The organism is Fontibacter flavus (genome assembly GCF_042432905.1).
Classification (GTDB): Bacteria; Bacteroidota; Bacteroidia; order Cytophagales; family Cyclobacteriaceae; genus Fontibacter; species Fontibacter flavus.
In genome coordinates this window covers 1-115,343 of sequence record NZ_JBHLWI010000036.1, presented here as the reverse complement: position 1 = coordinate 115,343, position 115,343 = coordinate 1, and the positions used below count along the sequence as shown (strand labels likewise).

105 protein-coding genes (1 of these 105 running past the window's edge) are annotated in these 115,343 nt (G+C 40.0%); 51 read left to right on the top strand and 54 right to left on the bottom strand.

Features of this window, described 5'->3' with window-relative positions; genetic code table 11:
* The 5 genes from ACFFIP_RS13085 to ACFFIP_RS13065 all read left to right on the top strand — a co-directional run.
* On the top strand, positions 1–480 hold the 3' portion of the coding sequence (locus ACFFIP_RS13085) for a sodium:solute symporter family protein (RefSeq protein ID WP_382388106.1). Its footprint begins 981 nt before the window's first position; the window shows 480 of its 1,461 coding nt (coding positions 982–1,461); the start codon falls outside the window, past its left edge; it ends in the stop codon at positions 478–480.
* A 6-nt stretch (positions 481–486) separates the two neighbouring features.
* The gene (locus ACFFIP_RS13080) at positions 487–2,346 is read left to right on the top strand and encodes a 6-phosphogluconolactonase (protein WP_382388105.1); all 1,860 of its coding nucleotides are present in this window, start codon (positions 487–489) and stop codon (positions 2,344–2,346) included.
* Between the two features lie 141 nt (positions 2,347–2,487).
* Positions 2,488–3,885: a Fic family protein gene (locus tag ACFFIP_RS13075; RefSeq protein ID WP_382388104.1), complete on the top strand. Its 1,398-nt coding sequence runs from the start codon at positions 2,488–2,490 to the stop codon at positions 3,883–3,885.
* A gap of 104 nt (positions 3,886–3,989) precedes the next feature.
* Positions 3,990–4,370, top strand: a complete 381-nt coding sequence (locus ACFFIP_RS13070; protein ID WP_382388103.1) for a VOC family protein — start codon at positions 3,990–3,992, stop codon at positions 4,368–4,370.
* A gap of 471 nt (positions 4,371–4,841) precedes the next feature.
* Positions 4,842–6,629: a patatin-like phospholipase family protein gene (locus ACFFIP_RS13065; RefSeq protein WP_382388102.1), complete on the top strand. Its 1,788-nt coding sequence runs from the start codon at positions 4,842–4,844 to the stop codon at positions 6,627–6,629.
* A gap of 86 nt (positions 6,630–6,715) precedes the next feature.
* Here ACFFIP_RS13065 and ACFFIP_RS13060 read toward each other — a convergent pair whose 3' ends face one another.
* Positions 6,716–7,096, bottom strand: a complete 381-nt coding sequence (locus ACFFIP_RS13060) for a hypothetical protein (RefSeq protein ID WP_382388101.1) — start codon at positions 7,094–7,096, stop codon at positions 6,716–6,718.
* 1 nt (position 7,097) lies between these two features.
* A complete protein-coding gene (locus ACFFIP_RS13055; RefSeq protein ID WP_382388100.1) occupies positions 7,098–7,712 on the bottom strand; it encodes a DUF4230 domain-containing protein in 615 nt (204 codons plus the stop codon).
* 235 nt (positions 7,713–7,947) lie between these two features.
* Between ACFFIP_RS13055 and ACFFIP_RS13050 the strand changes: the two genes are divergently transcribed.
* The gene (locus ACFFIP_RS13050; protein WP_382388099.1) at positions 7,948–9,393 is read left to right on the top strand and encodes a M48 family metalloprotease; all 1,446 of its coding nucleotides are present in this window, start codon (positions 7,948–7,950) and stop codon (positions 9,391–9,393) included.
* A gap of 87 nt (positions 9,394–9,480) precedes the next feature.
* On the opposite strand, the gene ACFFIP_RS13045 is transcribed toward ACFFIP_RS13050, so the two are convergent.
* From ACFFIP_RS13045 to ACFFIP_RS13035, 3 genes are read right to left on the bottom strand one after another with little or no spacing between them, the layout of a single operon-like run.
* Complete coding sequence (locus ACFFIP_RS13045; protein ID WP_382388098.1) at positions 9,481–10,587, bottom strand: acyltransferase family protein; 1,107 nt, start codon at positions 10,585–10,587, stop codon at positions 9,481–9,483.
* Positions 10,588–10,602: 15 nt separating this feature from the next.
* Positions 10,603–12,018, bottom strand: coding sequence for a DUF1593 domain-containing protein (locus ACFFIP_RS13040; RefSeq protein ID WP_382388097.1), 1,416 nt, complete (start codon positions 12,016–12,018; stop codon positions 10,603–10,605).
* 51 nt (positions 12,019–12,069) lie between these two features.
* Positions 12,070–13,395, bottom strand: coding sequence for a Zn-dependent hydrolase (locus ACFFIP_RS13035; protein WP_382388096.1), 1,326 nt, complete (start codon positions 13,393–13,395; stop codon positions 12,070–12,072).
* Between the two features lie 199 nt (positions 13,396–13,594).
* Between ACFFIP_RS13035 and ACFFIP_RS13030 the strand changes: the two genes are divergently transcribed.
* Together ACFFIP_RS13030 and ftsH are read left to right on the top strand one after the other, a co-directional pair.
* The gene (locus ACFFIP_RS13030; RefSeq protein ID WP_382388112.1) at positions 13,595–14,608 is read left to right on the top strand and encodes a proline iminopeptidase-family hydrolase; all 1,014 of its coding nucleotides are present in this window, start codon (positions 13,595–13,597) and stop codon (positions 14,606–14,608) included.
* Positions 14,609–14,704: 96 nt separating this feature from the next.
* A complete protein-coding gene (gene ftsH, locus ACFFIP_RS13025; protein ID WP_382388095.1) occupies positions 14,705–16,669 on the top strand; it encodes an ATP-dependent zinc metalloprotease FtsH in 1,965 nt (654 codons plus the stop codon).
* Positions 16,670–16,723: 54 nt separating this feature from the next.
* Here ftsH and ACFFIP_RS13020 read toward each other — a convergent pair whose 3' ends face one another.
* The 6 genes from ACFFIP_RS13020 to ACFFIP_RS12995 all read right to left on the bottom strand — a co-directional run bounded on the left by ACFFIP_RS13020 (position 16,724) and on the right by ACFFIP_RS12995 (position 22,412).
* Positions 16,724–17,860 (bottom strand): DUF4934 domain-containing protein, encoded by a 1,137-nt coding sequence (locus ACFFIP_RS13020; RefSeq protein WP_382388094.1) that lies wholly within the window; start codon positions 17,858–17,860, stop codon positions 16,724–16,726.
* A gap of 69 nt (positions 17,861–17,929) precedes the next feature.
* The gene (locus tag ACFFIP_RS13015) at positions 17,930–18,154 is read right to left on the bottom strand and encodes a hypothetical protein (RefSeq protein ID WP_382388093.1); all 225 of its coding nucleotides are present in this window, start codon (positions 18,152–18,154) and stop codon (positions 17,930–17,932) included.
* Positions 18,155–18,688: 534 nt separating this feature from the next.
* Positions 18,689–20,053 (bottom strand): PKD-like domain-containing protein, encoded by a 1,365-nt coding sequence (locus ACFFIP_RS13010; protein ID WP_382388092.1) that lies wholly within the window; start codon positions 20,051–20,053, stop codon positions 18,689–18,691.
* Between the two features lie 371 nt (positions 20,054–20,424).
* Positions 20,425–21,150, bottom strand: a complete 726-nt coding sequence (locus tag ACFFIP_RS13005; protein ID WP_382388091.1) for a hypothetical protein — start codon at positions 21,148–21,150, stop codon at positions 20,425–20,427.
* A gap of 726 nt (positions 21,151–21,876) precedes the next feature.
* Positions 21,877–22,014 carry a hypothetical protein gene (locus tag ACFFIP_RS13000; protein WP_382388090.1) on the bottom strand — a complete coding sequence of 46 codons (138 nt, stop codon included), beginning with the start codon at positions 22,012–22,014 and terminating at the stop codon, positions 21,877–21,879.
* Between the two features lie 89 nt (positions 22,015–22,103).
* Complete coding sequence (locus ACFFIP_RS12995) at positions 22,104–22,412, bottom strand: DUF3784 domain-containing protein (RefSeq protein ID WP_382388089.1); 309 nt, start codon at positions 22,410–22,412, stop codon at positions 22,104–22,106.
* Positions 22,413–22,781: 369 nt separating this feature from the next.
* On the opposite strand from ACFFIP_RS12995, the gene ACFFIP_RS12990 reads away from it, so the two are divergent.
* From ACFFIP_RS12990 to ACFFIP_RS12975, 4 genes are all read left to right on the top strand, one after another.
* Positions 22,782–23,018 carry a hypothetical protein gene (locus tag ACFFIP_RS12990; protein ID WP_382388088.1) on the top strand — a complete coding sequence of 79 codons (237 nt, stop codon included), beginning with the start codon at positions 22,782–22,784 and terminating at the stop codon, positions 23,016–23,018.
* Positions 23,019–23,392: 374 nt separating this feature from the next.
* The gene (locus ACFFIP_RS12985; protein ID WP_382388087.1) at positions 23,393–24,148 is read left to right on the top strand and encodes a (Fe-S)-binding protein; all 756 of its coding nucleotides are present in this window, start codon (positions 23,393–23,395) and stop codon (positions 24,146–24,148) included.
* Positions 24,145–25,503 carry a lactate utilization protein B gene (locus ACFFIP_RS12980; RefSeq protein ID WP_382388086.1) on the top strand — a complete coding sequence of 453 codons (1,359 nt, stop codon included), beginning with the start codon at positions 24,145–24,147 and terminating at the stop codon, positions 25,501–25,503. The genes ACFFIP_RS12985 and ACFFIP_RS12980 overlap by 4 nt, the downstream gene beginning before the upstream one ends.
* Positions 25,500–26,060, top strand: a complete 561-nt coding sequence (locus tag ACFFIP_RS12975) for a LutC/YkgG family protein (RefSeq protein WP_382388085.1) — start codon at positions 25,500–25,502, stop codon at positions 26,058–26,060. The genes ACFFIP_RS12980 and ACFFIP_RS12975 overlap by 4 nt, the downstream gene beginning before the upstream one ends.
* A 181-nt stretch (positions 26,061–26,241) precedes the next feature.
* On the opposite strand, the gene ACFFIP_RS12970 is transcribed toward ACFFIP_RS12975, so the two are convergent.
* On the bottom strand, positions 26,242–26,646 hold the full coding sequence (locus ACFFIP_RS12970) for a hypothetical protein (RefSeq protein WP_382388084.1): 405 nt from the start codon (positions 26,644–26,646) through the stop codon (positions 26,242–26,244).
* A gap of 153 nt (positions 26,647–26,799) precedes the next feature.
* Between ACFFIP_RS12970 and ACFFIP_RS12965 the strand changes: the two genes are divergently transcribed.
* Both ACFFIP_RS12965 and ACFFIP_RS12960 read left to right on the top strand, forming a co-directional pair.
* A complete protein-coding gene (locus ACFFIP_RS12965; RefSeq protein WP_382388083.1) occupies positions 26,800–27,186 on the top strand; it encodes a transmembrane 220 family protein in 387 nt (128 codons plus the stop codon).
* Positions 27,187–27,191: 5 nt separating this feature from the next.
* Positions 27,192–27,938 (top strand): NIPSNAP family protein, encoded by a 747-nt coding sequence (locus tag ACFFIP_RS12960; RefSeq protein WP_382388082.1) that lies wholly within the window; start codon positions 27,192–27,194, stop codon positions 27,936–27,938.
* Between the two features lie 159 nt (positions 27,939–28,097).
* Here ACFFIP_RS12960 and hslU read toward each other — a convergent pair whose 3' ends face one another.
* The 6 genes from hslU to ACFFIP_RS12930 form a co-directional block, all read right to left on the bottom strand.
* Positions 28,098–29,501 (bottom strand): ATP-dependent protease ATPase subunit HslU, encoded by a 1,404-nt coding sequence (gene hslU, locus ACFFIP_RS12955; RefSeq protein ID WP_382388081.1) that lies wholly within the window; start codon positions 29,499–29,501, stop codon positions 28,098–28,100.
* Positions 29,502–29,623: 122 nt separating this feature from the next.
* Entirely contained in the window at positions 29,624–32,110 is a 2,487-nt protein-coding gene (gene lon, locus ACFFIP_RS12950; protein WP_382388080.1) for an endopeptidase La, read from the bottom strand.
* A gap of 210 nt (positions 32,111–32,320) precedes the next feature.
* Positions 32,321–34,390, bottom strand: a complete 2,070-nt coding sequence (locus ACFFIP_RS12945; protein ID WP_382388079.1) for a Kelch repeat-containing protein — start codon at positions 34,388–34,390, stop codon at positions 32,321–32,323.
* Positions 34,391–34,403: 13 nt separating this feature from the next.
* Positions 34,404–35,630 carry a hypothetical protein gene (locus ACFFIP_RS12940; protein WP_382388078.1) on the bottom strand — a complete coding sequence of 409 codons (1,227 nt, stop codon included), beginning with the start codon at positions 35,628–35,630 and terminating at the stop codon, positions 34,404–34,406.
* A 279-nt stretch (positions 35,631–35,909) separates the two neighbouring features.
* A complete protein-coding gene (gene rseP, locus ACFFIP_RS12935) occupies positions 35,910–37,226 on the bottom strand; it encodes an RIP metalloprotease RseP (RefSeq protein ID WP_382388077.1) in 1,317 nt (438 codons plus the stop codon).
* Entirely contained in the window at positions 37,226–38,392 is a 1,167-nt protein-coding gene (locus ACFFIP_RS12930; protein WP_382388076.1) for a 1-deoxy-D-xylulose-5-phosphate reductoisomerase, read from the bottom strand. Before ACFFIP_RS12930 ends, rseP begins: the two co-directional genes overlap by 1 nt.
* 190 nt (positions 38,393–38,582) lie before the next feature.
* Between ACFFIP_RS12930 and ACFFIP_RS12925 the strand changes: the two genes are divergently transcribed.
* The 7 genes from ACFFIP_RS12925 to hemN all read left to right on the top strand — a co-directional run bounded on the left by ACFFIP_RS12925 (position 38,583) and on the right by hemN (position 46,588).
* A complete protein-coding gene (locus ACFFIP_RS12925) occupies positions 38,583–40,034 on the top strand; it encodes a S1C family serine protease (RefSeq protein ID WP_382388075.1) in 1,452 nt (483 codons plus the stop codon).
* A 36-nt stretch (positions 40,035–40,070) separates the two neighbouring features.
* Positions 40,071–40,484, top strand: coding sequence for a nucleotidyltransferase substrate binding protein (locus ACFFIP_RS12920; RefSeq protein WP_382388074.1), 414 nt, complete (start codon positions 40,071–40,073; stop codon positions 40,482–40,484).
* A gap of 102 nt (positions 40,485–40,586) precedes the next feature.
* A complete protein-coding gene (locus ACFFIP_RS12915; protein ID WP_382388073.1) occupies positions 40,587–41,858 on the top strand; it encodes an LVIVD repeat-containing protein in 1,272 nt (423 codons plus the stop codon).
* A 52-nt stretch (positions 41,859–41,910) separates the two neighbouring features.
* The gene (locus tag ACFFIP_RS12910) at positions 41,911–42,531 is read left to right on the top strand and encodes a hypothetical protein (RefSeq protein WP_382388072.1); all 621 of its coding nucleotides are present in this window, start codon (positions 41,911–41,913) and stop codon (positions 42,529–42,531) included.
* A 127-nt stretch (positions 42,532–42,658) separates the two neighbouring features.
* Positions 42,659–43,375 (top strand): ABC transporter ATP-binding protein, encoded by a 717-nt coding sequence (locus ACFFIP_RS12905; RefSeq protein WP_382388071.1) that lies wholly within the window; start codon positions 42,659–42,661, stop codon positions 43,373–43,375.
* On the top strand, positions 43,368–45,011 hold the full coding sequence (locus ACFFIP_RS12900) for a putative ABC exporter domain-containing protein (RefSeq protein ID WP_382388070.1): 1,644 nt from the start codon (positions 43,368–43,370) through the stop codon (positions 45,009–45,011). Before ACFFIP_RS12905 ends, ACFFIP_RS12900 begins: the two co-directional genes overlap by 8 nt.
* Before the next feature lie 215 nt (positions 45,012–45,226).
* Positions 45,227–46,588, top strand: a complete 1,362-nt coding sequence (gene hemN, locus ACFFIP_RS12895; protein ID WP_382388069.1) for an oxygen-independent coproporphyrinogen III oxidase — start codon at positions 45,227–45,229, stop codon at positions 46,586–46,588.
* A gap of 118 nt (positions 46,589–46,706) precedes the next feature.
* On the opposite strand, the gene ACFFIP_RS12890 is transcribed toward hemN, so the two are convergent.
* The 17 genes from ACFFIP_RS12890 to rpsT all read right to left on the bottom strand — a co-directional run bounded on the left by ACFFIP_RS12890 (position 46,707) and on the right by rpsT (position 63,466).
* Positions 46,707–47,411, bottom strand: a complete 705-nt coding sequence (locus ACFFIP_RS12890; protein ID WP_382388068.1) for a sulfite exporter TauE/SafE family protein — start codon at positions 47,409–47,411, stop codon at positions 46,707–46,709.
* The gene (locus ACFFIP_RS12885; RefSeq protein WP_382388067.1) at positions 47,412–47,837 is read right to left on the bottom strand and encodes a FixH family protein; all 426 of its coding nucleotides are present in this window, start codon (positions 47,835–47,837) and stop codon (positions 47,412–47,414) included.
* A gap of 71 nt (positions 47,838–47,908) precedes the next feature.
* Positions 47,909–49,327 carry a cytochrome c oxidase accessory protein CcoG gene (gene ccoG / locus ACFFIP_RS12880; protein ID WP_382388066.1) on the bottom strand — a complete coding sequence of 473 codons (1,419 nt, stop codon included), beginning with the start codon at positions 49,325–49,327 and terminating at the stop codon, positions 47,909–47,911.
* A gap of 76 nt (positions 49,328–49,403) precedes the next feature.
* Entirely contained in the window at positions 49,404–50,339 is a 936-nt protein-coding gene (locus tag ACFFIP_RS12875; RefSeq protein ID WP_382388065.1) for a cbb3-type cytochrome c oxidase N-terminal domain-containing protein, read from the bottom strand.
* Entirely contained in the window at positions 50,326–50,517 is a 192-nt protein-coding gene (locus ACFFIP_RS12870; RefSeq protein WP_382388064.1) for a cbb3-type cytochrome c oxidase subunit 3, read from the bottom strand. The genes ACFFIP_RS12875 and ACFFIP_RS12870 overlap by 14 nt, the downstream gene beginning before the upstream one ends.
* 12 nt (positions 50,518–50,529) lie before the next feature.
* Complete coding sequence (ccoN, locus tag ACFFIP_RS12865; RefSeq protein WP_382388063.1) at positions 50,530–52,662, bottom strand: cytochrome-c oxidase, cbb3-type subunit I; 2,133 nt, start codon at positions 52,660–52,662, stop codon at positions 50,530–50,532.
* A gap of 2 nt (positions 52,663–52,664) precedes the next feature.
* The gene (gene ccoS, locus ACFFIP_RS12860; protein ID WP_382388062.1) at positions 52,665–52,847 is read right to left on the bottom strand and encodes a cbb3-type cytochrome oxidase assembly protein CcoS; all 183 of its coding nucleotides are present in this window, start codon (positions 52,845–52,847) and stop codon (positions 52,665–52,667) included.
* Positions 52,848–52,849: 2 nt separating this feature from the next.
* The gene (locus ACFFIP_RS12855) at positions 52,850–55,291 is read right to left on the bottom strand and encodes a heavy metal translocating P-type ATPase (protein ID WP_382388061.1); all 2,442 of its coding nucleotides are present in this window, start codon (positions 55,289–55,291) and stop codon (positions 52,850–52,852) included.
* Between the two features lie 62 nt (positions 55,292–55,353).
* A complete protein-coding gene (locus ACFFIP_RS12850) occupies positions 55,354–55,989 on the bottom strand; it encodes a hypothetical protein (RefSeq protein WP_382388060.1) in 636 nt (211 codons plus the stop codon).
* A 104-nt stretch (positions 55,990–56,093) separates the two neighbouring features.
* Positions 56,094–56,864, bottom strand: coding sequence for a zinc-dependent peptidase (locus ACFFIP_RS12845; protein ID WP_382388059.1), 771 nt, complete (start codon positions 56,862–56,864; stop codon positions 56,094–56,096).
* Between the two features lie 65 nt (positions 56,865–56,929).
* Positions 56,930–58,495: a ribonuclease Y gene (rny, locus tag ACFFIP_RS12840; RefSeq protein ID WP_382388058.1), complete on the bottom strand. Its 1,566-nt coding sequence runs from the start codon at positions 58,493–58,495 to the stop codon at positions 56,930–56,932.
* Positions 58,496–58,560: 65 nt separating this feature from the next.
* The gene (locus ACFFIP_RS12835; protein ID WP_382388057.1) at positions 58,561–58,845 is read right to left on the bottom strand and encodes a cell division protein ZapA; all 285 of its coding nucleotides are present in this window, start codon (positions 58,843–58,845) and stop codon (positions 58,561–58,563) included.
* Between the two features lies 1 nt (position 58,846).
* Positions 58,847–59,131 carry a hypothetical protein gene (locus ACFFIP_RS12830; RefSeq protein ID WP_382388056.1) on the bottom strand — a complete coding sequence of 95 codons (285 nt, stop codon included), beginning with the start codon at positions 59,129–59,131 and terminating at the stop codon, positions 58,847–58,849.
* A 3-nt stretch (positions 59,132–59,134) separates the two neighbouring features.
* Positions 59,135–61,546, bottom strand: a complete 2,412-nt coding sequence (gene pheT / locus ACFFIP_RS12825; protein WP_382388055.1) for a phenylalanine--tRNA ligase subunit beta — start codon at positions 61,544–61,546, stop codon at positions 59,135–59,137.
* Positions 61,547–61,746: 200 nt separating this feature from the next.
* The gene (locus tag ACFFIP_RS12820; RefSeq protein WP_382388054.1) at positions 61,747–62,367 is read right to left on the bottom strand and encodes a DUF1684 domain-containing protein; all 621 of its coding nucleotides are present in this window, start codon (positions 62,365–62,367) and stop codon (positions 61,747–61,749) included.
* A 3-nt stretch (positions 62,368–62,370) separates the two neighbouring features.
* Positions 62,371–63,069 carry a RadC family protein gene (radC, locus tag ACFFIP_RS12815; protein ID WP_382388111.1) on the bottom strand — a complete coding sequence of 233 codons (699 nt, stop codon included), beginning with the start codon at positions 63,067–63,069 and terminating at the stop codon, positions 62,371–62,373.
* Positions 63,070–63,211: 142 nt separating this feature from the next.
* Positions 63,212–63,466, bottom strand: coding sequence for a 30S ribosomal protein S20 (rpsT, locus tag ACFFIP_RS12810; protein ID WP_382388053.1), 255 nt, complete (start codon positions 63,464–63,466; stop codon positions 63,212–63,214).
* A gap of 207 nt (positions 63,467–63,673) precedes the next feature.
* On the opposite strand from rpsT, the gene ACFFIP_RS12805 reads away from it, so the two are divergent.
* A complete protein-coding gene (locus ACFFIP_RS12805) occupies positions 63,674–64,693 on the top strand; it encodes a zinc dependent phospholipase C family protein (protein ID WP_382388052.1) in 1,020 nt (339 codons plus the stop codon).
* On the opposite strand, the gene ACFFIP_RS12800 is transcribed toward ACFFIP_RS12805, so the two are convergent.
* Positions 64,690–66,027 carry a pyridoxal phosphate-dependent aminotransferase gene (locus ACFFIP_RS12800; RefSeq protein ID WP_382388051.1) on the bottom strand — a complete coding sequence of 446 codons (1,338 nt, stop codon included), beginning with the start codon at positions 66,025–66,027 and terminating at the stop codon, positions 64,690–64,692. The genes ACFFIP_RS12805 and ACFFIP_RS12800 overlap by 4 nt on opposite strands.
* 322 nt (positions 66,028–66,349) lie before the next feature.
* Here ACFFIP_RS12800 and ACFFIP_RS12795 point away from each other — a divergent pair, with 322 nt between their 5' ends.
* The 6 genes from ACFFIP_RS12795 to ACFFIP_RS12770 all read left to right on the top strand — a co-directional run bounded on the left by ACFFIP_RS12795 (position 66,350) and on the right by ACFFIP_RS12770 (position 72,907).
* Entirely contained in the window at positions 66,350–67,255 is a 906-nt protein-coding gene (locus ACFFIP_RS12795) for an EboA domain-containing protein (protein WP_382388050.1), read from the top strand.
* 62 nt (positions 67,256–67,317) lie between these two features.
* Complete coding sequence (locus tag ACFFIP_RS12790; RefSeq protein ID WP_382388049.1) at positions 67,318–68,229, top strand: TatD family hydrolase; 912 nt, start codon at positions 67,318–67,320, stop codon at positions 68,227–68,229.
* 3 nt (positions 68,230–68,232) lie between these two features.
* Entirely contained in the window at positions 68,233–69,147 is a 915-nt protein-coding gene (gene eboC / locus ACFFIP_RS12785; protein WP_382388048.1) for a UbiA-like protein EboC, read from the top strand.
* Positions 69,148–69,168: 21 nt separating this feature from the next.
* Entirely contained in the window at positions 69,169–70,320 is a 1,152-nt protein-coding gene (locus ACFFIP_RS12780) for a 3-dehydroquinate synthase (RefSeq protein WP_382388047.1), read from the top strand.
* Positions 70,321–70,325: 5 nt separating this feature from the next.
* Positions 70,326–71,537 (top strand): metabolite traffic protein EboE, encoded by a 1,212-nt coding sequence (gene eboE / locus ACFFIP_RS12775; protein WP_382388046.1) that lies wholly within the window; start codon positions 70,326–70,328, stop codon positions 71,535–71,537.
* Entirely contained in the window at positions 71,534–72,907 is a 1,374-nt protein-coding gene (locus ACFFIP_RS12770; RefSeq protein WP_382388045.1) for an alkaline phosphatase family protein, read from the top strand. The genes eboE and ACFFIP_RS12770 overlap by 4 nt, the downstream gene beginning before the upstream one ends.
* Positions 72,908–73,122: 215 nt before the next feature.
* Here the strand turns inward: ACFFIP_RS12770 and ACFFIP_RS12765 are convergent, their stop codons facing one another.
* A complete protein-coding gene (locus ACFFIP_RS12765) occupies positions 73,123–73,305 on the bottom strand; it encodes a hypothetical protein (protein WP_382388044.1) in 183 nt (60 codons plus the stop codon).
* A gap of 187 nt (positions 73,306–73,492) precedes the next feature.
* Positions 73,493–75,172, bottom strand: a complete 1,680-nt coding sequence (ettA, locus tag ACFFIP_RS12760; protein ID WP_382388043.1) for an energy-dependent translational throttle protein EttA — start codon at positions 75,170–75,172, stop codon at positions 73,493–73,495.
* Positions 75,173–75,305: 133 nt separating this feature from the next.
* Between ettA and ACFFIP_RS12755 the strand changes: the two genes are divergently transcribed.
* Together ACFFIP_RS12755 and ACFFIP_RS12750 are read left to right on the top strand one after the other, a co-directional pair.
* Complete coding sequence (locus tag ACFFIP_RS12755) at positions 75,306–76,553, top strand: DUF349 domain-containing protein (RefSeq protein ID WP_382388042.1); 1,248 nt, start codon at positions 75,306–75,308, stop codon at positions 76,551–76,553.
* Positions 76,554–76,630: 77 nt separating this feature from the next.
* On the top strand, positions 76,631–76,852 hold the full coding sequence (locus tag ACFFIP_RS12750; RefSeq protein WP_008625540.1) for a DUF2795 domain-containing protein: 222 nt from the start codon (positions 76,631–76,633) through the stop codon (positions 76,850–76,852).
* Between the two features lie 28 nt (positions 76,853–76,880).
* Here the strand turns inward: ACFFIP_RS12750 and ACFFIP_RS12745 are convergent, their stop codons facing one another.
* The 5 genes from ACFFIP_RS12745 to queA all read right to left on the bottom strand — a co-directional run bounded on the left by ACFFIP_RS12745 (position 76,881) and on the right by queA (position 81,401).
* Positions 76,881–77,615, bottom strand: coding sequence for a LytR/AlgR family response regulator transcription factor (locus ACFFIP_RS12745; protein ID WP_382388041.1), 735 nt, complete (start codon positions 77,613–77,615; stop codon positions 76,881–76,883).
* Entirely contained in the window at positions 77,608–78,651 is a 1,044-nt protein-coding gene (locus ACFFIP_RS12740) for a sensor histidine kinase (protein WP_382388040.1), read from the bottom strand. The genes ACFFIP_RS12745 and ACFFIP_RS12740 overlap by 8 nt, the downstream gene beginning before the upstream one ends.
* A 12-nt stretch (positions 78,652–78,663) precedes the next feature.
* A complete protein-coding gene (locus ACFFIP_RS12735; RefSeq protein ID WP_382388039.1) occupies positions 78,664–79,446 on the bottom strand; it encodes a LiaF transmembrane domain-containing protein in 783 nt (260 codons plus the stop codon).
* Positions 79,447–79,575: 129 nt separating this feature from the next.
* Positions 79,576–80,256: a 2-C-methyl-D-erythritol 4-phosphate cytidylyltransferase gene (locus tag ACFFIP_RS12730; RefSeq protein ID WP_382388038.1), complete on the bottom strand. Its 681-nt coding sequence runs from the start codon at positions 80,254–80,256 to the stop codon at positions 79,576–79,578.
* A 95-nt stretch (positions 80,257–80,351) separates the two neighbouring features.
* A complete protein-coding gene (gene queA / locus ACFFIP_RS12725) occupies positions 80,352–81,401 on the bottom strand; it encodes a tRNA preQ1(34) S-adenosylmethionine ribosyltransferase-isomerase QueA (RefSeq protein WP_382388037.1) in 1,050 nt (349 codons plus the stop codon).
* A 126-nt stretch (positions 81,402–81,527) separates the two neighbouring features.
* Between queA and ACFFIP_RS12720 the strand changes: the two genes are divergently transcribed.
* Positions 81,528–82,772: an ABC transporter permease gene (locus tag ACFFIP_RS12720; protein WP_382388036.1), complete on the top strand. Its 1,245-nt coding sequence runs from the start codon at positions 81,528–81,530 to the stop codon at positions 82,770–82,772.
* A 57-nt stretch (positions 82,773–82,829) separates the two neighbouring features.
* On the opposite strand, the gene recA is transcribed toward ACFFIP_RS12720, so the two are convergent.
* Positions 82,830–83,861, bottom strand: a complete 1,032-nt coding sequence (gene recA, locus ACFFIP_RS12715) for a recombinase RecA (RefSeq protein ID WP_382388035.1) — start codon at positions 83,859–83,861, stop codon at positions 82,830–82,832.
* Positions 83,862–84,038: 177 nt separating this feature from the next.
* Between recA and ACFFIP_RS12710 the strand changes: the two genes are divergently transcribed.
* From ACFFIP_RS12710 to ACFFIP_RS12700, 3 genes are all read left to right on the top strand, one after another.
* On the top strand, positions 84,039–84,827 hold the full coding sequence (locus ACFFIP_RS12710) for a DUF3108 domain-containing protein (RefSeq protein WP_382388034.1): 789 nt from the start codon (positions 84,039–84,041) through the stop codon (positions 84,825–84,827).
* Between the two features lie 151 nt (positions 84,828–84,978).
* Positions 84,979–85,668 (top strand): response regulator transcription factor, encoded by a 690-nt coding sequence (locus ACFFIP_RS12705; RefSeq protein ID WP_382388033.1) that lies wholly within the window; start codon positions 84,979–84,981, stop codon positions 85,666–85,668.
* 3 nt (positions 85,669–85,671) lie between these two features.
* Positions 85,672–86,727 carry a sensor histidine kinase gene (locus ACFFIP_RS12700; RefSeq protein WP_382388032.1) on the top strand — a complete coding sequence of 352 codons (1,056 nt, stop codon included), beginning with the start codon at positions 85,672–85,674 and terminating at the stop codon, positions 86,725–86,727.
* A 77-nt stretch (positions 86,728–86,804) separates the two neighbouring features.
* On the opposite strand, the gene ACFFIP_RS12695 is transcribed toward ACFFIP_RS12700, so the two are convergent.
* Together ACFFIP_RS12695 and ACFFIP_RS12690 are read right to left on the bottom strand one after the other, a co-directional pair.
* Positions 86,805–87,188: a DUF3037 domain-containing protein gene (locus tag ACFFIP_RS12695; protein WP_382388031.1), complete on the bottom strand. Its 384-nt coding sequence runs from the start codon at positions 87,186–87,188 to the stop codon at positions 86,805–86,807.
* A complete protein-coding gene (locus ACFFIP_RS12690) occupies positions 87,166–87,978 on the bottom strand; it encodes a HipA family kinase (RefSeq protein WP_382388030.1) in 813 nt (270 codons plus the stop codon). Before ACFFIP_RS12690 ends, ACFFIP_RS12695 begins: the two co-directional genes overlap by 23 nt.
* Positions 87,979–88,190: 212 nt before the next feature.
* Between ACFFIP_RS12690 and ACFFIP_RS12685 the strand changes: the two genes are divergently transcribed.
* The 5 genes from ACFFIP_RS12685 (at position 88,191) to tsf (ending at position 91,730) form a co-directional block, all read left to right on the top strand.
* Positions 88,191–88,901: an RluA family pseudouridine synthase gene (locus ACFFIP_RS12685; protein WP_382388029.1), complete on the top strand. Its 711-nt coding sequence runs from the start codon at positions 88,191–88,193 to the stop codon at positions 88,899–88,901.
* 121 nt (positions 88,902–89,022) lie between these two features.
* A complete protein-coding gene (gene rplM / locus ACFFIP_RS12680; RefSeq protein WP_382388028.1) occupies positions 89,023–89,466 on the top strand; it encodes a 50S ribosomal protein L13 in 444 nt (147 codons plus the stop codon).
* Positions 89,467–89,478: 12 nt separating this feature from the next.
* A complete protein-coding gene (gene rpsI, locus ACFFIP_RS12675; RefSeq protein WP_382388027.1) occupies positions 89,479–89,865 on the top strand; it encodes a 30S ribosomal protein S9 in 387 nt (128 codons plus the stop codon).
* Positions 89,866–89,910: 45 nt separating this feature from the next.
* Positions 89,911–90,672, top strand: a complete 762-nt coding sequence (gene rpsB, locus ACFFIP_RS12670; protein WP_382388026.1) for a 30S ribosomal protein S2 — start codon at positions 89,911–89,913, stop codon at positions 90,670–90,672.
* Between the two features lie 227 nt (positions 90,673–90,899).
* A complete protein-coding gene (tsf, locus tag ACFFIP_RS12665; protein ID WP_382388025.1) occupies positions 90,900–91,730 on the top strand; it encodes a translation elongation factor Ts in 831 nt (276 codons plus the stop codon).
* Between the two features lie 238 nt (positions 91,731–91,968).
* Here tsf and ACFFIP_RS12660 read toward each other — a convergent pair whose 3' ends face one another.
* The 3 genes from ACFFIP_RS12660 to ACFFIP_RS12650 all read right to left on the bottom strand — a co-directional run bounded on the left by ACFFIP_RS12660 (position 91,969) and on the right by ACFFIP_RS12650 (position 95,204).
* Positions 91,969–92,580, bottom strand: coding sequence for a hypothetical protein (locus ACFFIP_RS12660; RefSeq protein WP_382388024.1), 612 nt, complete (start codon positions 92,578–92,580; stop codon positions 91,969–91,971).
* A gap of 626 nt (positions 92,581–93,206) precedes the next feature.
* Positions 93,207–94,526, bottom strand: a complete 1,320-nt coding sequence (locus tag ACFFIP_RS12655; RefSeq protein WP_382388023.1) for an ABC1 kinase family protein — start codon at positions 94,524–94,526, stop codon at positions 93,207–93,209.
* Positions 94,527–94,538: 12 nt separating this feature from the next.
* Positions 94,539–95,204, bottom strand: coding sequence for a TetR/AcrR family transcriptional regulator (locus ACFFIP_RS12650; protein WP_382388022.1), 666 nt, complete (start codon positions 95,202–95,204; stop codon positions 94,539–94,541).
* Between the two features lie 437 nt (positions 95,205–95,641).
* Here ACFFIP_RS12650 and ACFFIP_RS12645 point away from each other — a divergent pair, with 437 nt between their 5' ends.
* Both ACFFIP_RS12645 and ACFFIP_RS12640 read left to right on the top strand, forming a co-directional pair.
* The gene (locus tag ACFFIP_RS12645) at positions 95,642–95,860 is read left to right on the top strand and encodes a hypothetical protein (protein WP_382388021.1); all 219 of its coding nucleotides are present in this window, start codon (positions 95,642–95,644) and stop codon (positions 95,858–95,860) included.
* Positions 95,861–96,287: 427 nt separating this feature from the next.
* Positions 96,288–97,136: a DUF4349 domain-containing protein gene (locus ACFFIP_RS12640; RefSeq protein WP_382388020.1), complete on the top strand. Its 849-nt coding sequence runs from the start codon at positions 96,288–96,290 to the stop codon at positions 97,134–97,136.
* Positions 97,137–97,313: 177 nt separating this feature from the next.
* Here the strand turns inward: ACFFIP_RS12640 and hslV are convergent, their stop codons facing one another.
* Positions 97,314–97,856: an ATP-dependent protease subunit HslV gene (gene hslV / locus ACFFIP_RS12635; RefSeq protein WP_382388019.1), complete on the bottom strand. Its 543-nt coding sequence runs from the start codon at positions 97,854–97,856 to the stop codon at positions 97,314–97,316.
* A gap of 268 nt (positions 97,857–98,124) precedes the next feature.
* On the bottom strand, positions 98,125–99,786 hold the full coding sequence (locus ACFFIP_RS12630; protein ID WP_382388018.1) for a pyruvate dehydrogenase complex dihydrolipoamide acetyltransferase: 1,662 nt from the start codon (positions 99,784–99,786) through the stop codon (positions 98,125–98,127).
* 123 nt (positions 99,787–99,909) lie between these two features.
* Between ACFFIP_RS12630 and ACFFIP_RS12625 the strand changes: the two genes are divergently transcribed.
* The 9 genes from ACFFIP_RS12625 (at position 99,910) to ACFFIP_RS12585 (ending at position 109,312) form a co-directional block, all read left to right on the top strand.
* Entirely contained in the window at positions 99,910–100,869 is a 960-nt protein-coding gene (locus tag ACFFIP_RS12625; protein ID WP_382388017.1) for a YheT family hydrolase, read from the top strand.
* Positions 100,870–100,889: 20 nt separating this feature from the next.
* Positions 100,890–101,588, top strand: a complete 699-nt coding sequence (locus ACFFIP_RS12620; RefSeq protein WP_382388016.1) for an SOS response-associated peptidase — start codon at positions 100,890–100,892, stop codon at positions 101,586–101,588.
* Positions 101,588–102,487, top strand: a complete 900-nt coding sequence (locus ACFFIP_RS12615) for an MBL fold metallo-hydrolase (protein WP_382388015.1) — start codon at positions 101,588–101,590, stop codon at positions 102,485–102,487. The genes ACFFIP_RS12620 and ACFFIP_RS12615 overlap by 1 nt, the downstream gene beginning before the upstream one ends.
* A 135-nt stretch (positions 102,488–102,622) precedes the next feature.
* Positions 102,623–103,621, top strand: coding sequence for a 3-oxoacyl-ACP synthase III family protein (locus ACFFIP_RS12610; protein ID WP_382388014.1), 999 nt, complete (start codon positions 102,623–102,625; stop codon positions 103,619–103,621).
* An 8-nt stretch (positions 103,622–103,629) separates the two neighbouring features.
* Positions 103,630–104,217, top strand: coding sequence for a hypothetical protein (locus tag ACFFIP_RS12605; protein ID WP_382388013.1), 588 nt, complete (start codon positions 103,630–103,632; stop codon positions 104,215–104,217).
* A 61-nt stretch (positions 104,218–104,278) separates the two neighbouring features.
* The gene (locus ACFFIP_RS12600; RefSeq protein WP_382388012.1) at positions 104,279–105,871 is read left to right on the top strand and encodes a toxin-antitoxin system YwqK family antitoxin; all 1,593 of its coding nucleotides are present in this window, start codon (positions 104,279–104,281) and stop codon (positions 105,869–105,871) included.
* 45 nt (positions 105,872–105,916) lie between these two features.
* Positions 105,917–106,087, top strand: coding sequence for a Lacal_2735 family protein (locus tag ACFFIP_RS12595; protein WP_382388011.1), 171 nt, complete (start codon positions 105,917–105,919; stop codon positions 106,085–106,087).
* Between the two features lie 294 nt (positions 106,088–106,381).
* Positions 106,382–107,872: a DUF6600 domain-containing protein gene (locus tag ACFFIP_RS12590; protein WP_382388010.1), complete on the top strand. Its 1,491-nt coding sequence runs from the start codon at positions 106,382–106,384 to the stop codon at positions 107,870–107,872.
* Positions 107,873–108,073: 201 nt separating this feature from the next.
* On the top strand, positions 108,074–109,312 hold the full coding sequence (locus ACFFIP_RS12585) for an ROK family protein (protein ID WP_382388009.1): 1,239 nt from the start codon (positions 108,074–108,076) through the stop codon (positions 109,310–109,312).
* A gap of 9 nt (positions 109,313–109,321) precedes the next feature.
* Here ACFFIP_RS12585 and ACFFIP_RS12580 read toward each other — a convergent pair whose 3' ends face one another.
* The 3 genes from ACFFIP_RS12580 to ACFFIP_RS12570 all read right to left on the bottom strand — a co-directional run bounded on the left by ACFFIP_RS12580 (position 109,322) and on the right by ACFFIP_RS12570 (position 113,656).
* Positions 109,322–110,203, bottom strand: coding sequence for an ROK family protein (locus ACFFIP_RS12580; RefSeq protein WP_382388008.1), 882 nt, complete (start codon positions 110,201–110,203; stop codon positions 109,322–109,324).
* A 148-nt stretch (positions 110,204–110,351) separates the two neighbouring features.
* Entirely contained in the window at positions 110,352–111,374 is a 1,023-nt protein-coding gene (locus tag ACFFIP_RS12575; RefSeq protein ID WP_382388007.1) for a LacI family DNA-binding transcriptional regulator, read from the bottom strand.
* A gap of 119 nt (positions 111,375–111,493) precedes the next feature.
* A complete protein-coding gene (locus ACFFIP_RS12570) occupies positions 111,494–113,656 on the bottom strand; it encodes a glutamine synthetase III family protein (RefSeq protein ID WP_382388006.1) in 2,163 nt (720 codons plus the stop codon).
* Between the two features lie 233 nt (positions 113,657–113,889).
* Between ACFFIP_RS12570 and mtaB the strand changes: the two genes are divergently transcribed.
* Positions 113,890–115,209, top strand: a complete 1,320-nt coding sequence (mtaB, locus tag ACFFIP_RS12565; protein WP_382388005.1) for a tRNA (N(6)-L-threonylcarbamoyladenosine(37)-C(2))-methylthiotransferase MtaB — start codon at positions 113,890–113,892, stop codon at positions 115,207–115,209.
* The last annotated feature ends 134 nt before the right edge of the window (positions 115,210–115,343 follow it).

The window sequence follows — 115,343 nt, the reverse complement described above, 5'->3', positions numbered from 1 at the left end:
GCCAATACCATGTCCATGACTTCTTCCGATATCAATACCATTGCAGCGGTAATCAGCAGGGATATACTTCCTACTATTTCAGCGAAAATACATTCAAACTCCTTGAAAATAGCCAGAACTGTCACCTTTGTGTTCACTTCTATGACTATTTTGGTGGCATTGCAATACGAATATTTTGGAGGGGTGTTAGGCTTGATCATTTCCTGGTTCGGTGCTTTGGTTGGCCCAATCGCGGTACCATTACTTTTGGGACTGGTCCCCGCCTTTCGGACATGTGGCCCTGGTGCAGCCATCTCTTCTGTTCTCGCCGGACTGATGGCATTTATATTGACAAAAAATGTGGAAATTTGTAGCCTTGCCATTCAGGTCAGCCTGCCTTTGATGATTTCCTTTATCACTTTTGTAACAATAGGTCTTCTTTCCAAGAGAAAAATTCCTGAAAAAGTAAGCAACATGTTTTCACAATTGTATCAAAATTAATAATCCATGCAGGTCCAAGTTTATCAAAGCCGAGGAGAAATGGGTGAGGCTGCCGGAAACTGGGTTGAGAATAAAATCCTTGAACTCACTAGGCAAAAAGATGAAATCAGGATAGTATTTGCCGCGGCCCCCTCCCAAAATGAGTTTTTGAACTATCTCAGAAACTCTTCCAAAATTCCTTGGGAAAAAGTAGTGGCATTTCATATGGATGAATACCTGCGGCTTGATCCTTCCCATCCTGCTTTGTTCTCGAATTTTTTGAAAGCTGCATTGTTTGACCATGTTCCTTTGAAGCAGGTCCATCTGATTGATGGAAATAATTCTATTGAAAAAGAATGTGAAAGGTATGCCACACTTTTGAATGAAAAAGGGATAGATATTGTATGCATGGGAATAGGTGAAAACGGACATATTGCCTTCAATGATCCTCCTGTGGCCGATTTCAATGATATCCAATCCGTCAAGGTGGTGGAGCTAGATAAGGTTTGCAGACAGCAACAGGTAAATGATGGCTGTTTTGAGAATTTGGCTACTGTACCTGCTCATGCCATAACTTTGACCGTTCCTGCATTATTAAATGCGGACTGCATCTGTTGTGTGGTCCCAGGCCCCAAGAAAAAAGAGGCCGTACATCAAACCCTTTACGGCCCAGTAGATGAAACTTGTCCGGCCTCTATTCTGAGAGGACATTGGAATTGCCAGTTGTTTACCGATAAGGATGCTCTTCCCTTTATTCAACCATGGGCATCGCAGGAAGACATTTTTGCCAAAGATGTCCTCACTGGAAAACTTTGCATTTTGGACGATCGGCTGGGTATCCGACCCACTACCATTAAAATTCCAAAAAATCAAAAAATGCAAATCCCCTATTGCGGACCAGGACTGATAGATCTACAGGTCAATGGGGCAGCAGGGGTAGATTTCAATGAAAGCGGGCTTACTTTGGAAGCTATCCGAAAAGCAGTCAAAGTCTTATTGGAAAAAGGAGTGACTGGCTTTTTCCCAACTTTGATTACAAACAACCCTCAGCTCATAACAGAAAACCTGAACATCATAAATAAGGCATGCCAAAATGATGCGTTGATCAATTCCTGTATTCTGGGTATTCATTTAGAAGGACCGTTTATCTCTTCTCTTGAGGGTGCTAAAGGTGCCCATCCTGAAAAGCACATACAAAAAATCTCTTGGGAATTGGTGAAACAATTCCAAAATGCCAGTGGCGGTCGCATCAAACTCATCACCTTGGCTCCAGAACTGGAAGGGGCTCAGGAATTGATCCAAAGATGCGTCAAAGAAAATATTCTTGTTGCCATCGGGCATTCAAATGCCTCTTCCAAAGATTTAGCGCATGCAACCAAGGCTGGGGCCACTCTCTCCACCCATTTGGGAAATGCTGTGCCACTCATGCTTCCCCGACATCCCAATATTCTTTGGGATCAATTGGCCAATGATGGCTTATATGCCAGTCTGATTGCCGATGGTTTTCATTTGGATCCATCCTTTTTGAAAGTTGTCCTAAAAGTCAAAGGAAGAAAAGCATTTTTGATCAGTGACAGCACCAAATTCTGTGGCATGGAACCTGGGGAATACCAGAGCCCTATTGGAGAAGAAATTATTTTGGGAGAAAACGGCCGTCTAGCTATGAAATATGGAAAAGGACTTTTGGCCGGCGCCGCCAGGAGCTTAATTGAAGGAGTGGAATATTTGGTAAAGGAAGAACTTCTTGAACTCCCAGATGCTTGGAAAATGGCATCTGATACCCCTATGTCTTTTGCGGGGTTAAAGTCAAAAAATGATTATCTCATGTTCAAATTGGAAAATGGAACATCCCTCAAGATTATCAAAGTCTTCAAAAAGGAAGAATAAATTTTAATAAACAGAAAAGCATTCCACTTTGAATTTAAGAAGTTTTATTTTTTTGTCGCAAAACTGAAAAAAATGTCGTTAAAACTTTTTTTGAAATTAAATAATGGCGTAAATTTGTCGTGAATAAGATGATTTACGACAATGACCAATCCCACCACAAAACATGAACTTTTTACTATCAAAAATGTGATAGCCAAAAACACATACGGTGCCTCCATTGAGGACATCATGAGTGGAAGCGGGCTTAACCTGGAATTGAGGACCCTTCAGCGTAGGCTTAAAAAACTCAAAGAGGAAGGCATTATTTACACAACCGGAGGCTCAAAATCCACCAGATACCATTTATATTATTCAGATCATCTGGTCAGAGAAAGTGAACAAGAAAAATTGATTCGGCCCAAAAGAGAAGGTTTTCCTGTTTCCAAAGAAGGTGAAAAAATCATTTCTTACCTTTCAAATCCCCTATCGGACAGGAAAAAAGTTGGCTACAATATGGAGTTTTTGGACTCCTACAGACCCAATATCGATGCTTATCTTCCAGATGAAGACATCCATAAGCTAACTTTACTGGGATATACCAATAGTCAGCATCAGCCTGCAGGTACGCATGCCAGAGAAATTCTTAACCGACTGTTGATTGATCTTTCTTGGAACTCCAGCAGGTTGGAAGGTAACACATATTCATTGCTCGACACTCAAAGACTCCTTGAATTGGGTGAATCTGCTGAGGGAAAGTCCTTAGAAGAGGCGCAAATGATTATCAACCATAAGGATGCCATCGAGTTTTTGGTGGATTTGGGAGAAGAGTTGGACTTTAAACCTTACATCTTATTGAACCTTCATGCTCTACTTGCGGAAAACCTCATGAAGGAGCAGGCATCATTGGGTAGGTTAAGATCAATGCCGGTAGGGATTTATAAATCTGCTTACACGCCTCTATCCGTACCTCAATTGATCGCCGCACAATTTGAGCTGATCCTTAAAAAAGCTGTGGAAATCAGCAATCCTTTTGAACAGGCATTCTTTATGATGGTGCATTTACCCTACTTACAGCCATTTGATGATGTCAATAAGAGAACATCCAGGTTGGCAGCCAATATTCCATTGTTCAAAAACAACCTTTCTCCGGTTTCCTTTGTGGAAGTTCCCAATACATTTTACACTCAAGGGATTCTCGGGGTATATGAATTGAATCAAATTGATTTGTTGAAGGATGTATTTATGTGGGCTTACGAAAAATCAGCTTTACGCTATGCGGCCATAAGACAGACAATCAGTGAACCTGACCCCTTTCGAACTAAGTACCGGGATGATATCAAAAAACTGATCATGAAGATCGTTTCTGAAAATTTGAACCCAAAGGAAGGTGCTCAACTGATTCAAGCTATTGCCAAAAACTTTCCAGAAGAAGACAGCGATAGATTCAGGGAAATGGTTGAAGGTGACCTGCTTGTACTCAATGAGGGCAATTTCGCCCGGTTTAGGGTTTCTCTGTCCGAGTTCAAGGTATGGAAAGAAAATTGGTCAAGGAAGGCTTAATTCCTTGACCTCTTTTTCTGGCCGATAAAACCTTCTTTTTCCTTCAAAATGTAAGGTGAAATCCCATTTATCTACTTATTTTTATTATCTAAACCCACTTTACTATGAATAATCATGTAACCGTAAGCTGGTTTGAAATACCGGTCAACGATATGGAAAGTGCCATAGCTTTCTATGAAAAAGTTTTTGATTGCAAATTGGAAAGACACCAGTTGGGTCCAATTGATATGGCTTGGTTTCCCTGGAATCACGAAATGGGTGGCGCAGGAGGGAGTTTGGTAAAATCGGAAGGAAATTATCAGACCAGTGAGAACGGTGTCTTGGTGTATTTTTCTTCAGAAGATGTCAATCAGGAATTGGAGCGCATCCCTAAAGCAGGTGGACAAGTGCTTCAAGGTAAAACTTTGATCACAATAGAAATCGGCTACATGGCTTTATTTATAGATTCTGAAGGAAATAGAATTGCTCTTCATTCTTTAAAATAAAAAAAGAAAAAAGAATTGCCAGGTTTTCTAATACTGACAAGTCTGAATTTAATTTTCCAAATCACAATGACCGCAACTTTTATCACTATCAGAATCGAGAGAAAAAGGGAAAAAATCAAAATGGTGGTTAATAGGCTTTTAAAGTTTAAGGCATTTTAAGCTCTTCAACAAGACAATGCTTCATGAAGCTCAACTTAAGTAATTATTAAAATGCTTTCGACAAACCTCATCAAATCAACACAAAAGCTTAAAATAGGTAAATTCTATAAAATCATTTCAACCATTTCTTTTAGTTATCAATATTTTATCTTATTATTCAATTGATTTGACTAATCCATTAAAGAAGGTGACATTGTATCATGGTGGTTTTGGCATCATCAATCTCCTTTTGGCAATCAAATTCCAACACTTTGAATTTTTAGCGTTAATTTAAATTTTACAGCTGATCAAGAAAAAAATAAACCCAAAATAATGATTGAATACAATTTGCATTTTCATCGCTTATTAAAAAAACTTTTTGCAGAGATGTCTGAACCGGATATCCGAATGATTTTTGACTCAGGAAAGAAAAAACAACTTAAAACAGGTGATTATTTAATCCATCAGGGAGATAAGGAAAATTTACTATACATAGTCCTTACAGGAAGATTGAGAGCCATTGCTGAAAAAGGTAAAGAAACTCAAATTCTTGGCGATATCGGTGAAGGAGATCCAGTGGGAGAGTTTGCTCTTTTCACTAATGAGCCTAGAATGGCTTCTGTGATAGCGATAAGAGAATCCTTTGTTCTGGAATTTAACCAGCAGGATTATACTCAGCTGGTATCTAAAAATCCTCTTTTCGCAAATATTCTGACAAAATTTATCATCAATAGATTGAGGAGGAATATTTTCCAACAGAACAAAACTTCTGCCCCAAAAAATATTGCCATCATCAATCTTCAACCAGAAAATGACCTCAGCCCTTGGACAGATGAAATGGAATCATTCTTCACTGAACAAAGGATTCCCATACAGATTTTTGATTACGAATCACAATCAAAAACATCTTATGAAAAAGTTTTCGGTTCACTTGAGCAGCACGATGGACTGAACATCATGGTTTGCGACCATGAGCATCCTGAATGGTCTCATCAATGTCTTGTTTATTCGGATTTGGTGGTCGTTGCAACTGACTTTTATGCCAATCCCAACTTATATAAGATTGAAAGAGAACTGGATTTATATGCTAAGAGTATTTTAAATAAAAGGATTTTCCTTCTCCTCTTGCATCCGGAAAATGCTCCAATGCCTAAAAACACCCAAAATTGGTTGGAGAACCGAAATGTAGATTTGCACATCCACATCAGACAACATCATGATAAAGATATCAGACGCTTCTGTAGAATTATTTCCAACCAATCTGTAGGATTGGTCTTAAGTGGCGGAGGTGCAAAAGGAAATGCCCATCTAGGAGCTGTAAAGGCTTTGTTGGAAGAAGGAATTGAAATCGACTTTTTAGGTGGCACCAGTGCCGGTGCAATTTATGGCATCACCATGAGCTATTCGGACTTTGATTTTGAGAAAATAGATCAAATAGCAGGAATGGGGGCAAACAGAAGGTTAACAGCAGGGGATTTCACTTTACCCATCTTATCTCTGAAAAAAGGTAGTAAAGTCAAAAAGTTTTTACTCGATGTGTTCAAAGATATCTATTTGGAAGATTTATGGGTAAATTCTTATTGTGTATCGACAAATTATTCCAATGCCAAAGCAAGAATTCATAAACATGGTATTCTTTGGAAACAAATTCAGGCAAGTATTGCCATTCCAGGGGTTTTTCCTCCTGTAGTCATCGATCAACAGCTCCATGTAGATGGCGGGGTGGTCGACAACCTGCCAATTGAGCCTATGTACCAGTTCCCCGTTGGAAAGATTATCGCCATTTCCCTGACCACCCTAACATCCCACAAGGTCAATTACCAAGAATCACCAAGTGCATGGCAACTATTCTGGAGTAAATTTTCCGGTAAAAAGAAATTCAAAATCCCTGGCCTATCCTCTATCATTATCAATTCTCTGATGCTCAATAGCCGGCAAAAACAGGAAGTGACCAAATCCAAGGTATCTTTGTATTTTGAACTCAATTTAAAAGGTGTGGGATTTATGGATGACCGCAAATGGAAAGGAATCAGGGAAATGGGCTATCAACAAACCCAGGCCTACCTTCATCAATTGGATGAAAAAGATAAATTCTGGCTCAACAAACTTTCGGACCAATAATGGAGGATTTTTTGTGGTCAAATATAGACATAAGTTAAGTAGTGTGTCACCATAAGGCAATATCAACTCTAGACCGAGTCTTGTTTTCAGGATTTAGGCAAGCCTTTTAAATATTTGAAGACCCAACCCACAATGAATGCCGGTAAAAAAGTCAAGACAAAAGCCAAAAGGATTTCAAAGGGCCATAAATTATGGGTAGATGAATCTCTGAACAGATCATAAATTATCCTCAGAAAAACGGCAGCTATAAATCCTATTGCAGTCCAAAATGCCACCCTGCCACTCAGGACCTGATATCTTAAATGGGCAATAAGGCTAATTACCCCACTGTAAGCTATCCACCTGTAAGCCACCCCATTTCCCATTAAATCCAGTTCTTCATAAGGCAAATTCCAATGGGTCAATGCTGCCACAAAGAATCCTAGAGCAAAAACAAACCAAAATTTTGAATCAATAGTTAATTTCATTTTATCTCTTTAGATTCTTCAATTGATCCTCACTATCAATCACCACTTCATTGTATTGCAAAGTCCAACCAAGGGACTTGGTCAAAACAAAAAGGTTGGCAAGTTCAGCCAACAATCTCTCCCTGCTATTATCCATTAAACTGGATTGATTGACTTTTTCCCTAATACGTGCATTTACAGTATTTTTGATTTTATTGTAATCCGCAGCTCCAAATTTGTTGAAATAATCCTGTGTCACATCATAATACTCAATATCCGGATAAATATTAACCACTGGTTCCGGGATCCTCGTCAGCACCACTGTTTTATTCTCCACATCAAGTTCCGTCTGCAATTGCCGGAGGTCATATTCCACCGTGACTTTGGCATTGGCCACTACCAAGGCCTTTTTGTCTGAAGTAAACAGGCTAAGAAAAAGGTTTTGGGAATTTTTAAACGTGAAGACTTGGGAAAAGTACCCTTCAGTGACAATGAGTTTACCCACCTGCTCGATCTGCTGCTGAATAAGTGCTGTACTTTCATTTATCTTATCTTTGGACTCTTTTTTATCTAACACTAGCCATACACCTATAAAAACAAGCGCCGCTACAAAGAAACCAGCTATAAATCTATACATATCAAATTTTCTTGCTAAAGGATAAAGTTTTGGATAGTTTCATTGTTAAATATAGGATTTCTGTCCAACATAACCCATTCAGACCAAAATACAGACACTTTATTCCGAAACACCAAGATGTATGGTCTGCTTTCCATAAATAATCCCGAAAATCATAAAAAGACAAGGTAATTTTTCTTAAATTATAAGTGATCAATTGTGAATGTTTATTTTCCTTAATTCAAAACAGTCCGCTATGAAACCAGGACCTAAATTACCACTAATTGGACTTCTATTCAGCTTTACCTTATTGTGCTCTTGCGCAGTCAACCCGGTGACCGGAAAGAAACAGGTAGTATTGATGTCCGAGGCACAGGAAATCGCCATGGGAAAAGAAGCCGACCCAGAGATCGTGGCATATTTCGGCCTTTACGAAGACCCTGAATTACAGCAATTCATCACAGAAAAAGGCCTTGAAATGGCCGCAATATCCCATCGCCCCAATTTGGCTTACGAATTCAAAATTGTAGATTCTCCTGTCATCAATGCTTTTGCCCTTCCAGGAGGCTATGTTTACTTTACAAGGGGAATTATGGCGCATTTCAATAATGAAGCTGAGTTTGCCGGAGTTCTGGGTCATGAGATCGGTCACATCACTGCCCGACATTCCGTGATACAACAGCGAAATATGATTTTAGGTCAAATCGGTATCATCGCAGGCGTCATCCTGGTTCCGGAACTTGGACAGTTTATAGAACCCCTTTCTCAAGGAATGCAGCTGGCTTTGCTGAGTTTCGGAAGAGACGCGGAAAGACAATCAGATAAACTCGGGGTAGAATACTCCACCAAAATAGGCTATGATGCGTCCGAGATGGCGGGCTTTTTTGAAACACTGAAGAGGCAACAGGCAGGTTCCGGCTCTGCTTCAGTACCCGATTTCTTATCTACGCACCCCTCACCTGAAGAAAGAGAAAGTAGCGTAGGCCAACTTGCAGTACAATGGAAGGAAAAATTGAATCTATCTGATGCGGTTATCAACCGTGAATCCTATCTGAGAAGAATAGAAGGGATGGTACTTGGGGAAGACCCTAAACAGGGTTATGTAGAAAACGGAATTTTCTACCATCCTGTATTAAAATTCAGTTATCCATTACCAAAAGACTGGAGCTTTCAAAACACCCCACAACAAGTTCAATCCGCTTCCAAAGAAGGTGATGCAATTTTGATCCTAACCCTAAATCAACAAAAAACCTTGGATGATGCTGCCAAAGCATTTGTAGAACAGTACAAACTGGAACCGAAAGAACAATCCAATAATGCTATCAATAACATCCCTGCAATTACCCTCATCGCTGACCAAAACCAGGAAAACGGTAGCGTTCGTGTTGTAGCATCTTTTATCCAATACGGTGAATATATTTACCAATTGATGGGTGTTGCGGAATTATCAAAATTTCAAGGATACCAAAATACTTTCCTGACCTCAATCAGAGGTTTTCAGGAACTGAAAGATGCTGACAAACTCAACAGATCCGCTGATATCATCACCATCAAAACTGTTCCTCAACAAATGACGGTACAGGCAGCATTTGAATATTTCAAAATGCCACAGGCAAGATTTAATGAATTGGCAATTTTAAATGGACTCTTGCTCACAGACACCTTAAACAAAGGGGAATTGATCAAAGTGATCGGGAAGTAATTCAAAAGCTACAGTAATCAAAAACATAGAAGGGTTGGAAGATCAAAACCTATAAATAATTCTATTCCAGTATTTCCCGACTATCTCTCAAATCTTGAAAAAAATCTTTTTCTTATAGAGAAAATAGCACAAATACCACATAGCTCCCAAGGTCAATAATGCAGTCAATATTGCCAGAAGAGTCTCTGAAACCCCCAAAGGTTCAAGAAATCCCACACTAAAGATCCCTAAAAAACCATATAACCATCGATGACCTAATATTTCTGCAAATAAATAGATGAAAATAGGGTTCATTCCCACTATCACAAAGGTCCAAGCCCAAGATTGCCTCTTTTTGACATCTACCAGCCAATAGAAAAACGCCAATGTAAGTAATGCCCAACCTCCCGATGCTAATACAAAGGAACTGGTGCTAATTCTCTTTACGATAGGCGTAATCCCTAAAAGATCGAGTCCATAGCCAAGGAGCAAACCTACAATTCCAGCCATCAACATTATTTTAATTTTTTCAAAATCCTTCCTCTGAGAAAGCAGCAGATTCCCACATGATGCTCCCCAAATGGTATGGGCTGCTGTAGGAATACAATTAATGGCTACCCATCCTCCACTATTGATTTTTCCCATCAAGAATAAATCGACAAAGGAACCAAAATTTTCACCCAAGACAAATGGAGATACTGGATCATAAACCCTGTAAAGCAATTCAGTAAGAATCAATAAACCAAAGGAAACCCCAAGCTGAAACTTGATAGAATGCCCCATCAAAAAGTATGTCAGTAAAATCGTGAATGAGAGTTGGGTGAGTACATTCCACAATTCAAAAACCAATTTCTGGTTATATACACAATGTAATCCAGTACCGAAAAGAAAAAGTAGCAAACAACGTCTCAGTATGTGCCGGGTCACCTTGGACCTATTCCCTTCTAACGTCAGTCTTTTGTTAAGTGAGAAAGGCATGGCAACGCCGACTATAAACATGAAAAAGGGTTGGATCAGGTCCCAAAACCGTAATCCATTCCATGGATGATGTGTAAATTGAGTAAATAAAACATGAGCAAAACTTCCGGAAGGAAATGCATCTAGAAAAGTCTGATAGACCCATGCGGCTTCCGCAACTAAAAGAAACATGGTCAAACCTCGGTATGCATCCAAAGAAACCAATCGGTCGGAATTATGTGAATTTTTCTCAGACATTTTATTCAAAAGTAATTATGGATGACTCAAGATGACCCTTCTATAACTATATAGACTGGGAGCCCCACTGTCCTCTACCTCCAAAATAATGTGCAATTCCTGTCCTGAACCCAATGAGGGCATTTGGAAGACGAGTTCCTCTCCGAAAGGATTATGGAATTCAAGATTTCCATTAAAATTACCTGCTTCTTTATAGACCCACCATTTGTACCTCAATTGATCCCCGTCTGGGTCAAATGTTCCTTTAGCAGAAAGCAGGACATAATCCCCTGCTTTTACTTTTCCGGTGGCTAAAGCTTTCCCCTCATTTCCATTCAGCATGATGACGGGATTGTGGTTGGCTTCTCTAGAAGTGCCTGCAATGTTCCAGTCCATTCTTGCTGCAAAATCATGCTGATAAGCTTTTCTCCAACGCCAGATAGTAGCCTGATTGGAAGCATCCATCCTTCCATCCGGTAATCTGACTTCATCTTGGGTTTGTACGGAGGAAGTCCATATATTATCAACCTCACCGTGAGATTTGTAATGTTCATATCTGCCAGCCCAACCGCCCCAAGCTGGACTTTTGTACCAGCCAAGCCCATTTTGAATCAAACCAATGAATGAAGGGGTATCTCCTTCCATAATATAATCAGCCGGTAAATAGTTGGCTCCCAAAGAACCATGATTGTCCCTGATATTTTCCATCAACCATGGGTTATCCACCAATTCAAAATGGTAAAAAGGGCCGTTTTTATACCACCTATCTCCCGATATCCCAGTCCAGGTAGCCTTGTAATATTCCCTCCAGTTGTCACCGGTACTGGCATCCACAATATAAAAAATACCGGGGAAATTATGTCTGACCCAAGGTCCTGCAAAATCTTGGTCAGAAATGGCATAGACTCTGATTTTTTCTACAAATTTCCTGACGTCCCCTTCTGATCTGGTGTTTTTAATTTTCCATAAAGCCTGTGCAAGACAGTTGGCCCCGCCCCAAACAGAAATCCAGAGGGGCCTGTCATCAGCCTTATCCACTGCTTTGATCAGCAATTCTGACCCAGGAGAATCTTTTCCTTCCCCTACTCCTTCCATACTGTAAAGCGGCAAATGTTCAGAGGTAACGCTCAACAGGTATTCCATAGAAGGATAATCTTCAGCATGTATGTCAAGTTTAGATTTTACTTGACCATAGTTACGTACAAGCTCTTCAATCTTATCTTTTCGGGTTTGATTTCTAAGGTGGGTGGATGTGGTCGCTACCATTCCTTCAATGTCATATTCATTGGCATAAACCAGAAAGCGGACCAATGATTGTTGATCATCGGGCTCATTGGTAATATCGGTGAGCACAAAGACCCGTTGTTTGACAGGCTCTTCAAATTGCAATGAAGTCTGTGCTGACAAGCTAAAGGCTGACAAGGTGAGGAAAAATAAAATTATGGTCTTCATAGTTTTCTTAGTGGTACAAGAACCCAACTCCTTTAATTCTCTATATTAAGTTTATTTAAATCTATTGACAGGCTTTTCCTGATCCAACATCAATACCGTCCTCAGCATCACATTGGCCCCTTTGGCCATGTCTTCTTTGGAAGAAAACTCTTGAGGATTGTGGCTAATGCCACCTTTGCTGGGAATAAAAACCAATCCAATGGGAGCCAAGGCTGACATTTCCTGTACATCGTGCCCTGCTCCACTTTGCATTTTCATGTAGGAAATCCCCATCGACTCTGCAGCCTGTATCATTTTTTCCTGAATTTCTTTACTTGCCATACTTGGAGCATTGGACAGATTTGAATGGATAAAAGTGATACTTGTGCCTGTTTCTACCTCAATCTTCTTGGCCATTTGTTCTATATCAGCAAACATGAGCATGATTTTATCTGTAGAAAGGTCCCGCATCTGTAAACTCATTTCCACTCTGCCAGGAATGACGTTAGGGGCTCCAGGCTCCACTTTCATTTTGCCCACTGATCCTACCTGAAATCCATCATAGCTATTGACCACCTCATTGACTGCTAAAACCAATTTGGAAGCTGCAATCAAGGCATCCTTCCTATCATTCATAGGTGTGCTGCCTGCGTGATTGGCCATGCCCTCTACAATAATATCCCAATCCTCAATGCCTACTATCCCCTCGACAATCGCCAAGTCTATCCCCCTGGATTCCAATACTTTGCTCTGTTCAATATGAATTTCCAAAAAAGCAGACAGGTCACCCGGTTTTCTTACTGCTTCATGTAAACGGTCTGGAGATCCTCCTATTTTCTGAATCCCCTCTCTGATACTTAGCCCACTGGCGCTCAACTGCCCCAAAGCCTCCTTTTTCAGGTTGCCCGTCATGGCCCTACTCCCTACCAAACCGCCCTCTTCATTCTGAAAAATCAAAACTTCCAATGGATGTCTTGTGATAATATTGTTCTCATTCAAGACTTCTATCATCTCAAGGGCTGTAATCGAACCATAGGCTCCATCATAATTACCTCCGTTTAGTACCATATCGATATGGGATCCAACAGCTATGGGTTTTAAAGTAGCATCAAGCCCCTCCCTTTTTCCGATAATATTCCCCGCAGCATCTATATATACTTCAAGCCCTGCCTTTTTCATCAAGTCCATAAAATATGCCCTTCCTGCTATGTCCCCATCACTGTAAGCTACCCGGTAATTTTCACCTTTATCATTTTTTCCAAATTCAGCCAATTCAAAAATTCGTCTTTCAATTCTATCTGGATTGACTTCAATTCTGATCGGTTTGGATTGTTGGGCAAAGGCAAAAGAAGTACTCAACAAACTGAGGATTAGAAGAAAGGTTGTTTTAATAGTCATAATGAATAAGAAATTCTAGAAATCCAGAATGAATATCGTAAAATCTATTGAAATATGACAATCATCCCAATTTTGTTCTTAAAGACCTATCATACCTACATCTTGTTTACCATCAAAACTTTCCTTAATTTGATGCTCATAGCACAAACCACCAATCTTTATGAAAAATCACTACCTGCTTTATGCTTTATTCTTTCTGATGTCTTTTTCATGCACTTCTCCGAATGGAGAAAATCAATCCCAAAATCAAGGCAGCTCATCCTATTTGGATTTTTCAAACCGTGACGACCAATTTGAAGGAGGTATTCGCATGATCCCTATCAAAACCCCTAAAGGAGAATTCAAGGTATGGACCAAAAGGGTGGGCAACAATCCTACAATGAAGGTTTTGCTTCTCCACGGTGGACCAGGGATGACCCATGAACTGTATTCCTGCTTTGATGGCTATTTCCCATCAGAAGGAATCGAATACATTTACTATGATCAGCTAGGTTCTTATTACTCTGATCAGCCCGAAGATCAGTCTCTTTGGACCATTGACCGCTTCGTGGATGAAGTGGATCAGGTGCGGGAAGCTTTAGGACTCAACAAAGACAATTTTTACCTTTTTGGTCAATCCTGGGGCGGTATGCTGGCCATGGAGTATGCTTTAAAGCATCAGGACAAACTCAAAGGTCTGGTGATTTCCAATATGATGTCAAGCTTGGATGAATATGAAAAATACGCCAAAGAAGTACTCGGTCCTCAGATGCCTGCAGAGGTATTTGAAGAAGTGATGGAAATAGAAAAAAACAACGATTTTGAAAACCCAAGGTATGAAGAGTTACTACTAGAGCACCATTACCAGTACCATGTTTTGAGAATGCCATTGGAAGAATGGCCTGAAGCAGTCATGCGCTCCCTGAAGCATGTGAATCCCAATGTCTATGTCTACATGCAAGGGCATTCAGAATTTGGTATTACAACAGGGGCTACTTTAAAAGGCTGGGACAGAAGAGCTGACCTCAAAAACATCTCAGTTCCAACACTTGTCATCGGAGCAGGACATGATACCATGGATCCGGCTCATATGGAGTGGATGGCTTCAGAAGTACAACGGGGCCGCTATCTTTTCTGCCCGGACGGCAGCCATTTGAGTCAATATGATGATCAAAAGGTGTTTTTTGAAGGCTTGATCAAATTCATCAAAGATGTGGATAATGGGAGTTTTTGAAAGAAAAAACTAACCACGGAACACCTTCACTACATAGAAAAGGGAAGTTGATCTTCCCTTTCTTGCATTCAGAACTATATCAACAAGATTATTTTCATGAAAAAAGCCAATCCAGCTCAATCAAGTCAAACAAGGCATAAACAAGGAGATAAAAGCAGTGATAATAAACTGCCTTCATCCCGAATCCTGCTGATCTTTTTGGCGATTTTGATTGGTAATTATCTCTTGGTCAACTTTTTTTTCCCTGACAAAGAATCTGCCACCAACATTCCTTATAGCTTATTCAAAGAACAGGTTTCATTGGGAAATATCAAAGCCATCTACACGAAAGGCGAGCTTATTTCTGGAAAATTCGAAACTGAAATTACCTATACCCATCAGTATCCCAACAAAAAAGAAGCTAAACCAAAAAGTGAAGAAGTAAGCCTGTTTACCACCACTATCCCTTCTTTTGCAGATCAGGGATTAGAGATGCTGTTGGAAGAAAAAGGAGTTGAAATTGTGGCTGACCCAATTGTTGAAGACAGCTTTTCAATCTTGTCTTTGTTGGCCTATTTTGGTCCGGCACTCTTAATAATTCTCTTTTATGTCTGGCTCTTCCGAAGGGCCCAAGGACAGGGAGGAATTGGAGGTATGATGGGCATGGGACAGAGCAAAGCCAAACGCTTCGATCAGGATACCGATCAAAAGGTCAATTTCGATGATGTGGCGGGGATTGATGAGGCGGAAAATGAACTGGTGGAAATCGTTGATTTTTTGAAGAATCTCGAAAAATACACCAAACTGGGTGGTGCTGCACCAAAAGGGGTTCTTTTAGTAGGCCCTCCTGGAACAGGAAAAACCCTCCTGGCAAGGGCTGTAGCGGGAGAATCCGGAGTACCTTTCTTTTCCATGAGCGGATCTGAATTTGTGGAAATGATTGTGGGTGTTGGCGCAGCACGGGTAAGAGACCTCTTCCGCGTAGCAAGGGAGCATGCCCCTGCCATCATCTTTATCGATGAACTGGATTCTATTGGAAGGTCAAGAGGACAATATATCATGGGTGGAGCAAGCGAACAGGAACAAACCCTCAACCAGATTCTGACCGAAATGGATGGTTTCTCTAGCAAAGAGGGAATCATCGTCCTTGCTGCTACCAACCAACCTGATATCTTGGACAAAGCATTGTTAAGGGCTGGCAGGTTTGACCGTAGGGTAGTCGTCAATCCTCCTGATAAAACAGGACGGATAGCCATACTTAAAGTCCATACCAAAAAAGTGCCCCTTTCAGAGGATTTCAGCTATGAGGAAATTGCTGCTGCTACCCCAGGCTTTACCGGTGCAGACCTCAAAAACCTGGTCAATGAAGCCGCACTACAGGCAGCCAAAGAAAACGCTTCTAATGTCACCTCAAAGCATTTTATGGCTGCTTTGGAGAAAATTGTTCTAGGACCGGAAAGACCCATTTTACTTACCCAGGAAGACAAAGAACGTATCGCCTATCATGAAAGCGGACATGCCATACTTGGGCTTTTGGTGCCCGGAGCAGATCCGGTAAACAGGGTATCGATCGTGCCCCGTGGCCAGGCTTTAGGGGTAACCTATCAGCGTCCGGATAAGGACAAATACAATTATGAAGAGGAATACCTTCGTGCCAGAATCATAGGCATCCTGGGAGGAAGGTCTGCAGAAGAGGTAGTATTTGGCACCAAAACCACGGGTGCAGAAAATGACATTCAGCAGGCAACGGAAATTGCCAGGGCCATGGTTACCCGATGGGGAATGAGCAAAGAATTAGGACTCGTACAATTGTCAGGACCAAGAAATGAATATCTTGGGGTAAGTGCAGGCCAACAAGCATACAGTGAGGATACCGCCAAAAGAATAGATGCAGAAGTGGTACGGATTATTCAAGAGTGTCATGAGGAAGCTAAAAAACTGCTTAAAGAAAATAGAAAAGCTTTAGACACCCTTGCACAGGCTTTATTGGAGAAAGAAAACCTCAATGAAGATGAAATCTTAAAAGCTACAGGTCTGCCTCCTGCCCCAAAATTGGTCAGCAGAAAAATAGACCTAGAGTAGAGTTAAAGAGTTTGAATGACAGCAATTTCTTCGATTGGGAATAATAAACTCCTATCATTTTTTTAATTTATACTTACTTAAAACCCAAAAAACCTCCTTTCTATCTGGATTTGCTAAATCAGCTGATATAAGTTTCGAAAATTGATTTTCATCAAATTCTTCAGGCTCTCTAAAAGCATATAAATAGTCATCGTCAATCCCTTTAATTATTCCGATATCAGGACCTTGATCCAAATCATTTTTAAGTTTTGAAGTTAGATAGGGTCTGTCTGTTTTTTTATCGTAAATCAAGAAATCAAACTTCTTATTTTTCCTGAACGCAGTTATTAAGAAGTTTTTATTTTGAAATAAATGGGGAATATGAATTGCTGATTCATCAAACGCTGAGGAGTTAATCTTTGATACCATTTGATGAATATCTAACCCATATAAAGTCGAAAGATTAATCTGGGATTTACCAAAGTTTAAGGCATATTTTTCAGCAATATTCCCATTTTCGATAGCGTAAATGGTGTCACAGAAACTTGTTGAAAAGAGTATTTCCTTATCGTTTTTAAAAAGATTGTTTTTTTCTCCCATAAAATTGAATGTTTTAGGAAAAATCGACTTAATGAGATTCTCACTTTCTTTTGAACCTTTATTATAACTGAAAAGCACACCATCATTTTGTTTGTTTTTTAATTCGATGGCCATAGATTCTGGTATAAAGAACAAATAATGGCTGGAATCAGAATGAAGGAACCTATAAGGTCTGAAATCCAGCATTTCTGAATGCAGATATTTACCATCTATAGAATATGTTAAAAGCTTGTCAGCTGATAAAAAAATAACATAATCATTAAACAAATCTACATCAGCAATCTGTAAATACTCCTCAGGACCCTCACCATAATTTCCAATTTGGTTTATGAAATTACCTAACATATCAAATTTCAAAACGACTGAATTACCATAAGTATCTGCTATCAAATAGCCGTCATTTAATATGAAAAATTTATCAATTTGGTTTATTGGAACATTAGGCTTCTCTATTAATACATACTCTATTTCTTCAATTATTTCTGACAAGTTTGTTATTGAAGAGGCCCCAATATTTATCGTATTTAAATTTTCAAAAGAGGTTTTTTTATTGCACCCAAAAGAGCTGGCTAAAAAAACAAAAATGATAATTATTTTTAAGTACAAATTCATTCCTTCTCTAGATTAAATGATATAATGGTGTAAGGAACTTGAAAGTATCCTTACACCTAAAAACTATAATCAATCCCCGCAAGCCAATACACAAGGAATTTGACTTGAAACATCACCGGCACTAATTCCGGTAAGCCTGCATTTAATCACAAGTTCACCACAATAACACCATTCTAGATCTAAATAGTAACCGTCTGCTGGTATGGATGCTAGAGCATTTGCTTTTTTGACTGGAGTAGCTGCAAAAACAATAAGGGCAATAAACCCTAAAATAATCATACTTAAATTTTTCATAGTTTAAGTCAATTATTCTCCCCTTTCGCAAAATGCAGGGCAGGAATACACTCCCTTTCAAGCCAATACCCGGATAAAAACTTAATAAAAACTAATTAACTATTATTTTATTTCCAAAAATCCAAATAAACAAATAACCTTCTAAAGGTTCTAATTGTACTTTTCCAATGCGGAAAAACTAAACAATATTCTAATTTTTTAGGTTACCCCCCGCCTGAAATCAAACTAATCAACGGGTATTAGTTGGTTTCCCAGAATTAATAATTTTTTTTATAGTTTTTGAAAAAAATTTTGGGTGCAATTTTAACTGGATAGAAAATAAAGCTTGCTTTTCCTGCTGTTCGTTACCGAACGCAGAAAAATAGGATTTCCAATTCTAGTTTTCTTCGGTAAAAGAATGAGTTAAAAACTCCTGTGATCTGTTCTTGAAATTTTCAATTTCGAGAAGTAGGAGTTGATTTACCAAGTATATTTTGTCAATAAAAAATTGGGGAAACCTCAAAAGCTCCCCCATTTTATAAACACAAATTTGTTTTACTCAATCAGTATCTGCTCCCTTATCAGTTCACCGTCCACTGTGACATGGACAAAGTAGTTCCCCTTTTTCAGGTGCCTGACATCGAAAACAATTTTTGATCCTTCCCTGTAACCTTTGGCCATTTCCCTACCTTCTGAATTTAGCAGAGTGGCTGACTCAATAGGTGGTGCATCCTCCTTAGAAATATCTGCTGTGACAGGCATCATTTCTATGTTTAGGATATCACTGGTAGGATTAGGGTAAGCGACCACAGCAAAAGAGCTTGGGCAGTTCCATGTTTGTCGGGTCAGAAAGAAATTGTAGTTAGCACCTTGCCCACAGGAATTGGAAGCCCTGGTAGAAATAACAATAGATGACATACTTGACGGAAATGTAAAGTCCATGGTATTGTTACCTATCCAATGGGGAACACCGGAAGGTACTGTCCAGGTGGCTGTCCCTGCATTTCCTCCTGTAGGGGTTACCTGGAGAAAATGATTGCCCGGACATAAGGATATATTCTGACTTGGAAAAACAGACTGGTTGTTAACCCTCATATTGGTAATATGAGGAGTGCCGACCCAAACATTACGGGTGAATGATCCTGTTCCACACTGATTACTGATATTTACTGTAACTGTGATTGGTCCATTGTAACCGTTTACGCGTGTGGCCGAACCGGTGGAACTGTTTATGCTCAGCCCGGATGGATTCGAAGATGACCAAGAAATGGTGGAACCAGTTGGTAAAGTCCCCACAGAAAACACACCTGTTGAGCAGATCAGGGAAGGGCCGTTAATGACATAATTAAAGGGAGCTGTTATAATTTGGGATGTGGTAATAGTACACCCCCCTGCCACAGGGATGTTCACGGATATCGTTCCAGAAGTACCTAGGGGAGTGATAGTTCTTGTCCTACCCGTTCCTGATATTGTCCATCCTGGTGGAACTGTCCAATCGTAAGAATCAGCACAGAGAAGTTCAGGTACTGATGCGGTAAATGGAACCCCACACCTTATTCCACTTGGTGGTGGTGTGCTTATAGAAATGTTAGGGGTTCTTTGGACAGTTAATGAACTTTGATTACTATAATGCGGCTCTCCTTTTCCCTCTGTATCCGTGAAAGCCCTTAATTTTACAATTTCAGTACCCGAAGAGCAGGTAGAAGGTATAAGGTTGACAGCAAAGGCATCAGGATTATTAATAAAAAAAGTTCCTGTCTGACCACTTGGCCCAACCCAACCTGTAGGGATAGTCCATTCATACCCCGAAGCTCTCTTTGTGTTATTTGAATATGTTATGAAACCTTCGGGAATAGAGAAAGTAACAGGGGAAGAGTCATTACAATTTTGGACAGGGGCACTTTGTGAAATATCCCCCATATTTTGATCCTTAAGCAAAAGTATTGTGAAATTGTACGTAACTGAACCATTCCTTAGTGGATTAACACAATTTCTTCTTCGAAAAATTATTTATCCTACTTGTGTTGAGACATTGTTCCATCTAACATTTGCGGTAGTTCCATCAGGAATGATTTCCGTACTTTGGTCGAATGTAAATATTCCGTTTACCACAGTCCAAGTAACTTGACAACCTGAGTCAACAGGACCCCTACTAAATTGAACAGTTTCTCCTCCCCAAAATTGTCTATTAGTGTTGGGTGAAATGGTTTGTCCTAGTAAAGGAACAGTACATAAAATTAAAAGAACAATGGATTAATATAAAAACTTAAGCATATTGTGAAAATTTAAGGTTACAATTTATAAGTAAGCAACAATTGGTAAAAGGGGTTAAGGGATAAAAAATCAAACCTAACTTTATTGAAACTAGTATAGGAAGGTGTTCCGAAATTATCTCTTGCCATCTGTTGGTTGCCAAAGGAATCATTAATTAGGTAACCTTTCCCGTTTTCTTCAAAAATCTCTCTTCCAAGAATAAAGGCCATCTCATAGCGCAAGGTTATTTTTTGGCCAAATGTTTTTGAATATCCAATAAATGGTGCCAGACTAAGCCTTTTTGTTGTAGTTTTCAAATCATCAAAATAGATGTCATTATCAGGCCCTGATATGACATTTTCAGTAGTGATCTTATTTTTCATATATGCGATATCGGAACCAAAATACATGTCACTTTTTGTGTTTCTAACCAAGCTCTTTTGGAAACCCAAAAGAAGGAACAAATCTATTTCCCTAGTGACATCATGAATTAGATAAAAATCTGTAAACGGAACTTGAAAGGGATTCGATCTTGAATTGAAATTACCCCCTATCCTGCCTCTAAATGCCCAACCTCTTTCACCGACTTCCTTAAGGCCAAAGACTGAAAACATGGGATATTGGTTTTTTCCAACCAGTGAAAGGAAATCTACCCCCACTTCCCAACGGGGAACCGGAACCGTTTCCTGCTCCTGGGCTTTTGACTGAACAGCTAGCAGAATGAACATTAGACTTATTCCTGCAATGATGAACTTATTTTTCATGATCGTTCAGTTTTTAAAATTTTTCCTGACGCTATCCTAATCAAAAGCCTTCTGGTACATTAAAACTAATATTATTATTAATAATTGCAATATTTTATTTAATTAATTAAAGGATTTTATCTAATTTTATACCTTTATCAATACCCAATAACCAAATAATATTCTAAATACTTAGGTTACCCCCCCCCTTAAAATCAAACTAATTGATAAGCATTAGTTGATTTTCCGGAGTTAAAAACTTTTTTCATAGTTTTTGAAAAAAATTTTGGGTGCAATTTTAACTGGATAGAAAATAAAGCTTGCTTTTCCTGCGGTTCGATATCGGACTCAGATAAATAGGATTTCCAATTCTAGTTTTCTTCGTTAAAAGAATGAATTAAAAATTCCTGTGATCTGTACTCGAAATTTCAAATGTCGAGAAGCGGTCCCTCGGTCTGAAAGGCCATTATACCCTAGAAATGGGTGTAGCTCATTTCATGTATGGAACGAGGATGGATACCGGGCCTGAAAGGCACGAATAGTTATTTTAGGCTTGGGGATTATAAGAAGTAATAACATCTTTGGGCAGGCTTGAATCCAATCGCCAATTGCTACAGTAATATATAATCACAGAAATAATTCAAATTCTGCGATTATGATCGCTGATTTTATATAAAACTTGCGATTAATAGTGTTTGGCATTCAATAGAAAGTATTCCTATCGGGTAAAAATTCAATCCTTCAGGCCTATTTCCCCCACAAATCGATGCCATAAAGAATTTTCACCTCAACCCGGTTCGCCAAAAAATCCTGATATACTTCAGGACCATCGAAATTCAGTTTAGTTCCATCACAGTAATACTGGGATTGATTGGTAGAACTCATTAAGGAAGATTGAACATCAATATTCTTGGTTTTTCAAATATGCTCCCCATTATGCGTTGTATTAATGTTAACTAAAAGCCAAGACAATCTTACCTTACCCGTTCTCCGGTAAACCTATTGCCAAAAACAATCAACACTACCACCCCTAACAAGGTTACCAATAAGCCCAGCCCGTCGCCTATTCCAGGTTGATCCAACCATATCCCCAGAAAATACCCTGATATAGAGACCAATCCCATCACTACAAAAACTGCACATCCGAAAGTGGGCAAACCATTGGCAATGGCGTTTTCCTTTTCTTTTTGGGACAGTTGATTGTATCCGGCCATTAGGTTGGGGAATTTCTTCACCAAAATACCTATCGCAATAAAAAATACTCCTATATAAACACTGACCATAATAAATTAGATTTAGACTGCCACAAAGGCACAAAGTTTATTCAAGTTGATTCTTTTACCTCTGAATCATTGGACCAATTGAGATTTTTTAAACTAAGAGAAGTTTAATTTAATCACAAAAAACGAAATACAGAAATGTTAGTTTGAAATATAGGCAATTAGTCCAATTTTCTTAAAAAAAGGAAACGCAGAAATTAACCAGCATTGATTAAGGCATGGATCAAAAACCCGACTAATTAATTTGAGTCCAAATCGAAATTTTAGGCCTATTTTTTCGATTATATTCTAAATTTTAGGCCTAATTTTTCGATTTGGAGAACGCATGACAAAGCTGAATAGATTACCTAGAAGAAACTGATGGCTTGCTACATGCCTATGAATTCAAATGGAAAGATCAAAAAGTCAGGTTTCCTGCATCTTTTCTCCAAAGCTATCCTGAGCACCAAACAGCAGTTATCAGCAGACAAAACTTTGAAGGGTTTTTGGGGGCTTGATCGCACTTACTTCAACTTTACCAAACCAATCACCGGATTGGCTTCTTCCTGTGCACCTTCTGTAGTTTTGATTCAAGAAAATTCTAGTGAATTTCAAAAGAAGATTGAATAGAGAGATCTATTAGGGACATTAACCCCTATCATCAGATTCATTTACGTTTATTTTCCTTCATAGAATTGTATTCTGTTGCATTTTTTCATTTGAAAAAGTGTTATCAATTACATTATTCCCTTTGAATTTAAGGATCCCATAGCACTATTAAAAAATCAACCATCTTTTTGCATAAATTACCCCAACCCTTAAAAACCCGATACCACAGGATATTTTTCCTTCATTATTTTTAGAAATTGAAAATTGAATCCTGTGATCATTTGCTTCATCAAACTGCTAAGTGATATTGATTGATATTTATTGATATTTCAGCTATCGATGTACAAGCCAATATCTATCAGTATCTTAATATCCATAAATATCGAATCCATAAAATGCCTTTAAATAAGAAGATTGGTTTATTCATCCCCTGTTACGTCGATCAGTTCTACCCCAACGTGGCCATTGCCACTTTGGAACTGTTGGAGAAGCTGGGTTGCCAGGTCAGTTATCCCATTGGACAGACCTGCTGTGGACAGCCCATGGCCAATGCAGGATATGAGAGGGATACTGTTGGTACTACCAGGCACTTTGTGGAAACTTTCAGGGATTATGACTACATCGTCGCCCCCTCCGGGAGTTGTGTGCTACACATCAAAGACCATGCACCGGCCATCCCCGGATTGGAGAAAGAGCAAGATGCGCTTCACAATAAAATATTTGAACTGACTGAATTTCTAACTGATGTTTTGAAAATTGAAACCCTCAAAGGTTCCTTCCCCTATAAAGTGGGTTATCATGCTTCCTGCCATGGGCAAAGGGGTTTGAGGCTGGGCTCTAGTTCAGAGCGAAACGAACCCTTTTTCAGCAAAGCTAAGCAACTATTGGATCAAATAGAGGGTCTGGAATGGGTGGAATTGTCCAGGACAGATGAATGCTGCGGATTTGGGGGAACTTTCGCTGTTACGGAAGAGGCCCTTTCTGTTCAAATGGGCAAAGACCGCTTGCAGGACCATTTGACGCACGGTGTGGAAATCCTCACTGGAGGAGATATGTCCTGTATCATGCACCTGGAGGGCATTGCCATGAGGAATAAGCAGCCCTTGAAATTTATGCATATAGCAGAAATCCTAAACCATGCCATTTCATGAGCCATCCATCAAAAGCATCGGAATTTTTACAGGACGCTGCCAAAGCCAAATGGCATGATGAAACGCTTTGGTTTGTCCGGGACAAGCGGGACACCATCAGCAAGAGCATTCCTGAGTGGGAAGAATTGAGAGAATTGGCTTCCCAGATCAAAGACAATGTGCTGGCCAATTTGGACCAATACCTTATCCAATTTGAAGAAAGGGCTAGAGCCAATGGCATACTGGTGCATTGGGCCAAGGATGCAGAAGAGCACAATCAAATTGTGCTCGGTATCATCCAAAGGCATCATTGCAAAGCCATTGTCAAAAGTAAATCTATCCTCACAGAGGAATGTCATCTCAACCCTTATTTGGAAAATAACGGAGTGGAAGTGGTGGATACGGATTTGGGAGAGCGGATTGTGCAGTTCTTAAATCAGCCGCCCAGCCATATCGTGCTGCCTGCGATTCACTTGAAGAAAAGGGATATCTCTGAGCTTTTCCATGAAAAACTGCATACCGAAAAAGGGAATGAAGATCCGGCTTACCTCACCCATGCAGCCAGATTGCATTTGAGGGAAAAGTTTTTGGGCGCCAAAGTTGCCATCACAGGAGTGAATTTTGGTGTAGCCGAAACAGGGGAATTTGTGGTCTGCACGAATGAGGGCAATGCCGATATGGGCGTGCATTTGGCCGATGTACACATCGCCTGTATGGGTATCGAAAAAATCATTCCCAGAAGGAAGGATCTGGGGGTATTCCTTAGATTGCTGGCACGCTCTGCTACCGGTCAACCCATTACCAATTACAATTCACACTTCCGATCCCCATCTCCTAGAAAGGAAATCCATATTGTCTTGGTGGACAATGGACGCACAGACCAATTGGCCAGAGAGAAATTCAAAAACTCTTTGAAATGCATCCGTTGTGGCGCCTGCATGAATACCTGTCCCATTTATAGAAGAAGTGGCGGTTACAGTTATGGCTCTGTGGTCCCAGGTCCTATAGGCTCCATTCTATCTCCAGGCATTGATTTAAAGAAACACAGTTCACTACCCTTTGCCTCCACCCTGTGTGGATCTTGTTCGGATGTCTGTCCGGTAAAAATCAATATCCATAAGCAACTCTACGAATGGAGACAGGAAATCACCAAAGCCCAAGGGACCAATGCGAAAAGCATTTCCATGAAAATTGCCAATGGGATTTTTGCAGTCCCCTTCGCTTATAAAGTGACAGGTGCCATGATGCGGGGCGCCTTGAAAATCCTACCTGACAGCATTATTTATTCAGGTCTGAATACCTGGGGCAAGCAGCGGGACCTGCCCGAAACACCGAAAGAAACTTTCAAAGATTGGTATAAAAAGAACAGGTCATGAGCAGCAGAGAAAACATTTTGGCCAAAATCAAAGCCATACCAAGGGAGGATAGCCTGCTTCCTGAAATTCCTGATTTCCATTTCACAGAAAATATACCTTCCCGTTTTATCCAATCTATTGAGAGCAATAAAGGTGAAGTGATTACCGAGTCCGGTTTAAAAGAATTTTTGGAAACAAACCGCTTTGAAAAAATCATCAGTCTGGTCTCCGGAATGGAAAACCTTTCCACCCAGCCCTTTTTAAGGGATGCCCATGTATTGAATGAGCTGGAAGTTGCCATCATCCAAGGTCAATTTGGAGTTGCGGAAAACGGAGCCATTTGGTTGACGGATGAAAACATGGGCTTACGGGCTTTACCCTTTATCACCGAGCATTTGGTGATTGTTTTGGATGAAAAATCACTGGTTTCCAATATGCACGAAGCTTATCAAAAGATAGGAGAGCAGCATTCAGGTTTTGGACTTTTTATTGCCGGTCCTTCCAAGACAGCAGACATTGAACAATCCTTGGTGATAGGTGCCCATGGGGCAAAGAGTCTGAGGGTGGTGTTGAGGTAGAAACATGAGGCGAGAAGCGAGCTTGCCTACCTTTAGTTAAGAGGCCAGAAAAAATGAGAAGTCGGAAAGTGGATTTCGGGGAATTTTGAACATTAAGGAGTTAAGAAATTAAAGGAAGTTTTTAAGCTTTAAAAAACCACAGAAAATTCATTGCTATTAATTAACGGAGAAGTAATGCGGATTAATCTAACTCCACATGATATACATCTGAACGGTTTCTTCTAATACCAAAATGTTCAAATCCTCCTTGTTGCGGAATCCTCTCTATCAGATCAAAAACTTCACATTCTTCCGGAAGCCCCTCAAAAATCAGCGTAAATCGGTGCGTGCTTCCGAAAACATGCAACCATTGAGGATATAACGGAATATTCTCAGCATTTAAGAGTTTGGACTCCGGCCCACTTCCATGAGGAACAAGAAAAGTACTGGGCCAAATACGGACCTGCCACCACGTAAAGGATGTTCTCATGGTCACATGAACAATGACCTGTCTTTCGACCTGAAAGGCCTCTTTGGCTTTTGTAATCAACTCTTCATCAACTTTTACAGCAGGCAGGGTGATGATTTCCGGTGTTTCTTCCATCATGTTCAATCAGTCGGTTTTGTTTCAATTCTCTCCTAAATTTAAAAATAATTAAGGGAAATCTTAAATCTAAACTTGAACCCATTCACTTAAATATTCCTCAGCTTGCCAAAACTCAGAATATTCCCTACTTTCATACCTCTATCCTAAATACCTATGAAAACCTTTACCAAATATTTCTTTGCTTTTTGGTTTTTGGCCTTCCTCTTATTTGCTTATTGGCAGATCAATGATCCGGATCCTGAAATATGGGTGTCCATTTACCTTGCTGCTGCGTTGTTTTCTGTATTGGCCTTTAGAGGAAAGCACCCGATTATTCCACTAAGCATAGGCATTTTTGCTTGTATCATCGGAGCTGTATATTTCTTTCCAGATTCTGTCTGGGAGTGGATCGGATTCGAACTTGAGAATAAAGACCTAAGTATGAAAACCCAAGAATCTGAGGAAGCCAGGGAAACATTTGGCCTTCTGATCATTGCTCTTGTCTTGTCAGTTTCTGCATTTGTCGGGTGGAGAAAAAAGCAATCCATTACCAAACCTTAAAATCTATGAAAAAACTTCTTTTTTCCTTATTTGCTTACCTGATGATCTGGCAATTTGCCACAGCACAGGACACCCGGTATTATGAAATGAGAACATATACAGCTCACGAAGGCAAGCGGAATGACCTCATCATGCGTTTTCAGGATCATACCTTGAAACTATTTGAGAAAAATGGCATTGAAAACGTCGCCTATTTTATTCCAACAGATGAAAACAACAATACATTAACTTTTATTTTGGCTTATCCTGATCAGCAATCACGAGATGTGCTATGGAACAAATTTGCCAATGATCCTGAATGGAAAGCTGCGGCCAAAGCCTCAGAAGCCAATGGCCCACTGGTGGCCAAAGTAGACCAAGTTTTTATGGAAATTGCACCAGAGTTAAGTCCTGAGATCATTCGATGGAAAAACGAAGGAAAAAGAGTTTTCGAATTACGGACATATTACCTCCACCCTGGAAGAGTTGAGGCCATCAATGCACGGTTCAGGGATTATACCAGAGAATTATTCCAAAAACATGGAATGACCAATGTAATCTATTGGTACACTGTAGAAAAAGATGGTTCACAACCCAAATTGGTCTATTTACTTGCGCACAAAAGTGAAAAAGCTGCTAAGAAATCTTTTGCAAGGTTTGGAAAAGACCCTGTTTGGGTAATGGTCAGAGATAGGTCTGAAGAAACCGGACCAATTGTAGAAAAAATAACTTCAGTTTACCTGAAACCCCTTCCCTTTTCTCCTATGAAATAAAAAATCCCTGAGGTTGCATCAAATTGCATCCTCAGGGATCTTTTTCTTTATATCAAAGCTTCTACCGCCCGATTCTCAGAGTTAAACATTCTTGATTTAATCCTTTTGCGTTTTGTTTTTAATCTCCTACCTAAAGGTAGGCAAGCTCGCTTCTAAACTCTACAGTATATACTGCGACAGATCCCTATTTTTCACCAATGAACTCAATCTTTCCTGCACCATCTCTTTGGTAATCATAATCTTGGAATTGGCTTCAATGGTATCCGGGACCTCAAAAAGGAAATCATTCAACAAGTGGCTCATGACCGTGTGCAGTCTTCTTGCTCCGATATTTTCCACCTCTTCATTAATCTTGAAAGCCAATTTTGCAATTTCCCTGATCGCTTCATCATTGAAATCCAAAAACACCTCCTCAGCCTCAAACAAAGCCTGATATTGCTTGGTCAGGGCATTCTTTGGATCCTTCAAAATTCTGTAGAAATCATCTTCTGTCAGGGAACTTAATTCTACCCTGATTGGGAATCTCCCCTGTAACTCAGGAATCAGGTCAGATGGTTTGCTTACATGAAAAGCCCCCGCCGCAATAAACAATACGTGATCTGTATTGATGATCCCGTATTTGGTATTCACACTACTTCCTTCTACGATTGGCAAAAGATCCCGTTGCACGCCTTCTCTACTGACATCTGGGCCGCCACCGCCTTTGCCGCTTTTGGAGGCAATTTTATCTATTTCATCAATGAAGATAATCCCATTATTCTCAGCCAAGCGGATCGCTTCTTCTTTTACCTCGTCAAAATCAATCAGCTTACTGGTCTCTTCCTCCATAAGTATTTTTCTGGCCTCGGCAATACTTACCTTTCGTTTCTTTGTTTTCTTGGGCATCATGCCACTGATCATGTCCTGCAAACCAGCCATGCTGGCGTCATCGATCATGCCACCTCCGATCATACCAACTCCCACCGGAGGACTTTGCTTGACATTGATCTCTATTTTTCTGTCTTCCAGCTCCCCGTTTTTAAGTTTTTCTCTAAAACGTTCTCTGGTTCTTTCATTCAATTCGTCCTCTGAGGCCTGTTCTGGGTTAAATTCAGCAGATATAGAAACACCCGGTCTGGTAAATCCTGCAGATTTCACCGGTGGAATCAATATATCCAGGATTATTTCGTCCACCGACTCTGCCGCCTTTTCTTTTACCGCCTCGTTTTTGTTTTCCCTCACCAAATGCACGGATTGTTCCACCAAGTCACGGACCATGCTCTCCACATCTCGACCCACATAGCCTACTTCTGTAAACTTGGATGCTTCTACTTTGGTAAATGGTGCATTGGCAATCTTGGCCAGCCTTCTTGCAATTTCAGTTTTACCTACACCGGTAGAACCTATCATCAAGATGTTATTCGGAACAATATCTTTCTGAATATCGCTCTTCACATTCATCCTTCGGATTCGGTTACGCAAAGCAATTGCTACATTCCTCTTGGCATCATGTTGCCCAATGATATATTTGTCCAATTCAGCAACTATCTGTTTTGGAGTCAAATGCTGTATGTCGTTTCTCATTATCTTTATTTCTTTCGCCCTTTATATCACTTTCACTATACCTCTTCAACTGAGTTAATCCTTTAAGGTTACATCAAACCTTTTTATAGTGGACTAAAATAACCTTAACCTATGCCTTAATGTCAGTTTGAAGCTTCTTCCCTGTTTTCTTTGGGAAAGGTGAAAATCATAGGTTCCTCTACTTTGGACTTTAGCAAGGCAATATCCAGTACCTCTTCCACTTTATCGACAAAATGGAAAGTCACTCCCTTGATATATTCCTCGTCAATTTCTTCAATATCTCTTTTGTTCTTTTCGCAAAGAATGATCTCCTTGATACCTGCACGCTTGGCAGCAAGAATTTTTTCTTTGATCCCACCAACAGGCATCACTTTACCCCTAAGGGTAATCTCTCCTGTCATGGCTACTTTGGACTTCACTTTTCTCTGTGTAAAAATGGATGCCATCGCAGTCAACATCGTAATACCCGCAGAAGGGCCATCTTTAGGCACAGCTCCTGCTGGTACATGCACATGCAGGTCATAATTGTCAAATATGCGGTAATCCACCCCCATCTTTTCAGCTTTGGATTTCAAATAAGAAAGCGCTGTGACTGCAGACTCCTTCATGACTTCCCCCAACTGGCCCGATAGCGTCAATTTACCTTTACCTTTGCTGAGAGATGCCTCTACAAACAAAATCTCACCACCTACAGATGTCCAGGCAAGTCCAGTAACCACACCTGCTATGCTGTTATCCTGATAGATTTCTTTATCGAAAATTTCCCCGCCGAGAATTTTTCTGACTTCTTTTACCGTAATTTTCTTCACATATTCCTCTTCCAGGGCAATAGATTTAGCGACATTTCTGACAACTTTTCCAATAGCCCTTTCCAAACTCCTAACGCCTGATTCACGGGTATAATCCTCAATGATTTTAATGATTGCGGCTTTATCAAAGGAAATCTGATTTGCTTTCAAACCATGTTCTTTCCTTTGCTTTGGAATCAGATGCTTCTTGGCAATTTCTATTTTTTCCTCAAGCGTATAACCTGTCACCTCAATGATCTCCATTCTGTCCCGCAAAGCAGGCTGAATGCTATCTAAGGAATTGGCTGTGGCAATAAACAATACTTTAGAAAGGTCGTATTCTACCTCCAAATAGTTGTCTACAAATGTACTGTTCTGCTCAGGATCAAGGACTTCCAGGAAAGCGGAAGATGGATCTCCCCTAAAATCAGAGCTTAATTTATCAATCTCATCCAATACATAGACAGGGTTTGAAGTTTTCACTTTCTTCATGTTTTGGATGATCTTGCCCGGCATGGCACCTACGTAGGTTTTCCTATGACCGCGGATTTCTGCCTCATCGTGAACGCCCCCAAGTGACATCCTGATATATTTCCTGTCCAAAGCCCTTGCAATGGATTTCCCCAATGAAGTCTTCCCTACTCCCGGAGGACCATAAAGACATAAAATTGGCCCTTTCAGGTCATTTTTCAGTTTCAAAACTGCCAAGTACTCTATAATTCTTTCTTTGACCTTTTCTAGTCCATGGTGGTCTTTGTCCAGGATTTCTTTTGCCCTTTTTAGGTCAAAATTATCCACAGTAAATTCATTCCACGGCAATTCCACCAAGGTCTCAGCATAATTGAGGGCTATGGGATATTCCGCTGCAGATGGATTGATGCGGAGAATTTTATCCAGTTCCTTTTCAAAATGCTTCGCAACATTTTCAGACCATTTCTTTTTCGATCCTTTAAGGCGCAGTTCTTCCACTTCCTTCTCTGGACCTTCTTCACCCAATTCAGTTTGAAGAACCTTCATCTGCTGCCTTAGGAAATAATCCCTTTGCTGCTGATCAATATCTGTATGGACTTTTTTCTGGATTTCACTTTTCAGTTCCAGCATCTGTATGTCCTTCATCATAAACTCCAGAAGCAATGTCGCTCTCTCAATACCGTCATTAATCTCCAATAATTTTTGCTTTGCTTCGACAGGAGCATTGATGTTAGAGGAAAGAAAATGAGTCAAAAAAGGAGTGTTGTCAATATTGTCCAACGCCACTTGTGCTTCTCTGGGAATCTCTGGATTGAGATGCATGATTTTGGCCGCAGCATCCTTTAAGGATTCCTCAAGGGCCTGGATCTTCTTGCTGTTTTTGGGGAAATTCTCTTCCAGATATTCTACTTTGGCAGTAAAATAGGGATCCTCTGCCAGCGGTTCTGTTATTTGGAATCTCTTTTTTCCCTGTATGATAATAGTGGTATTGCCATCTGGTAGAACAATCATCTTGATGATTTTAGCCAAAGTTCCCACATGGTAAATATCTTCCCAGGAAGGGTCGTCGTGCTGAGGGTTGATCTGAGCGCAGACCCCGATCAGCTTATCTCCTTTTTGGGCTTTTTTGACCAATTTAATTGACCTTTGTCTCCCCACAGTGATCGGAATCACCACACCTGGAAACAAAACAGTATTTCTTACAGAAAGTATAGGAATCTCTTCAGCGTATTTCTCTGGTTGGGAGTGGGCCTCCTCTTCATCATCCGTGATCAGTTGAATCAGATCACCCTCAGCGGCGTAATCTCCTTCCATAAGCGATTGGAATAATTGATTTTCGAATTTATTCATAAAGGACATAATGACAGTTATCCTGTCATGTTGATATCAAAATTTAGTAGAACCTTCAATTTAATAAGGTTCTACCTATAAAATCAATGTACATGCCAATGTTTATTTAGGAACAAAATGACAGGTTATCCTAAAACAAGATCAACATACACTGATGTCACAATATTTTTCAGCACAATCTCAAGGAGTTAGGGAAGATTACCAATCGATTCAAAAAAACTCAGGATCAAATTCAAGGATACTGTAATATCTGTTAAATATGTAAAACTTGTTGTTTAACCCTACAGAAACCAAAGGAGCCAAACCGGAATTTAGATTATAACCGTCAATAAAAGAAAACTGGGTTTCCTCAAATGTCTTTAAATCCAACTTCCAAAGCCCGTTTCCATACCCCATATAAGCTTCATCTCCGATGACAAAAACTTCGTTGGTAGTAACTGCAGAATTGGCCTGCAAGGTGGTCACTTTTGACCACTGCTCTGTCTGTTCATCAAACACAAACAGAATATTTCCAAATGTCCCATCTTCCTGCCCAATCTGATAAAGCTTACTTTGGTAACGGAATGGAACATGTCTTCTGATATAACTCTCCTCCACGATGGTGTCTACCATTTTTTCCCAAACTTTTCCCGCAAAACTATACCTCCATCTTTCTGTTGATTCTGAATATCCAACACCTTCAGTAAGTAGAAATCCTCCATCGTAATAAAGATAATGATCGGTGGTATACACAGCCCTAGGTTGGGAGAAATTTGTAGGGATATTAGGTAATTTGGTCAATTTGGCGGTAGCAGGATCAAACTCAAAAAAGTCAATACTGCCTCCCGGAGGAATAATATTATCAGCGCCTGTATAAATTTTTCCATTAGGAGCTTTCATGGCGAAAACATTGGCCAAGTTGAATACTTGGTTGTTTGTGGTATTGGCGACAACCTGAAGAGTCATCAGATTTGGATCAAACCTATACACCTGTTTTTCCCTGAAAAAATACCCCTTGTCTCCATCACTTACCCCCCTCCCTTGCATGTATGCTATAGATTGAAAACTATCAGGAGTACGAAATACAGGTAGATATGGATTGAGTAAGGAGACTGTTACGTAATTCGTAGACCTGTTTCCGTAATTATCAAAATACACTTTATTGGATCTGCCTACCACATTATATTCACTCCCAATTGAAAAGAATATTTCATTCTGGCTTTCTAAACCAGTCTCATATACTTGGACGTAAGCCCCCTGAACATCTCCAATCAAACTATTGAAATATGGATTATGAATATTCTTATTGATGGTTTTGGCTGTTATACCATCCCCTGCAAAAATTGAAAAAGACTGACCAGGTTCAAAATCAGATAAGTTAAGTGAAAATATGTCTGACAATTCATATTTCTCACCTCGGATCCAAACTTCAATTTTCGGTCTTTGGGAAAGAAATCTAGCTGCAGGTTTAAAACCGATTTTATTTTTTGAATTAAGACTTACCGGTAAATCATATACATATCCCTCTTCTTTATAATACACCCTTACATGTTGTGACTCCAAAAAATCCCCTTCAATGTAAATCGCCTCATCATAATTCACATGTTGGATAGGAGTCGCTTCAAAAATTGGTTTTTTAAAATAAAAAGGTGAGGAAACCATCAGGTCTTTACCAGCAATTCTAAAATAAAACCTGAGGGTATTTTCATAAATTATCCTATCATCAAATGAAATTTCAGCAGGCAACAAAAACCTGAAATTCCCTTCATTGACCTGCACAATTCTAGCCGGATGCCCTTCAACAAATACTTCATAATTATTGGGGATTCTGCTCAGATTTTGACCATAAACGGTAATGGTATCACCAAAGTACAGAGGATTTGGGATCTCCATCCTTTGATAAACAAATCCTTCTGACCCCATGCTTTTAAATTCTATTGTGGCTGAATAGACATAACCTGAGGTGGTTTTCATATAGGCAGCCACATAATATTTATTGCCCATTTGCATGGAATGTGATGCCTTGATTTCAAAAAACTGCCCCGGCCTTCCTGAAGTGGATACCCTCTCGGCGTTGTTAATTCTTGGTTGAATAGATTCTGCATAAACAAAGCCATATTCGAGAATCTCCTCATTTCCAAAATCATAGACGTTGGCTGCGAACTGTGCCCCTGACGCATCTAATTCCTGAATAAATGCCACACTGAATCTTGGATTTCTGATCGGTTCAAGCTCATCTGTCTGACAGGAAGCCATCAATACTGTAACCAACACAAATAAAAATATTTTAATAGTCTTCATGTTGTTCCTCTTTTTAATACCTAATTCCAAACAAAATTGATGTCGCTAACTCATTATAGACGGCCGTGTTGGCATCTAGATTAATCGTATAGCTGTTCGATAAATAGCTTAACTGCAATTCTACTATAAACCCAAGCTTCTGTTGATGCTTGAAATGACCACCCAATTTTAATGATGGGCTCATATTGTGACTTCTGTAGTCCACATAAGATCCCTCTTGAAGGATAGTGATTCCGTTATAGATAGTGGTCCTATCTTGAATAGCAAAATTGCTTTTATAAGTGTTCATCCTGTAAATCCCACCTATCCCAAGATATGTTTCCATTAAGGCATTCTTTTGGAATGAATAGTTGATGAAAAATGGAGTAAAAACTGTGGATATGCTAAACTCTTCTGTCCCAGTTAATTTTAAAGCTTGATTTTGATAAGCAGAATTGACAACATTAGATGTTTTAGTGTAGCCTATTCCTGCATCAAAGCCAATTTTGGGCATATTCCTAAAATTGTATCCTTTAAGTCCCACTAAAATCGCAGGAGTAAGTTTTTTCTTAAATGAATCCTGTCTGTCTTCGTACCTAGAAGCAACCATTGAATTCATCATACCTCCTCCTGCCATTATAAAAGGGGAAACCCGAATAACCGGGATTCTTTCCACATGTACTTCATAAGGCCTTCCTTCGCAAAGATGATATTTAACAAGAATATCAATCAAACTCTGTTCTGAATACTGAGTGGTAAAGACAGCTCCACTTAATTTGGTCCCGCATTCCCCTGCCATTAAAATATTAAGTGTTCCAAGAAATGGCTTGCGGAAAGAAACTACAGACTTTCCCGAAATATTTGTCTCTTCATACTTTGCTTCCAAGTAAGTGATTTCCCTCCCATTACTGATATAAAAATTACCCTTATACCCCAAAAGACTGAGGGTTCCGCTTAAGAATTGTTGGGCAAATACTTTTTCTTTTTCTCCTGGTAGCAAGGTGCTATAAAAAAGCCTACCATTTTCCAGTCCAAACCCATTGATCTGATTAGGCGAATAAACACTTTCTTCCCCCAATAGGCTGGTGAATTTTATGGATGTAAATTGTTGTTGGTCAAAAGAACGAACAATTATACCATTTACCTTAAGTCCGGAAGGAAGGATGATGAAATCCCTATTGATATCCTGGGCAGATGCAGGACAGGTGAAGAGCATCAAACCGACCAACCCAATCAGTGAAATATGTAGAAAACCTTTCATAAAGAATTATTGGTAATGAAGATCATAACTGAAATCGGAAAAGATTTGCCTTTTTCAAGGAATGTAAAAGTCTTATCCGAATCAGAAATGGACTTATAACCAAATTCTTTTTCGCTTCATTATAAAACAAAGAAAATCATCATGACAATCACCTGTTTTACCAAACAAAGTCTAAGACAAGAACAATTGTAACGAAAAAAATAATAGCAAAAAATAAGGGTGAGGCATTTGGTCCCCACCCTTGTATAACTAATTGATTTTCAGCTTATATTTTTCACATTATGTAGTAAAAATTTTCAAGATATCATTACCGATTGCGAATACCATCAAAGCAAGTAGTAACACCATACCGACCTTTTGGGCATTTTCCAAAAATCTATCTGATGGAGCCTGACCGGAAACCATCTCATACAGCAGGAACATCACATGTCCTCCATCCAAGGCCGGAATAGGAAGCAAGTTCATAAATGCCAGAATCATGGATATCAAACCGGTGATACTCCAGAATTTTACCCAATCCCAATTGTTACCATAAATCTTGGCCATCCCAATTGGACCACTGACATTCTTCGCAGAAACTTCTCCTGTAAACATTTTACCCAAAGCTTTAGCATTGACAATGACCACACCAAAGGCCCTTTGAGTACCTTTAGTGATGGACTCACCAATTCCATATCGATGAACAACAGGCTGCAAAAGCGGATTGATAGCTATTCCAATAGTTCCTTCTTCACTGACAACTGTACTCTTTTCTAGTTTTTTCCCTTCTCTTTCTACTGTGAATTGTGCTTCTTCTCCTTTATTGTTGGCCAAGGCAGATTGCAGCTCATCAAAATAGTAGACGGGCTGTTGGTTGACAGCTACAATTTTATCTTTTTCCTGCAAGCCCATACCTGCAGCAGGGCTATTCGGCATTACCTGACCTACTTCAAAAGGTGTCCGGATATTGATAAAACGCATCAAACTTTCCTCATCTGAAAAAGAGTTGATGAAACCACGAGGAATATCAATTTTGATGACTTCTCCATCTCTTTCAACAGTGTAATAACCATCTGTGCTCAACAGCGCCTCACCACTGCTCAGATCACCTATACTTTTGTATGGCTCACCATTGATATCTAAAATCTTATCCCCATCCTGAAAACCAATCATCTTGCCGATATCATAGGCAACGATACCATGCTCTACTACCTGATCTCTAGAATAGTAAGTTTCACCTTTTTGATACACCAAAGTAACAAATATGATGATCCCTGTAATCACATTGACAATGATACCTCCAAGCATCACAATCAAACGTTGCCAGGCCGGTTTGGATCGGAACTCCCAAGGTTGTGGCTCAGAACTAAGCTGCTCTGTATCCATGGACTCATCCACCATTCCGGAAATTTTCACAAAACCTCCCAACGGAATTGCACCGATGGAATATTCTGTTTCTCCCCATTTAAACCCTACGATCTTAGGAGGAAAGCCTATAGAGAATTTTTCAACCCTCATGCCAAACATTTTGGCAGTGAGCAGGTGACCCAACTCGTGCAAGCCAACTAAAATCGATAATCCCAGTATCAACTGAGCCACCATGATCAGTGTATCCATTATTTTTTACTCTTAATTAATTCTTGTGTGATAATTCTGGACATTTTGTCCGATTCAATATAATCTTCCAGACTTGGCTGATGGATGAAAGTCGATTTATCCAAGGTTTCTGCGATCAAGTCTGACATTTCCAAAAACCCAACTTCGTCCCGCAAAAATGCGGCCACAACAACTTCATTGGCTGCATTAAGTATGCAAGGTGCATTACCGCCCTTATCCATAGCTTCATATGCCAGCCTTAAATTACGGAAAGTTTCTATATCAGGTTGTTCAAATGTGAGATTCGGATATTTTACAAAATCAAATCTTGGAAAATCTGCTTTCAAACGATCAGGATAACTCAATGCAAACTGTATAGGCAGTCGCATATCAGGAAGGCCAAGCTGTGCTTTGATAGAACCATCTTCAAACTGTATCAAAGAGTGAATGATAGATTGAGGATGTACGACCACTTCTATCTGATCCCTTTTCAAGCCAAAAAGCCATTTTGCCTCAATCACCTCAAGCCCTTTGTTCATCAAGGATGCCGAATCGATGGTGATTTTTGCCCCCATATCCCAGTTGGGATGCTTCAGAGCCTGCTCTTTGGTGACTGATTCCAAAAACGAACGGTCTTTTCCCCTAAATGGACCGCCTGAAGCTGTCAAGATAATTTTCTCAATAGGATTGTGAAACTCCCCTACCAAGCATTGGAATATAGCTGAATGCTCTGAATCCACTGGATAGATGTTCACTCCTTTTTCTTTGGCAAGTGCAGTAACCAATTCCCCAGCAACTACCAATGTCTCCTTGTTGGCCAATGCAATCTGCTTGGATGCATTGATAGCATTGATTGTCGGCAATAAGCCAGAATACCCCACGAGTGCGGTCAAAACCACATCAATTGAATCCATCTCCACTACCTGTGACAAAGCTTTTTCACCGGTATATACCTTAATGTCCGTATGAGCAAGCGCTTCTTTAACTTTGGAATATAATGCCTCATTGACAATTACCACACAATTGGGGTTGAATTCCAGCGCTTGGGCAATTAATAAGTCTGCGTTATTCTGAGCGGTAAGCACTTCCACTTCAAACCGATCCGGGTGGGACTTGATGACCTCTAGAGCCTGTGTCCCTATACTTCCTGTTGAGCCAAGGATGGCTACGTGTTTTTTTTCTGACATGAAATCACTTACTGATTAAGGGGACAAAGATTCATAATCACCCTTCCAAGCTGACAAAATTACAAGGATCAAGCACTTTTCCTGCTAATTTTTTTGTCTTTTTGAAATGCGGTATTTTTGGCATGCAAATAGGTGTACAGTTTTTTAAAGATTCACCGTGATGAATTAACCCAAAATCCGAAATTTCGTTATGAAGATTATGGAGAAAAATATCAAAGTTATCCTTGTGGCCTTTATAGCTGGTCTGGCAGGCGCCTGGACATTTCACCATTTCAATGAAAAGAAAGATCTTCCCCTCACCCAAACAGAGGAAATTAAACAAAATCCCAGATATCATGTAAATTTTGATCTTCCTAATGGACCCGATGCCTCATTGAACATGCCTGTTTCTTTTGTAGAGGCTTCTGAAAAAAGCACTCCTTCTGTGGTCTTTATCAAAAACTTTTCGGGAACTGACCAAAGGCGATACAGTATTTTTGATTATTTCTTCGGCACTGGACCCGTGCAAAGAGTCAGCACAGGATCTGGTGTTATCATCAGTACTGACGGCTATATCATCACCAATAACCACGTGATTGACCGTGCTGAGACCATTGATGTCGTACATCAAAAAAGAACCTATCCTGCCAAACTGATCGGCACTGATAAAAATACGGACATCGCAGTGCTGAAAATCGAAGCCCAAAATCTTCCCTCCATCAAACAGGGAAGTAGTCGTGAGCTCAGAATAGGAGAATGGGTAATTGCAGTCGGTAATCCATTTAATCTCACCTCTACTGTCACCGCGGGCATAGTATCCGCCAAAGAAAGGCAAATCAATATATTAGGTGGTGACTTTCCTTTAGAATCTTTTATCCAGACAGATGCACCGATAAATCCCGGCAATTCAGGGGGTGCCCTTGTCAATATTCGGGGTGAACTAGTTGGAATCAATACTGCCATCTTGTCCCGAACTGGTTCTTACACAGGGTATGGGTTTGCAGTACCGGTAGATATCGCCATGAAAATCTCGAATGACCTCATCCGGTACGGTGAAGTCCAAAAAGCCGTGCCGGGTATCGAAGTGGTTGAAATCACTCCGGAATTGGCTGAAGAAATGAAACTGCAGAATCTGGATGGCGTCATCGTCACTCATGTAATCCGAAATGGTGCTGGTGAAAAATCCGGACTACAACGTAATGATGTTATTACCAGAATTGAAGGAATCTCTATCACAGGCAAAGGAAGCTTTGAGGAAGTCCTTTCCTATTACTATCCTGGAGATAATATCCGAATTGAATACAAAAGAAACGGAAGTTCAAAATCAACTTCTTTGACACTACAAAACCTGGTAGGTGGTACAGGCATCATCAAAAGGGAGTTTTACGCTTCCAATCTACTTGGTGCACAACTTGAAGCTGTCAATACCATAGAAAGAGATAGATTGGGTATTGAACACGGTATTAAAATTACCGGCATGACCAGAGGTTATCTCAGGGATTTGGGACTAAACAATGGTTTTGTAATTACATTTATCAATGGTGAACCAGCCAAAAATCCTGAAGAAGTTGGAAAGTTCCTAGAAAATTTCAGTGGAAGGCTACGCTTGGATGGAGTGACACCAAATGGACAACCATTTATGCAGTCATACAGTGTCAGATGATATTTTTTTTGTAACTTAAAGCAAAGAGAAAAGCTCATGAAAACTACCCCATTAACCTGCGAAAAATGTTTTGCTGACTTCAAAGAATCTCTGGATGAACTTGAGGACATCATCAAATCAGCAAAAAGCCATGATTTGGATGAGAAATCCCAAAAAAGGGTTATCCGTTCATTTGAAATCACCCATGAACTAGCTCTTAAAACAATCGGTGAATATTTTAAAAAAATGGGCAGAAATAACCATCTTGGACCAAGAGACACGACAGTGGAAGCATTCAATGAGGATTTGATTGATGATGGCAAGGCTTGGCTGGACATGATCATTGACAGGATCAAGTATGACCCACTCTATCCGGAAGATTTTCAAAGGGACCTGACCGGAAATATAATTAGGAAATATTTCAACTCTTTTCTGAATTTTGAAAGAAAGTTGAAAGAGAAAATGGATTGATGACCCAAAATTTTTTTATTTTTTTTCAATCCCTTGTAGCGCATGAGTAGGTAATGACGTCTTGTAGATATCAACCATGCCACTATTTAACCTGCTTGACTTATGAAAAAACGTTTAATACAGATTTTCAGCTGGCCTGTCTTCGCCGTTTTAACGATAATGATGTTCTTGACGCTTCCCTCCTGCCATGATGAGGTAAGCAGCTCATACACTTATAGAACAAAGATCCCATTATTCTTAGAAATGAGTACCGTACGGGAATCTGACATCATCATAGAACCAAGCAAACCCTTAGACAATCCCGGGAAAATATATATTTATGGGGATTATCTTTTGATCAATGAGCCACAGAAAGGGATTCATATTTTGGACAATTCCAATCCTTCCTCTCCTTCAAATTTGAATTTCATCAACATTCCGGGAAATGTTGATTTAGCCATCAACAACAATATTCTTTACGCAGATAGCTATGTAGACTTATTGGCTTTTGACATCAGTGATATCAGAAACATCAATTTGATCAAAAGAATTGAAGATGTTTTTGAACACATGTTTGTCGATTTGGAAAAAAGTACCATCATCACCTATAAGGATACAGTAATGACCACTGAATCAGAAATGATGTGGGGCTGGGGAAGACCTTGGTGGGGGATGGAGAGATCCGATGCATTGGCATCATTTAGTGGATCTGGGCAAAACTATGGCCAAGGAGGTTCCATGGCCAGGTTTACGTTGATGAGTGGTCACTTGTATGCGGTTGATGATTATAGTTTACGCGTGTTTGATGTGAATCAGGAAGCAGACCCTAAGCATATCACCAATCTGAATCTTGGCTGGGGTATTGAGACCATTTTCCCTTTTCAGGAAAAATTGTTCATAGGCTCCAATACAGGCATGCATATCTATGACGCTTCCAGCCCTTCTTCTCCTCAGAAAATGGCTGTCTACCAGCACATCACTGCCTGTGACCCTGTAGTTGTGAATGAAGAATTTGCTTTTGTTACGCTGCGCTCTGGCATCAACTGCCGATTTGGAGTAGACGAACTTCAGGTAGTGGATATTAAAAATCCCTATGCTCCTAAATTGGTGAAAGCTTATGAAATGCTCAACCCACATGGTTTGAGTCTGACAGGGGATTACCTCTACCTTGCCGAAGGGAAACATGGTTTAAAAAGCTTCAATGTCGCTGATGTCATGAATATTGACAAAAACCAGCTGGAGTTTCTCAAAAGCATGAAATCTGTAGACATCATCGCAGGACCAAAATCCCTGATTGTTATTGGACCGGAAGGTGTTTGTCAATTTGATTATACTACTCCTTCAAAACTGAAGCCACTTAGCTGTATCCAAGTTAACAATCCAGTTATCGTATAGTTTGATCCCCATCAAACTCTTTGGGATTATATTTTGTGTCTTTTGAATCAAGATGAAAAAACTTCTATTCGCTCTCGCTTTTACCTTTTTGTCAGGAATTTCAGGATTAGCCCAGGAAAATAATTTTTTCAGCCAAACGGAAATTGGTCCGATGTTAGGGAGAGTGAAAGTTTGGGATGACAGTCATGACCTGAGGGTGAATTTTTCTTTAGAAAGCTTCAATGGTGTAAAAGTAAAACCAAACCATGCAGTAGGGATTCTTTTGGGGATAAACAGCTACCCTGACATCAAATTGATGCCGATAGCTTTTGGATGGAGGGGTTATAAGGAAAATGGTAAGAGGACTTCTCCTTATGCAGGAATAGACCTCGGATATGCCTCAGCTTGGCTGGAAAAAAGAACTGCCAATGAATGGTCCGAACAATGGCATGAAGGGGGATTCATGTTCAGTCCCAGTCTTGGCATCAAAAGAAACTCCAAAAACAGCAAAAGAGCTTACACCTGGTCTTTGGGATATAAAAGGCAATATGCATTTTTCTATGACGGGATGAAATCAGGAACAGGAAGTTTAAGCAATATCGGTGAGTCCAGTCTACCTCCTGGGTTTATTTCCGTTCGGGAAGAGTCCTATGTTTTTAACAGTTTGTTGATCAAATGGGGAATCGCTTTTTAATTTACCCAACTCACTGAATTCTCCGAACATTCAACTCTTTAACTGAGCTTTTGACTTAAATTGAAATAGATGCAACCTTATTTCACAGCAATAGTTTAATATTGGGTGTTCAAATTTTTAAAGTTACATGCTAGAAGTTGAAGGATTAATCAAAAAATACGGAAATCAATATGCAGTAAACGGCATCAATTTTTCTCTGGAAGGTGGTGAAGTAGTGGGTCTTTTAGGGCCAAACGGTGCCGGAAAAAGCACTACAATGAAGTGTATTGTAGGTTTATTGAGGAAGACCGCCGGTGAGATCCGAATTGGTGGTCATGACCATCTGAGCGTAGAAGCAAAGAAGCTTTTTTCCTATATCCCCGAAACTCCGCATGTGTATGACCTCCTTACAGTGCAGGAACACCTTCAGTTTATTGCACAGGCCTATAGTGTAAGTGATTGGAAACAAAAAGCTGAACACTGGATGGAAATGTATGAACTTATAGATAAAAAAGACAAACTGGGCAGGGATTTATCTAAAGGCATGCGGCAAAAGGTTTCTATCTGCTGTGCTTTATTGCCTGACCCAAAAGTACTTTTCTTCGATGAGCCCATGATCGGACTTGATCCCAAAGCGATCAAAAACACCAAAAGAATTTTCAGAGAACTGAAAGAGCAAGGCAAAACCATCTTGGTCAGTACTCACCTGATAGATAGCGTAGAAAGCATCGCAGACAGGATAATGATCATGAAAGATGGCAATATCATCGGCAATGACACTTTGAGCAACCTCAAAGCCAGCTTTAATCAGGAAAATGATGCCTCACTGGAGGATTTATTTTTAGAATTGACAAAAGATGAATGAGTTTAAATTACTGCTAAGGAAGGATCTTTTCATCCTGATCAATAACATTAAACTGATCCTCAAGAATCCCTTGAGGCTTTTGCCCTATGCTTTTGTGGTGGGGTATTTCAGTTTCTTTTATTTTAGAAAAGGCGACAAATCTTCTAGCATAGACACTTCCCAGCTGGAAGATATTCAGGAAGCAGCAGGTCAAATAGAGGAAGTCAATTATGCTGTGCAGAACATGACTGGAGGCTTGACATTGGCGGCATTGGCATTTTTGATGTTCAAACTATATCAATCCACAAAGAAAAATGTCAGTTTCTTCAGTATGGCAGACGTGAACTTATTGTTTACTTCTCCGTCAGCGCCTTCCAAAATACTCCTTTATTACATGATCAGGGCAATTTTCCCTGCTACGGGTGGTGCTTTTTTATTTACCCTTTACAGTACAGCCCAATTAAACGAACTCTTTGACCTGAACATCTTCAATCTCAGCATCATGACTATGGGCATTATGCTGTTCTTTTTTATCCTTTCGCCAATCAGGTTTTTGGTCTATACTTTAAACACCAAATATGGCATTCTACCTTTTATCAAAAATGGTGTGTTTGGACTGGGCATCATCTTGGGATTGATGGTCTTGATCCCAGGCTTGATGGCTGAAAAATTCTGGCAGGGAATGTTTTCCTGGATTGGTTCTCCTTGGTTTGACTTCTTTCCTTTAGTAGGCTGGAGTCGTGCCATTTTGACCTATTTGGGCCATGAAAGTATCTGGATTGCTTCCGGGTTTATTCTGGTTTACCTATTAACTTTTATCCTGATTGTACAAGTTGTATTATCCAATGCCGGATATTATTATGAGGATGTACTGGAAGCCACTAAATCCAACGAGAAAGTCAAAGAAACTGCAAAGGGAAAACGGGAAGCTTCCGAAGCCAATATCAGTATCAATGCCAAGAAGAAGTTAGATTTGGAAAATTTCGGTTCAGGTGCGGTAGCCCTGTACTGGAGAAATTACGTCAATAGCTATCGTCAGGATTATCATCCTTTGATAGGTTTATTCGGAATGGGCTTTGCCTCGATCGCCATCATTTTCGCAGTACTTTCACGTTTTGATTGGTTCAGTCATCAGGTGATTTATGGATACTTGGCGTTTTTGATCTTCATATATTTCTTTAGCGGAATGGGACGGACAAATGTCGGAGATCTCAAAAAACCCTATTTTATCATTATTCCCGCATCCTGGACATCTAAGTTCTGGAATATGATCAAACTGGACATTTACCAAACCCTGATTATGGGAATTGTGTTGATCGTCCCAACGGTCTTGATAGCCCAGCTCAATTATTGGCTGATCCTTCTTTTTCCTTTGTCTCTTGTCCTTTTTTACGCCACAGGTTTTGCAATTGCGCTGACCACGCAGGTTGGTTTTGACGAAGGTTGGGACAGGAAACTGATCAAACCTTTGATTATAGGAGGTGTTTTTATCTTTGGCATTGCGCCCTCGCTTGGAGCTGGGTTTTTCGCTTTCCTGATATCCAATCAATTTGTATTTGCGCTATTAGGTCTGAGTTTGGGCATGTCCATCGTCACTGCAGTGATGTTACATGTAACATTGGACATCATCAGCAAGCTTGAATTTAAAGAGGTATAAGAGTTCATAATAATCTCTGCCTGATAAAAAAAGAGCCTCCTGCTAAAATATCTGCTTTGCCCCAAAAACTATTGCAGCTGTTGAAATAGTCCTGAAGTAAAAATGGAGTTGACAGGAAATCATGCAAAAAACATGACATTTATCAGCTGGTACTTAGATTAATGTCATCAAAAAGGCCTGTGCTTTCCTCGAAATTTGCATCAAATATTTAAGCTATGAATACAATATCCGAAAAGCTTATCCAAAAGTACAATGTACCGGCACCTCGCTATACATCTTACCCAACCGTCCCCTTATGGTCAAATGACCTGAATGAGAGAGGCTGGATCAGCATGGTGAAAAAAGCTTATGAGGATTTTGGGGATGAAGAAGGCATCACACTTTACATCCATCTCCCTTATTGTGAAAGCCTTTGCACTTATTGTGGCTGCAATAAGCGCATCACCAAAAACCATGCAGTAGAAACTCCCTACATCACTTCTATCATGAATGAATGGGATGCATATTTGAGAATATTGGGAACTAGTCCAAAATTAGCAGGCATCCATCTTGGAGGAGGAACTCCGACATTTTTCTCTCCTGAATCTCTGAAAGAGATGCTTGGATTTATTATTGGAAGTTCAGAAGTCATGCCTGATGCTGAATTCAGTTTTGAAGGTCATCCAAATAATACTACAAGAGGGCATCTTCAGACCCTTTATAATTTAGGGTTCAGAAGAGTGAGCTATGGTATTCAGGATTTCAATTTGGATGTTCAAAAAGCCATTCATCGCATCCAGCCTTTCGAAAGGGTAAAGGAAGCTACCGATGTCGCAAGAGAAATCGGTTATGATTCTGTGAACTTTGATCTGATCTATGGTTTGCCCCACCAAACACTGGAGACCATCACAGACACCTTCCAGCAAGTTGCGCTGCTTAAACCGGACAGGATCGCTTTCTATAGTTATGCGCATTTACCTTCTGCTTTTCCTGCGCAAAAGAGTTTTGAACAATTCCTCCCAAAAGAATCCGAAAAAAGGGGACTCTACGAAAGAGGTAAAGAAATATTGGCTAAAATGGGGTACCTGGAAGTGGGAATGGACCATTTCGCTCTTTCGAATGACCCTTTATACCTTGCTAAAGAGAATAAGACATTACACAGAAATTTCATGGGTTATACCACCTCTCCATCCAAAATATTGCTAGGCTTAGGAAATAGCTCCATCTCTGATGTGTATTATGCTTATGCACAAAACACCAAAGAAATAGACCTTTACAAAGAACAGATAAGTTTGGGGCATTTCGCAGTCAGCAAAGGACATATCATGAGTAAAGAAGATATTAAAAACAGGAATTTGATCTTACAGCTCATCTGCAATCAAGAAGCTTCTTGGGACTTCTGCTATTATTCCTTATTGGGCAAAAACAATTGGGAGCGTTTAAAAACTTTCCGTGAGGAAGGTTTAATTGAGTTTGATGCTTCAGGAATAAAGATAAAAACAGAAGGACAGCCATTCATCCGAAATATCTGTATGGTGTTCGACAGTCGAATGCAGGAAAAAGAAGAACAAAAATTCGGATTCAGCAAAGCAATTTAAAATCAAAGAAATTTAACCAGCACTATAATTAAGCCCGGATAACCCTTCTAATTTTTATAAAACTGTCTCAAAGATTTTGGGGCAGTTTTTTTGTGGAAACCCCATTGAGAGAAATGAACTAATCACACACTACCATCTCAGTTGAATCAGCTGATGATCCTGTATCTGCAAATTTCGGACTGATATAATGGATGCCCAAACCCAATCCTCTGACGATAAAAAGTATCCCGATAAACATAGCCACATAAGGCAACGCTTTAGTCAGTTTCGTTCTCAAAGAAAGTGAAATCAGTTTACCGGAAATCATCACCACGACTAGCATTGGAATTGTCCCTAACCCAAAAAAGAACATATATAAAGCCCCCTGAAGTGGGCTTTGTAGCGCCAATGATGCAATCAAAGCAATATAGACCATCCCACATGGAAGCAAACCGTTCAATAAGCCGGAGGCAAAAAAAGCTGAGGTTCCTCCCTTCTTCAGAAAATAACCGAGAGAAGACTTGAGTTTATATACTGCACCAAACAATCCTGAACTTGCTATCCATCTTTCTGATCTTTTATAAAAAAATGCCATCAACAAAATTATTGCTCCCATCACGATAGATATCCATTGCTGAATTCCCGTTAAGGAAAAAGAGAAACCTACAAATCCTATTAATCCTCCAAGAGCTGAATAAGTCAAGGTCCTTCCTAGGTTATAAATAATTTTGTTTTTCAGGAATGGAGAATTGTCCTTAGACGAAACAGCCAAGGCAATCGGCCCGCACATTCCCAAGCAATGGAATGAGCCCAAAAAACCCAAAAGAAACGCAGTCCAGATCACTTAAATGTTGATTTTTTCCTCCTTGTAATAATCCACCCCATTCTCTGTCCAAGTGAGTTTTACTTTCCAATATCCAGGCTTGAGGCTTTTGACATCTACAGAATTAACTGAAGGATCTGTAATGTCAAAAGTAATTTTTTGATCTAACCTGGCATCTGAAGGTCTGAATAAATAAAGTACTCCTTTAGAACCAACAGGCAAGTGAAGATCAACAATCTTCAACTGATTATCATATACCAGCACCTCATGATCCAGTTGGTTGGCATTGATCATTTTCTCAATCTGATCCTGATACTTGATTTCTTCCTCGTAATAATTTTGTGTCACCAAATGAATGTCATCCTGTCTGACACAAATGGTAACCATGGAGATGATCAATACTCCAAAAGCTACTAATGTTACTATGATTCCTTTTCCCCAATCCATCTTTCAATATTTTTTAACTTGATAAATAATTTCCTGTACTATTCTTTTCAATTTCAGTTTTTCAATTCTGGCTATTTTTTAGCTATCGGTCCCACAAAACTTGTCTTGATCTTATCAATCACCTCCCCGTTTTGGGTCAGGTAAAGTACAATATTTTCCTGATTGGTTTTGATACTTTCGGCATCAGTTACGATAAAAAACCTGCCTTCAAACTTCTCCTGACCATCCAAGGTCCAATTTTGGTCACCAACAACTTCAATTCGATATTTATCGTCTTCAGGCTCTAAAGTGACTGACTGAGAATCAAATGTCTTATTAATGAAGGTAACTTCATACAAATTACTGATTTCGCCTGTTTCTCTAGCCTGATAGGTCATACCTCTAAACCTAGTCACTGTAGCCCCAAGGTCGTCTCTAGTAGCAATCAAGGCTACAAAAGCCCCTACCAACAAGACCAGTAGGAAGGAATATAATTTCACCCTCGGGGTGATCAATTTTTGGGTCCCCTGTAAGACACTATTATCCGAAGCATAGCGGATCAATCCCCGGGGTCTCTCCACTTTATCCATTACTTCATCACAGACATCAATACAGGCTGTGCAATTCACACATTCCATTTGGACTCCATTTCGAATATCAATACCGGTAGGACAAACCTGAACGCAAAGACTACAATCCACGCAGTCTCCTTTTGGTGACTCCTCAATTTTGTTTTTACGTATTGGGCCTCTTGGCTCACCCCTGACGTGGTCATAGGTAACATTAATTGTATTGGCATCCAACAGGACACCTTGAAGTCTACCATATGGGCACACCACAATACAAGCCTGCTCCCGAAACCAAGAAAACACAAATAGGAAAATACCCGTGAAGGCCATCAACCCAATGAAACCGGCCATATGTGCAGAAGGAGGCTGGGAAACTATTTCTTTCACCTGATCGACACCTATCAAATACGCCATTACAATATGGGATATCAGCAGGGATATTATGACGAAAATCGTCATCTTCAATCCTTTTTTCCAAATCTTCTCCCCAGTCCAGGGCATAGCGTTGAGCTTGCGCTGCTGATTGGCATCACCCTCGATAAGGTATTCAATTTTACGGAATACCATCTCCATAAATAGTGTTTGAGGACAGGCCCAACCACAGAAAACTCTTCCAAAAACAGCTGTAAATAAAATGATGAAAACAAAGAAAATGAGCAACAAGAAGATAAGCAAATGCGTATCCTGTGGCCAAAATGCAGCTCCAAATATGATAAACTTCCGCTCAAATATATTGAAAAGCATATAAGGCCTTCCACCAACTTGGATAAATGGCCCTGCAAATAAAATGGCAAGAAGAACCCAAGAAAGGTAGGTCCTCCATTTGTAAAATTTACCACTTACTTTCTTAGGGTAAATCCAATTTCTTTTTCCATCATCTTTGACGGTGCCCAAAGAATCACGGAATTTGTTTGGATCCAAATGTGGATTTTTAGTACTCATTTTTTTCTTTGTTTAAACAGGGAAAGGAGAATGTGAAAACATCCCCCTTTTCCTGCAACAATTCAAGTTTCAACACTTAATTTTCGACCTCTTCCACGGTCAATTCATCCTCAGTCAAGGCATCTACCGGTTCCTGAATAGTGGCTTCATATTTCTCACCTTCAGCTGCTTTAGGATTAGCAGGAGTGGTTCCGGTCAAGGTCATGATATAACTTGACACATTCTGAATCTCCTCTGGGCTAAGTTGGTCCTGCCAAGGAATCATGCCTTTTTCCACTACTCCATATTTCACGATTTTGAAGATGTCATTGATACTGCCACCGTGAATCCAAAATTCATCCGTCAGGTTAGGACCTACTCCACCTCCACCATCAGCCGCATGACAAGCTGCGCAGTTGGCTTCGAAAATACTCTTACCTGAACCCAAAGCAGCGGTTGAATTGTCAAATACGGCAGTATTTTCATCTATCGAACTCAATGCTAAAGAAGCCCTTTCCTCAGCCTGAATTGCTGCAATCCTAAGTTCTTCTTCATATTCTTCTATTTGGGTTTTCCCTAAACCTAAGACAGAGAAGTAGGTGAAGTAGACTACCGCAAAAGCAATAGATATATAGAAAACATTTGCCAACCATGGCGGCATATGGTTATCCAATTCCACGATACCATCGTAAGAATGGTCCAGCATCATTTCTTTCTCTTCCTTACCACCGGCCGGCTTCATTTTACCAACGATGTATTTGAGTTTGAACTCATCCCACCAAGTTGGTTGGGAAGCCAATTCGGGGTTCTCTTTTCTGAACACTGATACCATGAAGGACATCAGGTAAATCATCAAGATCAGAAGAAGTACGATGACACCAAGTACAACTGCCATAATCACTAACAAAGTCAGCTGGCTACTTTCCATTTGTTGAAGTTTACCCACCCAGGATATTTCACTGGACTGGGCCATAGTTGGCAGGGCTGTCATCATTCCTGCCATTAGAAATAATAAGGATTTAAACTTTTTCATAGCCGCTGGTCTTTTGTGGTTCATCATTCAAAGGCATCTCCTTCATATGATCGACATATTTTTTATCTACAGTGATTACCCAGATAAACATCCCTATAAAGAAAATCACAAAGATCAGAAGGGATATAATTGGATAGATTTCAATGTTCTCTATGGAACTCAATATATCTTTTTTCATAGCACCAATTATTTAAGGGTTAGTTGCAGCAGTCTTCTTGATATCAGTACCTAGTCTTTGTAGATAAGCGATCAAGGCTACAATTTCAGACTCCGGCATAACTTCAACACCTGCAGTTTTCAGACCAGCTACTATTTGCTCTGCCTGAACCAACATATCACTGTTTGCCTGGGCATCATAACCTTCAGGGTATGGAACACCCAATTTCTGTAAAGTCCTGATCTTGGCTGGAAGATCACTATGGTCCATGATATTGGTAGCTAACCAAGGATATGGAGGCATCAATGATCCCGGAGACATACTTCTAGGGTCTACCATGTGGTGATAATGCCAGCTGTCAGGATATTTTCCGCCTACCCTATGCAAATCAGGCCCTGTACGTTTGGAACCCCAAAGGAAAGGACGGTCATACACAAACTCACCTGCTTTGGAATACTCTCCATAACGCTCGGTTTCAGAACGGAAAGGCCTGATCATCTGAGAGTGACAGTTTACACATCCATGGGAAATGTACAAGTCTCTGCCCTGAAGTTCAAGTGGAGTATAAGGCTGCACGCTTGAAATAGTCGGAACATTTGATTTCACCAAGATGGTTGGAATAATTTCAACTGCGCCACCAATTAAAATAGCAATGGTAGCCATGATGGTAAAGAATACAGGTTTTCTTTCCCAAGCTCTGTGCCAGAACTCACCTTTTTCTTCTACATGTGGAGCCAAAGCAGGTGCTTCGTCAGCCTCTTCAGCTTGGAAAGATCCTTGCTTGGCGGTTTTCACCATGTTATACACCATCAATATCGCACCGGATAGGTACAAAAGACCTCCAAATGCTCTTAGCATATACATTGGCACAATCTGAATAACAGTTTCCAGGAAGTTTGGATAGGCTAACCTACCTGCTTCACTGAATTCTTTCCACATCAAAGACTGGGTCAAAGCAGCCACATACATTGGAAGCGCATAGAAAATGATACCCAAAGTACCCATCCAAAAGTGGGTGTTTGCTAATTTTGTAGAGTATAGCGTGGTCTTCCACATCCTTGGCCATAACCAGTACAACATGGCAAAGGTGAAGAAACCATTCCAACCCAAACCACCAATATGCACGTGGGCTACAATCCAGTCAGTATAGTGAGCAATGGCATTGACATTTTTCAGGGAAAGCATTGGTCCTTCAAATGTGGCCATACCATAAGCTGTCACAGCCACCACCATAAATTTCAAAATTGGGTCAACCCTTACCTTATCCCAAGCACCTCTTAGGGTAAGCAAGCCATTGACCATACCGCCCCAAGATGGAGCTATCAACATTACTGAGAAGACCACCCCTAACACCTGGGCCCATTCTGGCAATGCAGTGTATAACAAATGGTGAGGTCCTGCCCAGATATAAAGAAAAATCAGAGACCAAAAGTGAACAATCGAAAGTTTATAGGAATAAACAGGTCTATTGGCTGCTTTTGGTAAGTAATAGTACATCAATCCCAAGAAAGGCGTGGTCAAGAAAAATGCAACAGCATTGTGTCCATACCACCACTGGACAAGGGCATCCTGAACTCCTGCATAAGCAGAATAACTTTTAAAGAAGGATACAGGAAGTGCCAAAGAGTTGAAAATGTGCAGCACTGCAACCGTCACAAAAGAAGCCAGGTAAAACCAAATGGCAACATACAAGTGTTTTTCTCTTCTTTTGATCATTGTTCCAATCATGTTCGCTCCAAATGCTACCCATACCAAAGCAATGAGAATATCAATTGGCCATTCTAATTCCGCGTATTCCTTAGAAGTTGTTAAACCCAAAGGAAGGGTAATTGCCGCTAATAGAATGATGAACTGCCAGCCCCAAAAATTGATCCAGCTAAGCGTTTTGCTCCACATTGGGGCTTTCAATAATCTTGGCATAGAATAATAGATCCCTGCAAAGATGGCATTCCCTACAAATGCAAAAATCACCGCATTGGTATGAAGCGGTCTGATCCTTCCAAATGTAGTATAGGGATTACCCATGTTGGCTTCCGGTAGAAAGAGCTGGGTGGCTGCAATCACACCTACCAACATTCCGACGAGGCCCCAAGCAATGGTGGCGACCCCGAAGTACTTTACGATTTTATTATCGTAATTGAACTGTTCCAGTGTTGTTCCTGACATAGTTACTTCGATTTAGTTGATGGTACTTTTTTATTTTTGGTTTTCTTTTCGTTATCAAACAGGATCCTAATGGCCGGTGTATGATTGTCATCAAATTGTCCTCCTTTCATCGCTCTGAAAAAGAGAAACAAAAACGACCCCGCTAGAATCAAACTGATGGCAATTAGTATAAATATGACTTCCATGTTTACCAGATTTTTTCTTTAAGGCCTCTCTTATAAGCCAAATAGTTAGTGGAAAGGGTAGTGAATATTACCACCGAAATACTGCTGATCGGCATCAGTATGGCACAAAAAACCGGACTGACCAATCCCTGAACAGCAAAGTAGATCCCGATTAAATTGTAGGTAAAGCTCAAGCCAAAACTTGCCTTGATGATATTCCTGCTCGTTTTGGTGAAATCCAAAAAGGCAGGGAGTTTATGCAACATTTGCGCATCCATGATCGCATCGGAAGCAGGAGAGAAATTTGTGATCTTATCGGTCAGGGCTATGCCCACCTGACTTGCCCTTAATGCTCCAGCATCATTCAAACCATCTCCGATCATCAGGGTATTGGCTCCTTTTTTATTCAGGCTTTGGATATAGCTTAATTTATCATTTGGACTTTGATTGAAATTCATCCGAATGGCATTCCCAAAAACCTTTTTAAGATTTTCACGCTCATGATCCTGATCACCTGATAAAATATGGACCTGTTTTACATCTTGGATGGAAGCCACTACTTTTTCAACCCCTTGTCTTAATCCACTTTGGATAAAGAAATACCCCAGAACCATTTCCTCTACAGCAAAGAATACAAGGTTCCCTCCTTCAGGAAGTCCCTTATTTCGCGCTCCTACAAAATCCGCAGACCCCAGTTTGATCATTTGACCTTTATATACGGTTTGCAAACCTTTTCCTGATATTTCCTCAACCTCAGTCGATACCTGGGCTGCCTTGATGTTTTCCAGCCAAGTATTAATCCTATTACTCAAAGCATGCACAGAATGGCTGACCATAGCCTTGATCAAAGACTTGGATTCTTCAGAAAGAGGCTCCCCATAATACTTCACTGATGCTTGTGATGGCGCAGTAAGGGTGCCTGTTTTGTCAAAAACAACAGTGTCCACTTTAGCCAGTTTCTCGATCACATGGGAATTTTTCAGGTAAAATTTCCCCTGACCAAAAACCCTTAATGTATTGCCCAAGGTAAATGGCGTGGACATGGCTAAAGCACAAGGACAGGTTATGATCAAAACAGATGTAAATGACAGCACACCAAGGGAAACATTTCCAGCCCATACCCAATAGACAAGTGCTGCAAAAGCAATAAACAGAACGGTAAAAGTGAATTTCCCGGAAATCCTATTTGCCAAAGACTCTAATCCATTAGCCTTTTCCTTCTCAAATGACTCATTGTTCCAAAGGTCAGTAAGATATCCCTGAGAAGGAGATTTTTGGACGGTCAGCGTAATCGCCTTCCCTTTTTGCCTGCCACCGGCATAGACAAGTTCTCCTTTTCTTTTGGCTACCGGAACTTCCTCTCCGGTGACGAAAGAATAATCAATAAATGCCTCGCCCTCCAGAAGTATGCTGTCCGCAGGAATCAGCTCTTCATTCCTTACTTTGATAATGTCTCCTACATGCAATTTGATCAAAGGGATTACCTCTTCTTCATTTCTGACCAATTTGGTCACTGCTATCGGGAAATAAGATTTGTAATCCCTGTCAAAAGATAGGGTGTCATACGTCTTTTGTTGATAATATTTCCCAATCAACAAGAAAAACAACAACCCTCCCAAGGTATCCATATACCCTTCATTCCCTAAAATAAAGATATCATAAAGGCTGTACGCAAAAAGGGTAACGATACCGATCGCGATAGGCACGTCCATATTTACTGCTTTGTTGCGGATAGAAAGCCATGCTGATCGGTAATAGTCAGTAGCTGCAAAGAAAAAAACAGGCAAGGCTAACATCACATTCAGGTAGTTGAAAGTTTTCTTAAAACCTTCCCCCAATAATTCTGCTTCCGCAAAGTATTCGGGCAAAGAAAATAACATCATATTGCCAAAGCAAAAACCGGCAACAGCTAGTTTATAGATCAGTTTTTTATCAGAGACCTGTACTTTCTTTTTGTCAACATCTGCAAGGTTGATCGTAGGCTCATAACCTATCCTGGACAATAACTGAACAAGTTCTTTAAGGCTGATTTTAGATTGGTAATACTTAACCTGAACTTTTTTCTTGATGAACTCCACCCGTCCTGATACAATTCCGGGATGCAGCTTATGTAAATTTTCCAAAAGCCAAATACAGGAAGCACAGTGGATCAAAGGAATCGTAAAGGTGACATGTGTTTCTTCTTCATTCTGAAAATCAACCAGTCTTCGGATGATGTCTTCATCATCCAGATAATCAAACCTATTATCTCTGCCGGATTTGGATTTCTGACTTAGACCAGGCTGATCCGCAATTTCATAATAATTGCAAAGGTCATTTTCATTCAGCACCTCATATACCAGCTTACAACCGGTACAGCAAAATTCTTTCCCGTCGAAATGTAGAATTTCGTCTTTACAGGCCTCACCGCAATGGTAACAGGAGGAAATTTCTTTTTGAGGGACTATCTTCGCTGGATCGGACATTGTTTACAATTTACTGAGCTTCAAATCTAAAAAACATGACATATGTCATATTTGGTGGATAGTTAATAAGATAAGTAAAAAGAAAGCCTATCATACCACATTCCTCCCTTGTAAAAATGGAAAAGGACCTTCGCCAGATCAGCTTGGTAATTTTTCGTGGTCACCAACATGGTACACTTGTGTTTGACCGCATAGGACCAAAAATCTCCTATTCTGGTAAAGTTAAACTTAATAAATGAGGTCTCAGCAGTAGATTGGGTGACAAGCTGTACTATCTCTTGTTCTTCTTTGAGCTTTGATTTGGGTATAAAAGAGGGAGAAATAATGGTCGCTTTGCTATCTTTAATATTTTCCTCGAATAGTTCTATGAAGTTTCTGATCAATTTTGCCGAGGCAGGAGTCCCGTCATAATGAAACAGTAAACTTTCAGTAGACAACTCCTTGTCATATAATAAGACAGGTATGCTGCATGGTTCTTCTTCAAGCCCTTTAGGCTTTTCCAATCCGTGTAACCATTCCAAAACTTCCGGCAGATGAGCTGTAAATAAACTAGGTCCTTGTTCTGGACTACAGATCAAACCCTTACCCCCTTGTGTCAAGTGAACCGAAAATCCTTCCGGCAATTTATGACAGTAATGTGGGGAGATGATATCTTCCGGAACGGCAAACTTGACCATATTCTCTACTTTTCCCTGCATAGCTTCAAAGATTTATACAAAGCTAAATCTGCAGGTAATTTTATAGAGTGACATTGAGTAGCTTCAAACATGATTAATGTCATGTTTTTACTCAATCACCTGCCTCATTTCCCTTTACCTGATAAGACTATAGGGTCTTGTTTCAATAAAAACACCAAAGCTTGATACAGTTCAGGGTGATAATTTTTGAAATCTGAGGGTTTTTCAAAAAATGATTCCAAAGCAACAGCAAAAAATTCATGGGAATCTATCGCCGCTGACTCCCTAAAAAAAGATACTTTCCCAGATTTTATCTTAAGAATTTCTTCATGTGCAAATTTGGCGAAAACCTTCCAACGTTGAGGATTGAAAAAATTACTCTCCTGATTATAATGAATCTGGTTTTCTAATTTTAATGCATGTGCCATTTCATGAATCCCCAAATTTACACCGTCATTTACTTGTAAGAATCCATCAACGAAACTTTTCCAGGAAAGAACAATGATGCCCAACTTGGGATTGACTTCTCCTCGGTGGTATTTTTTATTGATCGTCGAATAATAATCATCCGGGTAAACCAGGATCTTTGAAAAATGACTCAGTTTCACCTGCCTGAATCCAAAGGTGACCATTACCGCTGTAGCACTAATCAACAACTCCATTTCTCGGGTAATCTCTTTGAGCCCTCCTCTGGGGACAAATGTTTTGGACACCAAAATATACCTAAGTCTTTCAATAAATTCTCTTTGATGATCATCACTTAAATTCCGGTAATATGGGAAAAATTTCTTCAGAACACTCACATCTTCGATACTTAACTTTTTGAAGAAAAGAAGCATTCTGATCTCTGAAAAAAGCGCTTGCAAGGACTGTATCAAATGGAAGATAAAAAGCATAAGTGCAATAATAAAAAAAAGGTGCAGTAAAATCACCGCACCTTTTCATGTAAATTATTTTTTAATTATTTCGCATAATTGACTGCTCTCATTTCCCTGATCACAGTGATCTTAATCTGTCCAGGGTATTGCATTTCCTTTTCTATTTTCTGTGAAATATCAAAAGATAATTTGCTTGCAGTCTGATCATCCACATTGTCTGCATCTACCAGCACCCTCAATTCACGGCCTGCCTGCATGGCAAAACATTTATTAACACCATCAAAAGCCAATGCCAGTTCTTCAAGCTCTTTCAGACGCTTGATGTAACTGTCCATAATCTCTCTTCTAGCACCGGGTCTGGAACCTGATATTGCATCAGATGCTTGAACAATCGGAGATATCATCGAAGTCATTTCTATTTCATCATGGTGGGCTCCGATGGCATTACAAACTTCTGGATGTTCTTTGTATTTCTTGGCCAACTCCATACCCAAAATAGCATGTGGAAGTTCTGCTTCTTCTGGATATACCTTACCGATATCGTGAAGCAAGCCTGCTCTTTTCGCCAATTTAGCATTCAAGCCCATCTCAGCTGCCATCGTAGCACATAATTTGGCCACTTCTCTGGAGTGTTGTAGCAAGTTCTGACCATAAGAAGAACGGAATCTCATCCTTCCAACCATTCTGATCAGTTCAGGATGGAGACCGTGAATTCCGAGATCTATGCAGGTTCTCTCTCCAATCTCCACAATTTCCTCCTCAATATTCTTCTCAGTCTTGGCAACAACTTCTTCGATTCTGGCCGGGTGGATTCTACCATCCTGTACCAATCTGTGAAGGGAAAGTCTTGCAACCTCTCTTCTTACAGGATCAAAGCCTGAAATGATGATGGCTTCCGGTGTGTCATCTACGATGATTTCTACACCTGTAGCAGCTTCCAATGCACGAATATTTCTACCTTCTCTACCAATGATTTTTCCTTTGATATCATCAGATTCGATATTGAATACAGAAACACAGTTTTCAATGGCATGCTCAGTGGCTGTTCTTTGAATAGTATCCAAAACAATCTTTTTAGCCTGCTTGGTAGCAGTAAGCTTAGCCTGATCAAGAATATCCTTAATCTGGGAAGAAGCCTTAGTTGTGGCTTCATCTTTAAGCATTTCAACCAACTGTTCCTTGGCTTCTTCTTTAGTTAGTCCAGCAATTTTTTCCAGATCGGCAATACGCTGATTGGTCACTCTGTCCAACTCCTCTTTTTTAACCTGTACAGAATGAAGTTGGGCATTGAGGTTTTCTTTTTTGCTATCTAATTCGGCTTCCTTTCTTTTGATCTGTTCCAGCTCCTTGGAAAGTACTTGCTCTCTTTGCTTGATTTTGGTTTCATTGGTGATGATGATGTTTTTCTTCTTGTTCACCTCATCTTCAAACTCCGATTTGAGCTTCAAATACTTTTCTTTGGCTTCAAGAATTCTGTCCTTTTTCAATGCTTCAGCATTGATTTCTGCTTCACGGACAATGCTCTTGGCCCTTTCTTTGGCCTCTTCCTCAATTTTTTTACTATTGTTCTTTACTAAGAGGCTGGCTATTACCGCTCCCACACCGAGGCCCAAAATGCCTGCGATGATAATGTATAATGATTCTCCCATAGGTTTTTGATATATAGTTTACCTACCGGAAAAGAAAAATATCCCGAATTGAGTATATCTCACAATTATAAAAGAGAATTCAAGCGGTCATTAATCTGGACGATTTTTGATTTTATCAGTTCACTGTCCTCTGTGTTGATCATATTTTGTTCCATGGATTCCACCATGCAATCAAATGCAACCATAGCCAGCAAATCCTGACGGTCGTCCAAACCAAATTCTTCCCTATACCTTTTAATTTTATCGTTAATTAATTTACCTGCATGTCTTATTTTGGCTTCGTCTTCAGTTTTCACCTTCATGGGATATTCCCTATCACCAATTTTCAACCTAATAGAAAGCGTTTCCATATTATTCAGACAGATAGGCGATTATATTGTCGATTTCTTTTATATAATTATTGATCTTTTCCCTCAATTCAGCAGATTCCATATCTTCTGCCGGTAAGCTATTTACAAGTTTAGCTATTTTAATTTGATTTTTAAAATCCTCCAACATACGTTCCTTTTCTTCAAGTTTGGTTCTCAGTACAAAAACCTCCTCCTGAAGTGAATGATTATCCTGCTCCAATTCCTGAAGCTTGCGGCTAACCTGACCTGTCAGCCTTTCCATACGTTGAAGTTCTTCGTGAATCATTGTTTATTTTCTGATGAATGCGCCTACTTCATTTTCAAAACTCTGGATAAGCCTACCCATTGTTTTATCAATTACTTTATCTGTCAATGTCTGTTCACTATCCTGAAGATAGAAACTCAAAGCATAGGCTTTTTTACCTGCATCTATTTTATCTCCCTGATAGACATCAAACACCCCAATCCTTTGGAGTAGCTTACCTCCTGCCTTTAAAGCTACCTTTTTTATCTGATCAAATGTCACAGATCTGTCCAAAACCAAAGAAAGATCTCTTCTGACTTCTGGAAATTTGGAAATTTCCGCATACTTTTTCAAGCCTTTTGCTTTTTTCATCAGCAAATCCCAGTTCAAATCTGCGTAAAGCACCTCTTGCCTAACCTCTGCCAACTTGCATAACTCTTCCTGCACTAGACCTAATTTGCCCAACTCCTTGGTTCCAAGCTTCATCTGTAATGCATAGTCGAATGGGGCTGAGTGTATGACCTCCACATCTACCTGTTCGATCCCAACTTTTTCAAGAATCAATTCTACAGTGGCGTAAAGATCTGGGAAAGCAACTGGTTTAGATGGCTCTCTCCAACTTTCAGCCGCCTTGTCTCCTGTAAGGAACATTGCCAATCTTCTCTCTTCCTGATAGCCCTCCGGCTGCTTGCTATATACAGTTCCAAATTCAAACAATTTCAGGTCTTTCTGTCTCCTGTTGATGTTATGGGCCAAAACCTCCAAACCTGAAAACAACAAACTCTGCCTCATGACCCCAAGGTCTTCAGACAACTTGTTATAAATCTCCACATTATGGACGGGATCCATAAACCCGGATTTCTCTGCATATAAAGGCTTGGTCAGTGAATTAGTGATGATTTCATAATAACCTAAGGAAGACAACAATTCACTTAGCCTGTATTGGAGTTTATTAAAATCCTTCGCTGGATGCTCTGCTAAATAATCTGATTTGAGATTTTCAGAAAGTGCTACATTGTCAAATCCATGTATCCTTAAAATCTCTTCAATCACATCTGCTTCCCTAGTGACATCAACTCTGTATGGTTTGACTGATACTTTGAAACCTTGTTCGCTTTCACTCACCACTTTGATATCCAGATTACCCAATATCTCTTTGATCTCAGCTTGGGACAAATCTTTTCCAATCAGACGATGGATATTTTTATACTCTATATCTATATCAAGATCTCCTATTGGATTTGGATAGATATCCACTACCTCAGAGGTGATTTCTCCCCCCGCGATTTCTTTGATCAACATAGCTGCTCTTTTCAGGGCATAAATAGGCATATTGGGATCAGTCCCTCGCTCAAAGCGGAAGGATGCATCTGTTTTCAGGCCATGAAACTGCGAGCCTTTACGGATGACATCCGGAGAGAAATACGCCGATTCCAAAAAGATGGATGTGGTGTTATCAGATACACCGGAACCCTTTCCGCCGAAAATCCCTGCTATACAGAGCCCTCCAATTTCATCACAGATCATCAATTCCTCTCCTGAAAGCTTCCTTTCTTTCTCATCCAAAGTCACAAAAAGCGAGTCTTTTGGAAGTTTTTTAACAATAATTTTGCCACCCGATATTTTATCTGCATCGAATGCATGAAGGGGCTGTCCCAGGTCATGCAGGATAAAATTGGTGATATCAACGATGTTATTGATAGGATCGAGGTCAAGAGCCTTCAGGTAATTCTGCAACCATTCAGGAGAAGGGCCAACTTTCACATTGGAGATAGTCAATCCTGCATACCTTGGACAATCATTTGAATTTTCAATTGTAACCGGAATGGTTCGGTTTGTATTATCTACCTTGAAATCACCAACAGATGGAATACAGACTTCTCTCTTTAGGAGCGCCTTTAAATCTCTAGCCACACCTAAGTGAGAGGCGGCGTCTGCCCGGTTCGGCGTCAAACCTATTTCCAGAACATGGTCTTTGACCACTTTAAAGTACTCAGCAGCAGGCGTACCATTTGCCAGGTCTGTGTCCAATACCATGATGCCGGCATGGCTTTCACCAATACCGATTTCATCTTCTGCACAGATCATACCTTGAGAAACTTCTCCTCTTATCTTAGCTTTCTTGATTTCAAAGGACTCACCTGAAACCGGATACAGCGTACAGCCTTCTTTGGCAACTACTACTTTTTGACCTTTCGCGACATTTGGGGCTCCGCATACAATCGGCACCACCTCACCACCAATATCAACCGTAGTAATGCTGAGTTTATCTGCATTGGGATGTCTCTCACAAGTTAGTACCTCACCAATAACCACTCCTTCAAGACCTCCTTTGATGGATTCAAAAAGTTCGATACCCTCCACTTCAAGACCACTTCCTGTTAAAAGTGCCGCAATTTCCTCCGGAGACTGTTCGAGTAGGATAAAATCTTTTAATCTATTGATAGAAATTTTCATAAATACACTTCACTTGAGAATGAAGCACAAATTTAAGAGAATTGCTTTAGCTAAGAAGTGGATACCTGAAAAATGTAAAACCTGAATGGACTAAATAGTAGAACGAGCCAAGAAAATCTATTCTCTCTGTTCCCACATTAAAGTTCAGATTCTTGACTCTAGTCTCTTTTATCTTGACTCTTGTTTCTAGCATCTATCCTTCATTCTTTCTTATAATCCTTTTCCCCTGCTTCAAGGGCTATTTCCATGATGTTTTCCTTTGGCGGTAATGGACAGGCAAAATCAGGGTTATAAGCACAATAAGGATTATAGGCAAGATTAAAATCAATAGTAATGCTGTTTTTCCCGTCCTGTCTGAGGTTAATATACCTGCCTCCACCATAGGTATCTATTCCACTGGTTGCATCAGCAAAGGCTAGAAAAAAATTCCTCTTATCCGACTCCTTTGCTGCCTGCAATAGCAAGAGCATGTGTTTTTGCCCATCCAACTCAAATTCTGCAAAAGAATGCTTCAAATATTTTTCTACAGTACCGTCGGTCATAGGCAATTCTACCATCTTTCGGTCTTCAACAGGGACCATTCTTGCCCTTACTTTATATTTTGGATCAATTGAGTAGTAGTCCAATTTATTGAGATCTCTTTTTTGGTCTGCGGTCAAGGGTGAATCAATGTTGAATTTCAGGTACTTGAACTGACGCTCCCGCTCTTTTTGGATATTCTCAACATAAACTTCTTCATTGTCAGAAGCCGTCAAGGTATACATTACCGCAAGGCCAATTACAACCAAAATCCCAATGATCAATATATTTCTAGTTGTCATATTTTAAATCAATCCTTCATCTGAGAAGCTAAAATAGGCAACATCTGTGAAAATTATATGATCCAACACAGACACTTCCAAATTATCCCCAACTTCTTTTAGTTTTTTTGTCAAACGACGGTCTTGCTCAGAAGGTTTGAGGTTACCCGATGGATGATTGTGTACCAAAATGATGGAATTGGCCAAACTGTCAAGCGCATGCTTAAAGATGATTTTAGGATCTGCCACTGTTCCACTCGTACCTCCCTTACTGATCAGCACTTTTTTGATCACATGGTTGTTCCTGTTTAACAACAAAATGTAAAAATGCTCAATGGACTCGTCCATCAGCTCAGGCTTCATTATATGGTACACATCAGCAGAGGAGCTTATTTTTGATCTTTTTGGCAAATCATTGATCAACCTTCTTCGCCTGCCCAATTCCAAAGCTGATACGATGGTAATGGCCTTAGCCTCACCAATCCCCTTGAATTTTTTAAGATCGGTCACACTCATTTTAGCCAATTGGCTAAGGTCATGATTGACAGAAGTAAGGATATGTTTAGCCAAATCCACAGCACTGAGCGATTTGGTTCCTGATCCTAGCAAGATGGCTAAAAGCTCAGCATCGGATAAGGCTGACTTACCCTTTAAAAGAAGTTTTTCCCTTGGCCTATCTTCCTCAGCCAACTGGGATATTTTAATTGACATATAATCTTCCACAAAAATTGACGTTAAAAAGTTAAACATCTTTAAACTAGCCCAAATTGAAACAAAGAGCTAGAACGCTAAAATTACAGAAGAGCTTAAAACAAAAAAAGTCCTGACATCGCTGTCAGGACCACTTAATCGGATAAGTTCTATATTAAGCTAATGCATTCACCAATTTAGTCAATTTTGACTTCTTATTGGCAGCATTGTTTTTATGAATGATATTCTTTTTGGCTAACTTGTCAATCATAGAAGTAACAGTCTTCAACAATTCCTGTGCTTCAGTCTTGTCAGTCACACTCTTCAATCTTTTGATGAAGGTTCTTGTAGTTTTGTGCTGATACCTGTTTCTCAAACGCTTGGCTTCGTTTGCACGGATTCTTTTAAGTGCCGATTTGTGATTTGCCATATCTTTATATACTTAATTTCTTTTTATTCTCACCCACTCTTAAACGGAGTGCAAATGTAATACATTAATTTTTAAACACAAAAGGATTTCTAAACTAAACCTCGTAAAGTCCTGAAATCTGATCAAATTTGCTCGATTACCGCCTTAAGTGCGCAAAGATAATAGAAATATCTTTTATTGAGTGGAAGTATTTAATTATTTTTGAGCATGAGAAAATTTTTTATCATCAGTTGCCTCTTGTTTTTTTCAGGCACGGAATCAGGAGCTTGGGGATTTTTCGCGCATCGAAAAATCAACCGCCAGGCAATATTTTCCCTTCCGCCTGAAATGCTTGTTTTTTTCAAGCATCATATTGATTACATCACTGACAATGCTGTCAACCCTGACAGGAGAAGGTATGCTGTCATGGGTGAGGCTGAAAAGCACTACATAGATATTGATGCTTATGGTGACAGTGCTGTTTTCAATTTACCTAGGTATTGGCATCAGGCATTGGAATTGTATACAGAGGAGGAATTGAGAAGCAAAGGCATAGGCCCTTGGAATGTCTACCAGACAAAAATCCAATTGACAGAGGCCTTCAAAAAAAAGGATATCAAAGCCATCCTCAGGCTTTCGGCAGATCTTGGACATTACATCGGTGATATGAATGTCCCCTTACACACTACCAAAAACTACAATGGTCAATTGACCAACCAATATGGTATCCATGGTTTTTGGGAAAGCAGAATCCCTGAACTTCTTGCTGAAGATTATGACTTTTTTGTTGGAAAGGCAGAATACTTGGCAAGACCGCAATTTACGGCATGGGATGCAGTAATTGGAGCCCATATGGCTTTGGATTCTGTTTTTAGATTTGAAAAAATTGTAAGCGAAAGATTTTCAGAGGATAAAAAATACACTTTTGAAGAAAGAGGAGGAATAAATACCCGACTTCATTCCAGAGCCTTTACTTTGGCCTATCATCAGATGCTGGAAGGCCAGGTGGAAAGACAAATGAAAAGAGCCATCAAAATGATAGCAGATTTCTGGTACACGGCTTGGGTAAATGCCGGACAGCCTGACCTGGAAAGTTTATTGCTAAACCCAGTCGAACTGCCTGAGGAAAAATTCAATATCGAAAAGCCATTGGACGTCAGAGAACATGAAAACCTATCCCTAGGTACCAATCCAGATCATTTGCGCAAAGCATTTCTTACGGCCTTGTGGCGTCCCGGAACGCACTAAACATTTTCTTCTTGCAAAGCATGCTTAACAGAAGATGACAGATAAAAACGTATGGCTTCCCCTAGTTTTTCAAAGGTTTCCCTAAAAAGTTGCTCGTCTTCTTCCAGAAGTGTAACCCGAAAACCTCTCAGGTCCGAACAGAATGAGGAAATGGGGACCACACAAATTTGCGTTGAAGCGAGGAGGTAATACACAAAGCGTTTATCCAATGGCATTTCATTCTCCTGTACCCAACCCTCAAGCAATGCCTTTATCCTCGAATCCTCAATAGGCAAATATTGATCAGGTCTCAGATAAGACTCATCAAAAACAACCGTGTTGTAGAAAGCTCCTTGCGTAGGATTAAATTTAATCCCTTGAATATCTCCCAAAACCTCCTTCATCAATTGACTTCGCTTGCCAATCTTTTGATTCGCATCTTTCCGGTATTGCCTGTACAAAGGATGGCTCATGATCTTTGGAATAGATAGCTGTGGCAAAATAGTTGAGCACACCTCTATCATTTTCGCATTTTCTAAGGTCTGTACCAATTTACTGAATTCCTTGGAAGCATTTCTATTGTAAAATTCCATCCAACCGCAACGGGATCCGGGCCATGGAAACTCTTTGGATATTCCCTTCAAGGATATTGCAGGTAATTCGCCGATCACCTCTGACAATGCTACTGCCTCAATACCGTTATAGGTGATATTTTGGTAAATTTCATCCGCGATCAAAAGCAGTTTAAATTCTTTAGCCATATCTACAAATGACTCAAGCACTTCCCTGGGATATACCATCCCTGTGGGATTATCAGGATTGATGATCAAAATACCCACTATCGAAGGATTATATTTTACCTTGTTATACAAATCCTCCATGTCAGGTAACCACTGATTGTCTGGATCCAACTTATAAGTAATCGGAGAAGTATTGGCATGGGCAGCTTCGGCGGAACTGTGCGTACTGTAAGCAGGCGAAGGTCCAATAATCCTAGCTGTAGGAATCAAAAACTGATACAATTTGGCAATAGCATCTCCCAACCCATTAAAAAACAAAATATCCTCTGCACTGATTTGACTCCCACCTTTCTGATTGTTCAACTCGGCCAAAAACTCTCTTGTTTCCAGTACACCCTTGGAATCAGCATAACCATATGACTTATCCTGACTTACCAAGTCTGACACTATTTCCTTCATCCATAAAGGAATCTTATTGTTTTTTTGTATTGGATCGCCAATATTTTCCCAAGTAATGCCATAACCAAGAGATTCAATCTGCCGGGCTTTTTTAACTATGCCCCGGATTTCATAATTCAGCTCTTCCGCTCCTGGTCTCAACAATAGATTTCTCATAGCGCTTGCGTGGATATTTCTTGACAAAGAAACAAAAAATCATCCTTATGATTGATTTTTTTAAAATGATTTGTGAAAATTGTTGCATTAAAAGAAATAACAATAAATAATTTTCACCTTTTCAATAATTTAAAACTAGATCTTAAAGGATCTGGTTACTTGAAGCTTTTTCATCAACTGAGATTTTAACCACCAAAAAAGATATTCTTCCACCTATGTGAGTTGAGGCTATTTTTTCCCATGGCCTCCTTCCAAGTGTGGGTTTAATCCTTAAATTTACGCTTGGAATACAAGCAAAAATTTTCCCAAAAACCCCTAGGTCATGTCAGAGTATAACGTATCCAAACAGGCAATGGAATTTTTGATTTCGATGCTCAGCAAACAGGCTGATAATGATTCCATGGATTGGTTGAAAAACCAAAGTAAAGAAATCAGTGACAGCACTAAATCCATGAAGCTTTTTTTAGCGTTTGGAAAAGCCTCGAGGTACTTTGACAAATCAACCTTACAGGTAAGCGAAGCCCAAGCCAAGGAAGCTGAAAAAATCAGAAAAGGCTTTACGCCATCAGCCTGGGACAAATTACAGACCGCAAGGACTATATTGATTCTATCTTTTCCACAACAGGATGAAGGTCTTTGGTTCAAAACTATAAACCAATTGTTTGAAACCGGAGACATGCAGGAACTCAAAAGCCTTTATGCAGCTCTGCCGATCTATCCTTTTCAGGACAAACTGACTGATAGGGCTGTTGAAGGACTTAGGTCCAATATGACTTTGGTGTTTGATGCGGTAGCCCTGGACAATCCCTATCCATCTGAATATTTCGACGAAAGGGCATGGAATCAGATGCTGCTAAAGGCTGTATTTATGCAAAGGCCTTTATTTCTGATTCAACATGCGGATCAACGTGCCAATGAAAACCTTGCCAGCATCCTGATCGACTTTGCCCACGAAAGGTGGGCTGCAGGACGGAATGTGATGCCGGAATTATGGAGGTATGTGGCGCCATTCCTCAATGATTCAAGACTTAAGGACATCGAAAAAGCAGTGGACAGCGGGGATTTGCTCGAAAAACAGGCTGCTTTATTGGCCTGTCATCAATCATCCTTTCCAAAGGCGAAGGAATATTTCTCGAAATTCCCTGAAATCAGAATGGAGATAGAGGCAGGAAATATCAACTGGGAATCGATAGGAAAAAGCTATGCCGAAACCCTGATCAAAAATTAAAAATCTCAAACCTAAGGGCACTGGATAATTGCCCTATGATAAAACAATAAACCTGAAAAAATATGGAAATGTACATAGATCCACACCTACACGCTGTATCCCGCACCACAGATGATTATGAAGCCATGAGAAAAGCCGGGGTAGTGGCGATTATAGAACCTGCTTTTTGGCTGGGCCAACCCCGAACAGAAGTGGGCAGTTTTAAGGATTATTTCAGCACCTTGGTGGGCTGGGAGCGCTTCAGGGCCAAGCAGTTTGGCATCGTACATTACTGTACCATTGGATTGAATTCCAAAGAAGCCAACAATGAAGCCTTGGCAGAGGAAGTGATGGAACTTTTACCCTTGTATGCCACTAAAGAAGGAGTGGTAGCCATTGGAGAAATCGGGTACGACGACCAAACAGCCGCAGAAGACAAATACTACAGACTTCAACTGGAGCTGGCCAAAGAAGTGGAGTTGCCAGTGCTCATCCATACCCCTCATAGGGACAAGAAAAAAGGCACAACTAGAAGCATGGATGTAAGCGAGGAGCATGGGCTACCTCCGCACATGGTAATCGTGGACCACAACAATGAAGAAACTGTCAAAGAAGTGTTGGACAGAGGTTATTGGGCAGCATTTACCATTTACCCCCATACCAAAATGGGCAGTGATAGGATGGTGGAGATTGTAAAAAAATATGGACCGGAACGTATTATCGTGGACTCTGCAGCTGACTGGGGCATCAGTGATCCCCTCGCGGTTCCAAAAACAGCCGCTCTGATGCGCAAGCATGGTATCCCCGAAGAACATATTCGCATGACTTGCTACCAAAATGCACTGACTGCCTATTCCCAAAGTGGACAGATGGAGGAATCAGATTGGTTAAACCCTGAGCCTATTGACCAAAGGCTGAAGCATGCGGGTAATTCCGTACTGCGCGGCGGTCAAGCCCCAAGGGTAGAAGGACCTTCTGATGCTGTGGAAAACTAGGATATGGCAGCTTTAAATATCAAAGCTTACTTACAGCTCACAAGACCTGCCAACGTTATTACAGCCATCGCTGATATTTGGGCAGGTTTTGCCGTTTCCGGTGCTGCTGCACTTTTGGTCTCCCAAAATGCCGAAACAGAGAACGCTTATGTGCTCTCATTGATCTGGCTATCCCTTTCCACCATAGGATTGTATGGAGGCGGTGTAGCTTTCAATGATGTATTTGACGCCAAATTGGACGCCATAGAGCGGCCAGAGCGTCCAATTCCAAGCGGGAAAGTGAAAAAAAGTAATGCCGCCTTGATGGCTACTATATTGATAGCGCTTGGTGTTCTGGCTGCCTTTCAGGTTAATCTTTGGAGTGGTTTGATTGCCCTGACAGTGGGCTTATTGGCTGTGTTTTATGATGCTTGGGGAAAACATCAGGCTATTTTCGGACCGATCAATATGGGCCTTTGCCGGGCAGGCAATTTGCTATTGGGCATTTCAGTCCTTCCCGATCTTCTACCTGATTTCTGGGCTTTGGGTCTGATTCCTTTGGCTTATGTTGCTGCCATCACCATGATCAGCAGAGGTGAAGTACATGGTAAAAATAAAAATGCTTTGATCAGTGGTCTTGGCATCTTCATCATTATTATTTCCGTACTCCTCTTTATTGCCTTTTTGGAAGGAAATGCCGGATGGATGGTCATTCCTTTTGTAGGTTTCTTTGCCTATATGATTTTTCCTCCTCTCATCAAAGCCCTGCGCTTACAGCAGCCCCAGTTGATAGGAAAATCAGTAAAAGCAGCTGTGATTTCCCTGATCATCCTCAATGCCTCCCTTGCTGCCAGCTTCTCAGGTTGGTGGGTTGGGCTCTGTATTTTGATCCTACTTCCTATTTCATTAAGATTGGCAAAAATATTCGCCGTAACTTGATGGCTCAACGCCTCGACTAAAATGACAAATACAGTACTTCAACAGGCCTTTGCAGTCAATTTCCAATACAAGGTATGCTTTACCCATGGCCTGTTTGATCCAAACAATAGCCTTTTGGCAGACCATCTCAGGACTGAAAATCCCGTAAAGATTTTCGTTGTGCTGGACAAGGGCCTTACTGAAGCCCACCCTGACCTGATTACCAAGCTGAAGCAATATTTTGAAGCCTACAAACAGGACATTTTCCTTTGTGCAGCCCCAATGATTGTTCCCGGAGGGGAAGCTTCCAAAAATGATGAAAATCTGGTCAGGCAAATTGTAGAAGCCACTCACCAGTACGCTATAGACCGGCATTCTTATATCATGGCCATAGGCGGTGGGGCGGTTTTGGATATGGTGGGTTTTGCTGCCGCGATTTCACACCGAGGGGTGAGGCATATCAGAATCCCTTCCACAGTACTTTCACAAAATGACTCTGGCGTGGGGGTAAAGAACAGCATCAATTATTTCGGAAAGAAAAATTACATAGGCACCTTTGCCACCCCTTATCTGGTCATCAACGATTTTGATTTCTTAAGAACTTTGGACGATAGGGATTGGAGATCCGGTTTGGCAGAAGCCATCAAAGTTGCCCTGATCAAGGATGTGGATTTTTTCCAATGGATGGAAAAGCATGCCAAAGATCTGGCCGGAAGAGAGATGGAACCTATGAAGGAATCCATCATCCGCTGTGCACAGATGCACCTGGACCATATCGCCGGAAAAGACCCCTTTGAAATGGGTTCCTCCAGGCCCTTGGACTTTGGACACTGGGCAGCACATAAGCTGGAATACCTGACCAACTTTGATTTAAGACATGGAGAAGCGGTCGCCATTGGCATCGCTTTGGACAGCAGCTATTCCTTTTTGAAAGGATGGATTGGACAAGATGATTTAGATAGGATATTGAAACTGATCTCTGACTTGGGCTTCGACCTGTATGTTCCCGAACTAACAGGAGAAAACCTGATCAAAGGACTGGAGGAATTCAGGGAACACCTGGGAGGAAGACTGACCATCATGTTGCTCAAAGCCATAGGAAAAGGAGAAGAAGTACATGAAATGGATCCTAGCCTGATTGGTGAAGCCATCACTTATCTGGAATCCAAACATAAAATTGCGAATGTGAATTGACAGGCATGCAGATACAGGGACATCATTTGAGTTATTGCAGCAATATCCATCCGGGCGAAACCTGGGAGGACACTTTCCAAAGCATCAAGGATTACATTCCAAAAGTGAAAGCAAACTTGGGGATCCAAGGCCCTTTTGGTATTGGCCTCAGGCTTTCCAATCAGGCCAGCGAAACACTGATTTCCGATAGAAATCTTGGGGAATTTCAGAAATGGTTAGATGCTCATAATTGCTATGTTTTCACCATGAACGGTTTCCCTTATGGGGAATTCCATCATTCAGTGGTCAAAGACAAGGTACACCAACCAGACTGGTCTACAGTTGCCAGAAAGGAATATACACTCAGACTTTTCCAGATCCTGGAAGCATTAACCCCAAAAGGTCAGGAAGGCAGCATTTCAACCTCTCCTATTTCTTACCGTCACTGGTTCGGTTCTGAAACTGAAAGAGATGAGGTGCTTCTTACCGCCTGTGAACAGTTGGCAGAAATTACAGCCAAATTGCATCAAATCGAGCAAAAAGCCCATAAAACGCTTCATTTGGATATAGAACCCGAACCCGATGGGATTTTGGAAAATACTGAGGAAGTACTTTGGTTTTTCAAGAACTGGTTGATTCCAAAAGGAGGTGCATGGCTGGTTGAGAAATTGGGGATTTCCTCAGTTGCTGCAGCGCAGCTGTTGAAACACCATATCAGAATTTGCTATGATGTTTGTCATTTTGCCATAGTCTATGAAAAGGCAGAAGACACCTTCCGAAAATTCCAGGAAGAAGGAATCAAAATCGGCAAAATCCAGATTTCAGCTGCCTTGAAAGTAGGAATTCCAAAAGATCCAAAGGAAAAACAATTCCTGCAAACGAAACTTAAACCCCTGGCCGAATCCACTTACCTTCATCAGGTCATTGGAAGAGATAAAGCTGGTCAACTCCAATCTTACACAGACCTTCCGGAAGCCATTGCTATTCTCAACGAAACAGATATGGAGGAAATGAGAATACACTTTCATGTACCGGTTTTCTTAGCGCATTATGGGGATTTTTCATCCACCCAATCCGATATCATCAATGTGCTGGAGGAAATCAAAAAACATCCTGTCTGCAGCCACTTGGAAGTGGAAACTTACACTTGGGATGTATTGGACAAAGACCTTCGACAAGAACTTTCGTCTTCTATTACGAGAGAAATGGACTGGGTCATCAAAACATTTGAAAAATGAAAAAAACAGTTGTAATCAATATTGTCGCTTTATCCTCCAGATTGATCGGAGAACATACGCCTTTCCTTAAAAAATGGATAGAAAAGCGGCAAAAAACTTTTATCCAACCCATATTACCAGCAGTAACCTGCGCTTCCCAATCGGTTTACCTGACAGGAAAATGGCCGGAGGAAAACGGAATCGTCGGCAACGGCTGGTACTTCAGAGACGAATGCGAAATCAAATTTTGGAGACAGTCCAACCACCTGGTACAGTCTCCAAAAATTTGGGACAAGTTGAAAAATCAGGATCCTAATTTCACCTGTGCCAACATGTTCTGGTGGTACAACATGTATTCCTCCGTGGATTATGCAGTGACCCCAAGGCCCTTGTACCCAGCAGATGGAAGGAAATTACCGGACATCCACAGCCACCCTATGGACCTGAGGGACAGGTTGCAGCAGGAATTAGGGCAGTTTCCGCTTTTCTCCTTCTGGGGACCAAATGCCAATATCGAATCCACCCAATGGATTGCCGAGGCATCCAAAAAAGTAGACCAATGGTTCAATCCTACCCTGAACCTGATTTACCTTCCTCATTTGGATTATGGCTTGCAGCGATATGGCCTGGACTTTAAAAAAATAAAAAAGGACCTAAGGGAAATCGACAAAGTGGCAGAAGACCTGATTACCTATTTTGAAAAGCAGGGAACAGAGGTATTACTCCTTTCTGAGTACGGCATCACATCGGTTAATAACCCTATCCATATCAACAGAATCTTAAGGAAAGAAGGCTGCATAGTCGTAAAAGATGAATTGGGAAGAGAAACCTTGGATGCCGGCACCTGCAAGGCATTTGCCGTGGCAGACCATCAGTTGGCCCATGTCTATATCAAAGACGAAGCAGATATTCCTGCTATCAAAAGCATGTTGGAAAGGGTGCCTGGAATTGAAAAAGTACTGGACAAGGAAGGAAAACAAAAATACCATTTGGATCATCCAAGGGCTGGAGAACTGATTGCCGTAGCAGACAAAGATTCCTGGTTTACCTATTACTTTTGGCTGGATGATAACAAGGCACCTGATTATGCCAGGACGGTAGATATCCATCGTAAGCCAGGCTATGATCCTGTAGAAACTTTGGCCGATCCGGAAATCAAATTCCTGAAGGGCAAAATCGGGATGAAGCTTTTGAAAAAGAAACTTGGTTTCAGGTACTTGATGGATGTGATTTCTTTGGATGCCTCCTTGGTCAAGGGTTCTCATGGAAGGACACCAGAGGACCCAATGGATTGGCCGATTTTTGTAGGTTCCGATACCAACGAGCAAAATTCCGGTGAAATAGAACCTACCGAAGTATTTGAAAGGATATATAAAACGGTAATGAGATAAGAATTAGGATTGCTTCATATCCTTTTTCCGCTTCTTCATAGCACTTGTAAAAAACAACAATGCGCCCAAGATCAAAAGCAGTCCCTTTAACCAGGGTGGTATTGTGACCAATTTATAGACAAATTGATTTACCAAGAAGACTGGGATGAAAAGGAAGAAATAAAAATTGTACAGTTTCTCCATATGAACATGTTTTAATTATCGGGACAAAAATGCTAATCCTCCTGAGCTTTGGATTTCTTAATGTTTATATACCCTTGAATACTCTGAATGATATTGGAAAGCAATACAAATCCCATACCTACGGCAGTTAAATGGGATCCACGTATCAGTGCCAATATCCCTAAGGCCAATGCAACAATCCCTAAAATAATATTAAAAATCAATATCCCTTTCATCTGAACCTTTCCCCTAAAAATAGTGATATTTTTTAATTTTAAAATAACAGGTAATGTAATTTAAAAAAACAGCCCAGGTCAAAAACCCGGGCCATTTTCCCATATGCAATTTTAGATATCCAAATTCAAGTCTTAGTTCTTGATTCTTGTCTCTTGTTTCTCGTTTCTAATCTCTAGCTTCTCTCCTCTACCTAAGCTTCTTATACTTAATCCTCTTCGGAGTCACATCACCCAAGCGCTTTTTCTTGTTTTCCTCGTAATCGGAGAAGTTACCCTCAAACCAATACACTTGGGAATCTCCTTCAAAAGCCAGGATATGGGTACAGATTCTATCTAGAAACCATCGGTCGTGGGAAATAATCACTGCACAACCACCGAAGTTCTCCAATGCCTCTTCCAAAGCTCTCAGGGTGTTCACATCCAAATCGTTTGTAGGTTCATCCAAAAGCAACAAGTTGCCGCCTTCTTTCAGAGTCATGGCCAAATGTACCCTGTTGCGCTCACCGCCGGATAGCACGCCAAGTTTCTTTTCCTGATCGGAGCCAGCAAAATTAAATTTACTCACATAAGCCCTGGAGTTAATTTCTTTATTTCCCAATTTCATCAACTCATTACCTTCAGAGATAGCCTGATAGACGGTTTTATTAGGATCCAAGTTATCATGCTCCTGATCCACATAGGCCAGTTTCACTGTCTCTCCAATTTCAAAATGTCCGGCATCTGGCTTTTCTTGTCCTGTAATCAATTTGAATAAAGTTGACTTACCCGCACCGTTTGGCCCGATAATTCCTACGATGCCACCTTGTGGCAAGCTGAAAGAAAGGTTTTCAAAAAGCAATTTGTCCCCATAAGCTTTGGACACACCATTGACTTCAATCACTTTTGCTCCCAGTCTAGGTCCTGGAGGAATGTAAAGTTCCAATTTGGCTTCTTTTTCTTTGGACTCTTCGGAGACCAGTTTGTCATAAGCAGAAAGGCGGGCCTTCCCCTTTGCCTGTCTGGCCTTTGGCGCCATGCGTATCCATTCCAACTCCCTTTCTAGGGTCTTCTGACGTTTGGACTCAGTTTTTTCTTCCTGTTTTAGTCTATCCTGCTTTTGTTCCAACCAGGAAGAATAGTTGCCTTTCCAAGGGATACCTTCTCCCCTATCCAATTCCAAGATCCAGCCTGCCACATTATCCAAGAAGTAACGGTCGTGTGTGACGGCAATTACTGTTCCTTTATATTGCTGTAAATGCTGCTCCAACCAGAGCACCGACTCAGCATCCAAGTGGTTGGTCGGTTCGTCTAATAAAAGCACATCTGGTTCCTGTAATAAAAGGCGGCAAAGCGCTACCCTTCTCTTTTCACCACCTGAAAGATTTGCCACATTGGCCTCACTCGGGGGAAGTCTCAGGGCGTCCATTGCTCTTTCCAACATGGTATCTAGTTCCCAGGCATTGGCGGCATCAAGTTTCTCCTGTACTTCACCTTGCTTTTGGATCAGTTTATCCATGGCATCCGGATCTTCCATCAAGGCAGGATCCATGAATTTCTCATTGATTTCCTCAAATTCCTTGAGTAGAGCAACAGTACCGGCAACGGCCTCTTCCACAATTTCTTTTACGGTTTTGGTAGGATCCAATTGGGGTTCCTGTTCCAGCATACCAACAGAGTAGCCTGGAGACCATACCACTTCACCTTGGAATTCTTTATCAACACCTGCTATAATTTTCAGCAAGGAGGATTTACCGGAGCCATTGAGACCAAGTACGCCGATTTTGGCACCGTAGAAAAATGACAGGTAAATATCTTTTAAAACTTTTTTCTGAGGCGGGTAAATTTTTGATACCCCTGCCATAGAAAATATGATTTTCTCGTTACTCATAAGGGAATTGTAGTTATTTTTTCATCCAAGAATGACAAATATGGCAAAAAAAGGGCTTTCTTAGGATAAATGCATTTGAATTAATTAATTTGCAGAAAATTAAACGGACTACCACGCAACCTATTAGATCGAAATGGAGCATCCATACGGGTACATTAAAGATAACAAGGTTTATCTTAAGGGATTTTTGAATCAGCCGGACAGGGTGATTGGAGAAGTAAAAGAAGACGAAGCATCTACCATCAAATATTTTGAGGATAGATTTGCCTCCTTAAAAGAAAAAATCAATGCGTTAAAAAACGATATTGAAGAAAACCAGAATAAAGGTTCCTTCTTGATGAAGCTGATTCATTTGAGAGACTCTATGCTGGATTATGATGCCTTAGGGGATTTTGTACCGCTTATTGAGGACTTGGACAAATTACAGGTCTACCTTGAAGACATCATCAAGAAAAATCGTGAACGTAATCTGGAAATCAAAAAAGGCTTGATCTTAGAAGCTGAGGCCTTGAAAAATGATACAGACTGGAAGAATACTGCTGAAGAATTCAAAAACCTGAAAATGCGCTGGATCAAAACAGGTCCCGTGGAAAAGGAATTCGAAGAGGAAGTCGAACAGGCTTTCAATTTAGCAGTTGACACTTTTTTTGAAAACAGAAAGCACTATTTCGAAGGACTCGCGCTGCAGGCAGAAGAGAACATCAAAGTTTACGAAGACTTGGTCATACAGGCACGAGAGGCATTTGACAATCCTGATGCAAAAAAAGCATTTGAAATTTCCAAAAGAATCCAAAAAGAATGGAAAGCTGCCGGCAAAGTTCCTGCAGAAAAAAGGCAGCCACTTTGGGATGAGTTTTCCAAACTGAACAACAGAATTTTCAGCAGATTCAGAAGGACCATGCAGTCTGAACCACAGATGAAGCCTTGGGAACTCATGAAAAAAATGGAAAGTATGACCGAGGAAATGAAAAAACTGGCTTATGCTGAAACAAACCCAGAGGTAATTTCGTCTGCCAAGAAACTGCAAGCTGATTGGAAAAAGCTTCCCCCAAGAAAGCCTAAAGAGGCAAACTTGGTCATGCGTTCATTTACATTCTATTCAGAAGCTGTTTTCGAGAAATTATTCTTGAATAAATTGGCTCATTCAAAATATCCAGATTTTGACAAGAAAGAAGTGTCAGAACAAAAGCGTATCAAATCGTCTATTTTGAAAGATCTCATCTACAGAGATGAAAATGAACTGGCCACTGTTAAGGAAAATGCCGAAAACTTCAGAACGAATGAAAGTGATTTTGAAATCATGCTGAGGAGAAAATTAAGTGCCTTCAAAAGAAAAATTGATGTAAAAAATTTCATCTTGAAGGAACTTTCAAATAATTAATGGGTTAACAATTGAAAATTTAAAACTATTTCTATTTTTGCATGCCGTTAAGGCGGTAAACATTAAACTCTGAAACTATGTATTGGACATTAGAACTAGCATCTTACCTTGAAGATGCGCCATGGCCTGCAACCAAAGACGAGTTGATCGATTACGCGATCCGTTCCGGTGCCCCTTTGGAAGTTGTTGAAAACCTCCAGGAACTTGAGGATGACGGCGAGCCTTATGAGAACATCGAAGAGATTTGGCCAGACTATCCTACGAAAGATGATTTCTTCTTTAATGAAGATGAATACTAAAAAAAGCCCTTAAATGGGCTTTTTTCATTTAAATACCCAAGACGGTTTTTAATTTCGGAAAACCAGTTTTGCTGACAGGAACACTTTGCCCGTCTCTTAACTTCAAAACATAACTATCTTTTTCATATGGTTCTATTTTGCTGATTTCACTTACTTTTACCAAGTAAGATCTGTGAACCCTGACAAACTGAAGCGGATCCAAGGTTTTCTCAAAAAATGACAGAGTCTTGTTTTTGATAAACTTCCCCTCTGCTGTATAAATATTCACATAATCATCATTGGCTTCCATGAATTTCACCTCTTCCAAGGGAATGATTTTTATCTCATTCTTAACTTTTACCACGATTCTATTAGCTGACTCCGGATGTTGATTTTCCTCTTCCAGATGTTTACTGTCCATCTTTGCATTTTTGTCCAATTGAAGAAACTTCTCTATGGCCTTGGCAAACCTTTGGGATGAAAATGGTTTGAGTAAATAATCTATCGCATGGATATCAAAGGCCTTCATGGCATATTGGTCGAATGCGGTAGTGAATATGACATATGGAGGATTATCAAGCAATTCCAGTAATTCAAAACCATTTAATTTTGGCATTTGAACATCTAGAAAAATCAGTTCAGGCTGCGTCTCATAAATGGCTTTGAGCCCGTCAAAGCCATTATGACACACTTTTATAACCTCAAACTGAGGAAAGTCTGATAAATATTCCTTTATGATTTCGGTTGCCAAAGGCTCGTCATCAATTATCAAAGTCTTAATCATAGTGCTGAGGTATTTTAACTGTCACCTTAAAAATCCCGTTACCTTTATCGATATCAATCAGATCATTCCTTCCAAACATCAAGAATAGCCTCCTTTGGACTGCCTCCAATCCAAATCCAGCTCCTTTATTTCCTGGAGAATCAGAATCGAAGGGATTTGAAATAGAAACTAAAAGATAATTGTCTTTTTGAGTAAATCCAATCCCAATCATTACATCTTCCAGGACACTGTACAGCCCATGTTTGATGGCATTTTCCAATAAAGGCTGAATCAGCAACTGTGGTATCCTGAGCTCTTTACTCTCTTCAGATACCTTTATTTCAGTTTTTAGCCTATGGCCAAACCTTACTTTTTCAATGGATAAAAATAATCCCAAATACTCCAATTCTTCCTCTACGCCCACCCAATTTTTATCATTCTTCTTGATTGTTCTTCTCAAAAATTCAGATAGCTGCACCACCATTTCCCGTGCTTTTTCAGGATTCGATTTGACAAGAGCGCTGATGGAATTCAGGCTATTGAAAATAAAATGCGGTTGCAATTGCTGCCGAAGATGGAACAGTTCAGCCTCCTTTGACATCTGCTGGATTTTTTCATGTCTGTCCTTGGTCTTCATTTGATCCTCAAGTTTCCCGTGAAGGACAAGTAATGCTGACCAAAAAAGATACAATATAAAAAAAACAAAAAGCCTGACAGGAATGGAATACTCCACAAATTCAAGATAGTTAAAATCTGAAGCCAGCAACCATTTAAACAGGTACCTTGTAAAAAAAACAGTTCCAAAGGCCAACATCAAAGGCAGTGCAATTATTAACCATCTTTGCGATTTTTGGGGAAGGTAAAATCCGAATACATTGTCTAAAAGTAAAAACCCGATCACCAACAATAACACATTTAAAGATGCATCTACGATCGCCAATCGGTAGATAAAACCATAATAATTGATCAGCATGGCAATAACCATTATGCCTATCAGCATAATGGCTATCACCTTCAGTCCACTTTGGTTTTTGGATGCTAAAATATCTCTTATCACAATTGCCTTGGATTAAAACGATTTGATCTCCAAACCTCCAAAAATTACAGAACCATAAATTTTCAGCACTTTTGAAGGATCTGGAGGAGTCTGAGGATACATTCTTTTATCTTCAACCCCGGCAAACATATTGGTAACATTAATCTGCAAATCCCAATGAGGGGGCACAACCAATTTCACCCCACCAAAGGCCACTTCAATATTCAGCATGGCACCCGGAGCCAGATCAGCCTGAGAAAGGTCTATTTCAGTTCCTCCAAAGATCGCTGAAGCCTTTCCTCCTTTGAAGTTTTTAGACAGCACCCTTTTCTGAATGCCCGTAAACAATGCCTGGGCACTGATGATATCTCCAGCATCATTGTAAACGTAGTTTTGAGGACTACTATGGCTTCCTTCCTGATCATTTACTCCCATTTTATCTGCCCCTTTCTGAAAATTCCTGAAGAAATCCTCATTAAAACGCTCCTTATCCCTGCTACGCTTTAAGATCAGGTATAAACCAAAAATGATAAGGCCTGTTGGAATCAAATAAGGTTCAACTTCAAAAGGAAAACCAAAATTCTTTTTGATAAGAAAGAAACCACCTACCAATAACAAGCCCACTCCAAATCCACTTTGGAAATTATGCTTGGCAGAAATCACCAAGCCAATGACGATAAGTACCATCGGCCATGAGAATACCCAAGAAGGAAACCAAAAGCCAATAGCTCTTAGCAATAAAACACCTCCGATGATCAAAATGACCAGTCCTGCTGTCAGGTCATTGTTTGTTGAAGAAAAATCCCGTTTTGCCATGATTATTTCATTTAATTATTTCTGATTAGAATGAGACAAAACTAAAGAGAGCTAAACTTATGGCAGTGTATAAATAGGCCATCAGAATAAAAAAATCGGTAAACGGCAGGATATAATCGGTGAATTCCTTTACGGATTTCCCCTACTCATCAGGAAAGCAGCATAATCCATATCCTCAGGTGTAGTTATCTTGATGTTTTCCAAATTTCCGGAAATCAATTTTACCTGCCAACCCTGATGCTCATAGACAGTGGCATCATCTGTGAATTGGGGTAATTCCTGTACTTCATAGGCCTGTTTGATTTTGGAAAGCTGAAAGGTCTGAGGCGTCTGTACCAACCTGTATAATTGACGGTCTTCGAAATGTGACTCTCCTTCTTCTGTGATTCTCCTGATAGAATCCTTTAAACCGATGACCGCTATAGCTGAACCAAACTTTTCCGCTATGAGAAAGCTCTCCTTTATAACTTCAGATGCTACAAATGGTCGGACACCATCATGAACCGCGACCAAACCTACGTCGCCATCAATGGCTTTGAGCCCATTCCTTACGGATTCAAACCTACTGCTTCCACCCGCCACTACCGCATGAGGAATGGCAAATTGGTATTGTTTGCAAAATGAATCCCATAGATCAAAGTCATCTTTAGGGATTACCAAAATTAACTCTATATCAGCATCTGCATGATGGAACTTCTCTAAGGTATGCATCAGCACAGGTTTGGCCCCTATTTCAAGATATTGCTTTGAAATTGGCGCTCCCATTCTGGTTCCTGTCCCTCCAGCTACAATGACTGCGTATTTTTTCATACAATTAATCAACTTATCAAGGGTAAAAAGTACGCAAAGTTTAGCATTCTTGGAAAATGAAATAAAAAAAGGCCTTTAAAAAGGCCTTTTTAAGATTAGATGATCAACATGGCATCCCCATAAGAGAAGAACCTATATTTTTCTTTTACTGCCACCTGATATGCTTTCATGATCAGATCATAACCCCCAAATGCAGCCGCTGTCATGAGCAAGGTAGATTCCGGAAGGTGAAAATTCGTAATCAAGGCATTGGCAATTTTGAAGTCATAAGGAGGAATGATAAACTTGTCTGTCCATCCTTCAGAAGCTTTCAGTCTACCATTGGCTGTTACAGATGACTCAATCGTTTTAAGAGTAGTTGTTCCAACAGATACAACCCTTTTCTTATTATCAAGTGCTTCATTAACCAATTCTACTGTTTTTCCAGGGATGTTATAATTCTCTGAATCCATCTTGTGTTTTGTCAAGTCTTCAACATCAACCTGCCGGAAGGTCCCTAAACCAACATGAAGTGTAATAGGGGTAACTGCCACACCTTTGAGTTCTAGTCTTTTGAGCAAATGTGGAGTAAAATGCAATCCTGCTGTTGGCGCTGCTACAGCCCCTACATTCTTGGCAAAAATAGTCTGGTACCTTTCTCTATCTTCCGGCTCTACTTTCCTTTCTATATATTCTTTGAGAATAGGTGTCTCTCCAAGAGAGTCAATCGTCTTATAAAACTCTTCATCAGTACCATCAAACAAAAACCTGATGGTTCTTCCTCTTGAAGTAGTATTGTCAATAACTTCTGCTACCAGATCACTGTCGCCGAAGTAAAGCTTGTTACCCACACGGATTTTTCTCGCAGGATCTACGAGCACATCCCATAACCTTAACTCCTGGTTAAGTTCTCTCAACAAGAAAACTTCGATTTTGGCGCCTGTTTTTTCTTTATTTCCGTACAATCTAGCAGGAAATACCTTAGTATCGTTCATGACAAAAACATCTCCATCACCGAAGTATTCGATGATATCCTTGAAAAGACGATGTTCAATCTCTCCGGTTTTTTTATGGACAACCATCAAACGGGATTCGTCTCGATTATCTGTTGGATATAAGGAAATGAGTTTTTTGGGAACGTCGAATTTAAAGTCTGATAACTTCATATATATGGATAGGTAATTGCTTGATTACTGCCAATTAAGATTCATTTTAAAAAGCGCAAAGTTAACAATAATTCTCCCGAAAACTACTTATCTTGTGAATTAGTTTTTAACACATTATAAAAAATCGTGATCTATATCAAACTCATCTGGGAAAGTTTGAGGTTTGCCATGCAGGCCCTTAAGTCAAATCTTACCAGGACTATATTATCTCTATTAGGTGTAACGGTGGGTATTTTTGCCATCATCGCAGTATTCACCTTGGTGGATTCTTTGGAGAAAAACATCAAATCCAGCTTCAGTTTTTTAGGAAGCAATGTTGTCACTGTAAACAGGTTTCAGTTTGTCGGTGGGCCTGATTACCCATGGTGGAAATATTTCAGGAGACCTTACAATACTTACGCAGAATATACTTTCCTAAAGGATAAACTTAAAAACTCAGAAGCCGTGACATTCTCTGCTGGCGCTAATGCAACTGTGCAGGCGGGCAGCAATTCCTATAAAGGAACGAATCTGACCGGAGTAGTCTTCACATACAAAGATGTGTATGACTTACCTTTAGAATCTGGGAGATTTTTTACCGAATCTGAGGTTAACGCTTCAAGAAATGTTGCGCTTATAGGCGTGAAAATTGCCAACACATTATTCCCGAACAGGGACCCTCTAGGGAAAGAATTCAAAATAAAGGGTTCAAAATTTATCATCATTGGAATATTCGAGGAAGAAGGAGAAGGATTATTTGAAATAGCCTCCAAAGATGAAGCCGTGATGATCCCTTATGGCAGTTTTACCAAACTGTATTTTGTGGGTCAGAATGGCATCGAACCCAGTATCGCGGTAAAAGGCAAGGATGATGATGTGGGGCTGGTAGCTTTAGAAAACGAGCTCATTGGTGCCATGAGAGCAAAAAGAGGTCTGAAACCAACCCAAGAAGACAATTTCGCTTTGAACAAGTCGGAGTTTATCATGAATACCATTGGTTCTATCTTTGATGTCATCAGTACTGCAGGATGGGTAATCGGAGGATTCTCCATATTAGTGGGAGGATTTGGAATTGCCAATATCATGTTCGTTTCGGTAAAAGAAAGGACCAATATTATCGGAATCCAAAAATCCTTAGGTGCAAAAAATTACTTCATTCTTTTCCAGTTTTTGTTTGAAGCCATCTTCCTTAGCCTGATTGGAGGAATTGCTGGCATTATCATCGTGTATGGCATTACCTTTATTCCTGTAGGTTCGCTTGAACTGGTCCTTTCTTTGAAGAATGTTATTTTGGGATTGGGAATCTCCTCAGCAATTGGAGTGGTGTCGGGAATAGTCCCTGCTACACTTGCAGCAAGACTGGATCCTGTTGAAGCCATCAGAGCTACCTAATCAAAAAGCCCCTGAATCTTCAGGGGCTTTTTGATGAATATAATCTTCAGCTAATTTTTAATCTTCCTCTCCTGGTTCTACTTTAACCGAAGCGCCAAGACCTGCTTTCTCTTTGATTTTCTTTTCCAATTCCTCCATCAGTTCAGGATTATCCAAAAGGAGGTTTTTCACCGCATCCCTGCCCTGCCCGAGTTTGTTTCCTTCGTAAGAGAACCAAGAACCTGCCTTTTTGATGATATCAAATTCCACTCCCAGGTCAATTATCTCCCCTACTTTGGAAATACCCTGTCCATACATGATGTCAAATTCCACTACTTTGAACGGCGGCGCCACTTTGTTTTTGACAACTTTTACTTTGGTGCGGTTGCCCAAAACATTATCAGCACCTTCCTTAATCTGACCAATCCTTCTGATATCCAATCGCACAGAAGCATAGAATTTCAAGGCATTACCACCAGTTGTAGTCTCCGGATTACCGAACATTACCCCGATTTTATCTCTTAGCTGGTTGATAAAAATACAGGCACACCCGGTTTTATTGATCGCTCCAGTGAGTTTTCTCAATGCCTGGGACATCAATCTTGCCTGCAAGCCCATCTTGCTGTCACCCATATCCCCCTCAAGTTCTCCTTTTGGCACCAAGGCAGCCACGGAATCTATGACGATAATATCAATAGCACCAGAACGGATCAAGTGCTCTGCTATTTCAAGTGCCTGCTCACCGTTATCCGGCTGAGAGATCAATAAATTCTCCGTGTCAATACCCAACTTTTCTGCATAAGTCTTATCAAAGGCATGTTCTGCATCAATAAAAGCAGCAAGTCCTCCAGCTTTCTGAGCTTCTGCAATACAATGCATCGTCAAGGTTGTCTTACCTGAAGATTCAGGACCATAGATTTCAATTACCCTGCCACGTGGAATCCCACCAATACCCAACGCCATATCCAAACCTAATGATCCGGTAGAAATAGCCGGCACATCCTGCACCTTGTTGTCACTCAACTTCATCACCGTGCCTTTCCCATAGGTCTTTTCCAGCTTATCAATTGTCAGCTGTAGGGCTTTCAGTTTTTCAGTATTTGCACTCATATCTGTTATTTACAAATGTTTATTTGAAAATGTTAAATTAAACATAGATTATTGGAGACCCAACTCTGCCAAAAAGGTTTACGTTATTACTTTTTAGGTACCAAAATTTAGCCGTGTTCAATATTTCGCTAATATTGGAATAAGATTTGAAAAGCTTTCAGTAGAAATCTTAATTTAATGAAAAATCAGGTATTAAAGTCAGTAATTGTCGCATTTTTTTTCTTTTCCTTAGCATTTACCGCTTATGGACAGAAAAATATGGCTTTTAAAAACGGAGAAGAACTGACTTTTAAAGTAAGTTATGGTTTTCTGGATGCCGCAGAAGCCAAAATGATTATAAGTCCCAGGATCATGTCCATGAATAACCGTCCCGCCTATAAAATAGATGTTTATGGTCAAACGCTCGGTATATTCAAACTTTTCAAAGTCAATGACAACTGGGGAAGTTACCTGGATACCACTAAGATAATCCCCTATCAATCTTACAGACATATCGAAGAAGGAAAATACCGAAAACATGAGCGGGTAATCTTTGACCATCAAAAAAAGAATGCCCATGTCAGACTTTATGACAAAGAAAACAAAAATGTGGTCGACACAAAAGACTATTCTATACCTGAAAATATTCAGGATATTGTCAGTGGATTTTATTTCCTTCGGACGATGGATCTAAAAAAATTAAAAGTTGGAGACACAGTGGTTATTCCAGGCTTTTTTGACAAAGAAATCTACAATCTTAAACTCATTTATGAGGGCAGAGAAAATATTAAAACCAAACTGGGGGAATTTAATACCTTTATCTTTTCTCCAGTTATGCCCAAAAACAAGCTTTTTAGAGGCGAGCAGCCTGTTACCGTTTGGGTTTCTGATGACATGAATAAAATACCTTTAAAAATAAAAGCCAGGCTCATGGTAGGATCCCTAGATATGGATATTACTGAAGCCAAAGGACTCCGTAACAATTAATTGATCATTGGGTAACATTATTTTAACAAATGGGTATCTAAAAAGAACCTAATGTTGTATTTGCCCATGATTTTTTATCAAATAAGATTTTATACCAAGGCTTTTTTTAAATTAGCATCACAATAGCGTAAAATTAACCCGCTATCCATACATGAGTGATAAACAAAAACTGAAGGTACTGGTCGTTGATGATGAGCCGGACATCGTGGAACTCCTCACTTATAACCTTAAAAAGGAAGGCTATGAAGTTGAATCTGCTGAAGATGGCATAAAGGCAGTGAAAATTGCCAACAAATTCCACCCTGATGTGATTCTATTGGACATCATGATGCCCAATCAGGACGGTGTGGAAACCTGCAGGCAAATCCGTGAAATCCCTGAACTGAAAAATACCTTTGTAATTTTTCTGACTGCAAGAGCTGAGGAATATTCAGAAGTAGCTGCATTCGATGTGGGAGCAGACGATTACATCACCAAGCCTATCAAGCCAAGGGCTTTGATGAGCAGGATAGCGGCTCTGTTCAGAAGAGAAACCAAGAAAGAACAGGAATTCACCCAGATAAAAATCAAAGATTTGATCATTGACCGCACCAGCTATACCATTGACAAAGCGGGCAAAACCATCACTTTACCCAAAAAAGAATTTGAACTGTTGTATTTCCTTGCCAAAAATCCTAATATGGTATTTAGTAGGGATGATCTTTTGCAGAATATTTGGGGCGCTGATGTATTTGTATTGGCCAGAACAGTGGATGTACATATCAGAAAAGTCAGAGAAAAAATAGGCGAAGATTATATCACTACGGTTAAAGGAGTAGGTTATAAATTCGACATGAGCTAATCTATGCTGACCACTTCCCGGGGGATTTCATTGGTTTTGGCTGTTGCTATCTCAGCCCTTACGGTTGCTTTTTTATTGTTAATGGATGATGCGACTCCATCACTTTTGCTGGTAGCTGGTGCTATTTCATTTTCAGTATCCTATATTTTGATGCAGGTCACTTTGGAATTTTTGATCTTCAAAGAAATCAGCAACATCTACAGTGTGTTGGAAAAAATACAAAAGAAAGATTACTCCAGCATCCCCGACAAATCCGACAGGCTTTCGATTTCTCCTTTGAAAAAAATCAACAAAACCATCAACCTTTACGCACAATCCAAAAACAAAGAAATCGAAACCCTTCAGAAGAATGCTGCATTCAGGAGAGAGTTTATTGCGGATATTTCCCATGAATTAAAAACCCCGATTTTCGCTGCTCAGGGTTATATCCACACCTTATTGGACGGTGCAGTAGAAGACAAATCCGTAAGATTGAAGTTTTTAAAAAGAGCAGCAAAGAGCCTAAATGCCTTGGACAAATTGGTCCAAGACCTATTAACCCTCAATCAGATGGAAAGCGGGGTAATCAAATTCCATTTCGAGTCTTTTGATCTCAAAGAGGTGATTCATGAAGTGATTGAAGAACTTGAACACAAAGCTGCAAAACGTGATATGATTATCCGCTTTTTTTATGATAAGGACAAATCTTATCATACCATTGCGGACAAAGATAAAATCTTCAGAGTATGTCAAAATCTGATATCCAACGCCATCAAATACAATAATGACGGCGGTGAAGTGGAAGTCTTTCTTAAAATGCTCAAAAACAATATCATGGTAGAAGTCAAAGATAATGGTAAGGGCATTTCACCTGATGACCTCAAACGGATTTTTGAACGCTTTTACCGGGTAGAAAAAAGCAGGTCAAGGGAAAAAGGCGGAACAGGCCTGGGATTGGCCATCGTCAAACATATCCTTGAAGGACACAAAAGTAAGATTTCGGTCAGCAGTACCTTGGGCAAGGGCTCTGTCTTCAGTTTTGAATTGCCTCTGGATAAAGACAAAAAGAAAGTGGCCTAAGAAAATTCTTCGGCCACCAATTCTTCCATTTCTCCTCAATCACTATGAGCAAACCTTGGCTCGATAAGATTTGCACATCAATACACATACTCTTCAAATAATTTATCCAGGGATTTCTCCAGATCATCTGTGAATCCGATATGAGGCCTTGAAGTTTGCAGCATAGAACTTCTCACTGCTGTCAGCCACCTGAATCTGGATGCCACATCCTGTTTTGAAATAGGACTCCCTACATTCTCTCCTTTGCATATTTTAGAGAAAGAATCCAAGTATTCCTTAAACAACAACATATCTGCTGCTGGGTCTAGCGAAAAGATTTTTTGCTCATTCAACAACACTTTACTTTTAAGGTAATTCTCCCTTTTGCAGCAAAGTATTATCCCAACATTGACAAACTCCTCCCGCTCTACCCTTGGCACAATGCGGATGATGGCATATTCATATAAGTGCTTTCCTTGCATCTTGAGCTTCTTTTACAAATACAGATGAATTTTCTAACCTCAACAACAAAAACTCTTCATAAACTTTCCTCCCTTCGTCAGGACTTTCCACATCTCTCGAAGCCATCAGCCATTCATCAGGAACCAAGTCCAAAATAGCTGAGATTTTATCAGGGGTAATTTTTGATTTCATTTCATGGTCTACTTTTTCCAATTTGCCAGCCATTGGTAAGAGCACATGATCTTTGATCATGGAAAAAGGACTTTTGGCATGCTTCTCAAAATTTTCCCAAGAATGGTGAAAAAGGAAAGACGCTCCATGATCGATCAGCCATAATTCCCTATTCCAAATCAGCAGATTGGTATTGCGATACGTCCTGTCTACATTCGTGATATAAGCGTCCAACCAAACGATCTTAGAAGCAAGCTCTTCATCTACCGAAGATGCGCCAGGATCAAAAGTGACTGCTTTGGATAAAAAATGCAGTCCTAAATTAAGCCCTTGGCTACCTTTCAATAAATCTTGAATCTCTTCATCACCTTCTGAGCGTCCAAAAGCTTCATCAAGATTGGCAAAAACCAATTCAGGCACTTTCAAGCCCAAAAGTCTAGCGACCTCACCTCCGATAAGTTCGGCAATCAAAGCCTTTTCCCTTTGTCCTGCCCCCTTGAATTTCAAGACATAATTGAATCCGTCATCCGCTTCCGCCAAAGCTGGCAGGGAACCTCCTTCCCGCAGAGGCATAACATAGCGCATGACGTTGACTGTACGTAAAGAAAAATTTCTTTCTTTCATTATTATTTCCTTCATCTTCGATTCAAAGGTAAAAAATACATCCATGATTTGGGAAGGCTAAATCAGTAAAGATGAAAAAGGACTTAATTGTTAAACCAGTATGACAACTATGTTTTATATTCAACTACAGAATTACTGCGACATCGCTGCAAAACATTCTTTTGATAATATTTTCTACACTGAATTTTATTTCATAATTTTGCGCCCTTATTGGGAGTAGAAGCTGCATGAAAAAAATTGATTTTAAGGACTTGATTCTGTTTGAAAACGAGGATTACCTTGTCATCAATAAGCTTCCCTATTTATCGACATTGGACGACAGGCATGAGGCGCAGAATATTCTGGACTTGGCCAAGCAATACACCCCTGATGCCCAGGTGTGTCACAGATTGGACAAGGAGACATCAGGATGCTTGGTAATTGCCAAACACCCGGAGGCTTACAGAAACATCGCCATACAGTTTGAAGACAGAAAGGTCAATAAAGTCTATCATGCAGTAGTGGAAGGCATCCATGAATACGACAATATTCTGGTGGACCGCAACATCCACGCGACCAATAAAGGCCTCGCCAAGATAACCAAAGAAGGCAAGCCTGCTCAGACAATCTTCAGAACCCTGAGGACCTATTATGCGCATTCCTTGATAGAATGTAGACCCATCACAGGGAGACTGCATCAGATCAGGGTTCATTTGGCACATTTGAAGTCCCCGATATGTGGTGATGAAATGTATGGTGGCAAACCACTTTATTTATCTGCCTTAAAACGGCGATTTAATCTCAAAAAAGGCACTGATGAATTGCCCATCATGCAGCGTGTTTCGCTCCATGCCTATGCCATCGCATTCGATGGGGTAAAAGGAGAAAGGATAGAAGTCCAGGCTCCTTACCCAAAAGACTTTGAGGTATTGGTCAAACAACTGGAAAAAAACCGCTAACTCGTAGAAAATGTGGGCAATAATGTTGTTTCTTTTGCAATAAAAAGAAATTACTTCTATCTTTGTGTCCCTTTTTGAGGGTGAAGTATATTTAACAAGCTAATAATTAAACATTTACACAGTGGATACATTAAGCTACAAGACCGTATCAGCAAATGCTGCGACTGTAGAGAAAAACTGGGTGGTAGTGGATGCCCAGTCTGCAGTACTAGGTAGATTTGCCAGTGAGGTTGCAAAAATCCTTAGGGGTAAGAACAAACCTTCTTACACTCCTCATGTGGACTGCGGAGACAACGTGATTGTCATCAATGCAGACAAGGTTAGGTTGACCGGAAGAAAGATGGACGAAAAAGTATATGTTCGTCACACTGGTTACCCAGGTGGACAGCGTATTTCTACGCCAAAATTATTGAAGCAAAAATCTGCTTCTATTTTGGTAGAGAAAGCTGTAAGAGGAATGCTTCCTAAAAACAGATTGGGAAGAGAATTGTACAGAAACCTTTACGTTTACAATGGTTCTGAGCATCCTCATGCAGCACAGCAACCTAAAGAAATCAAACTCTAATCTTTGCAGTTCATGGAAATTATCAATACAATCGGTAGAAGAAAGACATCTGTTGCAAGAATCTACATGAAGCCAGGTAAAGGTGAGATCACTGTTAACAACAGAGCGATCGAAGTTTACTTCCCCTTTGACTTGCACCAGATCGTTGTAAAACAGCCACTCTCTTTAGTAGGAGTTGACGGTTCTTATGACATTAAGATCAATGTAGACGGTGGTGGTATTAAAGGACAAGCTGAAGCTGCTAGAATGGCAATTGCCAGAGCTTTGTGCGAATTTGATATCGAACACAGACCTGCCTTGAAAAAAGAAGGATTCCTTACCAGAGACCCAAGAATGGTTGAACGTAAGAAACCAGGACGCAGAAAAGCAAGAAGAAGATTCCAGTTCTCTAAACGTTAATCTGGATTTACTTCGAATTTTATATCGAAACTATCTTATTTATTAATGGCACAAATAGAATATAAAGACTTACTGGATGCTGGTGTTCATTTTGGACACTTGACGAGAAAGTGGGATCCAAGAATGGCGCCGTATATCTTCATGGAGAAGAACGGTATCCATATCATTGACCTAAACAAAACGCTTGTTTGCCTCGAAGAAGCATCCAACGCAATCAAGCAGATCGTTCGCTCAGGCAAAAAAGTTATGTTCGTCGCTACTAAAAAGCAGGCGAAAGACTTGGTAGCGGAAGAAGCAAGAAGATTGAACATGCCTTACGTAACCGAAAGATGGTTAGGTGGTATGTTGACCAACTTCGCTACTATCCGTAAATCCTTGAAGAAAATGTCTTCCATCGACAAAATGATGAAAGAAGATTCTTACAAGAACCTTGCGAAGAAAGAGCGTCTGATGATCACCAGACAAAGAGAGAAATTGGAATCTGTATTGGGCGGTATCGCTGACCTGACAAGACTTCCTGCTGCTTTATTTGTCGTTGACATCAAAAGAGAGCATATCGCTATCGCAGAAGCACAAAAGCTTGGTATCCCTGTATTCGCATTGGTAGATACGAACTCTAACCCTAATGAGGTGGAATTCCCAATCCCTGCTAATGACGATGCTTATAAATCAATCTCTTTGCTGATCAAAGCGTTTGGAACAGCTATCGAAGAAGGTCTTTCCGAAAGGAAAAGAGACAAAGAAGATGCTAAACTTTCTGAAGAGGAAGAAGCAAAGAAAGCTGTGGACGCCGAAACTCAAGAGTAATCCACTTTGATTTTATGAATTCAAAAGATTGAACATACGGTTCCGGCCTGTGTTCAATTTTTTGTTTTTACCAAACCTTTGAGGCTTCAACTCCATTTAATGTAAGTGGAAAAATTTACTTCAACCTCTGAGGTTTTCAATAACATATAGATCTGTTTGGTTTAAAAACCTGTCAGGTCTCAATCACAACGAAAGAAAAAAGTTTAATCTCATAAATTGACTAAAAAATGGCTATTACTGCACAAGAAGTAAACAAATTGAGACAAATGACCGGTGCCGGTATGATGGACTGTAAAAAAGCCCTTACTGAAGCAGAAGGTGATTTCGAAAAAGCTATTGACATCCTAAGAAAAAAAGGTCAAAAAGTATCAGCTTCAAGAGCTGACCGTGAAACCAAAGAAGGTACTATCGTAACTGCTGTAAGCGCTGACGGTGCTACAGGTACTTTGCTTTCTTTGACCTGCGAAACTGACTTCGTAGCGAAAAACGAAGAATTCGTTGCTTTTGCTAACACTTTGTTGGACTTGGCTACTAAAAACGCAGCTACTTCAGTTGAGCAAATCCTAGCCCTTCCATTTGAAAACATCACTGTTGCCGACAAAATCGTAGAGATGACCGGTAAAATCGGTGAGAAAATCGAAATCTCCCACTACGAAGTAGTGAAAGGAGAAGCAGTAGTTCCTTATATCCACTCTAATGGTAAATTAGGTGTATTGGTTGCATTGGTTAATGTAAACGGTGCTGAAGTTGAAGAAGCTGGTAAAGACGTGGCAATGCAAATTGCTGCTATGAACCCTGTTGCCGTTGACAAAGACGGTGTGGACGCTTCTACTATCGAAAGAGAAATCGAAGTTGGTAAAGAGCAAGCCAGACAAGAAGGCAAGCCTGAAGAGATGTTAGAGAAAATTGCCATGGGTAAATTGCAGAAATTCTACAAAGAAAACACTTTGTTGAGCCAGGCATTCGTAAAAGACAACAGCAAGTCTATCGCTCAATACCTTGACGGCGTAAGCAAAGGTATGACTGTAGCTGCTTTCAAAAGAGTATCTATCGGATAATTATTATTTAGATATAAGACGTAAAGCTTGTCCCGAAGAATTCCGTAAACTTAAGACAATAAATTAAAAAGCTGACCTTTTTCGAGGTCAGCTTTTTTTATACTTTGCGTTCGTCCCGACGTACTCGAAGGGTTCATCTTTTAAGGGTATTGTCAATTAAATCAATTAGTAAACAGTTCCTATGTCTCACATACGTACCGAAACTCAAACCCTCAAGTTCATGGAGAACTCAAGGTTTTTACAACTTAAACCCTAACCTGTAATTCACCATTAAATAATATGGCCAATACCCATCAAAGGATGACATACTTATGCCAAATGTATTTCTCCGGTTGACATTTTTACCCTGCCAGTCGAAAGTCACTTGAGTTACATAGCCTAATCTTGCATGTCTTTCTACACGCCAAACACTGTCGTAGCTACCAGACTCATTTAACACCCAACCACCATGTATGCCATCACCTCCATATTGAAACGAAGGGCCAAAACCAATTCCCAATCTAAAATCATTTTTGGTCTTGATGATATCATACTGAAATCTGACATCAGTGAACAAGCTCGATACAAATGTTTCCACGTTTTCACCATTCATCCTTGGAGTCCAATATCCGCCAAGAAGATCAAAATCTGCAACTGATGCAAAATAAGTCAAGGACGGATTGATGGAAAACCTTGGAGTGGCATAATAACTCAATTCATTAATAAAATTAACTGCCCAAAAACCACTATTCCCATCTATTGCAGTACCTGTTCCTATCCGATAAATAAGCTCTCTGTCTCTTTGGACTTGACCGCTAACTTCTAAAACTAAAATAAAAAAGCAAACAAAACTTAATAAGTAACTTTTCATAAAATATCTTTCCTATTATTTAAATGAATTATTATCAATGATAAATAAAAAACATATAGTTAACAATTGTTTTTAGTAAACTTAATAGCAATAAAATCTAATTAATGATAATGGCCTTAAAAGTGAGATTATACTACCTTTAGCTCTATGTTTTTAGACTTTTTTTTGGAATGAAAAAAGGCATGAAGAGCCGATCTGTATAATCCCCAACATACCTTTCATCAAATTGAATTGATCCAAAAACCAAATTATCATGATTTGATAGGGCATTTCGCTTCAATCACCGGTGATGGATATCCGATCCTTAACCTGGGATTGCATCCCAGTCTCATACAGATCGGCCCTTCAGGCCTAATCTGATGCATTTGGAATCTTTAACCCAGGATTTCACCCTATGGGCTGATACGGAACGGCCCTTTAGCCCTTTATAGATTACGCTTAGGTTTGGTTTCAAGTTACCTATTTGGTAATGAACAGCCCTTCATACTTTTTTTAGACCCTCGAAATATCTGAATTTAAAAAAGTAAATACTTCAAATCTCCTTTTCTAAATTAATCAATCGGTGCAACAAAAAACCACCCTGGTTTCCCAAGGTGGTTTATGGTGATTGAAACAACTTTTCTGAATTATTTTAACCAATCCGGCTTGGTAGTCGTGATATTTGCCTGCAATTGATTGAGTAAATTATACAAACCAAAATACGTCCTGTTGATATACAATCCATGCCTAGAACCCCTTGCCTGACGGGACTTTTTAAACATCTTGTCATTGGAAATCCTGTCTCCCAATTGGAAGATTTGCTCAAAGTAGGAATCATCTGCAAAATCAAAGGTTTCGGAATGGAACGGTTTGCCCAATAAGGAAATCATTTCTTTGAATACTCCTTTGAAATAGGCTTTCTCTTCTTCTGTATCTTTGTCAGAAATAAACTCCAGACCATAAAATACCTCATTAAGTTCTTGTTCATTGAGCAGCATGTCTTTCTTGATCAAGGCAAAATATCCTTGGTAAAAATCCTGTGGCAGGATCTTCACACAACCAAAGTCAATGATTCCAAGCTTATTATCCTCGGTAATGATGAAATTCCCAGGATGAGGATCTGCATGAACCTGCTGCAGGTTATGCACCTGATGGTGGTAGAAATCCCAAAGAGATTGACCGACTTTATCTTTAGCTTCCTGAGAAGGGTGGGTCTCCAACCATTCTTTGATATGCTTTCCTTCAATCCAGTCCATCGTGATGATACGGTCTGAACTCATCTCCTCATAATACCCGGGAAAAGTCAAACCTTCGATATGGCTGCAGGCTGCTGAAATTTCCAAGGAACGCTGCACCTCAAGGATATAATCGGTCTCTTCTATCAACTTGCTTTCCACTTCTTCCATATAGTGGTCCAGCTCCCGTTCATTCATATTGAGCAATCTCAAAGCAAATGGTCTGACCAATTTCAGGTCAGAGCTAACAGAATCTGCAACACCGGGATATTGGATTTTAACAGCCAGTTTCTTCCCATCTTTGGTCGCCTGATGAACCTGCCCAATAGAAGCGGCATTGACCGCTGACTTGGTGAAAGTTTCAAATAAGGCTTCTGGCGTTTTACCAAAATATTTTTGGAATGTCTTCACTACAAGCGGATAAGACAAAGGAGGTGCACTGTACTGCGCCATGGTGAATTTGTCCTGATAAGCCCTTGGAAGAATGTTTTTATCCATCGACATCATCTGTGCTACTTTCAAGGCAGACCCCTTCAGTTCGCTCAGTGAATTGTAGATATCATTGGCATTTTCATTGTGTAGGTTCTCCTTTGTCAAAGAAGGATTCACTACTTTTTTGGCATAATGCTTAACATAATTGCCCCCTACTTTCGCTCCGGTTTTGATAAACTTTGCGGCACGCTGCACTTTGGAGGTAGGAATACTCTCCTGCTCTCTGATCTTGCTCTCCATGATTCCTGTTGATTATTTATTCTGGTATAAAAACTTCGCAAAATCTATAAAGGTATCCAATGCACTTTTGCCCATCAGGTCGAAAGCCAGATTTACTGATTTTTCAATGGCTGCATCCGTTTTTTCGAATGAAGGAGAAGTATCCTTCAACCAAAATTGGAATACAAACCAAACTTGTAACCAAAGCGCCTCATCATATCTTTCTGAGATAATCGGACGGCTGGCGATCTCTTCTGTTTCCTTCCCTTCCAATATGATCTCATTGGCAAAATCTTTGAATTTGGTTCTGAATGTTTTCACCTCCTGTGGCAAGAGTTTTTTCAAATCTTTTTGGCCGGCATAAAGGGAAAGCAAATAGGATCTGTTTTTTTTCAGTTCTTCTACCAATGTAAATAGGAAACCGAGCAGTTTTTCTCTGGCACTGTACTCTTTGAATACTTCCTGGGCTTCCAAATTTTGGATGGTATCGTCGAATAGTTTGCCCCAAACTGCTGATTTGACAGCCTCAAACGAGGTAAAGTAGGCGTAAAAATCGGCCTCATTCATTTTGAGTTCCTTGGCAAATTTATAGACAGACAAAGGTTCAGATCCGTTTTCAAGCACATGGTTGACATAACCTGTGATGATTTTGGTTCTGGGATCTATCTTACTTGTCTTCCTTGCTGCTGTATTTTCCATATTGGTATTGTTTACTGTAGGTATAACCCAGAAATCGGATATGAAGTTTTAAAAAGAAGAGGAATTAAATTGATGCATTAGAAAAAGCTGATGCAAAAGAAATGAGATGTTAAACAATTAGAAGGGTAAAATGGTCTTTGGAAGAAGGTATTATTATTTTCATTAATCTAATTCATGACCAATTCATCCAAAGCAGCATGAAAACCAAATAACAAGTAGCTATCGTGGGATGAGGACTGAGTGGACTTTCTCTGGAATACTATTACAGTCATGCAGGGATAATAGAGTAAATGTTTGACCACATGAATTTTGAAGAGGATAAACTCGGCTTTACTGGATTTTTACATGGTGGGGAAGCTTATTACAGTCAATAATTGAGAAAAGAGCTTGTTTTAAAACAACTCAACTAATTATAAGGAGACCAAGCTTCTCCACCTTTGGCTTATTTTGATAAAGTGTGGACCGATGAGTTTATATCAGCAGGTAGTCAAATCATTCAAAGACCTCATCAAAATAATGGACATCCCTTATTACAACAGGGTTATTTAGGAAATAAATTGTTTTTTGGAGGTACTGAGACGGCAACCCAATCACCAGGATATAAGGAGGGTGCGGTGGTTTCTGCTAAAGAGTTAGTAAAAAAGGTCAAATTATAGAATTAAAAAAAATGTCCAATATACAATTCCTTTCCTGCCAACATACAGGAATTCAACGCCTGATGGCTTGTCAATTGAATAACTCTTCAGCTCTGTAAAATTTAGAAGTGAATGTATAAGCCCATTAGATACTGATCATCAAATCTTAAAAAATAGGATCAGCTTGATTTTCTCTCAAGGTCAATTTTGAAAAGGCAGGTATAAAAACTGAGGTTCAAAAACATCCTCCCTAAATCTGACTGAAAGAAAACATAAACAATATTTGCTTTACTTGTGAAATTCAACCTTCTAGGCTTCCAAGAAGGTATCGATTCTAACCATCTCACATCTCTACATCAGGTAGGATAGCACTAACAACCTATTTTTATTATATATAAAAATCCCGATCTTTTTCGTTAAATTTTGATAGATTTTAACCGAGCATCCTATGAAGCTTATTTTTACTTTAGCGTTTATCATTGCAGCCTGTTCTAATCATAGCAATGAAGACGCTATCAACATTAGTGGAAGACCTCCAGAACCTATGGTCACCACTGACATGGAAGAATATATCCCTTTGTCCAAACATTCTCAAGAGACTTTAGAATCTAAACTCCTATCTCCCGATATCAGCCAGAAATTGGTGCGCTCTGGTGGTATAAACTTCCAGTCTGAAGCAGTTGACAAAGATTATAATCAGATCAAAGGTATGCTAGGAGGATTCAATGCCTATCTGGAAAATGAAAGTCAAAGTAATGACAATTTCCGTAAAAGTTATTTCCTCAGTATCCGAGTCCCTTCTGAAAAATACGATAGCCTTTTGAATACTATTGCCAAAATCGCTTTCAGGGTTGAAAACAAATACTCTAATGTGGAAGATGTGACCGAAAGATACTATGACCTCCAAACACGCATCCAAAACAAAAAAGAATTGGAAAGAAGGTATAGAGAAATCCTTTCTAAGGCAAACGAAGTAAAAGATATTCTAGAAATAGAAAGAAATCTAAATCAGGTCCGAACAGAAATTGAGTCAATGCAGGGACAGTTCAACTATCTTAGCCAACAGATACAATTCAGTTCTCTACAGGTTCAATTCTATGAAGAATTGCCATACGAATTGAATTCTCCTAAAAAGAAAGGGTTTTGGGTGAGGATTTTTAATGCACTGGATAACGGATGGCAGGTATTCTTGACCTTTGTGGTTGGTTTGGTTACCCTTTGGCCTTTCTATTTTGCAGGAGCGATAATTTTCATTTTGATTGTCTACCTCAAAAAAAGCAAAAATAAACGACTTTAAGAGAAAATTGCATTGATTCCCGTTTGGGTCAAGCAGGGTAAAAGTAAATTCGGCCCCTCTATACATTTTAAATAAATGGAATTTAGGGCAACAAGGAAAGTCTTTTAAGTTGAAACACTTTCCTTGTTTTAATAGACACTGGAGATATATCAATTGTAGTAAGAAGCCTGAAAAAACCTATTTAACAACCTTCTCCACCACCAAATTATGGTTGGTATAGATACAGACATCAGCGGCAATTCCCAAACTCTCTCGGACCATTTCTTCAGCAGTGAGCTGAGGGGCAAATTTTTTTAGGGCACGGGCTGCAGATTGTGCGTACATACTTCCAGATCCGATTGTGGCAATCTCCATATCAGGCTCAATCACATCTCCTGTGCCGGAAATGATCAGAATATCCTGACTATCTGCAACAATCATCATAGCTTCCAACTTAGACAGCATCCTGTCCATTCTCCATTCCTTTGCCAGTTCCACCGCAGCACGTTTCATATTATTGCCATAAGCACCCAACTTTTCTTCGAATTTCTCCAATAAGGTAAAGGCATCAGCTGTGGACCCTGCAAATCCGGAAACAATCTTTCCTCCTTGTAATCTCCTAATTTTATTTACCGTACTCTTGGCTACCGTATTGCCCAGTGTGGCCTGACCATCTGCTCCTATGACTACTTCACCATTGTGTTTGATGGCTACGACGGTAGTTGATTTTATTTTCTCCATTTTTTTTAAGACTTAAATTTTAAGGCAAAAGATTCAAGATTTTAGATGAAATATACTTTTTGAAATCTATTGAAAATGATATTTGCTACGCGATATTGGATATTGGCTTCGCGATATTCGGGGCTTATGTGAAAATAAAGAAACCGGCTCCAAGTGGAAGCAGAGCTAATATCCCAATATCTTATAATATCAATTCTCATTTCAATAACCATACTAAAAACAAAAAGTCCTGACAAATCAGGACTTTTTGGCATATTTCGTTTTTGTTTTAGATCAAAATTCTCACCGGATCTTCCAACAGTCCTTTTAATGTCAGAAGGAATGCGGAACCTACTGCACCATCCACAACCCTGTGATCGCATGACAAGGTCACCTTCATCACATTCCCTACCTGCATCTGTCCATTTTTGACAATGACGGTTTCTTTGATACCACCTACTGCCAAGATACAAGCATCAGGTGGATTGATGATAGCTGTAAACTCATCGATACCAAACATACCTAAGTTGGAAATGGTAAACGTATTGCCTTCCCAATCCTTCGGCTGAAGTTTTTTGTTTTTGGCTTTTCCTCCTAAAGTTTTGGCTTCATTGGAAATCTGAGACAATGATTTGCTGTCTGCAAAGCGAATCACAGGAACAAGCAATCCTTCTTCAACTGCTACTGCCATACCGATATGGATATGGTCATTGTACCTGATTTTATCTCCCAACCAAGAAGAATTCACCTTTGGATGCTGTCTCAATGCTGCAGCTGCTGCTTTGATCACCATATCATTGAAGGAAATCTTCACTGGAGAAATTTCATTCATGCTCTTTCTGGCTTCAATGGCCTTATCCATGTTGATCTCCATGGTCAGGTAGAAGTGAGGGGCTGTGAACTTACTTTCTGCCAGTCTCTTCGCAATCACCTTACGCATTTGCGAAACTTTCTCTTCCTTGAAGGACTCCTGACCCACTGCCGGTGCACTTGTCGCCATAGCGGTCGGCGCTGCTGCTGCCTGTGCCACAGCTGGATTGAAGTTTTCAACGTCTCTTTTGACAATTCTACCACCTTCGCCGGTACCTTTTACCAAGGAAATATCAACGCCCTTTTCAGAAGCCATTTTCTTCGCCAAGGGAGAAGCTTTCACCCTGCCACCATCAGAAGAAGAACTGCTAGTAGCTGGTGCAGAGCTCTGTGCCACTGGTGCTTCTTCTTTCTTCACTTCAGGTGCTTTCTCTTCTTTTTGCTCTTCCGAAGCAGGTGCCTCAGCTGCACCTTGGTTGGCTTTATGTGCCTTTAATAGTTTCTCGTAATCAGCTCCTTTTTCTCCAATGATAGCAATCACGCCATCTACAGGAACAGCATCTCCCGCTTCTATTCCTATATAAAGCAATGTACCATCCTCATAAGATTCAAGCTCCATGGTAGCCTTATCAGTCTCCACCTCTGCAATAATATCTCCTGATTTAACTTGATCGCCAACTTTCTTCAACCAAGTTGCGATCGTACCCTCTGTCATGGTATCACTCATTTTGGGCATGGTGATGACAGTAGCGTTGATACCTGATACATCAATGGTTTCAGTTGCCTCTTGCTTTTTAACAGTTGGTTGTTCCTCCACTTTTGAAGCTTCTTTTTTATTTTCTGACTTTGCTTCAGCAGCTCCTCCGCTCTTGATATCTTTCAGCAAAGCATCTATATTCTCACCTTTTTCACCTATGATGGCAATCACTCCATTGACAGGCACAGCGTCCTTTTCTTCCACACCGATGTACAGCAATACACCTTCTTCATAAGACTCCAGTTCCATGGTAGCCTTATCGGTCTCTACTTCAGCAAGTATATCCCCAGGTTTTACGACATCTCCTACTTTCTTTAACCACGCTGCGATCACCCCTTCTTCCATGGTATCGCTCATTTTCGGCATTCTTATTATTTCGGCCATATGCTTATATTATCCTAGTCAAATTTTAAGGAGTCCAAAAATAGTTGTTAAAATGTCTTTATTCAAATTTAATAGTAGTATTTTCAGGTTTATAAAGCGATAAACAATTGGTTTTGTTTCAAAATGCCTCTTACCAAAAACACAGATTACGATTACCCTAAGTGGCTTTTTAACGGTCACTTGCAAACAATTGTTCCCAGCCTTTTCCGGGCAACACCACCATTACCTTTTGAAAGAGAAAGAATTAGCACTCCTGATGAGGATTTTTTAGACCTTGATTGGCTAAGAAATGGATCCGAAAGTCTGGTGATCATCAGCCATGGCCTGGAGGGAAACAGCCAACGTCCTTACATGAAAGGCATGGCGAGACAATTCTTTACCAATGGATTTGATGTACTCAATTGGAATTTTAGGGGCTGCAGTGAGGAATTGAACAACAGGCCAATCTTCTATCACTCAGGGGCCACCTATGACCTTGACACTGTGGTCAAGTATGCTTCCCAAAACTATGACAGTATCTATCTGGTCGGTTTCAGTCTCGGGGGCAATCTCACCTTAAAGTATTTAGGCGAGGATAGAGACAGAAGTCAAAAAATCAAAAAAGGAGTAGCCATTTCAGTTCCCCTACACCTTGAAAGTTCCAGCGTGAAAATATCAACGGGAGAGAATATCATTTATGCCAAAAGGTTTCTCAAAACCTTAAGAGAAAAGGTCCTCAAAAAAGCGCTTAAATTTCCAAAAGAAATCCCCACAGGTATTTTGAGGAAAATCAAAACACTCCAGGATTTTGATGACCATTATACCGGTCCTTTGCATGGTTTTGATGATGCCCATGATTATTACGAACAAAACTCATCCCTTTATTTTCTGGAAAACATTGAAGTTCCTGCCTTGATCCTGAATGCTCAGAATGACCCCTTTTTGAGTGAGAGATGTTTCCCTGTCAACCTTGCCAGAAAGCTTGATCATGTTTGGATGGAATTCCCGAAATATGGGGGACATGTGGGATTTAGCCCAAGAAAAAAGGAAGATATTTATTGGTCTGAAAAAAGGGCATTTGAATTTATCACTGGCAATCAGTAATTTTCCAAAAAAGCAATATTATGTGCGGCAGATATTCCCTTAACAAAAGTAAAATACAATTAGAAGAAAGATTTCAGGCTGAAATGCTTGCTGACTTCAAACCCAGGTTTAATATCTCCCCAACCCAACTCGTTCCTGTCATCACATCGGACAGCCCCAAAGGATTTTCTTTTTTCTATTGGGGCATTACACCAGGTTTTGCTAAAAACAAACCTGTTTCCCAAAAATTCATCAATGCCAAAGCAGAGACCGTTAATGAAAAAATCTCTTTCAAACAGTCTTTCAACACCAGAAGATGCCTTGTCCCAGCTGATGGATTCTTCGAATGGAAAAAACTCGGAAAAAAAACCAAAATACCCTATCGGTTTACCATGGCGGATGAACAGGCTTTTTCTTTTGCCGGCATATGGGAAGAATTTGAAGACGAATTTGGAGAAAGTAACCATACATTTCTAATCTTGACAACCAGCCCAAATCCCTTGGTATCAGAGGTGCATGACCGGATGCCTGTTATCTTGAAAAAAGAAGATGAAAAAAAATGGCTGGACAAATACAGCACTGAGGAAGAGCTATTAAAAATGCTTAAAACTTTTCCTGGCGATGAAATGCTCAGCTATACTGTTTCACCATTGGTCAACAGTGTTCATAACGATAATCCTGCAATTATCAGAAAAACCTCTCCTATGGACCAATTTGGTAATTATACCCTTTTTGGATAATGGAAAATATACACATCATCGATTTGAATTTTCTTGACACCCAGGAAGCCATCGCCAGCTTTTTGATTGAAACTTCTATAGGTCCAATTCTCATTGAAACCGGACCAGAAAGCACATTCGAACAATTAAAGAAAGGTATCAACACACTCGGTTTCCAAGTTGAGGACATCAAACATATACTCCTTACCCATATTCACTTTGACCATGCAGGTGCGGCATGGAAATTTGCAGAATTAGGTGCTTCTATTTATGTCCACCCTATCGGAGCTCCACACTTAGCAAGTCCAGAAAAACTTTGGAATTCAGCCGCCCAGATTTATGGAAATGATATGGACAGACTTTGGGGAAAAATGAGGCCAATTGACCCTTCTCAAATATTTAGTGTTTCCCATGAAGAACCCCTGATTTTTGGAGATGTTACCATAAAAGCCCTCCATACTCCCGGTCATGCCAGCCATCATATCGCCTGGAAATACAACGACATCATCTTTACGGGAGATATTGCAGGAGTGAAAATCGAGCATGGACCAGTGGTCCCACCTTGCCCTCCACCTGATATTGATCTTGAAGCTTGGAAAAATTCCATTGCTATCCTCAAAGCAGAGCAGCCAAGCGCACTTTATCTGACCCATTTTGGGGTAGTCAATGCCATAGACTGGCACCTTGATTCCCTCTCATATATTTTGAATGATTGGGCGATGTGGATCAAACCTTTTTTTGAAGAAAGTGTTGATCACAAAGAGGTAATCCCGAAATTCATGGATTACACACACAATCAGCTAGCGAAAGAAGGATGCAACGAAGAGCTGATCCAAATATATGAATATGCCAATCCGAGCTGGATGTCTGTGGCAGGACTTTACCGTTATTGGAAACTTAAAAGCGAGGGCCGTCTCTGATATTTACCTAAAATGAAACCAAATTCATTCCATTTATTTGTTTTTGTAAAACAAAAATGAAATGGGATATTTGTATGCAATGCATAACAATTTGCTGAACTTATTGATCAGCTAACCCAATATAACTGGAAATCCATGAAAAAATCTAGAATTATAGGTGTAGGTCATTATGTCCCTGAAAATATCATCACCAACGATTACCTATCCAGTATCATGAACACCAACAATGATTGGATTGTCGAAAGAACAGGGATTCATGAGAGGAGATGGTTTTCTCCCGGTAAAGACACTGTCACAAGCATGTCGGCCGCCGCATCCAGAATGGCATTGGAAAGGTCAGGATTGACAGCAAATGACATTGATTTCATAGTTTTTGCCACGATCACACCGGATTATTTCCTTCCGGGAAATGGCGTACTGCTACAAAGAGAACTTGGCATGCGAAATATTGGCGCCTTAGATGTCAGAAATGCCTGTTCGGGATTTATCTATGCACTCTCCGTAGCAGACCAGTTTATCAAGACAGGCATGTATAAAAACATCCTTGTTGTCGGTGCAGAGATCCAGTCTTCAGCATTGGACAAAAGTGACGAGGGTAGATCTAGTGCGGTCATATTTGCAGATGGAGCAGGTGCCGCAGTATTGACAGCTGTCGCAAATGATCAGCCAGGAATTCTTTCCACTCACCTACACTCCGAAGGCCAGTATGCCGAGGAATTATTCTGTCTGGCACCAAGTAGCAGCACAAAAGTCAGGATCTCACCTGAAATGATTGATAGAGGTGACTTCTTCTTAAAAATGAACGGAAACGCTGTATTCAAGCATGCGGTAGTGCGTTTTTCAGAAGTGATTCAAGAGGCCTTGGATGCCAATGGCAAGGATAAATCTGAAATTGACCTTTTAGTCCCCCATCAGGCTAACCTTAGAATCAGCAACTACATCCAACAAAAATTGGGCTTGGCCGATGAGAAAGTATTCAACAATATCATGTATTTGGGAAATACCACAGCCGGAACCATTCCTATCGCGCTTAGTCAAGCTTGGGAACAGAAAAGACTAAAAGAAGGCGACTTGGTCTGCTTGGCTGCTTTCGGTAGTGGCTTTGCATGGGCATCAGCGCTCTTGAACTGGTAAAACCACATATGGAAGAAAGCCAAAAACTTGATTTGTCTTTTTTTAACGAAGCTGAGCCTTTTTTCAAAAAATTCAATCAGCAGACCAATCTTCTCCTGCAAATCCTGACGGAGGTCGCCAATGATTTCCCTCAGGATTTCCTTGTTTCTATCTTTCCTCAATCTAAAGGCAGTAAAATCAGCAAGGGAAACCAATTAGACGGATTACCTTATCAAGTATTGGACATTGTTCGGGATTTCAATCAAGACACTGGTTTCAACATTAGACTTTTAAACTGGTGGGGTAAAGGCTTTTTTATCTTCATATCCATCGGAAATAAAATAATTCTATCCAATCCCGAAGATTGGGTCTACTCACACCGAGTCTACCAATTATCAGTTGGTGAGTCAATTTTTGACTATGGAAAGATAATTCATTCAAGTTTTCGACTGACACAGAATAATCTTAAATCAACTATCAAAGATTCAAGTCAAATTCAAATATGGAGAAAACTTGATATGGAAGCAGATATTAATGACATGAAGCAAAAGTTGAGCCTTTTGGTAAAAAGCATCTTGGAATATCATTCTTCATTTTTTCTAAATTCACATATTTAAGCTAATTTAGAACCGAAGTACGCAGTTTCCGTATGAAATATGAACCATTGAAATTTCTCTTATGAAATATATTTTTAGCTTTTTCCTGCTATTATCCATTTCATTCACAGCTATCGCCCAAGGGCGTCCAAATATTATTTCCATTTATAATGCCGATTCCACATTAGTTGGGACCGGAATCATGAATAATGGACTGATGGAGGGAATGTGGAAATTTGAAAATCCCAAGACCGGCCAATTAGTGCAATCTATTAACTACGATCTTGGCAAAAGGGAGGGATTGGCTACTGTTTTCTATCCAAATGGCAACAAAAGATTGGAAATAGATTACAGAAACAATGTACCAAGCGGTCTTTACCGAGAATATGACAACACAGGGACACTAAAAATAGAGCAAATTTACAAAGACAGTGTCTTAGTAGGACCTTATAAGGAGTATTATGGCCGAGAGAACCAACCTTCATTTTTTAACCCAAGACAAGTAAAAACAGAAGGACAATTTGTCAATGGTAAAAAACATGGAACGTGGATTTCCTTTTATTCCAATGGTGAAAAGGCTGTGGTCAGAAATTACGACATGGACAGTCAGGAAGGGGCATATCAGGAATTTGATATCTACGGAACTTTAATTGTAGAAACCACCTACAAAAACAACAGACCGGAGGGCAATTTCACAAGATACTCCATGGAAAGATTGGTTGAAGAACAGGGAGAATTCAAAAATGGAAAAAGGATTGGCAAATGGACAACTTACTTTCCAGGAACACGGGTGGTGGAGTCAGAAAAAATTTATGACCAAAACGGCAATAGAACAGGGGAATGGAAATTCTTTTATGAGAATAGAAGAATTGCCAGAATAGAAAAATACGAAAACGATATCCCCGTGGGAACCTGGGAAGAATACTTTCCAAATAAAAGTCTCTCAAAGAAAAAAACTTACGAACTTGGCCTTCCTATTGGCGAGTACGTGGAATACCATGCGAACGGTAAACTTTCAGTATCCGGACAGTATAAAAATGGCATGAAAGACGGATTATGGAGAAGTTTTTTCCCTGAAGGGAACCTCTACTCCATAGGAGAGTATAGGAATGATGTCAAAACCGGCCTTTGGAAATATTTTAATAAGATCGGAATTCTCATCGCTGAAGGTGAATACACTTTAGGATCAGAAAATGGTCAATGGTTTTACTACTATGACGGTGGTCAACTTAAATCTGTAGGAAGTTATTTTCTTGGATTTGAAGACGGCGTTTGGGGCCTGTTTTATGACAATAAACAACTCAGCCAAGAAGAATTCTGGAGCAATGGAAGGCTGATGAATGTCGGAGATTATTTCACCTATGATGGCAAATCAAGCTTGGAAAAAGGAACTTTGCAAAATGGTAATGGAACAAGAATAACCTACTACACATCAGGAAAAAAAGAATCAGAGGGAAATTATAAGGAAGGAAAACCGGAGGGGCAATGGACTTATTTCCACGAAAATGGGAATAAGGCTTCAGAAGGTAATATGGTCGACGGCAAGAAAGAAGGGGCCTGGAGATATTATAATTTAATGGGAAGACTCGAACAAATCATCAACTTCAAAGCAGATGAAATTGTCACGGAAGAAGATGAAATGCGAAATGAAATCCGATTCGATTTTTTTGATTGATCAAACAGAATCCTCATAACATTGTTTATTAGGAAAAGATAAATCATGTTTGGACTGTTTAAGAAAAAATCAGAGCTGGAAAAACTCCAGGAAGATTACAAGGAATTGCTTTCTAAAGCACATAAGGTATCTCATAGCAATAGAACCGAAGCAGATAAATTAATGGCAGAAGCTGAAGAAATAGCCAAAAAGATTGATGCTGTAAAAGCGAAATAAAAAAAGGGCCCAAAAGAGGGCCCGTTTTTGTAAATGACTTCAATACCCCCCAACTACTAAGTAATCCCTGCAGCAAATTTCAGTTTTTGATGCCAAACTTGAATCATTTTTCAATTGCTCCTACAGAAATCTGAACCTTGCTATTTTCACTGAAAATTATTTCAAAAAAGAATCTTGAAATAAAAATTCGCTAAAACGTTTTTCCTAAATTTTTATTCTAACGATTTAATTTAATTCAAAACTTAGGCCCGTTTATTGCCGTAAACTCAAACAAGAACACTAAACCGTACTGTTATGAAAAAGGCAACTAAATATCTGTTAAGCTTCTTACTTATACTGGGTATAGGTTTGGGCTTTGCATACAAAGCAAAAGCAGCACCTCCTCCTGTGGGAGTTTCATTCCAAGTTTTCTACAACGAACTCAGCCCTTATGGAGATTGGGTAATGGACCCTAACTATGGCTATGTTTGGATTCCATATGTTGATAGAGGTTTCCAGCCATATGTGACCAATGGCTATTGGACTATGACAAACTTTGGAAATACCTGGGTCTCCCAATATGACTGGGGCTGGGCTCCGTTCCACTATGGAAGATGGTTTTGGAGTGACTTCTATGGCTGGGCTTGGGTTCCTGGTTATGAATGGGGACCAGCTTGGGTAAGTTGGAGAACTGGTGGTGGTTACTACGGTTGGGCGCCACTTGGACCTGGCATGCACATCAGTGTCAACATCAATATTCCTGCAAGGCACTGGGTTTTCCTTCCACAAAGAAGATTCAGAGCAAGACATTACCATAGATACTTCGTTCCTCATTATAATGTTGTCAATGTTTACAATAGAACTACCATTATCAACAATACCTATGTTTACAATAACAACACTTATATAGCAGGTCCAAGCAGAAGGGAGATTGAGAGAGTTACAAGGACTTCAGTTCCTGTTTACCAAGTCAACAGTTCCACAAGACCGGGAAGGGCGACTGTACAAAACAACAACCTTAACATGTACAGACCTCAAATTACTTCTGCAAGAGCCAATAATGAAAGCGCTAGACCATCTAGAGCATATTCAGCAGAAGAATACAAGCAAAGGTCTGCAACCCAACAAAGGTCCTCTGCAGCAGCTCCTCAAGCCCAAAACAATAGGCAAGGTCAGGTTGCACCTTATAGAGCAGCTCAAAATAACAATAGGAGTGCTAGCACTAATGTCCAAAACAGCAGAAGGGCTCAGGTAAATGGGGAAGTAAATGGAAGCAGAAGCAACCAAAATGTGAATAGTGCCAGAACTCCAAGTAGAGCGGGTCAAGTTGCACAACCTTCCAACCGTAACACTCAAAACAATGGAGCAGCAGTCAGAAGCAATACGCAGAACAAACAGGCTAATCCAAATGTAAATAGTGTAGGAACACCGAGCAGAACCAGACAGGTAGCACAACCTGCTAACCGAAATGCCCAAAATAACGGAGCCGCTGTCAGAAGCAATGCACAAAGTAGACAGGCAAATCCGACCATAAACAACAGGACGCAAACCCCTGCAAGGCAGCAAAGCCCTAATGTCAAAAGCTCTGCTCCAAACAGGCAATCAAACGCTAATGTGAGATCTGGAGCTCCTGCGAGGCAAAATAACACCGCGGTTAGAAGCAATGGACCTAGCCGAAGTAGCGGACCGGCAGTGAATTCTTCATCTAGATCCAATAGTAGAAGCAGTGCAGGTACTGTTAACAGGTCTAGTAGCAACAATAGCCGGGAATCAAGCACTGGTAGAGGTGGTAGAGGAAACAATTAATAAGATGGCCCTAAGAAGGGCCATCTCATTTTATTGACACTAACTACCTGAACAATATTAAAAAACTTTTTTAAGCCAGCAGAATATTGAGATCATGAAATCATTTCTTTAATAAACAGCCACTTGATAATGTATTTTTTTCATAAAGCACTTTTGTAATTCTTCAAAAATTCACGTAATTGAGCTTTTAAATTTTTACCCATGAACTTAATCGATCCCAAAAAAGCCCTTGAAAAGACTGAAGGAGTAGTTGAAACCAAAAGTTTTATCAATAAACTGAAGCTAATCAAAAATCTATACACAAAAGGCAGTAATACTGCCGGTGAGATGTGCAGTGAGGTTGGCATCAGCCTACCCACGGTTAATTCTTTATTGGGTGATCTTATGACATCTGGGGAAGTAATCAAACATGGACGTGCAGAATCCCAGGGAGGAAGAAAGCCTGACCTATATAAACTAGCGGATAATTCCTTCTATGTCATTTCAGTAGATATCAATAAGTTTCGAATTAGAACTGCTATCTACAACAGTTCCAATAAAGCAGTTACCGATATTGAAACACTAAAAATATCTCTGAACAACGACAAGGAAACTTTTGAAAAAGTTTGTGACTTCATTCTGGCACATCTGGAAAAATCCGGATTACCTAACGAAAAAATCATTGCCGTAGGAATTTCAATGCCAGGATTGATTGATTCTGTCAATGGAATAAACCATACTTATCTTAAATTCGGCAAAAAAGGCCTAGTAGAAAATTTTGAATCAAGACTTGGCAGAAAGGTATTCCTTGAGAATGATGCCAGAGCCATGACCCTAGCGGAGTTTAAGTTTGGCCATAATGACCAATACAAAAATGTCTTGGGAATATTCATCGGTTGGGGAATTGGTCTGGGCATTATCATTGACGGAAAAATCTACCAAGGAGCCTCCGGTTTTGCAGGTGAATTTAGCCATTCCCCAATTTTTGAATCTAGGGAGATCACTTGTACTTGTGGTAAAAAAGGATGTCTTGAATCTGTGGCTTCAGGTACAGCTATCGTCCGAATGGCTAGAGAAGCAATTCAAAATGACAGCGACTCTATTTTGGCCAGAATGGCAGCAGAAAATAACGGTGAGGTAGAGCCCTATCTGGTAGTAGATGCAGCATTGGCAGGTGACCAGAGAGCGATTACCATTATATCTGAAGCAGGCCTGGACCTGGGGAGAGGCATTTCTATTCTGATCCAATTATTGAACCCAGAGTTGATCATTTTAGGAGGTTCAGTGGCTGAAGCTAAACATTACCTGACTACCCCAATTCAGCAAGCTTTGAATATTTACAGTATGGCAAAAGCCAGGGAAAACACTGAATTGGCACTCTATAAACTGGGAAAAGAAGTTGGGTTATTGGGTGGAGTCGCAGTGGTCAATGAGAAGATTTTTGAAGATGTCTTGATCTAAAAAGCATCTTCAAAAATGAGATGTTTTCTTTTTACTGAATAAAACAGAAGCCGCTCCATAAACAGCACTCTTTTCTCCAAGATCACTGATTTCTACAGGAATCAGAATTCCTAAAAATCTTAATGATTTCAGTGTCTTATCTAAAAACCAATCTGAAGCACGGGTTATATTCCCTCCTAAAATCACTTTTTCCATCTTAAAAACATCATATTGCTCAACAATAAAATCCGCTAAATTCTGGGCATACTGGTCAAAAATCTCATCCAATCGACCCGAAATTTCCGGATGAACCAACATTTCTTTGACTCCTTCTATCTCAATTCCAAATTCACGTTTCACGTAGTCGACAAACCATGAAGTCCCCAAGTAGTCTTCTGCAATACCATCCTTAAATGACTGTTGCCATAGCCCTGCATCTCTCACTTCATCTCCTTGCTTAATTGAAGACCCCAGTCCAGAACCTAAAGTCAGACCCATCAATGAAGCGTAACCCTTGCCTTTACCAAATGAAGCTTCTCCCAATAGAAATGCTTGAGCATCATTGATGAAAATAAAAGAAGATTCAGGGATGTGTAGACTCAAACTCAATTCTTTCTTCAGATTGACTCCGAAAAGCTGCAAAAATTTACCTTGTTCCTGAATCAAACAAATACCGGTATCATAATCAAAAGGTGCTGGCATTGCTAAAGCAATTGCAACTTCATTTTCTGATTGAATCATTTTTTTGATCATAGAAGCCCAGGTCTCTAAAATCTCATCTTTACTTCCTGTTGAATCCACTGCCACTCTTTCTATCCGAATGAGTTCTGGGCCTAGAAGTGTCTCTTCAAATTGTGCTAAAGTAAAGTGAGAGCCTCCAATATCTCCGGCTAATATATTTCTCTGGGTCATTTCTGGGTTTATGGCTTTATTCAATCCAATTAGTACGCAGATACTGAGCAAAGTTAGAGGATCCCCCAATAAGGCTTGCTAAAAGGATTTATCTAAAATAAGAAATTTCCGAATAACTTTATCCAAGCTGGAAAAAAAGTTTCATTTATCAGCCTCTTGAGGATTCCCTGATATGAAGTTTATTATTGAGCACCAGTTTTTGCACAGGCTTTTCAACGAGATTTTCGTCAAGCTGCTTCAAGATAGATTCCATTAATCTATCTGCAATTTCCTCCAAAGGCTGTTCTATGGCTGAAATACTAGGATTATATAGGCTGAAAAAGTAATGATCATCAAAGGACACCACTTTGATATCATGAGGAATATTTTTATGTAATTTACTCAAAGCCTGTAACCCTTCAAAGGCGAGATAATTAGTCGCAAAAAAGATTCCATCCAACTCAGGATTGCTTTCAAGGAATTCAAGGATTTTTGTAGAAGCTTCCTGTTCAGCTATCGTATGAAATTTCACTTTGAAAACCTCATGGTTGACTTCAGCGTCTCTAACTGCCTGTTCAAATCCATTGAACCGATCAATCATTTGGGTCTGATTAGATTCTAAAGTGATAAAGCCTATATTTCGGCAGCCTACCTCAATTAAATGACGGGTAGCTTCAAAAGAACTGCTCTTATTTTCCACTACCACATAGCTACATTCTACATCAGGCATCCACCTGTCAAATAAAACCACAGCCAAATTTTCATCCAAAAGTTCCTCCACAGTTGGTTCCAAGCCGGGAGTTGGGGTAATGATAAACCCATCCACACTTCTCATTTTAAAAGTAGAGATTAATTCAATTGCCTTGGAAGTATCGTTATCAGTACTGCAATAGATGATCTTATATCCGTTCTTGTAGGCTTTTTCTTCTATCAATCGGGCTATTGATGCAAAAAATTGATTGGAGATATCCTCGACCATAAATACGATCACTTTGGATTTACCAAGCCTAAGACTTTGCGCCAAATGGCTTGGCTTGTAACCTATTTCTTTGATGTAATCCTGAACCTTCTTTGTCATTTCCTCACTGATTCTTTTTTCTTTCGCCTTTCCGTTAAGAATAAAGGAAACTGTGGTAATGGAGACACCCAAGGCTTTAGCAATGTCTTTGATGGAAGTTTTTTTCTTCGCCATTCAATTGATTTTCAAGTGCAAAACTTTGAGGCAATATGGTCAATAATCTGCAAATTTCAAGAAAAAAGCCCAAGTCAATACAGACCTGGGCTTTGAAATTAAATTCTGCCAAATGGTAATTATTTGATAAACAGCATCTCCCTATACTTTACAAGTGGCCAATATTCATCATCCACTAATAACTCCAGTTTATCAACCGAATACCTGATTTTATCGAAGTATGCTTCTTTGACATCATTGCAATATCCCTTGGCTCTTTTGGCCACATCTTCTTCTTTGTTCAGTTTTCTTCTGGCATCAATCATTGCATTGACATTCTGCTTCAATGACTCAAGATGTCTGCTCACTTCCTTGATTGTTTCAACTGCTGCCTTATTATCCAAGCCCAAACCTTTCAAACCATTGGCGTTTTCGATCAGTTTGTTCTGATACTGTATAGCTGTTGGAATCACATGGTTAAGGGCCAAATCACCCATCACCCTAGACTCAATCTGTACTTTCTTAATATAATTCTCCAACATGATCTCATGCCTTGCATGTAATTCTATGGAAGACAATACATTGTGCTTAGCAAAAACCTCCACCACTTTTTTATCATGATAAGTATCCAAAGCGAAAGGAGTACTCTTCAAATTTGAAAGACCTCTTTTCTCAGCTTCTTTTTCCCATTCTTCAGAATATCCATCACCTTCAAATCTGATCTTTTTGCTGTCCTTGATGTATTTTCTAAGTACGTTCACAATGGCAATCTTTTTCTCCTTGCCCCCTGACATTTCTTTTTCAACATCCTTCAACATATTTCTCAACACTTCTGCCACAATCACATTCAAAACAGTCATAGGACCTGCTGAATTGGCACTTGACCCCACAGCCCTAAACTCGAATTTATTTCCGGTAAAGGCAAAAGGAGAAGTCCTGTTTCTATCCGTATTGTCCAAAATGATTTCAGGAATCTTAGAGATACCTAACTTCATGTACATATTGTCGCCTTTCTCAATCTTCACGTTTCCGTTTTTCTCCAGCTCATCCAAGACGGTTGTAAGAGTAGAACCCAAGAATACGGACATAATAGCAGGAGGAGCCTCATTTGCACCTAATCTAAAGTCATTGCTAGCAGAAGCGATACTTGCACGGAGCAAGTCTGCATAATCATATACAGCCTTTACTGTAGCTACCACAAATGCCAAAAACTGAAGGTTTTCTCTAGCCGAATTGCTAGGCTGGAATAAATTGACACCAGTATCTGTAATCAAAGACCAGTTATTGTGCTTACCACTACCATTTACCCCCGCAAATGGCTTTTCATGAAGAAGAACTTTTAGGTTATGCTTTTCCGCAACCTTGTCCATCAAGTCCATCAACAATTGATTGTGATCAATTGCTTTGTTTATTTCCTCAAATAAAGGAGCCACTTCAAACTGACTAGGTGCGACTTCATTGTGACGGGTTGAAACTGGAATTCCCAATTTGTGGGCTTCAATTTCAAAATCCATCATAAAATCCTTTACTCTGGTAGGAATTGATCCAAAGTAATGATCTTCCAATTGCTGACCTCTTGCAGGATTATGACCAAAAACTGTCCTTCCTGACATCACCAAGTCAGGACGCGTAGCAAAAAGGGATTTGTCGATCACAAAGTATTCCTGCTCAATCCCTAGAGAAGGCACTACCTTTTTAACGTTCCTGTCAAACAATTGGCATATACCTACAGAGGCCTCGTTGATAGCTTCCATTGATTTCAACAATGGTGTTTTATAATCAAGCGCCTCTCCTGTATAGGAAACGAATATGGTTGGAACACAAAGCGTCTTATCAAAGATAAAAATCGGGGAAGATGGATCCCAGGCCGTATAACCCCTGGCTTCAAATGTGGAGCGTATGCCTCCATGTGGGAAAGACGAAGCATCAGGCTCTTGCTGAACCAACGCTGTACCTTTAAATTTTTCAATACCTGCATGGGCATCAAAAAAGGCATCATGCTTTTCAGCTGTTGAACCTGTTAGTGGCTGAAACCAATGGGTATAGTGCGTTACTCCCTTGGACATAGCCCATGTTTTTACCGCTGATGCAATTTCCTCTGCAGTGGATGGATCTATTTTGCTTCCTTTCTCAATAGCTTCCATGACTTTCTTGAACACTGAAGGAGCCAAAGACTCTTTCATTTGTTTCAAGCCGAACACATAGATGCCGTAATAGTCTGAAACCTTATTTGATGGGGGTGTCACTGTCACCCTTGACCTTCCTTGTGCTATTAGAAGCGCTTTTTGTCTTAAAGTTGCCATTTTCTACAATTTGTGGTTTAATATTATACCCACAAAATTATCAAATAATATTAATTTTATTCATATCGGGTTATTTTTTAACCAATTTTTGAGAAAATTTATATTTTTTTCAAAAAACAAGACCCGATTTCAGTATTAACCCATATAAAATGCGCAGTTTTGAGTAAAAAAATAGAAAATTGAAAACTGAGGGATAATATTTAACTTTGCAGCCTGAAACAAAGGAGATTGGCGTGAAAAAAGTAGCATTTTACACTTTAGGCTGTAAATTAAATTATTCTGAAACCTCCACCATTAGCAGAATGTTCGAGGCTAAGGGGTATGAAAAAGTGGAGTTCGAACAAAACCCGGATATTTTCATCATCAACACCTGCTCGGTTACCGATAATGCAGACAAAAAGTGTAAAAAGATTGTAAAGGAGGCTAAAAAAATATCCCCAAACTCTTATGTTACAATTATCGGGTGTTATGCGCAGCTCAAACCACAGGAAATTGCCGAAATAGAAGGCGTTGACGCTGTCTTGGGTGCTGCTGAAAAATTCAGGTTAATTGAATTATTGGATGGGTTTGCCAAAGAGCAGGAAACAAAAGTTCTCGCTTCCGAAATTCAAGAAGCCAACGTTTTTAATAACGCCTACTCTATTAATGACCGGACAAGAACTTTCCTGAAAGTACAGGACGGTTGCAACTACGGTTGCGCTTTTTGTACTATTCCTTTGGCTAGAGGAAAAAGCATGAGTGACTCTATCGACAATATCCTTCAATCAGCAAGGGAAATTGCTAAGACTGAAGTAAAAGAAATTGTACTGACGGGAGTCAATATTGGTGATTTTGGAATTCAGGAAGGTAGAAGAAAAGAAAAATTCGCAGACCTTGTTGAGGCTCTGGATGAAATAGAAGGAATTGAAAGATTCAGGATCTCTTCCATTGAACCCAACTTGCTGACCAATGAGATTATTGAGTTTGTATCCAAATCCAAGAGATTTGTCCCTCATTTCCACATACCGCTCCAATCTGGCAGCAATACTATCTTAAGAAGTATGGGGAGAAGATACCTTAGGGAACTTTATGAAGATCGGGTCAAAAAAATCAAAAACCTGATGCCTCATTGTTGTATCGGCGTGGATGTTATTGTAGGATTTCCCGGTGAGACTGACGAGCTTTTCCTTGAATCATACAATTTCCTAAATGAACTGGACATCTCTTATCTCCACGTTTTCACCTACTCTGAAAGAGCAAATACCAGAGCTGTAGAAATGGATGGGGTTGTTCCAATCAAAAAAAGGAATGAAAGATCGAAAATGCTGAGGATTCTTTCAGAAAAGAAAAGGAGGAAGTTTTATGAAGAAAATATGGGCAAAACATTTACTGTCCTATTTGAAGAAGATGTAGAAAATGGGAAAATGCATGGATTTACCGAGAATTATATTCGTGTGGCAGCCAAATACGACCCTATCCTAATCAATGAACTGAAAACGGTTACACTTAGTAGTATAAACGAAAAGGGAAATGTGGAAGTAGTAGAGCCGGAACTGGTCTATGAAAAACACTGACACCTATCATGGGGGTGTCCGAAAAGTCGAGACACCCTTTTTTTATTGTTGATCTTCTCTAAAATTATTATTTTAGAGTTGAACAAAATACAACAATGTCTAAGGTAGTTTTTAAAAATCAGACTGGCAATTGT

Excerpts from the sequence above, each read along its gene's own strand:
- ACFFIP_RS12965 (WP_382388083.1), top strand. The coding sequence starts at position 26,800 with ATGAAAACCTTTACCAAATATTTCTTTGCTTTTTGGTTTTTGGCCTTC.
- ACFFIP_RS13055 (WP_382388100.1), bottom strand. The coding sequence starts at position 7,712 with ATGTATAGATTTATAGCTGGTTTCTTTGTAGCGGCGCTTGTTTTTATA.
- ACFFIP_RS12930 (WP_382388076.1), bottom strand. The coding sequence starts at position 38,392 with ATGTCAGAAAAAAAACACGTAGCCATCCTTGGCTCAACAGGAAGTATA.
- ACFFIP_RS12945 (WP_382388079.1), bottom strand. The coding sequence starts at position 34,390 with ATGAAGACTATTAAAATATTTTTATTTGTGTTGGTTACAGTATTGATG.
- ACFFIP_RS13010 (WP_382388092.1), bottom strand. The coding sequence starts at position 20,053 with ATGGGGGATATTTCACAAAGTGCCCCTGTCCAAAATTGTAATGACTCT.
- ACFFIP_RS12970 (WP_382388084.1), bottom strand. The coding sequence starts at position 26,646 with ATGATGGAAGAAACACCGGAAATCATCACCCTGCCTGCTGTAAAAGTT.
- ccoG (WP_382388066.1), bottom strand. The coding sequence starts at position 49,327 with ATGAGTACTAAAAATCCACATTTGGATCCAAACAAATTCCGTGATTCT.
- eboE (WP_382388046.1), top strand. The coding sequence starts at position 70,326 with ATGCAGATACAGGGACATCATTTGAGTTATTGCAGCAATATCCATCCG.
- ACFFIP_RS12995 (WP_382388089.1), bottom strand. The coding sequence starts at position 22,412 with ATGGTCAGTGTTTATATAGGAGTATTTTTTATTGCGATAGGTATTTTG.
- rseP (WP_382388077.1), bottom strand. The coding sequence starts at position 37,226 with ATGGATACACTGATCATGGTGGCTCAGTTGATACTGGGATTATCGATT.
- ACFFIP_RS12615 (WP_382388015.1), top strand. The coding sequence starts at position 101,588 with ATGGAAAATATACACATCATCGATTTGAATTTTCTTGACACCCAGGAA.
- ACFFIP_RS12850 (WP_382388060.1), bottom strand. The coding sequence starts at position 55,989 with ATGCAGGGAAAAGTAGAGAATATGGTCAAGTTTGCCGTTCCGGAAGAT.
- ACFFIP_RS12980 (WP_382388086.1), top strand. The coding sequence starts at position 24,145 with ATGAGCCATCCATCAAAAGCATCGGAATTTTTACAGGACGCTGCCAAA.
- ACFFIP_RS12875 (WP_382388065.1), bottom strand. The coding sequence starts at position 50,339 with ATGAAAAAGTTTAAATCCTTATTATTTCTAATGGCAGGAATGATGACA.
- ACFFIP_RS12605 (WP_382388013.1), top strand. The coding sequence starts at position 103,630 with ATGGAAGAAAGCCAAAAACTTGATTTGTCTTTTTTTAACGAAGCTGAG.
- ACFFIP_RS12755 (WP_382388042.1), top strand. The coding sequence starts at position 75,306 with ATGGAGCATCCATACGGGTACATTAAAGATAACAAGGTTTATCTTAAG.
- lon (WP_382388080.1), bottom strand. The coding sequence starts at position 32,110 with ATGAATAAATTCGAAAATCAATTATTCCAATCGCTTATGGAAGGAGAT.
- recA (WP_382388035.1), bottom strand. The coding sequence starts at position 83,861 with ATGAGTGCAAATACTGAAAAACTGAAAGCCCTACAGCTGACAATTGAT.
- ACFFIP_RS12960 (WP_382388082.1), top strand. The coding sequence starts at position 27,192 with ATGAAAAAACTTCTTTTTTCCTTATTTGCTTACCTGATGATCTGGCAA.
- ACFFIP_RS12750 (WP_008625540.1), top strand. The coding sequence starts at position 76,631 with ATGTATTGGACATTAGAACTAGCATCTTACCTTGAAGATGCGCCATGG.
- tsf (WP_382388025.1), top strand. The coding sequence starts at position 90,900 with ATGGCTATTACTGCACAAGAAGTAAACAAATTGAGACAAATGACCGGT.
- rpsI (WP_382388027.1), top strand. The coding sequence starts at position 89,479 with ATGGAAATTATCAATACAATCGGTAGAAGAAAGACATCTGTTGCAAGA.
- ACFFIP_RS12650 (WP_382388022.1), bottom strand. The coding sequence starts at position 95,204 with ATGGAAAATACAGCAGCAAGGAAGACAAGTAAGATAGATCCCAGAACC.
- ACFFIP_RS12580 (WP_382388008.1), bottom strand. The coding sequence starts at position 110,203 with ATGACCCAGAGAAATATATTAGCCGGAGATATTGGAGGCTCTCACTTT.
- ACFFIP_RS12885 (WP_382388067.1), bottom strand. The coding sequence starts at position 47,837 with ATGGATTGGGGAAAAGGAATCATAGTAACATTAGTAGCTTTTGGAGTA.
- ACFFIP_RS12600 (WP_382388012.1), top strand. The coding sequence starts at position 104,279 with ATGAAATATATTTTTAGCTTTTTCCTGCTATTATCCATTTCATTCACA.
- ACFFIP_RS12845 (WP_382388059.1), bottom strand. The coding sequence starts at position 56,864 with ATGCTTTTTATCTTCCATTTGATACAGTCCTTGCAAGCGCTTTTTTCA.
- ACFFIP_RS13080 (WP_382388105.1), top strand. The coding sequence starts at position 487 with ATGCAGGTCCAAGTTTATCAAAGCCGAGGAGAAATGGGTGAGGCTGCC.
- ACFFIP_RS12710 (WP_382388034.1), top strand. The coding sequence starts at position 84,039 with ATGAAAAATCAGGTATTAAAGTCAGTAATTGTCGCATTTTTTTTCTTT.
- ACFFIP_RS12685 (WP_382388029.1), top strand. The coding sequence starts at position 88,191 with ATGAAAAAAATTGATTTTAAGGACTTGATTCTGTTTGAAAACGAGGAT.
- ACFFIP_RS12985 (WP_382388087.1), top strand. The coding sequence starts at position 23,393 with ATGCCTTTAAATAAGAAGATTGGTTTATTCATCCCCTGTTACGTCGAT.
- ccoS (WP_382388062.1), bottom strand. The coding sequence starts at position 52,847 with ATGGAAGTCATATTTATACTAATTGCCATCAGTTTGATTCTAGCGGGG.
- ACFFIP_RS12990 (WP_382388088.1), top strand. The coding sequence starts at position 22,782 with ATGCCTATGAATTCAAATGGAAAGATCAAAAAGTCAGGTTTCCTGCAT.
- ccoN (WP_382388063.1), bottom strand. The coding sequence starts at position 52,662 with ATGTCAGGAACAACACTGGAACAGTTCAATTACGATAATAAAATCGTA.
- ACFFIP_RS12805 (WP_382388052.1), top strand. The coding sequence starts at position 63,674 with ATGAGAAAATTTTTTATCATCAGTTGCCTCTTGTTTTTTTCAGGCACG.
- hslV (WP_382388019.1), bottom strand. The coding sequence starts at position 97,856 with ATGGAGAAAATAAAATCAACTACCGTCGTAGCCATCAAACACAATGGT.
- ACFFIP_RS12595 (WP_382388011.1), top strand. The coding sequence starts at position 105,917 with ATGTTTGGACTGTTTAAGAAAAAATCAGAGCTGGAAAAACTCCAGGAA.
- ACFFIP_RS12765 (WP_382388044.1), bottom strand. The coding sequence starts at position 73,305 with ATGAAAGGGATATTGATTTTTAATATTATTTTAGGGATTGTTGCATTG.
- ACFFIP_RS13070 (WP_382388103.1), top strand. The coding sequence starts at position 3,990 with ATGAATAATCATGTAACCGTAAGCTGGTTTGAAATACCGGTCAACGAT.
- ACFFIP_RS13065 (WP_382388102.1), top strand. The coding sequence starts at position 4,842 with ATGATTGAATACAATTTGCATTTTCATCGCTTATTAAAAAAACTTTTT.
- ACFFIP_RS12585 (WP_382388009.1), top strand. The coding sequence starts at position 108,074 with ATGAACTTAATCGATCCCAAAAAAGCCCTTGAAAAGACTGAAGGAGTA.
- ACFFIP_RS12900 (WP_382388070.1), top strand. The coding sequence starts at position 43,368 with ATGAATGAGTTTAAATTACTGCTAAGGAAGGATCTTTTCATCCTGATC.
- ACFFIP_RS13015 (WP_382388093.1), bottom strand. The coding sequence starts at position 18,154 with ATGAAAAATTTAAGTATGATTATTTTAGGGTTTATTGCCCTTATTGTT.
- ACFFIP_RS12630 (WP_382388018.1), bottom strand. The coding sequence starts at position 99,786 with ATGGCCGAAATAATAAGAATGCCGAAAATGAGCGATACCATGGAAGAA.
- ACFFIP_RS12575 (WP_382388007.1), bottom strand. The coding sequence starts at position 111,374 with ATGGCGAAGAAAAAAACTTCCATCAAAGACATTGCTAAAGCCTTGGGT.
- ACFFIP_RS13060 (WP_382388101.1), bottom strand. The coding sequence starts at position 7,096 with ATGAAATTAACTATTGATTCAAAATTTTGGTTTGTTTTTGCTCTAGGA.
- ACFFIP_RS12835 (WP_382388057.1), bottom strand. The coding sequence starts at position 58,845 with ATGGAAACGCTTTCTATTAGGTTGAAAATTGGTGATAGGGAATATCCC.
- rpsT (WP_382388053.1), bottom strand. The coding sequence starts at position 63,466 with ATGGCAAATCACAAATCGGCACTTAAAAGAATCCGTGCAAACGAAGCC.
- ACFFIP_RS12780 (WP_382388047.1), top strand. The coding sequence starts at position 69,169 with ATGACAAATACAGTACTTCAACAGGCCTTTGCAGTCAATTTCCAATAC.
- rny (WP_382388058.1), bottom strand. The coding sequence starts at position 58,495 with ATGGGAGAATCATTATACATTATCATCGCAGGCATTTTGGGCCTCGGT.
- ACFFIP_RS12975 (WP_382388085.1), top strand. The coding sequence starts at position 25,500 with ATGAGCAGCAGAGAAAACATTTTGGCCAAAATCAAAGCCATACCAAGG.
- ACFFIP_RS12690 (WP_382388030.1), bottom strand. The coding sequence starts at position 87,978 with ATGAAGGAAATAATAATGAAAGAAAGAAATTTTTCTTTACGTACAGTC.
- ACFFIP_RS12695 (WP_382388031.1), bottom strand. The coding sequence starts at position 87,188 with ATGCAAGGAAAGCACTTATATGAATATGCCATCATCCGCATTGTGCCA.
- ACFFIP_RS12905 (WP_382388071.1), top strand. The coding sequence starts at position 42,659 with ATGCTAGAAGTTGAAGGATTAATCAAAAAATACGGAAATCAATATGCA.
- hemN (WP_382388069.1), top strand. The coding sequence starts at position 45,227 with ATGAATACAATATCCGAAAAGCTTATCCAAAAGTACAATGTACCGGCA.
- ACFFIP_RS12590 (WP_382388010.1), top strand. The coding sequence starts at position 106,382 with ATGAAAAAGGCAACTAAATATCTGTTAAGCTTCTTACTTATACTGGGT.
- ACFFIP_RS12620 (WP_382388016.1), top strand. The coding sequence starts at position 100,890 with ATGTGCGGCAGATATTCCCTTAACAAAAGTAAAATACAATTAGAAGAA.
- ACFFIP_RS12800 (WP_382388051.1), bottom strand. The coding sequence starts at position 66,027 with ATGAGAAATCTATTGTTGAGACCAGGAGCGGAAGAGCTGAATTATGAA.
- ACFFIP_RS12660 (WP_382388024.1), bottom strand. The coding sequence starts at position 92,580 with ATGAAAAGTTACTTATTAAGTTTTGTTTGCTTTTTTATTTTAGTTTTA.
- ACFFIP_RS12770 (WP_382388045.1), top strand. The coding sequence starts at position 71,534 with ATGAAAAAAACAGTTGTAATCAATATTGTCGCTTTATCCTCCAGATTG.
- ACFFIP_RS12925 (WP_382388075.1), top strand. The coding sequence starts at position 38,583 with ATGAAGATTATGGAGAAAAATATCAAAGTTATCCTTGTGGCCTTTATA.
- ACFFIP_RS12745 (WP_382388041.1), bottom strand. The coding sequence starts at position 77,615 with ATGATTAAGACTTTGATAATTGATGACGAGCCTTTGGCAACCGAAATC.
- ACFFIP_RS13035 (WP_382388096.1), bottom strand. The coding sequence starts at position 13,395 with ATGACTATTAAAACAACCTTTCTTCTAATCCTCAGTTTGTTGAGTACT.
- ACFFIP_RS12870 (WP_382388064.1), bottom strand. The coding sequence starts at position 50,517 with ATGAAAAAAGATATATTGAGTTCCATAGAGAACATTGAAATCTATCCA.
- ACFFIP_RS13040 (WP_382388097.1), bottom strand. The coding sequence starts at position 12,018 with ATGAAGACCATAATTTTATTTTTCCTCACCTTGTCAGCCTTTAGCTTG.
- ACFFIP_RS12915 (WP_382388073.1), top strand. The coding sequence starts at position 40,587 with ATGAAAAAACGTTTAATACAGATTTTCAGCTGGCCTGTCTTCGCCGTT.
- ACFFIP_RS13020 (WP_382388094.1), bottom strand. The coding sequence starts at position 17,860 with ATGAATTTGTACTTAAAAATAATTATCATTTTTGTTTTTTTAGCCAGC.
- ACFFIP_RS12790 (WP_382388049.1), top strand. The coding sequence starts at position 67,318 with ATGGAAATGTACATAGATCCACACCTACACGCTGTATCCCGCACCACA.
- rpsB (WP_382388026.1), top strand. The coding sequence starts at position 89,911 with ATGGCACAAATAGAATATAAAGACTTACTGGATGCTGGTGTTCATTTT.
- pheT (WP_382388055.1), bottom strand. The coding sequence starts at position 61,546 with ATGAAAATTTCTATCAATAGATTAAAAGATTTTATCCTACTCGAACAG.
- ACFFIP_RS12705 (WP_382388033.1), top strand. The coding sequence starts at position 84,979 with ATGAGTGATAAACAAAAACTGAAGGTACTGGTCGTTGATGATGAGCCG.
- eboC (WP_382388048.1), top strand. The coding sequence starts at position 68,233 with ATGGCAGCTTTAAATATCAAAGCTTACTTACAGCTCACAAGACCTGCC.
- ACFFIP_RS13000 (WP_382388090.1), bottom strand. The coding sequence starts at position 22,014 with ATGAGTTCTACCAATCAATCCCAGTATTACTGTGATGGAACTAAACTG.
- ettA (WP_382388043.1), bottom strand. The coding sequence starts at position 75,172 with ATGAGTAACGAGAAAATCATATTTTCTATGGCAGGGGTATCAAAAATT.
- ACFFIP_RS12610 (WP_382388014.1), top strand. The coding sequence starts at position 102,623 with ATGAAAAAATCTAGAATTATAGGTGTAGGTCATTATGTCCCTGAAAAT.
- ACFFIP_RS12640 (WP_382388020.1), top strand. The coding sequence starts at position 96,288 with ATGAAGCTTATTTTTACTTTAGCGTTTATCATTGCAGCCTGTTCTAAT.
- ACFFIP_RS12700 (WP_382388032.1), top strand. The coding sequence starts at position 85,672 with ATGCTGACCACTTCCCGGGGGATTTCATTGGTTTTGGCTGTTGCTATC.
- ACFFIP_RS12920 (WP_382388074.1), top strand. The coding sequence starts at position 40,071 with ATGAAAACTACCCCATTAACCTGCGAAAAATGTTTTGCTGACTTCAAA.
- ACFFIP_RS13075 (WP_382388104.1), top strand. The coding sequence starts at position 2,488 with ATGACCAATCCCACCACAAAACATGAACTTTTTACTATCAAAAATGTG.
- ACFFIP_RS12855 (WP_382388061.1), bottom strand. The coding sequence starts at position 55,291 with ATGTCCGATCCAGCGAAGATAGTCCCTCAAAAAGAAATTTCCTCCTGT.
- ACFFIP_RS12570 (WP_382388006.1), bottom strand. The coding sequence starts at position 113,656 with ATGGCAACTTTAAGACAAAAAGCGCTTCTAATAGCACAAGGAAGGTCA.
- ACFFIP_RS13045 (WP_382388098.1), bottom strand. The coding sequence starts at position 10,587 with ATGTCTGAGAAAAATTCACATAATTCCGACCGATTGGTTTCTTTGGAT.
- hslU (WP_382388081.1), bottom strand. The coding sequence starts at position 29,501 with ATGAGAAACGACATACAGCATTTGACTCCAAAACAGATAGTTGCTGAA.
- ACFFIP_RS12820 (WP_382388054.1), bottom strand. The coding sequence starts at position 62,367 with ATGACAACTAGAAATATATTGATCATTGGGATTTTGGTTGTAATTGGC.
- ACFFIP_RS12795 (WP_382388050.1), top strand. The coding sequence starts at position 66,350 with ATGTCAGAGTATAACGTATCCAAACAGGCAATGGAATTTTTGATTTCG.
- ACFFIP_RS13030 (WP_382388112.1), top strand. The coding sequence starts at position 13,595 with ATGTCTTTTTCATGCACTTCTCCGAATGGAGAAAATCAATCCCAAAAT.
- ACFFIP_RS12830 (WP_382388056.1), bottom strand. The coding sequence starts at position 59,131 with ATGATTCACGAAGAACTTCAACGTATGGAAAGGCTGACAGGTCAGGTT.
- ACFFIP_RS13005 (WP_382388091.1), bottom strand. The coding sequence starts at position 21,150 with ATGAAAAATAAGTTCATCATTGCAGGAATAAGTCTAATGTTCATTCTG.
- queA (WP_382388037.1), bottom strand. The coding sequence starts at position 81,401 with ATGAAGTTATCAGACTTTAAATTCGACGTTCCCAAAAAACTCATTTCC.
- ACFFIP_RS12940 (WP_382388078.1), bottom strand. The coding sequence starts at position 35,630 with ATGAAAGGTTTTCTACATATTTCACTGATTGGGTTGGTCGGTTTGATG.
- ACFFIP_RS12910 (WP_382388072.1), top strand. The coding sequence starts at position 41,911 with ATGAAAAAACTTCTATTCGCTCTCGCTTTTACCTTTTTGTCAGGAATT.
- ACFFIP_RS12730 (WP_382388038.1), bottom strand. The coding sequence starts at position 80,256 with ATGAAAAAATACGCAGTCATTGTAGCTGGAGGGACAGGAACCAGAATG.
- ACFFIP_RS12735 (WP_382388039.1), bottom strand. The coding sequence starts at position 79,446 with ATGGCAAAACGGGATTTTTCTTCAACAAACAATGACCTGACAGCAGGA.
- ACFFIP_RS12625 (WP_382388017.1), top strand. The coding sequence starts at position 99,910 with ATGCCTCTTACCAAAAACACAGATTACGATTACCCTAAGTGGCTTTTT.
- ftsH (WP_382388095.1), top strand. The coding sequence starts at position 14,705 with ATGAAAAAAGCCAATCCAGCTCAATCAAGTCAAACAAGGCATAAACAA.
- ACFFIP_RS13050 (WP_382388099.1), top strand. The coding sequence starts at position 7,948 with ATGAAACCAGGACCTAAATTACCACTAATTGGACTTCTATTCAGCTTT.
- ACFFIP_RS12655 (WP_382388023.1), bottom strand. The coding sequence starts at position 94,526 with ATGGAGAGCAAGATCAGAGAGCAGGAGAGTATTCCTACCTCCAAAGTG.